The organism is Nonomuraea indica (assembly GCF_002850745.1).
Lineage (GTDB): Bacteria > Actinomycetota > Actinomycetes > Streptosporangiales > Streptosporangiaceae > Nonomuraea > Nonomuraea indica.
This window is the reverse complement of record NZ_KZ559477.1, coordinates 127,952-233,392: the sequence shown is the minus strand read 5'-3', so window position 1 is coordinate 233,392 and position 105,441 is coordinate 127,952. Positions and strand designations below refer to the sequence as shown.

At 73.0% G+C, this 105,441-nt stretch carries 87 protein-coding genes and 2 pseudogenes (1 of these 89 running past the window's edge); 42 read left to right on the top strand and 47 right to left on the bottom strand.

Going from position 1 to position 105,441, the window contains the following annotated elements; all coding sequences use genetic code 11:
- Nucleotides 1–1,940 (bottom strand): condensation domain-containing protein (locus CXR44_RS28015; protein WP_245899478.1); only part of this gene is annotated, 1,940 nt, incomplete at its 3' end.
- A 286-nt stretch (nucleotides 1,941–2,226) separates the two neighbouring features.
- Between CXR44_RS28015 and CXR44_RS28010 the strand changes: the two genes are divergently transcribed.
- Genes CXR44_RS28010 through pabB form a run of 4 tightly spaced genes read left to right on the top strand, consistent with a single transcriptional unit; the run spans nucleotide 2,227 to nucleotide 7,383 of the window.
- The gene (locus CXR44_RS28010; protein WP_245899476.1) at nucleotides 2,227–2,940 is read left to right on the top strand and encodes a Phenylacetic acid catabolic protein; all 714 of its coding nucleotides are present in this window, start codon (nucleotides 2,227–2,229) and stop codon (nucleotides 2,938–2,940) included.
- Complete coding sequence (locus CXR44_RS28005) at nucleotides 2,919–3,626, top strand: hypothetical protein (RefSeq protein WP_101789111.1); 708 nt, start codon at nucleotides 2,919–2,921, stop codon at nucleotides 3,624–3,626. Before CXR44_RS28010 ends, CXR44_RS28005 begins: the two co-directional genes overlap by 22 nt.
- Entirely contained in the window at nucleotides 3,619–5,130 is a 1,512-nt protein-coding gene (locus tag CXR44_RS28000; protein ID WP_101789110.1) for an AMP-binding protein, read from the top strand. Before CXR44_RS28005 ends, CXR44_RS28000 begins: the two co-directional genes overlap by 8 nt.
- Nucleotides 5,131–5,145: 15 nt before the next feature.
- On the top strand, nucleotides 5,146–7,383 hold the full coding sequence (pabB, locus tag CXR44_RS27995; RefSeq protein ID WP_245899474.1) for an aminodeoxychorismate synthase component I: 2,238 nt from the start codon (nucleotides 5,146–5,148) through the stop codon (nucleotides 7,381–7,383).
- Here pabB and CXR44_RS41215 read toward each other — a convergent pair.
- Both CXR44_RS41215 and CXR44_RS27990 read right to left on the bottom strand, forming a co-directional pair.
- Complete coding sequence (locus CXR44_RS41215; RefSeq protein ID WP_144070101.1) at nucleotides 7,340–7,489, bottom strand: response regulator transcription factor; 150 nt, start codon at nucleotides 7,487–7,489, stop codon at nucleotides 7,340–7,342. The genes pabB and CXR44_RS41215 overlap by 44 nt on opposite strands.
- Nucleotides 7,490–8,014 (bottom strand): transcriptional regulator, encoded by a 525-nt coding sequence (locus CXR44_RS27990; RefSeq protein WP_144070100.1) that lies wholly within the window; start codon nucleotides 8,012–8,014, stop codon nucleotides 7,490–7,492. It lies immediately after the preceding gene.
- Nucleotides 8,015–8,158: 144 nt separating this feature from the next.
- Between CXR44_RS27990 and CXR44_RS39705 the strand changes: the two genes are divergently transcribed.
- On the top strand, nucleotides 8,159–8,398 hold the full coding sequence (locus CXR44_RS39705) for a hypothetical protein (protein ID WP_180903736.1): 240 nt from the start codon (nucleotides 8,159–8,161) through the stop codon (nucleotides 8,396–8,398).
- 83 nt (nucleotides 8,399–8,481) lie between these two features.
- On the top strand, nucleotides 8,482–8,619 hold the full coding sequence (locus tag CXR44_RS39700) for a hypothetical protein (protein ID WP_180903735.1): 138 nt from the start codon (nucleotides 8,482–8,484) through the stop codon (nucleotides 8,617–8,619).
- A 31-nt stretch (nucleotides 8,620–8,650) separates the two neighbouring features.
- Here the strand turns inward: CXR44_RS39700 and CXR44_RS27980 are convergent, their stop codons facing one another.
- On the bottom strand, nucleotides 8,651–9,235 hold the full coding sequence (locus CXR44_RS27980) for a GNAT family N-acetyltransferase (RefSeq protein ID WP_101789108.1): 585 nt from the start codon (nucleotides 9,233–9,235) through the stop codon (nucleotides 8,651–8,653).
- Between the two features lie 177 nt (nucleotides 9,236–9,412).
- Here CXR44_RS27980 and CXR44_RS27975 point away from each other — a divergent pair, with 177 nt between their 5' ends.
- The 3 genes from CXR44_RS27975 (at nucleotide 9,413) to CXR44_RS27965 (ending at nucleotide 15,699) form a co-directional block, all read left to right on the top strand.
- Nucleotides 9,413–10,906, top strand: a complete 1,494-nt coding sequence (locus CXR44_RS27975) for an aminotransferase class III-fold pyridoxal phosphate-dependent enzyme (protein WP_180903734.1) — start codon at nucleotides 9,413–9,415, stop codon at nucleotides 10,904–10,906.
- Entirely contained in the window at nucleotides 10,903–12,357 is a 1,455-nt protein-coding gene (locus tag CXR44_RS27970) for an MFS transporter (protein WP_245899472.1), read from the top strand. Before CXR44_RS27975 ends, CXR44_RS27970 begins: the two co-directional genes overlap by 4 nt.
- Before the next feature lie 249 nt (nucleotides 12,358–12,606).
- Nucleotides 12,607–15,699: an AfsR/SARP family transcriptional regulator gene (locus tag CXR44_RS27965; RefSeq protein WP_180903733.1), complete on the top strand. Its 3,093-nt coding sequence runs from the start codon at nucleotides 12,607–12,609 to the stop codon at nucleotides 15,697–15,699.
- A gap of 119 nt (nucleotides 15,700–15,818) precedes the next feature.
- On the opposite strand, the gene CXR44_RS27960 is transcribed toward CXR44_RS27965, so the two are convergent.
- The 4 genes from CXR44_RS27960 to CXR44_RS27945 all read right to left on the bottom strand — a co-directional run bounded on the left by CXR44_RS27960 (nucleotide 15,819) and on the right by CXR44_RS27945 (nucleotide 20,683).
- Nucleotides 15,819–17,246: an L-fucose/L-arabinose isomerase family protein gene (locus CXR44_RS27960; protein ID WP_245899470.1), complete on the bottom strand. Its 1,428-nt coding sequence runs from the start codon at nucleotides 17,244–17,246 to the stop codon at nucleotides 15,819–15,821.
- Between the two features lie 62 nt (nucleotides 17,247–17,308).
- Nucleotides 17,309–18,217 carry a discoidin domain-containing protein gene (locus tag CXR44_RS27955; RefSeq protein ID WP_180903732.1) on the bottom strand — a complete coding sequence of 303 codons (909 nt, stop codon included), beginning with the start codon at nucleotides 18,215–18,217 and terminating at the stop codon, nucleotides 17,309–17,311.
- 15 nt (nucleotides 18,218–18,232) lie between these two features.
- Nucleotides 18,233–19,801 (bottom strand): alkaline phosphatase D family protein, encoded by a 1,569-nt coding sequence (locus CXR44_RS27950; RefSeq protein ID WP_101789103.1) that lies wholly within the window; start codon nucleotides 19,799–19,801, stop codon nucleotides 18,233–18,235.
- A gap of 96 nt (nucleotides 19,802–19,897) precedes the next feature.
- Nucleotides 19,898–20,683, bottom strand: a complete 786-nt coding sequence (locus tag CXR44_RS27945) for a DeoR/GlpR family DNA-binding transcription regulator (RefSeq protein ID WP_219602019.1) — start codon at nucleotides 20,681–20,683, stop codon at nucleotides 19,898–19,900.
- Nucleotides 20,684–20,819: 136 nt separating this feature from the next.
- Here CXR44_RS27945 and CXR44_RS27940 point away from each other — a divergent pair, with 136 nt between their 5' ends.
- From CXR44_RS27940 to CXR44_RS27920, 5 genes are read left to right on the top strand one after another with little or no spacing between them, the layout of a single operon-like run.
- Nucleotides 20,820–23,339 (top strand): glycoside hydrolase family 78 protein, encoded by a 2,520-nt coding sequence (locus CXR44_RS27940; RefSeq protein WP_101789102.1) that lies wholly within the window; start codon nucleotides 20,820–20,822, stop codon nucleotides 23,337–23,339.
- On the top strand, nucleotides 23,336–24,646 hold the full coding sequence (locus CXR44_RS27935; RefSeq protein ID WP_245899468.1) for an extracellular solute-binding protein: 1,311 nt from the start codon (nucleotides 23,336–23,338) through the stop codon (nucleotides 24,644–24,646). The genes CXR44_RS27940 and CXR44_RS27935 overlap by 4 nt, the downstream gene beginning before the upstream one ends.
- Nucleotides 24,643–25,575 carry a carbohydrate ABC transporter permease gene (locus tag CXR44_RS27930; protein ID WP_245899466.1) on the top strand — a complete coding sequence of 311 codons (933 nt, stop codon included), beginning with the start codon at nucleotides 24,643–24,645 and terminating at the stop codon, nucleotides 25,573–25,575. Before CXR44_RS27935 ends, CXR44_RS27930 begins: the two co-directional genes overlap by 4 nt.
- Nucleotides 25,572–26,384 carry a carbohydrate ABC transporter permease gene (locus CXR44_RS27925; protein ID WP_245899465.1) on the top strand — a complete coding sequence of 271 codons (813 nt, stop codon included), beginning with the start codon at nucleotides 25,572–25,574 and terminating at the stop codon, nucleotides 26,382–26,384. Before CXR44_RS27930 ends, CXR44_RS27925 begins: the two co-directional genes overlap by 4 nt.
- On the top strand, nucleotides 26,381–29,833 hold the full coding sequence (locus CXR44_RS27920) for a hypothetical protein (RefSeq protein WP_101789100.1): 3,453 nt from the start codon (nucleotides 26,381–26,383) through the stop codon (nucleotides 29,831–29,833). The genes CXR44_RS27925 and CXR44_RS27920 overlap by 4 nt, the downstream gene beginning before the upstream one ends.
- Nucleotides 29,834–29,881: 48 nt before the next feature.
- Here CXR44_RS27920 and CXR44_RS27915 read toward each other — a convergent pair whose 3' ends face one another.
- On the bottom strand, nucleotides 29,882–30,541 hold the full coding sequence (locus CXR44_RS27915; protein ID WP_101789099.1) for a DedA family protein: 660 nt from the start codon (nucleotides 30,539–30,541) through the stop codon (nucleotides 29,882–29,884).
- 361 nt (nucleotides 30,542–30,902) lie between these two features.
- Here CXR44_RS27915 and CXR44_RS27910 point away from each other — a divergent pair, with 361 nt between their 5' ends.
- A complete protein-coding gene (locus tag CXR44_RS27910) occupies nucleotides 30,903–32,192 on the top strand; it encodes a glycosyltransferase (protein ID WP_101789098.1) in 1,290 nt (429 codons plus the stop codon).
- Here the strand turns inward: CXR44_RS27910 and CXR44_RS27905 are convergent.
- Together CXR44_RS27905 and CXR44_RS27900 are read right to left on the bottom strand one after the other, a co-directional pair.
- Nucleotides 32,122–33,144: a class I SAM-dependent methyltransferase gene (locus CXR44_RS27905; protein ID WP_245899463.1), complete on the bottom strand. Its 1,023-nt coding sequence runs from the start codon at nucleotides 33,142–33,144 to the stop codon at nucleotides 32,122–32,124. The two genes, CXR44_RS27910 and CXR44_RS27905, sit on opposite strands and share 71 nt — an antisense overlap.
- A gap of 47 nt (nucleotides 33,145–33,191) precedes the next feature.
- Nucleotides 33,192–33,527, bottom strand: a complete 336-nt coding sequence (locus tag CXR44_RS27900) for a TcmI family type II polyketide cyclase (RefSeq protein WP_101789096.1) — start codon at nucleotides 33,525–33,527, stop codon at nucleotides 33,192–33,194.
- Between the two features lie 180 nt (nucleotides 33,528–33,707).
- On the opposite strand from CXR44_RS27900, the gene CXR44_RS27895 reads away from it, so the two are divergent.
- Entirely contained in the window at nucleotides 33,708–35,243 is a 1,536-nt protein-coding gene (locus CXR44_RS27895; RefSeq protein ID WP_180903731.1) for a peptide MFS transporter, read from the top strand.
- A 183-nt stretch (nucleotides 35,244–35,426) separates the two neighbouring features.
- On the top strand, nucleotides 35,427–36,194 hold the full coding sequence (locus CXR44_RS27890; RefSeq protein WP_101789094.1) for an AfsR/SARP family transcriptional regulator: 768 nt from the start codon (nucleotides 35,427–35,429) through the stop codon (nucleotides 36,192–36,194).
- A 129-nt stretch (nucleotides 36,195–36,323) separates the two neighbouring features.
- Here CXR44_RS27890 and CXR44_RS27885 read toward each other — a convergent pair whose 3' ends face one another.
- The 13 genes from CXR44_RS27885 to CXR44_RS27830 are packed head-to-tail and all read right to left on the bottom strand — an operon-like array spanning nucleotide 36,324 to nucleotide 45,639.
- On the bottom strand, nucleotides 36,324–37,730 hold the full coding sequence (locus CXR44_RS27885; protein WP_245899461.1) for an acetyl-CoA carboxylase biotin carboxylase subunit: 1,407 nt from the start codon (nucleotides 37,728–37,730) through the stop codon (nucleotides 36,324–36,326).
- Nucleotides 37,727–38,245, bottom strand: a complete 519-nt coding sequence (gene accB, locus CXR44_RS27880; RefSeq protein WP_245899459.1) for an acetyl-CoA carboxylase biotin carboxyl carrier protein — start codon at nucleotides 38,243–38,245, stop codon at nucleotides 37,727–37,729. The genes CXR44_RS27885 and accB overlap by 4 nt, the downstream gene beginning before the upstream one ends.
- Before the next feature lie 38 nt (nucleotides 38,246–38,283).
- Nucleotides 38,284–39,960, bottom strand: a complete 1,677-nt coding sequence (locus CXR44_RS27875) for an acetyl-CoA carboxylase carboxyltransferase subunit alpha (RefSeq protein WP_245899457.1) — start codon at nucleotides 39,958–39,960, stop codon at nucleotides 38,284–38,286.
- Nucleotides 39,957–40,115: a hypothetical protein gene (locus CXR44_RS39695; RefSeq protein WP_180903730.1), complete on the bottom strand. Its 159-nt coding sequence runs from the start codon at nucleotides 40,113–40,115 to the stop codon at nucleotides 39,957–39,959. Before CXR44_RS39695 ends, CXR44_RS27875 begins: the two co-directional genes overlap by 4 nt.
- Nucleotides 40,093–40,401, bottom strand: coding sequence for an antibiotic biosynthesis monooxygenase family protein (locus tag CXR44_RS27870; RefSeq protein WP_101789093.1), 309 nt, complete (start codon nucleotides 40,399–40,401; stop codon nucleotides 40,093–40,095). Before CXR44_RS27870 ends, CXR44_RS39695 begins: the two co-directional genes overlap by 23 nt.
- Nucleotides 40,398–40,730 (bottom strand): antibiotic biosynthesis monooxygenase family protein, encoded by a 333-nt coding sequence (locus CXR44_RS27865; RefSeq protein WP_101789092.1) that lies wholly within the window; start codon nucleotides 40,728–40,730, stop codon nucleotides 40,398–40,400. The genes CXR44_RS27870 and CXR44_RS27865 overlap by 4 nt, the downstream gene beginning before the upstream one ends.
- A 1-nt stretch (nucleotide 40,731) precedes the next feature.
- Nucleotides 40,732–41,469 carry an SDR family NAD(P)-dependent oxidoreductase gene (locus tag CXR44_RS27860; RefSeq protein WP_101789091.1) on the bottom strand — a complete coding sequence of 246 codons (738 nt, stop codon included), beginning with the start codon at nucleotides 41,467–41,469 and terminating at the stop codon, nucleotides 40,732–40,734.
- Between the two features lie 38 nt (nucleotides 41,470–41,507).
- Complete coding sequence (locus CXR44_RS27855; RefSeq protein WP_101789090.1) at nucleotides 41,508–41,969, bottom strand: anthrone oxygenase family protein; 462 nt, start codon at nucleotides 41,967–41,969, stop codon at nucleotides 41,508–41,510.
- Nucleotides 41,966–42,430, bottom strand: a complete 465-nt coding sequence (locus CXR44_RS27850; RefSeq protein WP_101789089.1) for an SRPBCC family protein — start codon at nucleotides 42,428–42,430, stop codon at nucleotides 41,966–41,968. Before CXR44_RS27850 ends, CXR44_RS27855 begins: the two co-directional genes overlap by 4 nt.
- A gap of 2 nt (nucleotides 42,431–42,432) precedes the next feature.
- Nucleotides 42,433–42,684 carry an acyl carrier protein gene (locus CXR44_RS27845; protein WP_101789088.1) on the bottom strand — a complete coding sequence of 84 codons (252 nt, stop codon included), beginning with the start codon at nucleotides 42,682–42,684 and terminating at the stop codon, nucleotides 42,433–42,435.
- Nucleotides 42,681–43,949: a ketosynthase chain-length factor gene (locus CXR44_RS27840; protein ID WP_101789087.1), complete on the bottom strand. Its 1,269-nt coding sequence runs from the start codon at nucleotides 43,947–43,949 to the stop codon at nucleotides 42,681–42,683. The genes CXR44_RS27845 and CXR44_RS27840 overlap by 4 nt, the downstream gene beginning before the upstream one ends.
- Entirely contained in the window at nucleotides 43,946–45,217 is a 1,272-nt protein-coding gene (locus CXR44_RS27835; RefSeq protein ID WP_101789086.1) for a beta-ketoacyl-[acyl-carrier-protein] synthase family protein, read from the bottom strand. Before CXR44_RS27835 ends, CXR44_RS27840 begins: the two co-directional genes overlap by 4 nt.
- A complete protein-coding gene (locus CXR44_RS27830) occupies nucleotides 45,214–45,639 on the bottom strand; it encodes a cupin domain-containing protein (protein ID WP_101789085.1) in 426 nt (141 codons plus the stop codon). Before CXR44_RS27830 ends, CXR44_RS27835 begins: the two co-directional genes overlap by 4 nt.
- A gap of 193 nt (nucleotides 45,640–45,832) precedes the next feature.
- Between CXR44_RS27830 and CXR44_RS27825 the strand changes: the two genes are divergently transcribed.
- The 5 genes and pseudogenes from CXR44_RS27825 to CXR44_RS27805 all read left to right on the top strand — a co-directional run.
- Nucleotides 45,833–46,291: an anthrone oxygenase family protein gene (locus CXR44_RS27825; protein ID WP_245899455.1), complete on the top strand. Its 459-nt coding sequence runs from the start codon at nucleotides 45,833–45,835 to the stop codon at nucleotides 46,289–46,291.
- 19 nt (nucleotides 46,292–46,310) lie between these two features.
- Nucleotides 46,311–46,784, top strand: coding sequence for a pyridoxamine 5'-phosphate oxidase family protein (locus tag CXR44_RS27820; RefSeq protein ID WP_101789084.1), 474 nt, complete (start codon nucleotides 46,311–46,313; stop codon nucleotides 46,782–46,784).
- Nucleotides 46,785–46,824: 40 nt separating this feature from the next.
- Nucleotides 46,825–48,030, top strand: coding sequence for a cytochrome P450 family protein (locus CXR44_RS27815; RefSeq protein WP_101789083.1), 1,206 nt, complete (start codon nucleotides 46,825–46,827; stop codon nucleotides 48,028–48,030).
- A 41-nt stretch (nucleotides 48,031–48,071) separates the two neighbouring features.
- Nucleotides 48,072–49,100 (top strand): methyltransferase, encoded by a 1,029-nt coding sequence (locus tag CXR44_RS27810; protein ID WP_101789082.1) that lies wholly within the window; start codon nucleotides 48,072–48,074, stop codon nucleotides 49,098–49,100.
- An 89-nt stretch (nucleotides 49,101–49,189) separates the two neighbouring features.
- A pseudogene (locus tag CXR44_RS27805) lies at nucleotides 49,190–49,468 on the top strand (IS30 family transposase); the annotation flags it as partial.
- Nucleotides 49,469–49,487: 19 nt separating this feature from the next.
- On the opposite strand, the gene CXR44_RS27800 reads toward CXR44_RS27805, so the two are convergent.
- Entirely contained in the window at nucleotides 49,488–50,501 is a 1,014-nt protein-coding gene (locus CXR44_RS27800; RefSeq protein WP_144070098.1) for a WD40 repeat domain-containing protein, read from the bottom strand.
- Between the two features lie 136 nt (nucleotides 50,502–50,637).
- Between CXR44_RS27800 and CXR44_RS27795 the strand changes: the two genes are divergently transcribed.
- From CXR44_RS27795 to CXR44_RS42250, 6 genes and pseudogenes are all read left to right on the top strand, one after another.
- A complete protein-coding gene (locus CXR44_RS27795; protein WP_101789079.1) occupies nucleotides 50,638–50,997 on the top strand; it encodes an ArsR/SmtB family transcription factor in 360 nt (119 codons plus the stop codon).
- Nucleotides 50,994–51,467 (top strand): SRPBCC family protein, encoded by a 474-nt coding sequence (locus tag CXR44_RS27790; RefSeq protein ID WP_101789078.1) that lies wholly within the window; start codon nucleotides 50,994–50,996, stop codon nucleotides 51,465–51,467. The genes CXR44_RS27795 and CXR44_RS27790 overlap by 4 nt, the downstream gene beginning before the upstream one ends.
- On the top strand, nucleotides 51,464–51,925 hold the full coding sequence (locus CXR44_RS27785) for a DUF6069 family protein (protein ID WP_101789077.1): 462 nt from the start codon (nucleotides 51,464–51,466) through the stop codon (nucleotides 51,923–51,925). The genes CXR44_RS27790 and CXR44_RS27785 overlap by 4 nt, the downstream gene beginning before the upstream one ends.
- A gap of 269 nt (nucleotides 51,926–52,194) precedes the next feature.
- The gene (locus tag CXR44_RS27780; protein WP_101789076.1) at nucleotides 52,195–56,910 is read left to right on the top strand and encodes a non-ribosomal peptide synthetase; all 4,716 of its coding nucleotides are present in this window, start codon (nucleotides 52,195–52,197) and stop codon (nucleotides 56,908–56,910) included.
- A complete protein-coding gene (locus CXR44_RS27775) occupies nucleotides 56,907–66,608 on the top strand; it encodes a hybrid non-ribosomal peptide synthetase/type I polyketide synthase (protein ID WP_101789075.1) in 9,702 nt (3,233 codons plus the stop codon). The genes CXR44_RS27780 and CXR44_RS27775 overlap by 4 nt, the downstream gene beginning before the upstream one ends.
- Before the next feature lie 174 nt (nucleotides 66,609–66,782).
- Nucleotides 66,783–66,953: pseudogene (locus tag CXR44_RS42250) on the top strand (substrate-binding domain-containing protein); the annotation flags it as partial.
- A gap of 117 nt (nucleotides 66,954–67,070) precedes the next feature.
- Here CXR44_RS42250 and CXR44_RS41210 read toward each other — a convergent pair.
- The 3 genes from CXR44_RS41210 to CXR44_RS27755 all read right to left on the bottom strand — a co-directional run bounded on the left by CXR44_RS41210 (nucleotide 67,071) and on the right by CXR44_RS27755 (nucleotide 70,816).
- Nucleotides 67,071–67,718, bottom strand: coding sequence for a hypothetical protein (locus tag CXR44_RS41210; protein WP_101789074.1), 648 nt, complete (start codon nucleotides 67,716–67,718; stop codon nucleotides 67,071–67,073).
- 346 nt (nucleotides 67,719–68,064) lie between these two features.
- Entirely contained in the window at nucleotides 68,065–69,276 is a 1,212-nt protein-coding gene (locus CXR44_RS27760; RefSeq protein ID WP_101789073.1) for an acyl-CoA dehydrogenase family protein, read from the bottom strand.
- A gap of 67 nt (nucleotides 69,277–69,343) precedes the next feature.
- Entirely contained in the window at nucleotides 69,344–70,816 is a 1,473-nt protein-coding gene (locus CXR44_RS27755; protein ID WP_397021552.1) for a helix-turn-helix domain-containing protein, read from the bottom strand.
- Between the two features lie 240 nt (nucleotides 70,817–71,056).
- Between CXR44_RS27755 and aceA the strand changes: the two genes are divergently transcribed.
- From aceA to CXR44_RS27740, 3 genes are all read left to right on the top strand, one after another.
- The gene (aceA, locus tag CXR44_RS27750) at nucleotides 71,057–72,337 is read left to right on the top strand and encodes an isocitrate lyase (protein WP_101789071.1); all 1,281 of its coding nucleotides are present in this window, start codon (nucleotides 71,057–71,059) and stop codon (nucleotides 72,335–72,337) included.
- A 147-nt stretch (nucleotides 72,338–72,484) separates the two neighbouring features.
- Nucleotides 72,485–73,048: a SigE family RNA polymerase sigma factor gene (locus CXR44_RS27745; RefSeq protein ID WP_245899453.1), complete on the top strand. Its 564-nt coding sequence runs from the start codon at nucleotides 72,485–72,487 to the stop codon at nucleotides 73,046–73,048.
- A complete protein-coding gene (locus CXR44_RS27740) occupies nucleotides 73,045–74,310 on the top strand; it encodes a TolB-like translocation protein (RefSeq protein WP_101789069.1) in 1,266 nt (421 codons plus the stop codon). Before CXR44_RS27745 ends, CXR44_RS27740 begins: the two co-directional genes overlap by 4 nt.
- 139 nt (nucleotides 74,311–74,449) lie before the next feature.
- Here the strand turns inward: CXR44_RS27740 and CXR44_RS27735 are convergent, their stop codons facing one another.
- The 7 genes from CXR44_RS27735 to CXR44_RS27705 form a co-directional block, all read right to left on the bottom strand.
- On the bottom strand, nucleotides 74,450–75,664 hold the full coding sequence (locus CXR44_RS27735) for an alpha/beta fold hydrolase (protein ID WP_219602017.1): 1,215 nt from the start codon (nucleotides 75,662–75,664) through the stop codon (nucleotides 74,450–74,452).
- A 35-nt stretch (nucleotides 75,665–75,699) separates the two neighbouring features.
- The gene (locus CXR44_RS27730) at nucleotides 75,700–75,936 is read right to left on the bottom strand and encodes a hypothetical protein (protein ID WP_219602016.1); all 237 of its coding nucleotides are present in this window, start codon (nucleotides 75,934–75,936) and stop codon (nucleotides 75,700–75,702) included.
- An 11-nt stretch (nucleotides 75,937–75,947) separates the two neighbouring features.
- Nucleotides 75,948–76,625 (bottom strand): VOC family protein, encoded by a 678-nt coding sequence (locus CXR44_RS27725; RefSeq protein WP_101789066.1) that lies wholly within the window; start codon nucleotides 76,623–76,625, stop codon nucleotides 75,948–75,950.
- Between the two features lie 29 nt (nucleotides 76,626–76,654).
- Entirely contained in the window at nucleotides 76,655–77,410 is a 756-nt protein-coding gene (locus CXR44_RS27720; protein WP_101789065.1) for a maleate cis-trans isomerase family protein, read from the bottom strand.
- 126 nt (nucleotides 77,411–77,536) lie between these two features.
- Complete coding sequence (locus CXR44_RS27715) at nucleotides 77,537–78,229, bottom strand: TetR/AcrR family transcriptional regulator (protein ID WP_101789064.1); 693 nt, start codon at nucleotides 78,227–78,229, stop codon at nucleotides 77,537–77,539.
- 44 nt (nucleotides 78,230–78,273) lie between these two features.
- Nucleotides 78,274–79,812, bottom strand: coding sequence for an FAD-dependent monooxygenase (locus tag CXR44_RS27710; protein WP_101789063.1), 1,539 nt, complete (start codon nucleotides 79,810–79,812; stop codon nucleotides 78,274–78,276).
- A complete protein-coding gene (locus CXR44_RS27705) occupies nucleotides 79,809–81,506 on the bottom strand; it encodes a (2,3-dihydroxybenzoyl)adenylate synthase (protein ID WP_101789062.1) in 1,698 nt (565 codons plus the stop codon). The genes CXR44_RS27710 and CXR44_RS27705 overlap by 4 nt, the downstream gene beginning before the upstream one ends.
- A gap of 127 nt (nucleotides 81,507–81,633) precedes the next feature.
- Here CXR44_RS27705 and CXR44_RS27700 point away from each other — a divergent pair, with 127 nt between their 5' ends.
- Complete coding sequence (locus tag CXR44_RS27700) at nucleotides 81,634–82,905, top strand: MFS transporter (protein ID WP_101789061.1); 1,272 nt, start codon at nucleotides 81,634–81,636, stop codon at nucleotides 82,903–82,905.
- Nucleotides 82,906–82,919: 14 nt separating this feature from the next.
- Entirely contained in the window at nucleotides 82,920–84,710 is a 1,791-nt protein-coding gene (locus CXR44_RS27695) for a tannase/feruloyl esterase family alpha/beta hydrolase (RefSeq protein ID WP_180903728.1), read from the top strand.
- A 66-nt stretch (nucleotides 84,711–84,776) separates the two neighbouring features.
- Here CXR44_RS27695 and CXR44_RS27690 read toward each other — a convergent pair whose 3' ends face one another.
- Both CXR44_RS27690 and CXR44_RS27685 read right to left on the bottom strand, forming a co-directional pair.
- Entirely contained in the window at nucleotides 84,777–85,619 is an 843-nt protein-coding gene (locus CXR44_RS27690) for a siderophore-interacting protein (protein WP_101789059.1), read from the bottom strand.
- Nucleotides 85,620–85,680: 61 nt separating this feature from the next.
- On the bottom strand, nucleotides 85,681–86,661 hold the full coding sequence (locus CXR44_RS27685; RefSeq protein WP_101789058.1) for an alpha/beta hydrolase: 981 nt from the start codon (nucleotides 86,659–86,661) through the stop codon (nucleotides 85,681–85,683).
- A 285-nt stretch (nucleotides 86,662–86,946) separates the two neighbouring features.
- On the opposite strand from CXR44_RS27685, the gene CXR44_RS27680 reads away from it, so the two are divergent.
- Genes CXR44_RS27680 through CXR44_RS27670 form a run of 3 tightly spaced genes read left to right on the top strand, consistent with a single transcriptional unit; the run spans nucleotide 86,947 to nucleotide 89,226 of the window.
- Nucleotides 86,947–87,678, top strand: a complete 732-nt coding sequence (locus tag CXR44_RS27680) for an ABC transporter permease (RefSeq protein WP_219602015.1) — start codon at nucleotides 86,947–86,949, stop codon at nucleotides 87,676–87,678.
- Nucleotides 87,671–88,459, top strand: a complete 789-nt coding sequence (locus CXR44_RS27675) for an ABC transporter permease (RefSeq protein ID WP_101789056.1) — start codon at nucleotides 87,671–87,673, stop codon at nucleotides 88,457–88,459. Before CXR44_RS27680 ends, CXR44_RS27675 begins: the two co-directional genes overlap by 8 nt.
- Nucleotides 88,460–88,461: 2 nt before the next feature.
- Complete coding sequence (locus tag CXR44_RS27670) at nucleotides 88,462–89,226, top strand: ABC transporter ATP-binding protein (protein ID WP_101789055.1); 765 nt, start codon at nucleotides 88,462–88,464, stop codon at nucleotides 89,224–89,226.
- A 4-nt stretch (nucleotides 89,227–89,230) separates the two neighbouring features.
- On the opposite strand, the gene CXR44_RS27665 is transcribed toward CXR44_RS27670, so the two are convergent.
- Nucleotides 89,231–89,713 (bottom strand): hypothetical protein, encoded by a 483-nt coding sequence (locus CXR44_RS27665; protein ID WP_245899451.1) that lies wholly within the window; start codon nucleotides 89,711–89,713, stop codon nucleotides 89,231–89,233.
- A 321-nt stretch (nucleotides 89,714–90,034) separates the two neighbouring features.
- Between CXR44_RS27665 and CXR44_RS41205 the strand changes: the two genes are divergently transcribed.
- On the top strand, nucleotides 90,035–90,247 hold the full coding sequence (locus CXR44_RS41205; RefSeq protein WP_245899449.1) for an EF-hand domain-containing protein: 213 nt from the start codon (nucleotides 90,035–90,037) through the stop codon (nucleotides 90,245–90,247).
- A gap of 58 nt (nucleotides 90,248–90,305) precedes the next feature.
- Here the strand turns inward: CXR44_RS41205 and CXR44_RS27655 are convergent, their stop codons facing one another.
- From CXR44_RS27655 to CXR44_RS27640, 4 genes are all read right to left on the bottom strand, one after another.
- Nucleotides 90,306–90,500: a CsbD family protein gene (locus CXR44_RS27655; RefSeq protein ID WP_101789054.1), complete on the bottom strand. Its 195-nt coding sequence runs from the start codon at nucleotides 90,498–90,500 to the stop codon at nucleotides 90,306–90,308.
- Nucleotides 90,501–90,734: 234 nt separating this feature from the next.
- A complete protein-coding gene (locus tag CXR44_RS27650; RefSeq protein ID WP_101789053.1) occupies nucleotides 90,735–91,667 on the bottom strand; it encodes an ABC transporter permease in 933 nt (310 codons plus the stop codon).
- The gene (locus CXR44_RS27645; protein WP_180903727.1) at nucleotides 91,654–92,646 is read right to left on the bottom strand and encodes an ABC transporter ATP-binding protein; all 993 of its coding nucleotides are present in this window, start codon (nucleotides 92,644–92,646) and stop codon (nucleotides 91,654–91,656) included. The genes CXR44_RS27650 and CXR44_RS27645 overlap by 14 nt, the downstream gene beginning before the upstream one ends.
- On the bottom strand, nucleotides 92,643–93,821 hold the full coding sequence (locus tag CXR44_RS27640; RefSeq protein WP_101789052.1) for a LolA family protein: 1,179 nt from the start codon (nucleotides 93,819–93,821) through the stop codon (nucleotides 92,643–92,645). The genes CXR44_RS27645 and CXR44_RS27640 overlap by 4 nt, the downstream gene beginning before the upstream one ends.
- Nucleotides 93,822–93,949: 128 nt before the next feature.
- Between CXR44_RS27640 and CXR44_RS27635 the strand changes: the two genes are divergently transcribed.
- Complete coding sequence (locus CXR44_RS27635; RefSeq protein ID WP_101789051.1) at nucleotides 93,950–94,624, top strand: response regulator transcription factor; 675 nt, start codon at nucleotides 93,950–93,952, stop codon at nucleotides 94,622–94,624.
- Nucleotides 94,625–94,639: 15 nt separating this feature from the next.
- On the top strand, nucleotides 94,640–96,016 hold the full coding sequence (locus tag CXR44_RS27630) for a sensor histidine kinase (protein WP_101789050.1): 1,377 nt from the start codon (nucleotides 94,640–94,642) through the stop codon (nucleotides 96,014–96,016).
- 115 nt (nucleotides 96,017–96,131) lie between these two features.
- Here CXR44_RS27630 and CXR44_RS27625 read toward each other — a convergent pair whose 3' ends face one another.
- Nucleotides 96,132–97,001: a LysR family transcriptional regulator gene (locus CXR44_RS27625; RefSeq protein ID WP_101789049.1), complete on the bottom strand. Its 870-nt coding sequence runs from the start codon at nucleotides 96,999–97,001 to the stop codon at nucleotides 96,132–96,134.
- Nucleotides 97,002–97,224: 223 nt separating this feature from the next.
- A complete protein-coding gene (locus CXR44_RS39050; RefSeq protein WP_144070096.1) occupies nucleotides 97,225–97,617 on the bottom strand; it encodes a hypothetical protein in 393 nt (130 codons plus the stop codon).
- Between the two features lie 39 nt (nucleotides 97,618–97,656).
- On the opposite strand from CXR44_RS39050, the gene CXR44_RS27620 reads away from it, so the two are divergent.
- Nucleotides 97,657–98,730 carry a neutral zinc metallopeptidase gene (locus tag CXR44_RS27620; protein WP_245899447.1) on the top strand — a complete coding sequence of 358 codons (1,074 nt, stop codon included), beginning with the start codon at nucleotides 97,657–97,659 and terminating at the stop codon, nucleotides 98,728–98,730.
- Nucleotides 98,731–98,861: 131 nt separating this feature from the next.
- On the top strand, nucleotides 98,862–100,697 hold the full coding sequence (locus CXR44_RS27615; protein ID WP_245899446.1) for an LCP family glycopolymer transferase: 1,836 nt from the start codon (nucleotides 98,862–98,864) through the stop codon (nucleotides 100,695–100,697).
- 59 nt (nucleotides 100,698–100,756) lie between these two features.
- Here the strand turns inward: CXR44_RS27615 and CXR44_RS27610 are convergent, their stop codons facing one another.
- Nucleotides 100,757–102,814 (bottom strand): spermidine synthase, encoded by a 2,058-nt coding sequence (locus CXR44_RS27610; RefSeq protein ID WP_101789046.1) that lies wholly within the window; start codon nucleotides 102,812–102,814, stop codon nucleotides 100,757–100,759.
- A gap of 192 nt (nucleotides 102,815–103,006) precedes the next feature.
- Between CXR44_RS27610 and CXR44_RS27605 the strand changes: the two genes are divergently transcribed.
- Nucleotides 103,007–104,350 (top strand): S8 family peptidase, encoded by a 1,344-nt coding sequence (locus CXR44_RS27605; protein ID WP_245899481.1) that lies wholly within the window; start codon nucleotides 103,007–103,009, stop codon nucleotides 104,348–104,350.
- 106 nt (nucleotides 104,351–104,456) lie between these two features.
- Here CXR44_RS27605 and CXR44_RS27600 read toward each other — a convergent pair whose 3' ends face one another.
- Both CXR44_RS27600 and CXR44_RS27595 read right to left on the bottom strand, forming a co-directional pair.
- Entirely contained in the window at nucleotides 104,457–105,200 is a 744-nt protein-coding gene (locus tag CXR44_RS27600; RefSeq protein ID WP_101789045.1) for an ABC transporter permease, read from the bottom strand.
- Nucleotides 105,197–105,441 carry the final stretch of an ABC transporter ATP-binding protein gene (locus CXR44_RS27595; RefSeq protein WP_101789044.1) on the bottom strand. Its footprint extends 496 nt past the window's final position, so 245 of the gene's 741 nt are visible here — the last part of the coding sequence; its start codon lies beyond the right edge, outside the window; the stop codon is at nucleotides 105,197–105,199. Before CXR44_RS27595 ends, CXR44_RS27600 begins: the two co-directional genes overlap by 4 nt.

Genomic DNA, 105,441 nt, shown 5'->3' with positions numbered 1-105,441 from the left:
CAGTTGAACAGCAGCCCGCCGTCCACCTCGACCACCTGGTGGTCCAGCCACACCTGCGGGGTCTGGGAGAGCATCCAGCCGAGCCTGCCCAGGTGCCGCTGCACCTCGGCCCCGACCAGGTCGCCCATGCCGAAGGCGCTGGTGAACACCACGGGCGCGGTCACCTGGTCGGCGCGGCCGCCCCGGTTGAGGTCGCGCAGCACCTCGACGCCGGAGTACGCCGAGTGCGCCGCGTCGGCCTGGAACCGGCTCGGCGGGGCGGCGCCCCGCCGAGCGAACGACGCCGGCTCGGTGAGGTCCACCTCCAGCAGGAGGAGGTTCGTGAAGTCGGCCACCATGCGCGGCACGTCGGGGTGCAGTGTCCGCCGGTCGAACAGCGGCATGTTCAGCAGGAAGCGGGGCGAGTCGCTCCAGGCGCCGATCACCTCGGCCAGGGCCGTCGCGAGCGCCATCGGCAGGGTGACGCCGTGGGCGCGGGCCCGTTCGGCCAGGCGGCGCCGCCGCTCGGGGTCCAGCCGGAGGTCGCGGCGCACGACGCGAACCCGGTCGAGCCGTTCCGGCTCGACCGCCAGCGGCAGCCGGGGCCCGCCCGGCAGGCCGGGCAGCCGTTCCGCCCAGTAGCGGCGGTCGGCCTCGCGCTCGTCCCGCAGGCAGCGGTCCCGCTCGGCGAGGTAGGCCGGGAAGGTGCAGCCGATCGGCGGCAGCGGCTCGTCCGGCGCGGCGTACAGGGCCGCCAGGTCGTCCAGGAGGATCTGGATGCTGCGGACGTCGGCGACGAGCAGGTCGATGTTGACGTGCAGCCGGTGCGCCCCGCCCGGCAGCAGTGACAGGGTCAGGTCGAGCACCTCGGCCCGGCCCACGTCGAGCCTGCGGTGGGACAGCCGCTCCCGCAGCGCGGCCAGGCGCTCGGCGGCTTCCGGTGCCGGCCGGTCGCGCAGGTCGTGCACGGTGAGTCCCGGCCACGGGCTGCGCGGCAGGATGCGCTGGGCGCCGTCGTCGGTGAACCGGGTGCGCAGCAGCTCGTGCCGCTCGAACAGGGCGTGGACGGCGTTCTCCAGGGCGGCGGCGTCCACGCCGGAGCCGTCGAACTCGACGTAGAAGTGGCAGCCGACACCGCCGAGCACCTGCCCGTCGCGGCGGCCGAACCAGTAGGCGTGCTGGACCGGGGTGAGCGCGAACGGCGCGTCGCGGTCCACCTCCGGCAGCGGGCCTGGGGCGGGGGCCGGGGTCGCGGCGCGGGAGGAGAGCAGCGCGTGCCAGGCGGCGACGGTGGGCGTCTCCGCCAGGTCGGCAAATTTCACCCGGACGCCCTGCCGCTGCCAGTCGTTGGCGAGCTGCATGATGCGGATCGAGTCGACGCCGTGGCGGATCAGGTCGTCGTCCGGGTCCAGCTCGGCGGCGGGCAGGCCGACGAGCGCGGCCGCGGCCTGCCGCACCTCCTCCAAGGTGAGGCCAGGCGCCTCCGGGACCGCGGGCGCCCCGAGAGCCCCGTCAGAGGTGGCAGGAGACACGGCGGGCACCCCGGCGGTCCGGCCGGGGGTCGCAGGAGACACGATGGGCGCCCCGGCGGCCCGGCCGGGCGTCGCAGGAGAAACGGCGGGCGTCCCGGCGGCCCGGTCAGGGGTGACAGGCGGCGCGGCGGGGGTCAGCGCGTCGGTGTGGACGACCTCCAGCCCGCCGCGCCGGTACGCGGTCACCAGCTCCGCCTCGGAACGGCCGGCCAGCGAGCCGGGCCCGACGTGCACCACGGTCTCCACGACCTCGCGGTGCGCGTCGATGACCGCCCCGCGCACCCGGTCCGCCGGCCAGGCGTCCACGCCGGCCTCCACGAGCAGCGTCAGGCCGTGCCCGTGGACGGGCCGCACGGCGCGGCAGGGCCGTCGGGTCAGCTCGGTGACCGTGCGCTCCAGCTCATCGTGAAACGTCGCCGTTTCCCACATGACGACCAAGCTGACACGGCGGGCAACCGCCCCGCAAATGCGAAAAGCAATTCGCGACGGATTCGAAGACCTGGCGGCCTGCCCATCCGGCGATAAAGTTTGCCTAACCTTATTACTCGTCCGGTGCGGCATGTTCTGCGGCTCTTTGCCTGACGTACCCGTTCGGCCCGCCGGAAAAGCACGCGGCGAACTCGCGGGCACCTCTTTCGAGGTGCCCGTCCGGGCACTTGCCCGTCTCCGGCGGGCCGCCTAGCTTGCGTCGGTAGCGCCGAGGAAGGGAGGCGAAGTGCCCCGCACGCTGGAGACCGTCGCCGGAGCCGACGAGGCCCGCGCGCTCGGCGACGAGTACGTCACCGCCGTCGGAAAGATCATCAACAGTCATGTGCGCAACGAGGCGGCGGGCGCGGCGGTCTTCGACGAGCCCTCCATCTCGCTCGCGCCGACGCCCCGCGAGAAATGGCTCGCCTGCCGGATGGCGATGGAGGAGTACGGGCACCATCTCAAATTCAACAAACTCGCGGCACAGCTCGGCCTGGAGGATCCGCATACGAGACCGCCGCTTTCGGTGTTCGACTTCGAGGTGCGGAGCTGGACCGAGTACGTGATGACGAAGGCGATCGTCGATCTGGCGGAGATCGTGCTGATGGAGGATTTATGTGAGTGCTCCTACCTGCCGCTGGCCCGGTTGTGCCGGTCGCTGATGCCGGAGGAGCGCTTCCACGTCCGGTTCGGCGCCACCACGGCCCGGCGGCTGGCGGCCGACCCGGCCACGCGGGAGGAGGTGCGCGCCGCCGCCCACCGCCTCATCACGATGACGCTGCCGTTCTTCGGGCGCAGCGACTCGCCCAACAACGAGCTGTTCCGCAGGTGGGGGATCAAGCGGCTGACGAACGACGAGTGCCGCGCCGAGTTCGTCCGGCGCAGCCGCGTGCTGCTCTGCGACGACCTGGGGCTCGACTACCCGGAGGTGGACCCGCGATGGCGCGGCACTACGAGCTGAGCGCTCCCCCTGACGGCCTGGCCGCCGATCTCGGCCCCGGCGGCGACCGCGTGGACCTGCTGCTGAGGGGCCTGACACGCGGCGGCGAGCCGTCGCGGGCGTGCCTGCCGCCGCTGGCGGGCGCGCTGCCGGTGCGGGCGCTGTCACGGGTGCCGGCCTGCCTGATGGACCGCGTCGATCCCCGCTGGCTGGCCGGCCTGGAGCGGCGCCGCCACGCCGCCCGTGCCGCCCTGCTGGCCGCCGGCCGGGATGCTCAGCTCGAACTCGGCGAGCACGTCGCGATGCTGCTCGCCACGCCGCTGCTGGAGCCGGCCGACCCGGACGACGCCGACGCCCGCGCGGTGTCGGGCGCCATCCTCTGGCTGGTCGGCACGCTCGTCGCGACCGCGCTGGCCGGCGACGACGACGATCTGCTCGCCGACCTGCTCGGGCGGGGCTGGTGGCCGATCGGCCCGGTGGACGGCGCCTTCCTCGTCGCCCCCGTCACCCTCGCCCGCACAGGCTCCCGTACCGCGACGCACGCGAGGACCGGCACGCGGACCGGCGCAGGGACCGGCACGCAGACCGGCCCGGGGACCGGCACGCAGACCGGCCCGGGGACCGGCACGCAGACCGGCCCGGGGACCGGCACGCAGAACGGCGCGGGGACCGGCACGCGGACCGGCGCGGGGGGCCGCCATGGCTGAGGCGGCCGCCGCCGGCAACGTCGCCCGGCACCTCGACGAGCTCGCCGGGCGGGCCGGGTGGCGCGACCTGCCCGCGTTCCACACCCCGACCCGCACCTGGAGCCACGGCGAGGTGCACGACCTCGCCGCCCGCGCCGCCTCCGTCCTGCTCGACCACGGCGCCCGGCCCGGCACGCGGACGCTCGTCGCGCTCGGCGACGGCATCGCGTGGGTGGCCGCGTTCCTGGGCGCCGCCCGGCTCGGCGTCACCGTGGTGCCCGTCAACCCCGGCCTCACGCCGGACGACCACGCCTTCATGGCCGCCGACTGCGCCGCGTCCCTCGTCGTCACCTCCGGCGAGCTGGCCGGGCGCTTCACGGGGCTGCCCGTGCTGACCGGCGAGCGGCTGCTCCGCCTCGCCGAACGCGCCCCCCGCGCACCGGCGGCCGGCGTCTCCCCGGGCGCCCCGCTGTACGCGCAGTACACCTCGGGCACCACCGGCGTGCCCAAGGCGGCGCTGCACCGCCACGCCGACCTGGCCCGCTACCACCGCGCCGCGGGCGTCGGCGTGGTCGGCGCGCGCCCCGAGGACGTGACGCTGTCGGTGTCGAAGATGTTCTTCGCCTACGGGCTCGGCAACAGCCTCGTCTTCCCGCTGTTCTCCGGCTCGTCCGCCGTGCTGCTGCCGCACCGGCCCATGCCCGGCGACGTCGCCGAGGCGGTCGAGCGGTACGGCGTCACCCTGCTGTACGCGGTGCCCTCCGCCTACGCCAACCTGCTGGCCGAGTGCGCGCCCGGCGCGTTCGCCCCGGTACGGCTCGCGGTGTCGGCCGGGGAGCCGCTGAACCCCGCCCTCGGCGCCCGGGCGCGCGACCTGCTCGGCGCGCCGGTGCTCGACCAGCTCGGCTCCACCGAGGTGGGCCACGCCTTCTGCTCCAACACCGCCGCCCGCGACGAGCCGGGCACCATCGGCCGCCCGCTGCCCGGCTACGAGCTGGAGCTGCGCGGCGACGACGGCCGCCCGCTCACCGGCGGCGAAGGTGAGGGCGAGCTGTGGGTGCGTGGCGCGTCGGTGCTGCCGGAGTACCTGCACCGGCCGGAGGAGACCGCCCGCGTGCTCTCGGGTGGTTGGCTGCGCACCGGCGACCTCGCCGTGCGCACCGCCTCGGGCGCGTACGTGCACCGCGGCAGGCGCGACGACCTGGAGATGGTGGGCGGCATCACGATGTCGCCGCTGGAGGTCGAGAAGGTGCTGGCCGAGCATCCCGAGGTGGCCGAGGTGGCTGTCGCGGCCGTCGCCGACGAGCGGGGGGCGCGCAAACTGCGGGCGTTCGTGGTGCCCGCCGCGCCGGGCGTCGACGGGCGGCGGCTGGAGAGCGAGCTCATCGCGATGGCCCGCCGCAGGCTGGCCCCGTACAAGGTGCCGCGCGGTGTCGAGCTGCGGCGCGCGCTGCCGCGCACCCCCACCGGCAAGCTGCGCCGCTTCGCCCTGCGCGGCGGCGCTGGGACCGGACCAGTCCGCTGACGTGAGGAAACCGCCGTGCGCACGCTGCTCATCGACAACTACGACTCCTACACCTACAACCTCTACCAGCTCATCGCCGAGTCGTACGGCGTCGAGCCGGTCGTGCTGACGAACGACGACCCCGGCTGGGCCGAGGTGGACCTGCGGCGTTTCGACGCCCTCGTCATCTCTCCGGGGCCTGGCCGCCCGCAGGTGGAGCGCGACGTCGGCGCCGGCCTGGACGTGATCCGCGAGTCGGGGCTGCCGGTGCTCGGCGTCTGCCTGGGGCACCAGGCGCTGGGCTGGCTGTCGGGCGCCGACGTGGTGCCGGCGCCCGCGCCGATCCACGGCCAGGTCGAGGAGATCCTCCACTGCGGCCGCGACCTGTTCCGCGACCTGCCGCAGGGGTTCCACGCGGTGCGCTACCACTCACTGTGCGTGGCCACGCCGGCCCCGGCCGACCTGGAGATCACCGCCTGGACGGGCGACTCCGTCGTCATGGGGTTACGGCACCGGACGCTGCCCTGGTGGGGCGTGCAGTTCCACCCGGAGTCCATCTCGACCGAGCACGGGCCCACGCTGCTGCGCACCTTCCGCGAGCTGGCCCTGGAGTCCGCCGCGCCGGCCGCCGCGCTGCCCGTGCCGTCCGGGCCGCGCTGGTCGCTGGAGGTGGAGCAGGTGTACGGCGCGGCCGACACGGAGACGGTCTTCGCCGAGCTGTTCGGTGACCGGGAGTACGCGTTCTGGCTGGACAGCAGCCGCGTCGAGCAGGGGCTGGCCCGGTTCTCGTTCCTCGGCGACGCGGGCGGGCCGCACGGGGAGGTGCTGACCTGCCGCCCCGGCGCGAACAGCGTGCTCGTGCACGACTCCGCAGGCCACGAGTCGGCCGTCTTCACCTCGATCTTCGACGTGCTCGACGACCGGGTCCGCGACCGTTCGGTGCCGTCCGACCCGGCCCTGCCGTTCGACCTGAACGGCGGGTACGTCGGCTACTTCGGCTACGAGCTCAAGCGCGACTGCGGCGCCGCCTCGCCGCACGTCTCGCCGTTCCCCGACGCGGTGTGGATGTCGGCGGCCCGCTTCGTCGCGGTGGACCACCTGACCGGCGCGACGTGGGCGGTGGCGCTCACCGACGGCGAACCGGCCAGCCGAGCCGCCGCCCGCGCCTGGGTGACGCACGCGGCCGGCGTCTGCCGCCGCGTGGGCGAGCGGCCGCCGCGCGACCCCGGTCCGGAGGCCGGCTTCGACCCCGAACCGTGGCTGGTGCGGCCGCGCGAGCGCTACCTGGCCGACATCGAGGAGTGCCTGCGGCTGCTGCGGGCCGGCGAGAGCTACGAGATCTGCCTGACCGACACCGCGGAGATCCCCTTCGACGGCTCGGCGCGCGAGCTCTACCTGCGCCAGCGGCGGCTCAACCCCGCCCCCTACGCCGCCTACCTGCGCCTGGGTGAGATGGAGGTGCTGTGCTCCTCCCCTGAACGCTTCCTCAAGGTCGACCGGGACCACGTCGCCGAGTCCAAGCCGATCAAGGGCACGGCGCCGCGCGCCCCCGAGCCGCTGCGCGACTCCTCGCTCAGGCACGAGCTGGCCACCTCGGCCAAGACCCGCGCCGAGAACCTCATGATCGTGGACCTGCTCCGCAACGACCTGGGCCGCATCAGCGCCATCGGCACCGTGGAGGTGCCGCGCTTCATGGCGGTGGAGTCGTACGCCACCGTCCACCAGCTCGTGTCCACGGTGCGCGGCAAGCTCCAGGACGGCGTCAGCGCCGTCCGGGCGGCGCGAACCTGCTTCCCCGGCGGCTCGATGACGGGGGCGCCGAAGCTGCGCACCATGGAGATCATCGACCGGCTGGAGGGGCGGGCGCGCGGCGTGTACTCGGGGGCCATCGGCTTCTTCGGCCTGGGCGGCACGGCCGATCTCAACATCGTCATCCGCACGGCCGTCGCCCGTGACGGGACGCTCACGGTCGGCGCCGGCGGGGCCATCGTGCTCGGGTCGGACCCGGCGGAGGAGTACGCGGAGATGCTGCTGAAGGCCAGGGCCCCGCTGCGCGGCCTGCCCGCTCCCGCGGACTGCCGTCGCCCGGGGTGCGCGTACACGCCGGAGGCGGGTGACCAGCAGCCGGGCGACCAAGAGCCGGGCGACCCGGAGACGGGTGCGCCGGAGGCGGTCGCGCATGCCGCCGGGAGGCGCGCCGCCGCGGACGGCTCGGCCGGCCGGGGCGCCGTCAGCGGGGGCGCTTCACCGGTGGGGACACCAGGCCGCGTCTGAGCGCCACCGCCGTCGCCAGCGTCCTGTTCGAGCAGTTGAGCTTGGCCAGGATGTTGGCGACGTGCCGTTTGGCGCCGTGCTCGGAGATGCCGAGCCGCCGGGCGATCTACTTGTTGCTCAGCCCTTCGGCCATGAGGGCCAGGGTCTGCTGTTCGCGTGAGGTCAGCGGCGAGGCGGCCCGGTCGCCGTCCACCGGGGCCGCTCCGTTGGGTGCGGCCGGCCCGGTCTTCGCGAACGCGGGCCGTATCTTCGCCAGCAGCCCGCGCGCCACGGGCTGCGGCACCGGAACCAGCCCGCTGTCGAGGTCCGTGAGCGTGCTCTGCAGGGTCTCGGGGGTCAGCTCGCCTTCCAGCAGGTAGCCGTCGGCCGGCATCGCCGCCACCCGCTCCAGCGTCTGGTCGCAGGCCGTGCGTAACAGCAGCAGCACCCTCACCCCGTGGTCGGCCGCCGTCCGCGCCAGCTTCTCGGCCTTGTCCTGCTCCACCGGAGCGCTGACCACCAGCACGTCGGGCCGGCCGGAGTGCAGCAGTTCCATGCTGTGGTCGTAGTCGCCGCTGTCGAGCACCTCCCGGAAGGCCCCCAGGTCCCTCAGCATGGTGGCCAGGCCGCAGCGGACCAGCTCGCTTCCCAAGGCGATCAGGGCGACCCCGTCCGGTGCGCCGACCCGTCGTGCACTGTGCCGTTTCGTGCTCATCATCACTCCGCCGTCCGAGCCTGAGACGCGCCAGCCGCCTCTCCTACCCGGAAACGATCCGGTCAATCGCATCATTGGATAGTGACGCGAACCAGTCCGTACGTCGGCTCGGTCACCATGCGCAAGGTGGCCGAGCACCTCGGGGTCGAGGCGATGTCGCTCCACCACCACGTGGCCGACGAGGACGAGATCCTGGACGGAATCGTCGACCTCGATCGGCGTCCACGGGCCCGGCGCCGGCCCCGTGCGGGTGCGGCCGCGCGCCGGGCCACGGACGAGATGTCAACTGAAGCTGTGACATTGGTTTGGATCATGGGGTAAACATGGAGATGATCATGTTCGGATGACGATCGAGCCAACGGGAGGCCGAGGTTGAGTGCTGCATTCTCAGGAAGTCACCGGGGATGCTGAGACGCGGGTCGGGCCGGAGACGGCAGGTCTGGGTCAGGAGGCTGATCCTGGCGTTGACCGGGTTGCTGGTGGTCTCGCTCCTGGCCCTGGTCGGCATGATGATCCTGCTGAACGTCGGCGGCCCGAGATGACGGCGGACGCCGGCGCGTGCGCCCTCGACCCTCACCCTCGCCGAGCCGGCCTGCCCTGACCGGACGAGGCGATGTCCTGAGCCGGCCGGTCCACCCGATAGAGGTAGTGGGCGCGGTCGTCGACGGGGTTGTCGGGCTCCAGTTCGCCCTCGGCGACCCGGCGCAGCCCGGCCTTCTCCAGCGCCCGCCACGACGCGCGGTTGGCGACCGGCACGGGGACCAGCACACAGGTGGCATCCGGTAGTTCCCGCCACGTCCGCTCGACCACCGCGCGGATCACCGCCGGGCCGAGGCCGCGCCCCGTCTGCTCCGGCTCGCCGATGAGGTAGTCGATGGTCACCGCCCCGTCGGGCACGGCGGTGACGGCGGCCAGCTCGTCGCGGTAGCCGGGGTAGTCGGCCAGGCGGCAGCGCTGCACCAGGCCGAGCGGGCGCCCGTCGAGAAGCACGAGCAGGTCCTCCGACGGCTCCTCGCCCCGCGCCGCGCCGCCGAAGTCGCGCGCCACCGCCTCGGCCGAGGTCTCGTGGTTCCACCACCGGGCCACGTGCGGCTGCTCCAGCCACCGCCGCAGCAGCGGGAAGTCGTGCTCGCCGAGCCGGCGCCAGGTGATCGTCATGTCAGGGCGTCTCCTCCCGGCGCGTGCGACGCCGGTCCCCGCAACGGTAACGAAGCCTCTCGACCGTCGGCACCCCCTTTTCTCCTCCGCGCCGTCCACCAGCGGCACTTGAGCCGGGCTCTAGGCCACCGGGTGACCATGGGCTGCGGCACCGCCTCGCGACAAGCTAGGAGAACCATGAGCGCACGCCCGGACGCCGCGCCCCAGGTCCGAAACGCCATGCACGACCTGCTCGGACAGCAGTGGGTCAAGGACCTCTTCCAGGAGGTGCGGGCCCGTCAACCCGGTTCCGGCGCGGTCGTGGAGGAGGTGCGCTCGCTGCACCCCGCCAGCCACATGCTGCGGCCCTTCCTGTCCCCCCAGCTGCCTCCCGCCATGGCCGAGGCGAGCGGGGGCAGGATCGTGGACGTCGACGGCAACGAGTACATCGACTGCCACCTGGGCTTCAGCACGCAGTCCCTGCACGGCCACAACCCCGAGCCGGTCGTGGCGTACGTGCGGGACCGGATGCGGACCGGCGTCGGCAACGGCAACCTGCACCCGCTCGAACGCGACCTGGCCCTGCTGATGCGGGAGTTCGTGCCGCACTGCGAGCAGTTCGCGTTCCTCAACTCGGGCACGGAGGCGGTGCGCACCGCCGTCAAGCTCGCCCGCGCCCACACCGGGCGCCGCATGGTCGCCAAGTTCGAAGGCGCCGTCCACGGGTCGTACGACCTGGCGGTGCACAACAGCGCCTTCTGGTACCACGGCCACCCGGCCGTCCCCTTCCCCCCGATCGGCCCGGACGGCGTCGGGCGGACGCCGTTCGAGCCCGGCGTCCCCACGGCGGGCCCGGACGACCTGCTCGTCCTGCCCAACGACACGGCCGCCGCCGTGGAGCTGATCGAACGGCACGCGGCAGAGCTGGCCTGCGTGCTGGCCGAACCGGCGCTGTCGGCCTTCCCCTTCCCGGAGGTCACCGTGCCGACGACGAGGGAGGTCGCGCTCACCTGCCGGCGGCTGGGTGTTCCCGTCGTCCTCGACGAGGTGCTCACGGGCTTCCGGTTCGGCCCCGGCGGCGCGGCGCGGGCGTTCGACATCCCCGCGGACCTGTACTGCTACGGCAAGGTCATGAGCGGCCTGGCCATCCCGATCTCCGCGGTCGGCGGCCGTGGGGAGATCATGGAGCGCGCGCGGACGAGCGGCCGGTACGCCGCGGACCTCGGCGGCAGGGTGTCCGTGGCCGGCACGCACACCGCCAATCACCTGGCGCTGTGCGCCTCGTACGCGACCCTCAGCCTACTGCGGGACAAGGGCGAGGAGTACTACGCCGAGACCCGGGCCAAGGTGACGCTCATCCGCGAGCGGCTCGCCGTCTTCCGGGCCGAGCACGGCATCCCGCTGTGGCTGACGGGTTTCGGCGACTTCATGGGCGGCTTCCAGCTGCTGCCCAAGGAGTCCTTCACCGACTACCGGGAGTACGCCGGAGCGGTGAACCCGGCGCTGTCGCTGCTGAGCCTCATGCTGCGCCTGCGGGGCGTCTACACGCTGAACTCCCCGGTGTTCTTCACCGGGGGCGCGCACGACAAGGCGGACATCGAGACCGTGGTGGCGGCGGTCACCGACAGCATGCTCACGATGCGGCGCAACGGCTTCCCCCTCGACCTCACAGCCGGCGCGGCGGCCCGGTGACCGACCGGTCGGGGACGGCGCAGGAGACCGGCGCGCAGCCCAGTGCGCACCCCCGCCGGTGGCTGGCCCTGTTCATCGTCCTGGCGGCCACGTTCATGGACCAGCTCGACGTGACGATCGTGAACGTGGCGCTGCCCGCCATCCAGCGGGACACCGGGGCGGGCTACTCGATCGGGCAGTGGGTGGTCGGCGGCTACGCGCTGGCCTTCGCGCTGCTGCTGGTCACCGGCGGCCGGCTCGGGGACATCGCCGGGCGCAGGAAGGTGTTCCTGGCGGGCGTCGCCGGCTTCACCGTCTCCTCGGCCCTGGCCGGCCTCGCCCAGAGCGGGGAGATGATGGTCGGCGCGCGGTCGCTGCAGGGGGCCTTCGCCGCGCTGATGGTGCCGCAGGCGTTGTCGGTCATCCAGGTGATGTTCCCGCCCGGCGAGCGGGTCAGGGCGATGGGCCTGTTCGGCGTCGTCATCCCGGTGGCCGCCGTCATGGGGCCGCTCGCGGGCGCCCTGCTCACGGCGGGGCCCGGCTGGCGGTGGATCTTCTGGGTGAACGTCCCGCTCGGCGTGCTCGCCCTGGCCGGCGCCGCCCGGGTGCTGCCGGAGTCGAGGTCCGACCGCCCGCTCCGGCTGGATCTGGGCGGCGTGCTGCTGCTCGGCCTCGCCTCGGTGGCGCTGATGTTCCCCCTGGTGCAGGGGCGGGAGCTGGGCTGGCCGGCCTGGTGCCTCTGGTCGATGGCCGGCTCGGTGCCGTTGTTCGCCCTGTTCTGGCTGCACCAGCGCCGGCGCGGCGACGATTCGCCGCTGGTGCCGCCGGCGCTGCTGGCCAACCGCTCGTTCGCCGCCGGGTCCGTGCTGTTGATGCTCGTCTTCTCCGGCGTCACCGCGTACTTCCTCGTCCTGGTGTGGGGGTTCCAGATCGCGCACGGCTGGAGCCCGCTGCGCATGGCGCTGACCGGCTTCGGGTGGACGGTGGGCCTGGGCGTGACCGCGAACCTGGCCGTCAGGCACGGGCCCCGCATGGGCCGCCGGCTCGTCGGCGGCGGGCTGTGCCTGATGGGCGCCGGCATGTCGGCTCTGGTCCTGGTGATCGCGCGGCAGGGCTCGGCGACGGCGTCGTGGCAGGTCTTCGCCTGTCTGGCCGTGGCGGGGCTCGGCATGGGTCTCCTCGTGCCCATCCTGGTGGACCTCGTCCTGGCCGAGGTGCCGGCGGCCGACGCGGGCGCCGGGTCGGGCGTCGCCAACGCGACGATCCAGCTCGGCGGGGCCGCGGGGGTGGCGATCATCGGTGCGCTGTTCTTCGGGCTGGCGGGGCCCGGAGCGCCGGACCCGCCCGTGTGGGTGGACGCCGCCTGGCGCGCGCTCTGCTACGTCCCGGCGGTGTTCCTCGCCGCGCTCCTGTTGGTGCCGCTCCTGCCCGGAAGAACGCGCGCCGCGGCGCCGCCGCCCGGGAAGCCGTGACGCCCGGCGCATTATTCGGAGCTTCTCACACCAGAAATGTGTTTGACCGAAAAAAGCGCATACATTCGACTCAATCCCGTCATGCAAAAGACTCGTCCAGAGGCTAGGATTCCTCGCGGGCGGCTTTCGATCTTGCCATGGACACCGCTCCGCTCCAGCACCACCGAAATGGGGAAATGCACGATGCTCATATGAGCCATGCTCACGAGCCGGCACTGACGCCGAACCCGGGGGTTTCTTCACATGGAGATGGCAACACGGTTCGGAATTCTGGGACCGCTGCACGCACGGCGCGGAAATCACACCATCACGATTAACGCGGCCAAGCAGAGGATAATTCTGGCGAAACTTCTGTTATCCGCCAACCAGGTCGTCCTGGCCGACGAGCTCACCGAGCTGCTCTGGCAGGACCGGATGCCCCGCTACACCCGCGCCTCCCTGCAGACGCACATGGCCCGGCTGCGCAGCGCCCTGGGCGACTACTCCGGTGACCGCAGGACCATCCACACCACTCCCGGGGGCTACCTCATCGAGGTCGCCGTGGAGGAGCTCGACCTCCTCCACCACCGGGCCCTGATGGAGCGCGCGGCCCGCGCCGAGGCCGCCGGGGACCTCCTCACCGAGCTCGGCCTCCTGCAGCAGGGGCTGGAGCTGTGGCGGGGCGCGCCGCTCGTGGACGTGTCGTCCGACTCCCTGCAGCGCGACGAGGTGCCGCAGCTCACCGAGGAGTGGTTCCGGGCGCTGCACCGGCGCTTCGACATCGAGCTCGCCCTGGGCAACCACGCCCAGATCGTCCCGGACCTGCGCCGTCTGGTGGCGAAGTATCCGCTGCGCGAGCACCTGTGCGGGCAGCTGATGGTGGCGTTGTTCCGGTGCGGCCGGCAGGTCGAGGCGCTGAACGCCTACGCGTCCGTCTCGGCCGTGCTGCGGCGCGAGTACGGCCTCGACGCCGGCGACGAGCTGAGACGACTGCATCACGCGGTGCTGACCGGCGACCCCGCGCTGGCCACCCGCCCCGTCCGCTACGACCTGGCCGTCGAGCCGCTCGCGACGGTCGCCCTCTGGACGGTGCCGCGCCAGCTCCCCGGCGGGGCCGGCGACTTCGTCGGACGGGACGCCCCCCTGCGCGACGCCGACGACTTCCTCGCCCGCGACCGCCCGACGGCGACCTCGATCGTGGTCGTGACCGGCCCGCCCGGGGTCGGCAAGACCGCGCTGGCCGTCCAGCTGGCGCACCGCGTCCAGGCCCGCTTCCCCGACGGCCAGCTGTACGCGCGGCTCGGCGGGACCGGCGACCGGCCCCGCGACGCTGCGGAGATCCTGGCCGAGCTGCTGCAGGCGACGGGCGTGAGCCCGTCGATCATCCCGGAGGGCCACGAGCAGCGCGCGGCCATGTTCCGCTCCCGCCTGGCCGACCGGCGCGTGCTGCTCGTGCTCGACGACGCGCTCGATGCCGAGCAGGTGCGGCCACTGCTGCCCGGCACCCCCGGATGCGCCGTGGTGATCACCAGCAGGCGCCTGCTGTCCACCCTGGCGGGCGCCTTCGCCGTGCGGCTGACGAGCCTGGAGGAGTGCGAGTCGTACCGGCTGCTGCGGACCCTGGTGGGGGCCAGGCGGATCGCCCGGGAGCCCGAGGCCGCCAGACGCGTCGCCGCCGCGTTCGGTCACCTGCCACTGGCCCTGCGGATCGCCGGCGCGCGGCTGGCCGCGCAGCCCGCGGTGAGCCTGACGGCCTTCGCCGAGCGGCTGGACGACCGGCGCCTGCTGGACGAGCTGGAGATGGGTGACCTCGGCATGCGGCGCAGCCTGGAGCGGAGCTACCTCGCGCTCGACCCGCCCGCCCGGGTCGCCTTCCGCCGGCTGGGGCTGCTGCGCGACGCCGAGATCGAGCCGTGGACGGTCGCCGTGCTGTCCGACGACGGTGACGAGCGGACCGTCGACCGCCTGATCGAGGCCAGCCTGCTCGAACCGGCCGGGCTCAACGCGATGGGCGATCCCGTCTACCGCCTGCACCCGCTGTCCGCCCTGTACGCCGCCGGCCTGGCCGAGCAGGAGAGCCCGCAGGCCGTCGAGGCGGCCATGGGCCGCTACGTGGACGCCCTGCTCGGCCTCGCCGTACGGGCCGCGCGGCGGCTGCCGCGGGCGGTGGGCCAGCTCCCGCCGCAGTCGGGCGGCGAGGTGGCGCTGCCCTCGCCCGGCACGGCCCACGTGGAGTCCCGCCCCTGGCGATGGCTGGCGGCCGAGCGCGCCCGGCTGCTCGACCTGGCCCGGCAGTGCCACGCGTACGGCTGGTACGGGCGGGCGGCGCGGCTGGTGGAGGCCGTCACCTCGCTCGCCAGGCACCGCGACGACCTGTCGGAGCTGGCCCAGTCGGCCGTCACCGTCCGGGAGAGCGGCTGGGGCCACGGCGACGAGCTGATCGGCTGGCGCGCCGAGTACTCCCGCGCCACGCTGATGATCCGGGGCGGCCGGATCGGCGAGTCGCACGGCCTGCTCGCCCGGTGCGCCGCCGCCTTCCGCAGGTTGCGCGCGCATCGGGAGCTGGCCTACGCCCTGGCCGCGCAGTCGCACGTGACGACGCTGCGCGCCGCGCCTGAGGAGGCGCGGGAGCTGTCCCGGCAGGCCCTCGACCTGGCCAGGTCGGCCGACGACGCCCACGCCGAGACGCTGGCCCTCGCCGCCACCGCCGACACGCTGCTCGCCCTGGGCCACGGGTCCGAGGCCGGGGAGGTCTACCGGGAGGTGCTGGACCGGTCCCGCGACCTGGGCGAGACGCGGTTCGAGGCGGTGGCGCTGAACCGGCTGGGCTGGTGCTCCCTGCGCGACGGCGACGTGGAGGCGGCGCACCGGCTGGCCCGCGAGGCGCGCGGGCTGCCCGGCGTCGGCGACCGGTACGGCGAGGCGCGCCCCCTCGAACTCCTGGGCGCGGTGGAGCTGCGCCGGGGACGGCACGCGGAGGCGATGAGCCTGGCCGAGACCGGCCGGCGGGTGTTCGCGCGGCTCGGTGACGCGTGCGGCGAGGCCGAGCTCGCCTGCCTGCAGGCGGAGATCCATCTCGCGTCAGGACGGCCGCGCGACGCGGTGAACCTCCTGCAGCCCACGCTCGTCCGGCTGGACGACCTGGGCGCCGCCCAGGCGCGTGGACGCGGGGCGCGGGTGCTGACCAGGGCGCGCGCCGCGCTGGGGGGTTACCAGCACCCGCCCGTCGCCTGCGCGGGCTCCCGGCGGCCGTCCGGCGGCCGCGCGGGCGAGCCGCCGCCCGACCCGGTGCCGGCCGACCCCGTGCTGGCCGACCCGGTGCTGGCCGACCCGGTGCTGGCGGACCCGTGCAGCGCCGCCTGACCGGCCCGGCGGCCCGGCCGGGCTCGTAGGCCGGGCCGGGGGAAGCCGGGCCGGGACCCGTAGGCGGGTGCGGAGGCCGGGTGGCGGGGCCGGGTGGCGGGGCCGGGCCCGTACGGGTGTCAGGCGGGCTGGACGGGCACGAAGTCCACGTCGAGCAAGTCCGCCACGGCCCGCAGGTCGGCCGCCCGGTGACCGGTGCCGAGGGCCCAGTGGTGGGAGATCCCGCTGGCGCTCCAGGCGTCGGTCCACTCCCCCGGGTCGCAGCCGAAGTCCACCCGGGAGGTGGTGTTGCCGATCTGCAGCAGCGGGCCGGACACGACCTCGCCCTCCGAGACGACGAACCCGAAGCGCCCGTCGCGGGCCTGACGCAGGCCGAACGCGGTGACGGGCCCCTGGGTGACGTCGAACTCGACCGACACGCCCCAGCCGCGCTTGCCGTGGTAGACGCCGAGGCCGCGCAGCAGCGGGCGGCGCGAGCTGATCGCCAGGTGGGCCGGACCGTCATGGCCCATCTCCACATGACCCCGGGCGAAGTCGAGCGCCTGCAGCTCGGTGAACGAGCCGCCGCCGCCCAGCCGGTCCATGATCAGCATGGCCAGTGAGGTGCGCAGCTCGTACTCGCCGGCGGCCGGCACGCCCCGGGCGGTGAGCAGGGACGCGCCGAGGATCATGCCGGCGCCGAGCCGCTCGTGGATCTCTCCGTCGAGCCCCCGGTGGTAGTAGGCCAGGCTGTCCAGCTCGAAGTCGGCCACCAGCCGATCCAGCCCGACCGAGACGCGGGCGGCCCAGGACAGGTCCTCCTCGTTGACCGAGTCGGCCAGCTCGAAGACGTCGCGGGCGACCCGCGTGCGCTCCTCGGCCTCGGCGTCGGTCACCTTCTCCACCCGTACGCGCAGGTCGTCGAACTCCAGCACCTCGACGTGCCCGCCGAGATTGGCGCTGACCAGCGTGAGGTCCGTGGCCACGTCGAGCATGCCCGGGTAGAGGTGGCCCATGAGGCCGTGCCGCCCGTGCCGGAGCGCGGCCCGGACACCCGCCGCCCGCACCCACCGGGAGATCTTCTGCCACGCCCGCTCGTCCTCCAGGTAGCCGGAGACGGACCGGAACGGGATGCCGCAGCGCATGAAGGCGTTGGCCATCTCCGGCAGCGGGCAGGCGCCGCAGTAGGCGAGCCACTGCCCGGTGTCGAAGGTGGCGTGCTCCATCGACTCGGTGGGCTGCAGGTTGATGAGCAGCACCGGCGCGCCGCTGCGCTGCGCCACGGGCACCAGCATGGTGGCGGTCATGTAGGTGGTGAGGAAGCCGACGATGAGGTCGCAGCCCGCCTCGCGCAGCCGTTCGGCCGCCGCGGCGCCCTCCTGGGCGTCGGAGATGAAGCCGACGTCGACCACCTCGCAGTCCAGCTCCCGCATCCGTTCGGCCACCCGGGCGGACGAGCGCCGCAGCTGGGGCAGCAGATCGGGGAACTGGGGCCAGTAGGCGCCGAGCCCGCCGGCGACCAGGCCGACCTTGGTGCGTCTCGGGGTGACGCGGGGGTATGTGCTCACGAAGATCCCTTTCATGATCCCGACTGTGATCCCTATCGGGACCCTTTCTGTGATCCCGGCTGTCAGCGCACCTCGACCTCGATGACGCGCGTGTAGTCGTTGGCGCCGTTCGAGGCCAGCGCGACGATGCGGACGGCGTCGGCGCTGACGGCCGGGAAGTCGGACCGGACGCTGCCGGCGGTGTTGCCGCGCACCTGCGCCACCGTCCGCCACTGGCCGGCCAGGCCGGTCTGGACGTCCCAGTCGCGCAGCCCCACCCTCGACGCCGGGTAGCGCTCGGTGTCGAGGGTGTACAGGTCCACGCGGGAGACCTGCTTCGGCCCGCCCAGGTCGATGGCAAGGGTGTCCGGCCAGGCCCTGGCGGTGGCGTCGTTCCAGCCGTTGCCACCGGCCCAGCTGTTGGAGCCCGGGTCTCCGTCGACGACGCTGCAGGGCGGGTAGTTGGCGTTGGTGTGCTGGGAGGAGGCGGTGACCGGCCGCCGCAGCGCGTGGTTGCCGCCGTTGTCGAGCCGGTCGAGGGCGACCACCTCGACGGGCACGGTGAGTGTCCGGCGGGAGGCGCGCAGGCGCAGGTCGTACGTGCCTTCGGGGGTGTCCGGGGGGACGGCGACGAGCAGCTTCGCGCCCACGTCGTGACCGGGCGGCAGGTAGCTGGACAGCATCGAGCGGGACACGCCCAGGGGCGGGTCGACGTCCACGAACAGGTCGGCGAAGCGGGCCCTGCCGGTCTCGCCGCGCATGCCGATCTCCATCCGGGCGGGGCAGGCGGGGTCCACGCCGAGCGGGGCGACCAGCCGGTCCGTGCCGGCGATCGGGGTCACGCCCTTGGAGCCGGGGCCGGGGGTGGTGGACCCGGAGGAGGGCTTCGTGGTGGGGGCCGGGGGCTCGTTCCCGGTGGCGGCGGCGCCCGCGGCGGGACCGGCCAGGACGGTGACGGCGGCGACGGCGAGCGCGGCGGCGAGGTGACGCATGATCGTTCCTTCCTCTCAGAGTGCCTGCAGGCCGGGGGCGCCGTCGAGCGTCACCAGGCTGGCCCGGGTGGAGACCGGGGCGCCCGGCCGGTCCACGTAGGGGATGACCTTGTAGTCGGTCCGCCACTGGTCCCGGGTGACCTCGCAGGACACGTAGCCGCGCTGGTAGCTGGAGAACCTGAGGTGCGGGTTGACCGGGTCGCTGCCGCCCGGCGGCAGTCCCGTGCCGGCGTTGCCGTTGCCGCCGCTGCTGATCGAGGTGCCGACGAACTCCACGCCGACCGTGCGTGAGGCCGGGTCGTCGAAGTCGGCCTTGAGCTCGCCCGCCAGGTTGTAGTGGATGTCGCCGGTGAGCACCACGGGGTTGCGCACCTGGCGGTCGAGCATGCCCTGGAGCACGCGGTCCTTGGCGGCCTTGTAGCCGTCCCAGAGGTCCATGCTGAGCCGCTGGGCGGGCCCGGGGTCGAAGTCGAGCTGCATCATGGCGATCTGCTGGGCGAGCACGTTCCACCGGGCGCGGGACGCTCCGAGGCCGTCGAGCAGCCACTTCTCCTGCTCGGCGCCGAGCATCTGCCGGGCCGGGTCGAGCCGTTCGGCACAGCCGGTCTGCTGGCCGTCGCCGCAGACCTGGTCGTCGCGGTACTGGCGGGTGTCGAGCACGTTGATCTCGGCGAGGTCGCCGAAGGTGAAGCGGCGGTGCAGCCGGGCGTCGGGCCCGGTCACGGCGGGCACCCGCAGCGGCAGGTTCTCCCAGTAGGCGCGGAAGGCGTTGGCGCGGATGACCAGGTAGTCCTGTTCGGTCACCTCGCCGCCCGGGCCGTGGCGGCCCGCCCAGTTGTCGAGCACCTCGTGGTCGTCCCATGTGACGATCCACGGCGCCCGCTGGTGGGCGGCCTGCAGGTCGGGGTCGCTCTTGTAGAGGCCGTACTGGACGCGGAAGCGGTCGAGGGTGTCGCACTGCACCCGGAACTGCTCGGGAACGGCGGTGCGGCGCGCTCCGCCGGTGGGCAGGATGCCGTACTCGTAGACGTAGTCGCCGAGGTGGAGGACGACGTCGGGGTTCTCGTCGGCCAGGTGCCGGTAGGCGGTGTAGAAGCCGTCCTGCCACAGCGCGCAGGAGGCGAAGGCCAGCCGCAGCGCGTCAGGGCTGCTGCCGGGGGCCGGGGCGGTCTTGGTCCTGCCGACGGGGCTGATCTCGGTGCCGGCGCGGAACCGGTAGAAGTACTCCCGGCCGGGCCGCAGCCCCGTGGCGTCCACGTGCACGGCGTGCCCGTACTCGGGGCGGGCCCAGGCGGAGCCGTGGCCGGCGCGGCGGGTGAACGCCTCGTCCTCGGCGATCTCCCAGTCAACCTTGATCTTGTTGTACGGCAGGCCGCCGAGCGGCTCCAGCGGCCGGACGGCCAGGCGCGTCCAGAGGATCACCCGGTCGGGCAGCGGGTCACCGGAGGCGACGCCGAGCTGGAAGGGGTAGTCGCCCCTGATCGAGGCGCGGGCCGTCCACGGATCGGCGAGGTTGGTGGTGAAGGCCAGGGCGATCGCCGCGCCACCGAAACGGAGTAAGGAGCGGCGGGAGGCACCGTGCATGGCGGTTCCTTGGCTGCGAGGGGGTGGGGGTCCCCACTTTGTAACAGGCAGCCGAGCTCTTAACAAGAGTTGCGTTAAAAAGACACCCATCCGGCGTTACATCTGGGCCACCCGGACGTTGCCGTGGTGGTCGCGCAGCCGCTGCAGCGTCTCGGCGGGGGCGCGGGAGTCGACCACGATGTCGTCGAACTCGTCGAGCGGCGCCACCCGGTGCAGCGCGACCCGGGCGAGTTTGGAGTGGTCGACGGCCAGGATGCGACGCCTGCCCGACCGCAGCATCGCCCGTTTGACCAGCACGATCTCCTGCTCCTGGTGGAAGGCGTACCGCTCGGAGACGGCCGAGGTGGACACCACGACCGCGTCGGCGCTCACCGCCTCCACCGCGTCCACGCAGCCGAGGCCGAGGAACGAGTCATGCGTGCTGTGATATTCGCCCCCGAGCGCGATAAGCCGGATGTCGGGGCTGTCCACCAGCAGCCTGATGATCTCCAGGAAGTTGGTCAGCACCGTCAGCGGCGCCGACTCCCTCAGGTGGCGGGCGACGGCGAGCGCCGTGGTGGAGTCGTCGAGCATGACGGAGCCGCCCAGCTCGATGAGCTCCGCGACCAGCCGGCCGATCGCGTCCTTCTCGGCCGTGTGCGCCTTGAGCCGGTAGGCGATGTTGCTCTCGAAGACGTTGGAGGCCTGGGCGGTGGCGCCGCCGCGGACCTTGCGCACCATGCCCTGACGTTCCAGCTCGTCGAGATCCCGGTGGACGGTCATCACGCTGACTGAGAAGATCTCAGCCAGGTCGGTGACCGAGGCCGAGCCCTGCCGCACGATGTGCTCGGCCATGCCGTGCCGCCGGGCCGTCCTGTTCGACGTGTGCTGCCGCGTGTTCACTGAGCCCCTATCTCGCCCGGACGGTCGCGAATCATAACCTTGACACCCCTCTCGGGCGACTCGTACCCTCCCTGAAACCCGGCTTTTTAACAAAGCCTTAGTGAAGATAACAATCCCTGACGGTCGGAGGTGGGCCTTGAGTGCGCTGCCCTACGGTCTGCGGTGCGACCATCGCACGACCCCGCTGGGCGTGTCCGGTTTCCCTCTGCTGTCCTGGCGGCTGCGCGGAGCCGACCCGGTCTCCTTCCAGGTGGAGGTGGACGGCGTCTGGTCCAGCGGCCGCGTGACGGACCCGGCCGCGGTCGGCACCCGGTACGACGGGCCGCCGCTGCGTCCCGGCACCCGCTACGACTGGCAGGTGACGCTGTGGGGCCGCGACGGCGTGCCCGGCACCGCCCGCTCGTGGTTCGAGACCGGGCTCGACGCCTGGTCGGCGGCCTGGATCGCGGCCGACCCCGACGCCGTGGAGCACGTCGACCCGCCCACCGAGGGCGAGCTGGCGCTGCCCGACCACGGCCTGCTGCCCTGCCCCCAGCTCCGCCGCGCCTTCCACACCCGCTCCCCCGTGACCGCCGCCCGGCTGCACATCAGCGCCAAGGGGCTCTACGAGGCCGCCGTCAACGGTCACCGGGCGGGCGACGGGCTGCTCACCCCCGGGTGGACCGACTACCGCAAGCGCATCCAGTACCAGACCCTGGACGTGACGCGGTGGATCACCGAGGGGGAGAACGTCCTCGGCGTCACGCTCGCCGACGGCTGGTGGAGCGGCTACGTGGGATTCGACCCGCGCCGGCCCGGCTACCACTACGGCCGCTTCCCCGAGCTCATCGCCGAACTGCACCTGACCTACGCCGACGGCTCGGCGGAGGTGGTCGGCACCGACGCCACCTGGCGCGTGGCCCCCGGCCACGTCCGCTACGCCGACCTGCTCAAGGGCGAGTGCCACGACCTGCGCGCGGCCACGCCCGGCTGGGACCGGCCCGGCTTCGACGACTCCGCCTGGCGGCCGGTCGTCGTGACGGGCCACGACCACACGGTCCTGGCGCCCGCGCCGGACGAGCCGGTCAGGCGGATGCGCCGGATCGCCCCGGTCGCCGTCACCCGGCTCGGCCCCGCCACGCACCTCGTCGACTTCGGGCAGAACCTGGCGGGCCGGCTCCGCCTGACCATGCCGGAGGCGGAGCCCGGGACGACGGTGACCATCAGGCACGCCGAGACACTGGACGGCGCCGGGCGGCTCGACACCGCCAACCTGCGCACGGCCGACGCGACCGACGTGCTCGTCAGCGCGGGTCCCGCCACGGTGTTCGAGCCCGGCTTCACCTACCACGGCTTCCGCTACGCCGAGATCAGCGGGACGGCGGAGCCGGTCGAGGTGTCGGCCGTCGTGCTGCACAGCGACATGTCGTGGACCGGCGCGTTCGAGTGCTCCGACCCGGAGATCAACCGGCTGTGGCGGAACATCGAGTGGGGCCAGCGCGGCAACTTCGTCAGCGTGCCGACCGACTGCCCGCAGCGTGACGAGCGGCTGGGCTGGATGGCCGACGCGCAGGTGTTCCTGCCGACGGCCTGCTTCAACGCCGACGTCGCCGCGTTCTTCGCCAAGTGGCTGCGCGACGTGCGCGACGCGCAGACCCCCGACGGCGGCTTCCCCAACGTGGCTCCCCGGCTCAGCGGCGTCGCCGAGGAGGGCGCGCCCGGCTGGGCGGACGCGGGCGTGCTCGTCCCCTGGCACCTGTACCAGGTGTACGGCGATCCCGCCTTCCTCGACGTGGACTCGATGGCCGCGTGGGTGGACCTCGTGCACCGCCACAACCCCGACTTGATCTGGCGCGCGAGGACCGGCCCGCACTACGCCGACTGGCTGGCGCCCGGCCCGGCCACCCCGCGCGAGCTGCTGGCCACGGCCTTCTTCCACCGCAGCGCCGACCTGACCGCCCGGGCCGCCGCCGTGCACGGCCGCACCGCCGACGCCGAGCGCCTTCGCCGGCTGGCGGAGGACATCGGCACGGCCTTCATTAAAACGTTCTTACGAGCGCCGGGCCGGCTGGTGGGCGACACCCAGACCGGCTACCTGCTGGCCCTCGCCTTCGGCCTGCTGCCGCCGGAGCAGACCGCCCCGGCCGCGCGGCGGCTGGCCGAACTGGTCGAGCGGCACGGCCCGCAGACCGGCTTCCTCGGCGTCGGCCTGCTCTGCCCGGTGCTGTCCGAGCACGGCCGAGCCGACCTGGCGCACGCGCTGCTGCGCCGCACCGACCCCCCGTCGTGGCTCCACCAGGTGCGCAACGGCGCCACCACGGTCTGGGAACGCTGGGACGGCGCGGGCGCGCCGTCCATGAACTCCTTCAACCACTACGCGTTCGGCTCGATCGGCGCCTGGCTGTACGGCGGCGTGGCCGGCATCGGCCAGGCACCCGATTCGGTGGCCTGGCGCGAGCTGGTGATCCGTCCACTGCCCGGCGACCTGACCTGGGCCCGGGCCTCCTACGAGTCGGTGCGCGGCCGGATCGCGGTGTCGTGGAAGCGCGCCGGCGGCGCCTTCGACCTCGCCGTGACCGTCCCGCCCGGCGCCACCGCCACCGTTCACCTGCCTGACGGCCAGACCCATCACGTGCCCTCGGGGGACCATCTCTTCCGCTCGACCCAGGAGACATGACCATGACCGACCTGCGCAACGCCCGGGTGAGCCGCGCCCAGTTCTTCCGCATGATGGGCGGCCTCGCCGCGGCCGCGGTCGCCACCACCGCCTGCTCGACCCGGCCGCAGACCACGACCACCACCACCGGTGGCCAGAGCGCGACCGAGCTGAAGTTCGTCGGGGTGTCCGACCAGAAGGCGCCGATGGACGCCGTGCTGGCCGGCTACCAGCAGGCCAAGCCGTCGGTGCGGCTGACACCCTCCTACGCGCCCACCGACCAGGTGCAGACCTCGCTGCGCACCCAGCTCGGCGCGGGCAACGCGCCCGACCTGCACGTGGTGTATCCCGGCAACGGCAGCGCGATGTCGATGAGCCAGATCGCCGGGGCCGGGCTGTTGGCCGACCTGTCCGCGCAGGCATGGGCGGCGACGATCCCCACCGGGTTCAAGCCGGCCTTCCAGCTCGACGGCAAGACCTACATGTACTCGGCCGGGTCCTCGGTCATCGGCGCGGTCTACAACAAGAAGGTCTTCGAGAAGGCCGGCGTCGAGCAGCCGCCGACCACGTGGAGCGAGTTCCTGGCGCTGTGCGGCAAGCTGAAGAAGGCCGGTGTGGTGCCCATCGCGCTGGGCGCGCAGACACCGTGGGTCACCCAGCTCATCACGTACGCGCTGGTCCCCTCGACCGTCTACGCCAAGGACCCGACCTTCGACGACAAGCAGCTCGCCGGGCAGGCCAGCTTCGCCGACTCCGGCTGGCGCCAGGCCATGGAGATGTACCTGGAGCTGCAGAAGCGCGGCTTCTTCAACGACAACCCGAACGGCACCACGTTCGAGCAGCAGACCTCCATGGTCGCCACCGGCAAGGCGGCCATGGCGATCCAGGTGTCGGCCGTGCTGCCGGACTTCCGCAAGGCCGCCTCCTCGCCGGACGACCTGTCGATGTTCCCGCTGCCCGGGGCCGACGACGCGGCGTCCGTGTGGATCCCCGCAGGCGTGGTCGTCGGGCTGGGCGTCAACGCCAAGGGCAAGAACGTCGAGGAGGCCAAGGCGTTCGTCGACTTCCTCGGCAAGCAGGAGAACATCAACGCCTGGGCCAAGGCGATCTCCGCGATCCCGCTCACCCAGGACGCCGGCTCGACCATCGACCCGGCGGTGGAGTCGTTCCTGCCGTTCACCAAGGACCGCGCGGTGCCGTTCATGGACCAGCGCTGGCCCAACGCCGAGGTGCAGCCGGTCCACTTCGCGGTGGTCCAGGAGCTGCTCTCCGGCAAGGCGACGGTGGACGAGGCGCTGAAGAAGATGGACGAGGCGTACCGCAAGTGACTCATCTGACTGTCGACAAGCCGCCCCGGTCGCGCCCGGCCCCCGCCGCGCGGCCGGGCGGGCTGCGGCGCTTCAGCGCCTCCTCCCCGTCCTGGCTGTTCGCCGCGCCGGCCCTGCTGGTCTACGCGGCGGTGGTGCTCTACCCGGCCGCCGCCGGCGTGGTGTACGCCTTCACCGACTGGAGCGGCATCGGGCAGGACATGTCCTTCGTCGGAGCGGCCAACTTCCTGGCGCTGCTGGACGACGAGCAGGCCATGGGCTCGATCGGCAACACGCTGCTGCTGACCCTGGCGATCGTGGCCGTGCAGAACGGCGTGGGGCTGCTGCTGGCACTCGGCGTGCACGCCAGGCTGCGCAGCCGGGCCGTGCTACGGGTGGTCTTCTTCTCGCCCGTGGTCGTCAGCCCCGTGATGGTGGCCTTCCTGTGGAAGTACGTCTACAACCCCGACCCGTCGGCCGGTCTGAACGGGCTCCTCGGCCTGCGGATCGACTGGCTGGGCGACCCCTCCGTGGCTCTGTGGTCGATCGCCGGCATGGTGGTGTGGCAGTACGCCGGGTACTCCATGGTCATCTTCCTGGCCGGGCTGGAGGGAGTGCCCAAGGAGCTGCACGAGGCGGCGATGATCGACGGCGCCGGCACCTTCCAGCGCTTCCGCTACGTCACCTGGCCGATGCTGGCGCCCGCGGTGACGATCAACCTGATGCTGTCCACGATCGGCGGGCTCAAGCTGTTCGACCAGGTCTTCGCCGCGACGAACGGCGGCCCCGGCTACGCCACCGAGACGCTGTCCACGGTGCTGTACAAGCAGGCGTTCGTGTTCGGCAAGTTCGGCTACAGCACCGCGATCGCGCTGGTCCTGGCGCTGTTCGTGGCGGCGGTCTCCCTCGTCCAGATCTCCTATCTGCGCAGCCGGGAGGTGGCCTCGTGAGAAGGACGTTCGTGCTGGAGATCGTCATGGTCGCGGTGGCGGTCGCGTTCATGTTCCCCGTCTACATCCTGATCTCGCTGTCGCTGAAGGACCCCGCGCAGATCTCGCAGACCCCGCTGGCCCTGCCAGCCCCGCCCACCCTGGACAACTTCGGCAAGGCGTGGTCGGCCGCGGCGCTCGGGCCGTCGCTGGTCAACAGCACGGTGATCACCGTGGTCAGCCTGGTCGCGCTGGTGGCGCTCGGCTCGTTCGCCGCCTACTTCCTGGCGCGGGCGCACAGCCGGCTGGGCTACGGCCTGTACATCCTGTTCCTGCTGGGCATCGTGCTGCCGTTCCAGCTCGGCATGATCCCGCTCTACGAGCTGGTCAACGATCTCGGCCTGCTCGGCACGCACACCGGGATGATCCTCTTCTACACCGGCATCCAGCTCCCCTTCACCGTGTTCCTCTACACCGGTTTCATCCGCGCGCTGCCCCGCGACTACGCCAGCGCCGCCCAGATCGACGGGGCCTCCCATCTGACCGCCTTCACCCGCGTGGTCTTCCCGCTGCTGCGGCCGATCACCGGCACGGTGCTGATCCTCAACGCCGTCTTCGTCTGGAACGACTTCTTCACCCCGCTGCTGTACCTGGGCGGCTCCGGGTTCGAGACGGTCCCGGTGAGCGTCTTCGCCTTCGTCGGCCAGTACGTCTCCGACCACGGCCTGGTCTTCGCCGGGCTGGTCCTCGGCGCGCTGCCGATCGTGCTGATCTTCCTGCTGCTCCAGCGCTACGTCATCAAGGGCTTCTCCAGCGGGCTCAAGGGATGAACCTCTTCGACGTCCTGCGCGACCCGCCCGCCTCCCACAGCCCGGCGGCCATCTGGTGGTGGAGCGGCGAGCCGCTGCGCCGGGACCGGCTGCGCTGGCAGATGGAGCGCCTGGTGGCGGGAGGCGTGCGCAACCTCGTCATCCTCAACCTGGCGCCGTCGGGCCCGCTCTTCGGCGCCGACGCCGACGACCCGCCCTTCCTGTCGCCCGCCTGGTGGGAGCTGCTCGACCAGGTCTGCGCCGACGCGCACGAACTGGGCGCCTTCCTGTGGTTCTACGACCAGCTCGGCTTCTCCGGCGCCGACCTGCAGGCCCGCCTCGTCCAGGAGAACCCGGACTTCGCCGGGCAGTGGCTGGCGGCCGACGGGTCGATCACGAGGCGGGGCTTCGACTACCTGTCCCGCGAGGCGTGCGCCACGCTGCTGGACCGGGTGCACGGCGAGTTCGAGCGCCGGGTCGGCCACTGGTTCGGCTCGGTGATCGCCGGGTCGTTCCAGGACGAGCTGCCGACCCTGCCGACCTGGTCGGCGTCCTTCGCCCGGGAGTACGCGGCCCGGCGCGGCGCGGAGTTCTCCCTGGCCGACCCTGACTGGCTGGCCTACCAGCGCACCCGCGCCGAGCTTGCGGAGGAGGCGTTCTTCCGCCCGCTTGCCGAGTGGCACCGGCGCAACGGGCTCATCGGCGGCTGCGACCAGCAGGATCCGGCCCGCGCCGGGCATCCCGTCGACGGGGTGCGCCTCTACGCCGACTACGCCCGTACGCACCGCTGGTTCGGCGCCCCCGGCTCCGACCACCACGGCGACGCGCGGCTGCACTCCTCCCTCGCCCACCTGTACGGCCGGTCGCGCACCTGGATCGAGGCGTTCCACTCCAGCGGCTGGGGCGGCACGCTGGAGGAGACCCTCGACTGGCTGCTGCCGTGGCTGCGCGCGGGCGCCACCCTCTACAACCCGCACGCCGTCTACTACACGACCCGGCGCGGCTGGTGGGAGTGGGCGCCGCCGTCCACCGACTGGCGCCAGCCGTACTGGCGGCACCACCGCGTCTTCGCCGACGCCGTGACCCGCCTGTGCGCGGCCCTGTCGCTGGGCCGCCACGCCTGCGACGTGGCCGTCCTGCTGCCCACCGCGACCGCGCAGGCCGGTACCCCGGCCGACGGCGGGGCCGAGCCGGCGGGCGAGGCGGTGCGGGCGCACGAGGTCTACCGGGAGCTCGTGGGCGACATGGCCTGGTTCGCCACCGCGCCCGGCGTGCTGGACCGGCTCTGCCTGGACGCCGACGTGATCGACGACGACTCGGTCCGCCGCGCCGCCGTGGCGGACGGGCGGCTGACGGTCTCCACCGAGGCCTACCGGGCCGTGGTGCTCCCCGCCGTCACGACCCTGGACGAGGACGTCGCGGCCCGGCTCGCGGAGTTCGCCGCGGGCGGCGGGCTGCTCGTGGCGGTGGGCGCGCTGCCGGACGCGCCGGTCCTGCGGGCCGCGTTCGACGCCGGCACCGCCCGCTTCGCGGCGTCGGGCGAGGACCTGGGCGAGGCGCTGGCCGGGCTCCCCCGGCGGGTGGAGGCGCCGGTGCCGCCGCTGGTCCGGGAGGTCGGCGACACCACGCTGGTCTTCCTCACGGCCGCGTTCCCCATGGCCAGCCGGATCGGCGTGGGCCGGCCCGAGGAGCGCGGCGTGGAGCTGGGCTGGCTGGACGCCGCCATCGACTTCGACCCCGGCCGGTACGCCCGCGAGATGCGGGTCAGGGTCCGAGGGGTCTCCGGGACACCGCTGCTCGCCGGCCTGTTCGGCGGCGGGACGCGGGCGCTGCCGTACACGGTGGACGGCGACGCGGTGGAGGTGGTCGTGCCGTTCGACGACGGCCCCGCCGCGCTGCTGGTGTTCGGCGGCGGACAGACGGGCGGGGGGCCGGGCGGGCAGGCAGCGCCCGCGCCGCCCCGCCCGTCGTACCACGCCGCGGTCGACCTCGGCGACGAGTGGGACGTCGAGCTGGTGCCGACCCTGGACGACACCTGGTCGGACTTCGGCGCCCGGGCGGCCGTGGAGCGCTGGACGCTGCGGACGCCGGACGGCGAGCCGGTGCACGCCACCTTCGGCCCGCGCGGCGAGCAGCGGGTGGACGACGGGCCGTGGACCCCGGCCGTCTGGTCGGCCTCGCGCGGGCTGCGCAAGGACCCGATCCATCGCCCGACGCTCGGCCCGAAGGGGCACGTGCCGGTGGAGTTCCTCGCCTTCGGCCCGGTCCCCGCCGGCGGGCGGGCCCGCTTCCGCAGCGTGCTCACCGTGCCGCCGGGGCCCGGCGGCTGGCTGGCGGTCGGCGCCGGCGCGGCGAAGACCGTCCGGCTGGACGGCGCGGAGGTGCCCCTCAACGACGCCGGGTACGCCGCCGTCTCGCGCGCGCCGGTGCCGCCCGGGACGTACGCGCTGGACCTGCTGCTCGTCCCGGACGAGGAGCACGACCTGCGCGCGCACGTCTGCCTGCTGGCCGATCCGGCCGACGCGGCGTGGCCGGAGTGGATCGCCGGCTCGCCGCTGGAGACGACCGTGCGCGTGGGCGGGCCGCCGTACGAGGTGCTCCAGGTGGCCTCGACCGCGTTCTGCCGGGTGCTGGTCAACGGCGAGGAGGCGGGCAGGCAGGGCGGCTTCGACCCGTACGCCGAGGCGGACATCCCCCGCGTGCGCCGCTACGACGTCGCCCACCTGCTGCGGCCGGGCGACAACACGATCACGGTGGAGTCGGACGGCTGGGTGCTGACCGACGGGCTGGCCGTGTCCGGCCCGGGCTGGGCGGCGGGCGTCCGGGTGCGGAGGCGCCAGCACGGCGATCCGGCCGCCCTGTGGCTGCGCACGCGGCCGCACCCGCTGCCCGAGGCCGGCTGGCTGGACGGGCGCCCGACGGCGCTGCCCGCCGTGTTCGCGGTGCCGGGCAGCCGGCCGGGGGTCGAGCGTCTGCTGTTCGACCCGCCGCCCGGCGTGACCGGGATCGAGGTGGACGCGGCCGGGCCGGTGGAGGTCCGCGGCGACGAGCTGTGGGTGACGACGGTCCCCGGCGCGCAGGCGGGGGCGGCGCTGTCCGGGCCCGTCCGGTTCGCCTGCGGGCCGGGCCGCATGCGGCTCGGCGACTGGGAGGACCACGGGCTGGAGGGCTACAGCGGCGGCGTCCGCTACCGCACCACGGTCCGCGCGGCGGCGGGGCCCGGCCTGGTCGACCTGGGCCGGGTCCGCGGCACGGCCGAGGTGACGGTGAACGGGCGGCCGTGCGGGATCAGGGTGTGCTCGCCGTACACCTTCGACGTCCGGCTGGACGACGGCGACAACACGATCGAGGTGCTCGTCCTCGGCACCCTCGGCCCCTACCTGGACGAGGTGAGCCCGACGCACTTCGTCTTCCCGGGCCAGCGCAGCACCGGCCTGTTCGGCCCGGTCCGCCTCCTCCTGGCCTCCTGAGCCGCCTCGGGGAGGAGGCCCGGGCCGGTGGCGGGCGGCGCCCGGCGTTCAGGCCGAGCCGGGCGGCCGGTCCGCCTCGCGGCCCGCCGGGCGGCGGAGGCGTCGCAGCAGCAGCCGGAACCCGACCACGCAGCCCACGATCACGGGCGGCACCAGCCAGCTCCAGGCCCCGAGGCCGGACCCGAACTCGCGGTAGGAGACGCCGAGGGCCATCCCCGCCCCGGCGTACAGGCACGACCACACGAGCGCGGCGGGGGCCGCCCAGGCGATGAACCGCCGGTACGGCATGGCCAGCGTCCCGGCGACGACGGGGACCAGGGCGTGCACCACGGTGACGAACCGCGACCCGAAGACGGCGGGCCCGCCGCGGCGCACGAGGTAGCTCTCGGCCCGCGCCCAGTTGACGGCGCCGACCCGCCGGCCGACCCGGCCGCGGCGGACGGCCGGGCCGAAGCGGCGTCCGATCAGGTAGCCGAGCGTCTCCCCCGCGAGGCAGCCGGCGGTGGCGGCCGCGACGACGAGGGCGAGGCGTGCCGGCGAGTCGGCGGCCGACCCGGCCAGCAGGACCACCGCGTCGCCGGGGACGAACAGCCCGACGAGCAGCGAGGTCTCCACGCACATGAAGAGCGTGGTGGCCGCGCAGAGCACCATCGGAGGCAGGCCGCTCAGGAAGTCGAGGATCCGGGTCACGTGCCGGGGACCGCCCATGCCGGCGACGGCGACGACGTCATCAGGTGAATTCCCATCGTTTCGGATGCTCTCGGAGCAGGCGGCACGGACTGCGCGATGATTTCTCCCCCACCATAGGCAGGTATATCCCGCCGGGATGAACGACGCCGGTTTTTCCAGGGTCGCTTCAGGGAAATCCCGGGGCGGTCTCAGGGACCCTCCCCGTTGCCGCCGGCTCCCGCGTTCCACGATCGTGGGAGACGATCCGGAGCAGGCGCTGCCGGAGCTCCGCCCGGTGACATCCCCACCCGGAATGACGATGTCCGCTCAGCCGACTCCGACAGGGATATTTCCCCCAATCCACCTCCTTTTCGGTATTTCCGAGCAGAAGGAAGAGGATATGCACCCGGCCTTTCTCCATGCGGCAGACGACGGCGCAGCCGGCGGTCAGCCGCTGCGCGTGCTCATCGGCGCCGACGCCTACCCTCCAGAGGTGGGCGGCACGGCGCTGTCCGTCCGCGGGCTTCCCGGCGAGCTGGCCGCGCGCGGCCACGACGTCCACGTGGTGTGCCGGTCCCGGCACGGGCCGCCGCGGGCCGGGCGGGAGGGCGACGTCATGGTGTACCGGCTGCGCTCGGTGCCCCTGCCCGGCTCCCGGGCGGGACGGACGGCCCTGCCGCCGCTCCTGACCGGGCCAGTCCGGCGGCTGACCGAGCTGCTGGTCGGGCGGATCGCGCCGGACGTGGCCCACGTGCACGGCGCGTCCGCCGTGGCCCGCGCGGTGCTCGGCGCGGCCCGCGCGCAGGGCGTCCCGGTGGTGGCCTCGGCCGAGCCCCTGCCGGAGCCCACGTCCGTGGCCGCCCGCCTGACGTGGCGTGACGCCGTCCGGGCCTTCGGCCTCGCCGGCCACGTCACGGCGCCCACCGAAGCGGCGGCCCGGCTGCTCGCCGCCGCCGGGCTGGCCAGGCCCGTCGAGACGGTGCCGGGCGGCGTCGACCTCAGCCGGTTCCGGCCGCCGGAGGAGCCGCGCTCGCGGGCCCGCGGCCTGCTCGGCCTGCCCGACCGCGCCACGGTCCTTTCGGTCGGCCGGCTGGACGCGCGCGCGAGGCAGGAGGACCTGATCCGGGCGCTGGCGTACGTGTGCCGCCGCCTCGACGTCCAGGCCGTCCTCGTCGGCGGAGGGCCCCGGCGGGCCCGGCTGCAACGGCTGGCGCGCCGGTGCGGCCTGACCGGCCGGGTGCACGTCCTGGATCCCGTCCCCGAGGAGACGCTGCCCCTGCTCTACGCCGCGGCCGACGTCCTCGCCGTACCGGGCGCCGCCGGCTCCGAGAGCGCCGCGACGCTGGAGGCGCTCGCCAGCGGCCTGCCCGTCGTGGCGGCCGGATCCGGCGCGCCCGGCCGGCTGGTGCTGCCGGGCCGCACCGGCCACCTGTACGCCCCGGGCGACGTCCGCGCCCTGGCCCGCCGGCTGGCCGGGACGCTCGCGGAGGAGGCGTCGGACGCGATGGGGGGCGTCTGCCGCGCCGTCGCGGCCACCCACGACCGGGTGCGCACGGTGACGAGGTTCGAGGAGATCTACGTCTCCCTGGCCCGGACGCGCCGGCGCCCCCTCCCGGACGTCAGGACGTCCTGTCCGCCACCAGCACCCGGAACGCCAGCCCCGGCACGTCGAAGCGGCGGCCCCTGGTGAAGCCCGCCGCGGTGAGCATGCGGTCGTAGGCCGGGACCGAGTGCACCTCACCCTCGAACGTCCACGTCAGCATGAGGATCGAGAACAGGTGCGGAGCCGGGTCCTCGGCCGGTGGGGCGTCGCCCAGCGTGAAGCCCACGAGCACGATCTTGCCGTCCGGCTTGACCGCCGGAGCCAGCCGGGCGAGCAGCTCGCCGGCCTTCTCCTCCGAGAAGTGGTGCAGGACGTTCGTCACCATCACCACGTCGTACGGCCCGCCGAGCGGCACCTCGAACATGTCGCCCGGCAGCCGGTGCAGGCGGTCGGCGACCCCCATGCGCTCGGCGTGCTGCTCGGTCAGCGGGAGCACGTTGGGCCAGTCGAGCGCCCACACCTGCGCCTGCGGGTTGCGCTGGGCGAGGGTCAGGCCGTACATGCCGTGGCCGCACGCCACGTCGAGGACGTCGAGCCGCTCGCGCCCGGCCGCCCAGGAGGCCAGCGCGTCGGCCGCCACCTCGGCCGTCGGGCGCGCCACCGCCACCGCATAGGCGGCGAAGTCCTCCCAGTACTCGTATCCGGGCGTCTCGGCGTGCACGTCCATGACCGTCCCGCCGCGCCGGACCGCCTCGTCCAGCCGCTTCAGCGCGTCCCACTCCCAGTCGCTGGCCATGACGTGGACCATGTCGCCGAGGTAGCCGGGGCTCTTGCTCACCAGGAGGCGGTCCGCTCCGGCGGGCAGGCCGAACCGGCCGCCGTCCTCCTCCACCAGCCCGATCGCGGCGAGGGCGTTGAGCAGGATCCGCGTGCCCCGCGGATCGGCGCCGAGCCGGCCGGCGGCCGTGTCGGCGTCGACGGGACCTTCGGCGAGGCAGTCGAACACGCCCATCGACACGCCCGTCCGGAGAAGGCTCGTGGTCTTGTACGCCTGCATCATGGCGAGCAACGACTCGCGACTTACCGCTGTGTCCTTCATGATGATCGTCTCTCTTCGCCGTAACGGGCAGGGGTTGCGCTGGGCCGTCACCGGGGTGCCTGGTCCGCCTCCCAGCGGTAGAACTCCCGGGCCATGGCGTCGCGGGGCGAGCGCCAGGTCTGCGGGTCGTAGGGCTCGATGAAGCGGGTCAGCTCCTTGCTCAGCCGCAGGAACTCCGGATGGTCGCGGATGGCCTCCATCGTCCGCCGGCCGCTCTCCTCCACCTCCATGAGCTGGAAGTACAGGCCCTGGAAGGAGAACAGGCTGCGGCTCACGGCGCCGCCCAGCCGCGGCAGCTCGGTGCGGTCCGACTCGGCGAACAACCGGGCCACCTCCGCCTCCGCTGACGGCCGCATGCGCGCGACGACCAGGATTCGTTCCATTCGGGTCCTCCTCGGCGGGTCGGTGACGGCCGGTTCGGCGGCCGTTCGCAGTCTGCACGGCGGTGCTCGCAGGAGGCTTGAGCCGCGTTCGAGCGGCGCCGCCCGGGGAAGCTCGACCGCCGTTCCACCCGTGCTCGAGCAGGGGCCTTCATGATCTGGTCAACCCGTCCAGGAGGAGTCATGAGGCCGCCGTCCACCTCCCCGAGGCCGCGCACCCGGCCGCGCTGGTTCGTCACGCTGTTCCTGACCGACATGTGGGAGCGGTTCAGCTTCTTCGGCATGCAGGCGATCCTGATCCTGTTCGCCGTGGCCCCGCGCGCGGAGGGCGGGCTGGGCCTGCCGCACCCGACGGCGGTGGCGCTGTACGGCGCGTACGTCGGGCTGCTCCTCGCGCTGTCCATGCCGGGCGGCTGGGTCGGCGACCGGCTGCTGGGCGAGCAGCGGGCGACCCTCTACGGCGGGATCGTCATCGCGGCCGGCCACTACCTGATGCTCGTGCCGGCCCAGGTGACCGCGTACTTCGGGCTGGTGGCCATCGCCGTGGGCACCGGCCTGCTGAAACCGAACATGCTCGCCCTGCTGGGCCGCTTCTACGGCCCCCGGGAGAGCGACCGGCGCGAGGCGGCCCTGTCGCTGCTCTACATCGGCATCCAGGTCAGCGCGCTGCTGGCGCCGCTGGTGACCGGGTTCCTCGGGGAGCGGGTGAACTGGCACCTCGGCTTCGGCGTCGCCGGACTCGGCATGACGTTCGGCGTCGTCCAGTACGCGGTGGGCATGCGGCACTTCGGCGAGACCGGCCGGACCGCGTCGCACCCGGCGACCGCGCGGGAGCTGCGCACCGTGGCGACCCGGGTCGCCGCCGTCGCGGCTGCGGCCGGCGTCCTCCTGCTGGCCGACGTGCTGGCCGGGACCTTCGCCGTCACGCACGTGATCGGGGCCGTCGGCGCGGCCACGCTGGTCACGCCGTTCGTGTACGTCACGGTCCTGCGGCGGCGCTCCCGCCTCGACCACGGCGGGCTGCGGCGGCTGTCGGCGTTCCGCTGGGTGCTGCTCGCCTCGGCGCTGTTCTGGATGTTCGTCATCCAGGCCGGTTCGACGCTCATCCTGTTCGCGCAGGATCACGTGGACCGGGAGGTGGGTGACGTGCTGGTGCCCGCGAGCTGGTTCCAGTCGGTGATCCCGCTGTGCATCCTGCTCACCGCGCCGGTGATCGCGTGGCTGTGGCTGCGCGGCGGAAGCCGGCTCGGCGTGGCGGCCAAGATCGCCATGGGGCACGGTCTCGTGGGCGCCGGTTTCGTGGTGATGACCGGGTCCGCCGTCGCCGCGGCCGGGGGGACGCGGGTGTCGCCGTTGTGGTTGCTGCTCGTCCTGTTCACGCTGGCCGCCGGCGAGGTGATCCTCGGCCCCACGGCGCTCAGCGCGGCCGTGGACCTGGCGCCGCCGGCGTTCACCGGCCGCACCATGGGCCTGTACTGGATGTTCGCCGCCGTCGGCGGCGGGCTCGGCAGCATGCTCGGCCGGCTGGTCTCCGGGGAGCCGCGCCCCTGGTACTACCTGACCCTCGCCGCGCTGGCCCTGGTCACCGCCGCGGCCTTCGCGCTGTCGCGCCGGCGGCTGGACGAGGTCATGCGGCCCGCCGGGCCCAAGGAGCGGACCCCGCCCGCGCTGTCCGGGATCTCCGGCGCGACCGCGCCCTCTCCCGAACGGCCGTCCTGATCTCCTGTCCGCACCGGATCCTTTCGTCCGCGCGTCGCCGGCCCCTCTCACCTGCCACGATGGACGACAGTGAGGCGACAGTCCCGCTATGGGTGCTTCGCGTAGAAATGCAGGCGTACGAATGCTGCTCAACCGCGGCCAAGGCATTGACGACCGGCACTCTGCGAAGGACCAGGTGGAGACATGCACTTTCACGTGCTGGGCACTCTCGAGGTGTGGGACGGTGAACGGCTGATCACGCCGAGCGCGCCGAAGCAGCGCAGCGTCCTGGCGCTGCTGCTCGCCTCCGCCGGAGAGGTCATCCCGGCGGAGGCCCTGATGGAGGAGCTGTGGGAGGGGAACCCGCCCGCCAGCGCCCAGACGACGCTGCAGACCTACGTCTACCAGTTGCGCAAGCTGCTCTCGCGCGGTGGCGAGGCCCCGGCCCGCTCGCCCCGGCTCGTCACCAAGCACGGCGGCTACCTGATCACCCTGGAGGACGGCGTCCTCGACGCCGTCGAGTTCGAGCACCTGGTCGGCCTGGCCGGCGGGCACCTGGAGGCCGGCGAGGTGGAGCGCGCCTCGGGCGCGCTGCGCCGGGCGCTCGGCCTCTGGCACGGCTCGGCGCTCGCCGACGTCGTCCTCGGCCCGCGGCTGGCCATCTACGCCACCCGGCTGGAGGAGCTGCGCCTGCACGCGCTCAAGCTCAAGGTGGAGGCGCAGATGCGGATGGGCCGCTACCAGGAGCTGATCGGCGAGCTCAAGCAGCTCACCGCCCTCTACCAGCTCGACGAGTGGTTCCATCTGCAGCTCATGGAGGCGCTGTCGCGCGCCAGCCGCCGCCACGAGGCGCTGGAGGTCTATCGCAGCCTGCGCCACGTCCTGCGCAGCGAGCTCGGGCTGGAGCCCAGCGTGGAGATGCAGCGCCTCCAGCAGGCGGTCCTGACGGCCGGCCATCCCGGAGGCGGCTGAGCGCCGTCCGGGACCGGCCGGCGACGCCGGGAGCGGACATCGGGGGCGGGCATCGGGGGCGGATGCAAGGGACGAGCTCAGGGCCGGGCCCCGGGGGCGGACGTCAGGGGCGGGCCTCGGGGGCGGACGTCAGGGGCGGGCGGCGCCCTGGAGGGTGCGCCGCCGTCCGGACGTCATCTCGTCGGCCAGCGAGGTGTCGTGCTCCGCCCGGCGGAAGTCCGGATGCGCCAGCACCTCGCGCAGGAACCCGATCGTGGTGCACACCCCCCGCCCCGAGACGCGGAACTCCTCCAGCGCCCGGTCCATCCGGCTGATCGCCTGGTCCCGGTCGGGCGCCCAGACGACCACCTTGGCCAGCAGGGAGTCGTAGTCGGCGCTGACCCGGACGCCGGGCACGCCGTGCGTGTCGACCCGGGTGAACGGCCCGCCGGGCGGCACGAACTCCTCGATCAGGCCGGGCGTCGGCAGGAAGCCGCGCCCGGGGTCCTCCGTGTTCACCCGGCACTCGATCGACACGCCGCGGGCCGCCGCGCCCGCCCCGGCCGCCAGCGGCAGCCCGGCGGCGACGCGGAGCTGCTCCCTGACCAGGTCCACGCCGGTGACCATCTCGGTCACCGGGTGCTCCACCTGGATCCGGCAGTTGGCCTCGATGAAGAAGAACCGGCCCGCGCCGTCCACGAGGAACTCGAACGTGCCGGCTCCCACGTAGCCCGCCGCGCGGGCGCAGGACACGGCCGCCTCGCCGATCGCCGCGGTCAGCCCGGGCGCGAGACCGGGGGCGGGTGACTCCTCGATCAGTTTCTGCCTGCGCCGCTGCACCGAGCAGTCGCGCTCGCCCAGGCTGACGACGTTGCCGTGCAGGTCCGCCAGCACCTGGACCTCGACGTGGCGGGCGCCGCGCACGTACTTCTCCACGTAGACGCGGGCGTCGCCGAACACCGCCTGCGCGCTCGCCCGCGTCTCGGCGAACGCCCGCGCGAAGTCCGCCGGATCGTCGACCACGGCCATGCCCCGGCCGCCGCCGCCCGCCGCGGCCTTGATGATGACCGGGTAGCCGATCCCGTCCGCGACGTCCTTGGCCGCCTGCCCGCTGGACAGGGCGCCGGGGCTGCCGGGCAGGACGGGCAGCCCGGCGGCGGCGGCCAGTTCGCGCGCCTGCGTCTTGTCGCCCAGGGCGGCGATGACCTCCGGCGGCGGGCCGATGAAGCGCAGCCCCTCCGCCCGGCACATCTCGGCGAAGTCGGCGTCCTCGGACAGGAACCCGTAGCCGGGGTGGACGGCCTCCGCCCCGGCGCCGAGCGCCGCCTCCAGGATGGCCGGCGGGTACAGGTAGCTGCGCCGCGCCGCGGCCGGCCCGATCCGCACGCGCCGGTCGGCCAGGCGCAGCGCGGGCGAGTCGCGGTCGGCCTCGGAGTAGACCATGACGGTGCGGATCCCCAGCTCACGGCAAGTGCGGGCGATCCGCAGCGCGATCTCGCCGCGGTTGGCGATGAGGACCGAGGCGAACAGGGGCCCGGCCGGCTCGGGCGCGTTCACGGCGCTTCCCCGGGATCGAGGGTGAGCAGGGTCTGGCCGTACTCGACGTGCGTGCCGTCCGGGACGACGACGGCGAGCACGCGGCCGGCCCGGTCGGCCTCCACGGGGTTCATCAGCTTCATGGCCTCCACGATCCCGACCTGCTGTCCCTTCTCCACGACGTCGCCGACCGCGACGAACGGCGGGGCGCCCGGCTCGGGAGCCCGGTAGAAGGTGCCCACCACCGGCGCGCCCACCTCGTGCGCCGTGCCGGCGCCGGCCGCGTCCTCCGGGCCGGCGGGCACGGCCGGGTCCACCGTCCGGCCGGGGGCGGCGGGCGGCCGGGCCGGGCCCGGGTGCGCCCCGGCCGGCGCGGCCTCCGCCGCTGGCTCGGGCCACTCCAGTTCGACGACGGCGTCGCCGGACTGCAGCCGCACCCGCCGCATCCCGGCGCCGCCGGCGTTGACCAGCTCGACGGCGCGGCGGCACAGCTCACCCAGCAACGCGTGCGACGCGGCACCGGTCACGTCGTCCACGGGACCTCCCTCACTCGTCTCCCTCGCACCTGACGGCGTCACAGCGGCGAGCCGAACCGCCGGAACCGCTGCCGCCGGTCGGCCACCAGCTTCTTCGGATCGTGGATGGCGAGCTCGTCGAGCGCCTCCGCCACCGCCGCCGCCAGCAGCCGCGCGGTGGCCGCCGGGTCGGTGTGGGCGCCCTCGCCGGGTTCGGGGACCACGCCGTCCACGACGCCGTGCAGCAGCAGCTCCCGGGCGTCGAGCCGCAGCGCGGCGGCCGCCCGGTCGGCCGCGTCCTGGCTCTTCCACAGGATGGACGCGCACCCCTCGGGGCTGATCACCGAGTACACCGCGTTGGACAGGGCCAGCACCCGGTTGGCGACGGCCAGGGCCAGCGCCCCGCCGCTCCCGCCCTCCCCGGTGACCACGGCGACGACCGGCACGGGCAGCGCCGACATCAGCCGCAGGTTGTCGGCGATCGCCCACGCCTGGCCGTTCTCCTCGGCCTCGACGCCCGGATGGGCGCCCGGCGTGTCGATGAGCGTGACCACGGGGTGGCCCAGCTTGGCGGCCAGGCGCATGAGCCGCGCCGCCTTGCGGTAGCCGGCCGGGCTCGGCATGCCGAAGTTGCGCTCGACCCGCTCGCGGGTGCCGTGCCCCTTCTGGTGCCCGATGAGCACGACCGGCCGGCCCGCCAGCCGCCCGACGCCGCCGACGACGGCGGGGCAGTCGCCGCCCAGCCGGTCCCCATGCAGCTCGACGAAGTCCTCCAGTGCCGAGGCGGCGTAGTCGAGGGTCGTGGGCCGGTCGGCGTGCCGGGCGAGCTGGACGGCCGTCCAGCCGTCGCGCTCCGGCAGCCGCTCCGGTCGCAGGACGAGCCGCGACGGCCGGCCCGCCGGACCGGACCGGCCGGCCGTGCCGGTGGCCGGGCGCTGCAGCGCGCACAGCCGGGCGATGGCCGGGCGGAGCGCGGAGCGCGGCACGACCCCGTCGACGAACCCCTTGCCGCGCAGGAACTCCGCCGTCTGGAACCCGGGGGGAAGCTCCTGCCGGATGGTCTGCCGGATCACCCGGGGTCCGGCGAACCCGATGTGGGCGCCCGGCTCGGCAAGGATGACGTCGGGCAGGGTCGCGAACGACGCCGCCACCCCACCGTACGTCGGGTCGGTCAGCACCCCGATCGTGAGGACGCCCGCCTCGTCCAGCTCCGCCAGCGCCTGGGCGGTCTTGGCCATCTGCATGAGCGACAGCGCGCCCTCCTGCATGCGCGCCCCGCCCGACGCCGTCACCAGCAGGAACGGCACCCGTTCGGTCAGCGCAGCCTCGGCCGCCGCGGTGATGCGGGCGCCGACCCCGGCGCCGAGGCTCCCGCCCATGAAGCGGAAGTCCATGACGGCGGCGACGAGCCCGTGGCCCTCGACGGTGCCGCGCACGCAGACGACCGCCTCGTCCAGCCCGGTGCCGTCGCGCGCCTCACGCAGCCGGCCGGTGTACGGCCTGCTGTCGGTGAACCCCAGCGGATCCTCCACGGTCGCGGGCGCGTCGACCGGCACCGGCGACCCCTCGTCGAAGAGCTGCCCGATCCGCTGCCACGCGGTGAGCCGGGTGTGCAGCCCGCAGCCGGGACACACGCCCAGCTCCCGCGCGAAGCGCTTGCCGTACACGGTCTCCCCGCAGCCCGCGCAGCGGAGCCATGCGGCGACGTCGGCCCCGGGTGGGGACATGACGGTCATCGCGGGTCCTCCTTGTCGTCGGTCGGCCACGGGTCGGCGAATCCCACCCGGCCGATGCTCTGCAGCCCCGTCCACAGATGCCGGCCCACCAGGCCGGCGACCCGCCGCACCGGCGAGACGCCGGCCGCCCGGTCAGAGCTGGTCCACCACTTCATAGATCCCGTAACCTCTCCCCCGGCCCTCGTCGCGGTACGACCGGAGCGCGGCGGTCTGCTGCTTGTGCCGGGTGCCCTCCTCCCAGGCGCGGAAGCGCGGCAGGTCGGTCCACTCGCTGAGGACCGCGAACTCGCCCGTGTCGAGGGCCGAGCGCAGCAGCTGGCTGCTCAGCAGGCCGGGCGTCCCGCGCATGCCGTCGTTGACCCGCCGGTAGGCCTCCAGCACCGACTCCTGGTCCTGCTCAGGGGCGGTGTAGTGGACGAGCACGCGGACGTGGCCGATCACCGCCGCGTCTCCGCGCGTTCCCGGCCGAGGTCGTGGACGACGTGCAGGGTGGTCATCGTGCCGTGCGACCGGTACGGGTGCAGCTTCTTGCGGTGCTCGACGTGCTCCTCGCTCCGCTCGAACGCGCGGAACCTCTCCTCGTCCACCCAGTCGCTCATGATGTAGTAGACGCCGTCCTCCTCGGCGCTCCGGAGCAGCCACTGCCCGATGTTGGCGGGGTTGTCGCCGACCACGTCGGCGACCGAGTACCAGACCCGCTCGAAGTCCTGCTCCTTGCCGGGGATGATCTGCATCCGCAGCATCACCCGGAACGCGTTCGTGCCTGCCATGTCAGATCCCTCCGTCGACGTGCACGGTCTCGCCGGTCATGTAGCGGGAGCGGCCGCTGGCCAGGAACAGCACCACGTCGGCGACCTCCTCCGGCTCGCCCAGCCGGCCGAGCGACGTCATCGAGCGGTAGCGCTGCGCCTGCTGCTCGCTGAGGCCCGCCGCGGCGTCGGTGGTGATGATGCCGGGCGCGACGACGTTGACCCGGATGCCGCGCGGGCCGAGCTCCTTGCTGAGGGTGCGGGCGAGGCCGAGCACGCCCGCCTTCGAGGCGGTGTAGTGGGCGCGCAGCGGCACGCCGACCATGGCCGCCTTGGAGCCGATGACGACGACCGAGGCGCCCTCGGCGGCCAGCGGGAGCGCGCCGCGCACCACGAGGTACATGCCGGTCAGGTTGGTGTCGATCACCCGGTGCCACTCGTCCGGCTGCAGCTCGGCGAACGGCACGTGGCTGACGGCTCCCGCGTTGTGCACGACGACGTCGAGCGTGCCCAGGGCGGTGCGGCACTCGTCGAGCAGCCGGTCCACGTCGCCGGGCCGGCTCACGTCGGCCTGGACGACGCGGTGCTTGCCCGGCGTGCCCTCCAGCTCGGCCTCCAGCCGTCGCGCGGCCTGCTCGTCGCCCCGGTAGCAGGCGACCACGTTGCATCCCTCCCGCGCCAGGCCGAGCGCGATCGCCCGGCCGATCCCCCGGGTCCCGCCGGTGACCAGCGCGTTCCTACCGTCCAGCTGAAAACTCATCGTTGCTCCTCATGGGTGTCTCGACAGTCGGCGGGCGGTCACAGCAGCACGGCGGCCGCGGCGGCGTTCAGGACGAGGGCGAGCACCGCCAGCGCGGTGCGCCTGCTGTTCCACCGCGCCCACCGGCTGCGGAACCCCTCCATGTCCCAGCCGGCGGGCATCGCCCGCGGGTCCTGCGCCTTGATCCAGCGGTTCATCGGGACGTTGCGGGTCAGCGAGACCGCCACCACCGACACGGCCGTGAGGCCGGCCGCCGCGCACAGCGCCCGGCCGGCCCCCGACGGCTCCGTCAGCACGATCGCCGCGTCGGCGGCGAAGGTGACCAGCAGGCACGCCGGCTGGAACGGGTCGTAGCGGCCCACGGCGAAGGCGTGCGCCCTGACGTAGAGGTCGGCGCTGAGCGTGCGGTAGAACGGGACGACCCCGAGGACGGTCGCCACCAGCACGCCGGCGGCGAGCCCGTTGGCGAGCAGCGCCAGCGGCAGCAGGACCTGGGTCATCCCCGCCCGGCCTCCCGTGCCGCGCGCTCCACCTTCTCCTTGATCAGGTTCATCTGCACGGGCGAGTTGGCGTCGATCCGCCGGGTCATCGCCTCCAGGTCGACCGGCGACTCGGGCTTCATCCGGAAGTCCTGCGTCCAGCGCATCTCCACGCCGCCGGGCACGTCCCGGTACTCCCACCGGATGTTCATGTACTCGAACCAGCCGGTCTCGACGCGGTGCGCCCGCACGGTCCTGGTCCGCGGGTCGGCGGTCCGCTCCGACACCCACGACCAGGCGTTGCCGTCCTCGTCGGGGTGCATCGTCAGGCGGAACCGCACGGTGTCGCCGTCGCGGTGCAGGATCTCCGCCTTGGCGTACTCGCTGAACAGCTCCGGCCACGACTCGACGTCGTTGGTCATGTCCCAGACCAGCTCCATCGGGGCGGCGATGACCACGGAGCGGTCGGTGTGCCCGGCCACGGCTAGGCCACCTTCTGGCGGTTGACGTAGCCGAGCACCTCGGCGGGCGTCTTCAGCTCCATGATCACGTCGTCGGGGACGACGATCTCCCAGTCGCGCTCGATCCGGCCGGCGAGCTCCAGCACGGCCAGCGAGTCGTAGTTCATCTCGGTGAACGGGACGTCGGCGATGTCGCCGTCCAGGTCGACGGCCTCGTCCACGCCGGCGCTGGCCCGCATGAGGCCGCGCAGGTCGTCGAGGGTGAAGTCCTTCATCGGTCGCTCCTGTCGTCGGTCGGGTGGTCGGCCCGGCCGGGCCGGCCGGGCGGTTCCTTCAGGACGAGCGCGGCGTTGAAGCCGCCGTGGCCCCGGGCGAGGACCAGCGCGGTGCGCACCCGGCCGGCCCGCGGCTCGCCGGTGACCAGGTCGATCCGGCAGCCCGGCGCCGGGGCCGCGACGCCGGCCGTCGGCGGGATCACCGAGTCGCGCATGGCCAGCAGCGCCGTGGCGATGTCCAGGGCCGGGCCTCCGGCGTACAGCCGGCCGGTCAGCGTCTTGGGCGCGGTGACGGGCACGCCGTGGTCGCCGAACACGGCCGCGATCGCCTCCGCCTCGGCCCGGTCCGCCTCCGGGACGCCGGCGGCGTCGGCGAAGACCACGTCCACCTCGCCCGGCTCCACGCCGGCGTCGGCGAGCGCGCCCCGGATCGCCCGGTCCAGGGTGCGGGGACGGCCGCTGCCGGGCGGCGGGTCGAAGGTGGCCGCGTGACCGGCGACCACCCCGTACCACGTGCCGGCGCCGCGCTCCCGGGCGCTGTCGGCGTCCTCCACGATGAGGATCGCGCCGCCCTCGCCGGGCACGTACCCGTTGGCGTCGGCGTCGAAGGGCAGGTACGCCCGCCGCGGGTCACGGCGGGTGCTGAGCAGGCCGTTGGCCATCTGGCAGGTCAGGCCGTACGGGCTGAACGGGGCGTCGGTGCCGCCGCTGACCACCAGGCGGGCGCCGTCGTCCAGGACGCGCCGGGCCTGGGCCAGCGACTCCAGGGCGCCCGCCTGCTCGGCGACGACGACCCCGCACGGGCCGCGCATGCCGTACCTGATGGAGATCTGGCCGGTGGTCGCGGCGTAGAACCAGGCGATCGACTGGTAGGCGCCGACGTGCCGCGGTCCCTTGCTCCACAGTTCCTGGATCTCCCGCTGGCCGAACTCGACGCCGCCGGAGGAACTGGCCGTGATGACGCCCATCTCGTACTCGGGCAGGTCGGCGGGGACGACGCCGGCGTCGGCCAGCGCCATGTCCGCCGCCACCAGCGCCATGTGCGTCCAGTGGTCCGTCTGGGGGATCAGCCTGCCGGGCACGTTCCCGGCCGCGACGAAGTCGCGCACCTCGCCGGCCAGGCGCACCGGGTAGGAGGAGGCGTCGAACCTGCTGATCTCGCCGATCGCGCCGTCGCCGCGCAGCGTCGCCGCCCAGTGTTCCTCGGCGCCCATGCCGGTGGGTGCGACGACGCCGATGCCCGTGACGACCGCGGCCGCGCTCACGACGCCACCCGGCCGGGAGCGGTGAGCACGGTCGCCGTCTGGAACCCGCCGAAGCCGCTGCCCACGCTGAGCACCACGTCGATCGGCCGTTCGCGCGCCGTGTGCGGGACGTAGTCGAGGTCGCACTCGGGGTCGGGCGTGTCGAGGTTGGCCGTCGGCGGCACCACGCCGTGCTCGATCGCCAGGGCGCAGGCGGCCACCTCGATCGAGCCGATCGCGCCCAGCGAGTGCCCGATCATGGACTTGATGGAGCTGACCGGGGTGCGGTAGGCGTGCTCGCCGAGGCTGCGCTTGAACGCGGCCGTCTCGTGCCGGTCGTTCTGCTTGGTGCCGGAGCCGTGGGCGTTGATGTAGTCGACGTCGCCCGGGTCCACCCGCGCGGCGTCCAGCGCCACGCGGATCGCCTCGGCCATCTCGCGCCCGTCCGGCTTCAGCCCGGTCATGTGGTAGGCGTTGCCGCGCGTGGCGTACCCCGCGACCTCGCAGTAGACGTGGGCGTCGCGGCGCCGGGCGCGCTCCAGGTCCTCCAGGACGAACACCGCCGCCCCCTCGCCGAGCACGAACCCGTTGCGGTCCCGGTCGAACGGACGCGAGGCGCGGGCCGGCTCGTCGTTGCGGGGCGAGGTGGCCTTGATCGCGTCGAAGCACGCCACCGTGATCGGGGAGATCGGCGCGTCGGTCGCGCCGGCCAGGACGACGTCCGCCGTCCCCTCCGCGATCAGCCGGGCGCCGTAGCCGACGGCGTCCAGGCCCGAGGTGCAGCCGGTCGAGATCAGCGTCACCTGGCCCTCGGCGCCGCACGTCCACGCCACCTCTGCGGCCAGCGAGCTCGGCACCAGGTGCCCGTACAGGTGGGGGACGCCGTAGGAGTGGTCGACGAGCCAGTCGCGGCCCGCGTCGCTCACCACGGAGTACTCCTCCTCCAGGCTCATGGTGCAGCCGACCGCGCTGCCCAGCGTCACGCCGACGCGGGACGGCTCGACGTCCGGCAGTTCGAGGCCGCTGTCGGCGAGCGCCTCGCGCGCGCACACGACGGCGAACTGCGCGGCCCGGTCCATCCGGCGGATCTCGCGGGCGCCGAGGCCCTCCGCCGCCGGGTCGAAGTCGCACTCGGCCGCGATGCGGGACCTGAACCCGCCGGCGTCGAACAGCGAGACGGCTCGCGTCGCCGTCCGGCCCGCGGTCAGCAGCTCCCAGAACGCCTTGCGGCCCGTCCCGCCCGGGGCGACGACCCCGATGCCGGTGACGGCCACCCGACGGTGCGTCATCTGCCGTCCCCCACGCTGAGGGACGGCTCCGCGGCGTTGGGCAGCGGCTCGGTGTCGACGTGGCCGAGGTCCGGCCGCGGCGCCAGCGGGCCGAGCTGGAACACGGCCTGAGCCTGCTCCGTGCCGGTGTTCTCGACCCGGTGCCGGACGTCGACGGGGACCATGAGCGCGTCGCCGGCGGCCAGGGCGACGGGCTCGCCGTCCAGCCGCACCGTGAGCTCCCCGCGGACGAGATACAGGAACTCCTCCGAGTACGGGTGGTAGTGCTCGGACACGAACTCGCCCGGCTCAAGGGTCAGCACCCCCATGAACCCGGAGGTCGATCCCACGGTGGCGGGGCCGAGCAGGACGCGAATGTCACCACCGCGCCGCCGGTTGGGCGTGATGTCGCCGGCACTGACCTTCGATCGTGCTGTCGCCATTTGAAAGATCTCCTCTCGAAGCGGATTCCTCCGCCGGGCGTCATCATCACCGCCCCTCCTCGAAGCGACCTCGAATCACGCTTGAAGCCCGATGGCGAAAAGGCCGCGAAGAACGTGCCCCAGCTACATTCGAGTCCGTCTCAAGCCGCCGCCGCGATACTCCGTGCGGTGACCGAGACAAGGAGCGGCACACGTGATTGCCCACATTCTCACCGCCGTCGTGCTGGTCAGCAGCGGGATCGCGGCCGGCGTGCTGTTCACCCACGCGGTAGGGGTCTGGCCTGCGTTGCAGGCCATGACACCGGACCGCTACGTGGCGGCGCACAAGCTCCTCGGCCGTGCCTACGACCCGATGATGCCGATCATCGTGAGCACGTCACTGGTGCTGGACGTCATCCTCTTCGCGCTGTCCGAGAATGCCACGGCCCGTTTTCTCCACGCGACTTCCGCGATTTTCCTGGCCGGTGTCGGAGTGGTGTCCCAGACCCGGAACGTGCCCATCAACCGGCGCGTCAAGTCGCTCGATCCCGACGCCATTCCGGCCGACTGGGAGGACCCAAGAGGAATCTGGGGCAAATGGAATCTGCTGCGTACGACATTCGCCGTTCTCGCGCTGGTGGGAAACGCGGCGGCGGCCGTCGCGGCCGGCTGACCGAAGGAGAGGAGAGACGATGTCCGTGACCGGCGCCGAACGGGGGGTCGGCCTGCCGCCCGCCCGCGACACGGCCCAGCGCAAGGCCGACGTGCTGCAGCGGCTCGCGGCCGACAGGCACACCTGGCTGGCGACGTCCGGCCCCTCCGGCGCGCACCTGATCCCGCTGGCGTGCGTGTGGGACGGGACGCGCCTGGTGATGGCCACCCACGGCGGCAACAAGACCGTCCGCAACCTGCGCGCGGACGGCCGGGCGCGCGCAGCCCTCGGCAGCCCGGTGGACGTGGTGCTCGTCGACGGCCCCGTGACGATCGTCCCGCACGACAAGCTGCCCGCCGACGCTCCCGCCGTCCTGGCCGAGCTGCCCGTCAACCCCTCGCGGGTGCCCGGCTGCGTCTACCTGTTCCTGACTCCCCGGACCGTGCTCGCGTGGCGGCATCGGGGTGAGATCCCCGGCAGGACGGTGATGGACCACGGCCACTGGCTCGCCTGATGACGGAGCACGATCGCCGGCACGACCCCCGAGGAAGCAGATGACGGACACGACCCTGCCACTGGACAGCATCCCCGACTCGGCCCTGACCGACCCCTACCCCTTCTACGAGCGGCTGCGGGCGGCCGGGCGGGTGCACCGCCTGCGGACCCCCATCGGGCTGACGGCGTGGTTCGTCCCGCACTACGAGGACGCCCGGCCGCTGCTCATCGACCCGCGTTTCAGCAAGGCCGTGCACCACTCCGACCACGGGGCCGAGGACGGCGAGCGGGAGAGCTCGTTCGCCAACAACATGGTCAGCACCGACCCGCCGGAGCACACCCGGCTGCGCAAGCTGGTGCAGAAGGCGTTCACCCACCGCCGCACCGAACTGCTGCGGCCCCGGGTGCAGGAGTTCACCGACCGGATCCTCGACGAGCTCGAGAAGAAGGGCCGGGCGGACCTCATGGAGGAGTTCGCCTTCCCCCTGCCGATGATGGTCATCGGGGAGCTGCTCGGCCTGCCGCCGGAGGACCTGCCCTACCTGCGGGAGAAGACGGTCTTCTTCTTCATGGAGGAGAGCTACGAGGGCAGCCCCGTGCAGCGCTTCCGCGAGCGGCAGGCCGCCCTCGGCGAGTACGTGCGCAAGCTCATCGAGCGCAAGCGGCTGACCTCGGGCGACGACCTGATCCACGGGCTGATCGAGGCGCGCGACGGCGAGAACAGGCTCACCGAGAAGGAGCTCGTCGCGACGGTGATGCTGCTCATCTTCGCGGGCTTCCTCACCACCGTGAACCTGATCACGAACGGGCTGCACGCCCTGCTCGTCAACCGCGACCAGCTCGCCCTGCTCGCCGCGCGGCCCGAGCTGATCGACTCGGCCGTGGAGGAGTTCCTGCGCTACGAGAGCTCGCTCGGGCTGATCGAGGGGCACGCGACGGACGACATCGAGATCGGCGGGACCACGATCCCGGCCGGCTCCCTGATCATCGTGCCCGTCCATTCGGTCAACCGCGATCCCGCGGTCTTCCCCGACCCGCACCGGCTGGACATCACCCGCGACCCCAACCCGCACCTGGCCTTCAGCTACGGGCTGCACCACTGCCTGGGCGCCCCGCTGGCGCGGCTGGAGGCGCAGGTGGCCATCAACGCCGTGCTGAGGCGCTTCCCCGGCCTGACCCTCGACTGCGCCCCCGAGGACGTCCGGTGGCACCGCGACTTCTTCTCCCGGTCCCTGCGGGCGCTCCCGGTGCGGTTCGACCGGTGACCCGCTCCCCCGATCCGCTTCCGCCCCAGAAAGGAAACCGCATGTCCGTTCCGGATAGCGCACTGCCCATCATCAGGACGGCGACCGGGTTCTTCCAGGCGCAGGCCCTGTTCGCCGGGATCGAGCTGGGGCTGTTCGCCCGCCTGTCACGGGAGCCGGCCGACGCCGCGCAGATCCAGCGCGAGTTCGGCCTGCACCCGGCGCTGACCCACGACTACCTGGACGCCCTCGTCGCCATGGACCTGCTGGCCCGCGACGGCTCCACCTACCGGGCCGCGCCGCTCGCCGCGGCCCACCTCGACCCGGCGGCGCCCGAGTACATCGGCGGGTTCCTGGCCTTCAACCAGCGGCGGCTCTACCCGGCGTGGGGGACGCTCAGCGCGTTCCTGCGCTCGGGCGAGAACCTGGCGCAGAAGTTCTCCGACAAGGGGGACTTCACCGCCGAGCTGTACGCCGACCCGCGCCGGGCCCGCGCCTTCACCGAGGCGATGGACGGCTACGCGGTGCTGCTGGCCCGCCCGCTGGCCGAGAAGTACCGCTGGGACGAGGTGAAGTCCTTCGCCGACCTCGGCGGCTGCCGCGGGATGCTCACCATGCGGCTCGCCGCCGCCCATCCGCACCTGCGCGGCGTCACCTTCGACCTGCCGCCGCTGGAGCCGTTCTTCGACGAGCTGGCCGGCGAGCTCGGCGGCGGCACCGACCTGCGCGACCGGGTCGCCTACCAGGCGGGCAGCTTCTTCACCGACCCGCTGCCCGACACGCAGGTGTACATCTTCGGTCACGTCCTGCACGACTGGAGCGACGAGCGCCGCCGCGAGCTCGTGGGCCGGGCCTTCGACCACCTGCCGCCGGGCGGCACGCTGCTCGTCTACGACAGCATGATCGACGACGAGCGGCGCGAGGGCGTCTTCAACCTGCTGATGAGCCTCAACATGGCCATGATCAGCGGGTCGTCGGAGTACACGGTGGCCGAGGGCACGGGGTGGCTGACGGAGGCCGGGTTCACGGTCGAGGCGCCGGTCGCCCTGAACGAGATCACCACTCTGCTGGTGGCCAACAAGCCCCTCTGACCGTCTCTCCGCACACGTCTCCAGGCAAGGGCCCGACTCCCCCGTTCCTCTTCTCGTGGTCGTCGCAACGTCCCAGATGAGGGGATGCCATGGACTTCGAGACTCGGGAGGGCCGGGAACGCGCTCGGGGCCGCAGGGCTCTGTCCCGTGAGCGGGCGGCATACTCGCGGCTCGTGCGCAAGCACGTGGGGGCGCCATCGATCACATCGGCGGCGCCCCCCGACGTGCGTGGCAAGATCGGGCAGAACCTCGAGTTACGGGCCTACATCTGCGAGCACCTGCACAAGCGCTGAAGCCCGGAGCAGATCGTCCAGAGCCTGCGCCGGACCTTCCCCGAGCGGGCGGAGACGCGTGCATGCCACGAGACCCCAGGCTGGCCCCACGTTCTCAGACGGAATCGAGGCTCCACATGAGCAGGCGCCCGTCCCGCCCCGCCGTGATCACGGCGGGGCGGTCGTCGATCTCGGTGAGGCGGAGAGCGGACACCTCGCCATCGTGCTCGGCGAGCGGCTCGCCGAGCACGATGCCGTCCTCCAGGTCCCACACGTAGAGCCGTCCCTCTCCGGTGCCCGTCACCGCAAGCGGGCGTCCGTCCACGAGCCCTGCGTCCATGCAGGTGATGAAGTCGTCGAACTCGTCCTTCGCGATCAGCTCGGCGATGTCGTCCGGCCAGGTGAGCGGCTCGCCCCATTCGCCCGTCTCGGGGTCGCCGAGCACGACCTCGTCGCGGCCGGCCGCCACCACATGGGACCGTCCGCCGACCGATACGAGCCCCACCCCCTGCAAGCCGCCGGCATAGCGGCTGAACCCGACGAGGCTCCGCTTTTCCCGCAGGTCCCATATCGCGGCGCTGCCGTCCCAACTGCCCGACACCAGCACCGGCCTGTCCTTCAGCATCCCCGAGGTCAGGCCGCCGAGACCGTCGAAATGGTGGTCGCACAGCTCCGCGTACAGCTCGCGCCGTTCGACGTCGTACACGCGAACGCGAGGGCTCGTGCTGCTGTCGCCGCCGACGAGCATCGGGCGCCCGTCCAGCTCCATCCCCAGCGACCTTCCGAGACCGGCATGCGACTCGTCCACGAAGACCCGCACCGCGCCGCTCTCCAGGTCCCATTGAGCGAACGGCTGATGGTCCGCGCCCCCACCGACCACGATCCGGCCGTTGTGGGCGACGGCTCCGATCGCCAGCACCTCGATGGCGTCTATCCCACTGTCCTTGGGGAACGGCATGTCCAGCCGGTGCCTGCTCCACCGATCCTCGGACGGGTCCCACAGGAACACGTCGTTGACAGTGTCGACACAGACGAGGAGCGGACGTCCGTCCAGCCTGACGAGGTCGAAGTCCTCGATCGGGCCGGTCGAGGGGATCATGGCGGATCGGATCACGGAGAGGGCTGTCATGATCGACACCGTAGGGGAAACAGCCTCTGACCGATCCAGAACCGGATTGATTCACTGACGGCCCGAGGAGGCCGTCACTCGACAGCGGTGACGACTGTTGTTGCACCTATCGGTTCAGCGTCCTATAGTGAACCACATGGTTCAGCAAGAGGTTCTCGACCGCACGTTCGCCGCCCTCTCGGACGGGACCCGGCGGCAGATACTCGTCCGGCTCGGTCAGGGTCCCGCCTCGATCGGCGAGCTGGCCGAACCCTTCGGCATGTCGCTCACCGGCATGAAGAAGCACGTGCACGTCCTGGAGAGCGCCGGACTGGTCACGACGGAGAAGGTCGGCCGGTCACGGCAGTGCCGGCTGGGGGCCGAGCGCCTGGAGGACGCCATGTCGTGGATCGCGTTCTACCAGCGCCTGTGGGAGCGCCGGCTCGACGGCCTCGACGCCTACTTCACGCTCAGGAACGCCCCTGAGACGGACACCGGGAAGGACACCGAGCGATGACACCGGACGACACCGGCACCATCCAGCTACGCACGACCCGCGTGCTGCCCGCGACCCCCGAGGAGGTCTTCGACGCCTACACCGACGCCGAGAAGCAGAAGATCTGGTTCAGCATCCTCGACGAGCAGCCCGGCGTCGTCGAGATCGACGTCGACCTGCGCGTCGGAGGCCGGCAGACGGCGGTCTGGGGACCTGACCCCGACAACCTGTTCCGCGAGACGCAGACCTTCGTGGAGATCGACCGTCCGCGCCGCCTGGTCACCGAGTCCGTCGGCAGCGCTCCCGACGGCGGGAGCATGGCCACCACCGTCGTGGTCACCTTCGAGGAGCACGAGGGCGGCACCCTGCTCACGGTCGTGCAGAGCGGCTTCCCCGCGCCCGAGGTCCGCGACTTCTTCACCAAGGAGGTCTGGCCGGGGGCCCTCGACCGGATCGAGGCGTACCTGCGCCGCGCGGGGCGGCCGTCATGACGCCGGGCCGCGCCGCCGGCCCGCCCGCGGCGCGGCCTCGCGGCCGGACCGCCGTCATCGTCGCCGCCACCATGGCCGCCGCACTGGTCATCAACCTCTCCGTCTACGCGGTGGGGCGCGCCCTCGGCGGCGACTTCCGCTTCACCGCCGCGGGCGGGCCGGCCGAGGTGGATGCGGCCACCCTCGCCGGCTTCACCTCCGTGCCCCTGCTCATCGGGATGACGCTGGTGGCGCTGCTGTCACGCTTCTGGCGTGGGGTGGTCCTCGTGGCGATGGCCGTGGCCCCGGCGCTCGCCCTCCTGACCATCCCGGTCATGACCATCCCCGCCGACCTCAACGACGCCGGCACGGTCACGCTGGCGCTGTGCCATGTCGCCCTCGTCCCCGTGACGATCACCGGCCTTCTGGCCCTGCGCGCCCACCGCGCCGGCGGGTCACCCACAGCCGCGCCGGAGTAGGGACGAAGGCCGCGCGACGCTCCGCCCCTCGGCCACGTGCCTGCCGAGCCGAGGGGCCGTGCGCGGGCGCGTCACACGCGCTGCCGCGCCCCTCGTCGATGCGCTCGGGGACGGCCGCCCTTGGATCTCGATGGTGACGGTCCGGAGGCCCGCTTGCGGAGGCCCGCGGCGGGGTCGCGACAGGGTTGACACGGATCTGGTGATCAATCATTCTGATCCGCGGCGTGCCGAAAACGGCACAAAAAACTCAACAATCGGCAGGCGTGACAATGACGTCAGATGCCCCATCTTTAGCATCTGTGCTGCGGCTTTACCTGGACCGGCTGAGCGAGACCCCAGACAGGATCGCCATTTCGGCCGGTCAAGATCACTTCACTTACAGTGAGCTGGACCGTCTCGCGAACGGCATCGCCGTTCGGTTGCGTCCTTGCGCGACCACCGGGCAGCCCTGGGTCGCCGTGCTCGCGGATCGTTCCATCCGGCTGGTGGCGGGGCAGCTCGGCGCGATGAAGGCGGGCCTCGCCTTCGCGCCCATCGACCCCGCCACCCCGGCGGAGCGCATCCGGGCCATGCTGGCCGGAGCCGCGGCCGTGGTCACGGCGCCCGAGTGGCGATCCCTGGCCCCCGACGGCATCCCCGTGATCGACGCGCTCACCGCGGCCGACGCCTCGCCCCTTCCCGACGCCTCGCCCCTTCCCGACGTCGGGCCCGACGACCTCGCCTACGTCGTGCACACCTCCGGCTCGACCGGCACCCCCAAGGGCGTGCTCGTGCCCCACCGCGCGCTGGACAACCTGATCAGGTGGTCGCACGAGACCTTCGGGCTGGGCGGCCGTGCCCCGCTGCTCACCAGCCCCAACTTCGACCCGTCGGTCTGGGAGATCTGGATGTACCTGACCGCGGGCACCACGATGGTCATCCCGGACGAGCGCACCAGGCTCTCGCTGCCCGCGCTGCGCGACTGGATCGTCGAGCAGGAGCTGACCACCTGCTACGCGCCCACCCCCATCGCCGAGGGCCTGCTCGGCCTGTCCTGGCCCGAGGAGACCAGGCTGAGGACGCTGAGCACCGGAGGCGACAGGCTCACCACCTACCCGCGCCCCGGGCTGCCCTTCAGGCTGGTCAACCTGTACGGTCCGGCCGAGTGCGCCGTCAACGCGATCGCCGGCGAGGTGCCGCCCGGCGACGACCGGAGCCGCCCGCCCGCGCTCGGCACTCCCCTGCCCGGCGTCACCGTCCACCTCCTGGACGAGGACATGCGGCCCGTCGAGGAGGGCGAGATCCACCTCGGCGGGGTGTGCGTCGGCCTCGGCTACCTCGACCTGCCGGACCTGACGGCCGAGCGCTTCGTCCGCGACCGGGACGGCCGGCTCCTCTACCGCACCGGCGACCTCGCCCGCCGCGACCGGACGGGCGAGATCGAGTTCCTGGGACGGCTCGACGACCAGGTCAAGATCCGCGGCAACCGCGTCGAGCTCGGCGAGATCGAGACCGTGCTCGGCCGCCACCCGGGGGTGCGGGCCGTCACGACCGCCGTCCGCGGCCGCGACCTGGTCGCCTACGTCGTGGGCACGGCGACCGAGCAGGAGATGCGCGTCCACCTCCGCCGGCTCCTGCCCGACTACATGATCCCCACAGCCTGGGTGTTCCTGGACGAGCTCCCGCTGACCGGCAACGGCAAGGTGGACCGCGCCGCGCTTCCCGGCCCGGTCCGCGAGCACCGCTCGGCCACACCGCCCGGCACCCCCACCGAGACGCTGCTCGCCGGCATCTGGCAGGACGTCCTCGACGCCGGGCCGATCGGCGCGGACGACGACTTCCTGGCCCTGGGCGGCCAGTCGCTGCTGGCCATGCGCATCGCCGCCCGCGCCGGCGAGAGGCTGGGCAAGCCGGTCGAGCCGCGGATGCTCTTCGAGCACCCCACGGTCGCCGCGCTCGCCCGCGCCGTCGACGACCTGCCGGAGACCGCCGCGGCGGCCCCGGACAAGGGCGGGCTCACGCCGGCGCAGCGCCGGCTCTGGTTCATCGACCAGATGGCGCCCGGCGCGCAGTACAACGTGCCCATCCTGTACGCCCTGGACGGCCCGCTCGACACCGCGCGCCTGGAGAGCGCGATCAACGAGATCGTCCGCCGGCACGCGCCGCTGCGCACCCGCTACGAGGAGCGCGACGGCGAGCCGGTGCCCGTGGTGGAGCCGGCGGTGACCGTGCCGCTGAAGGTCATGGACGCCACCCCGCGCGGCGCGGTCGCGCTGGCCAAGCACGCCGCCCGTGACCCCTTCGACCTGCGCGAGGGGCCCGTGCTGCGGGCGCTGCTGCTCCGGCTGGCCGACGACCGCCACCGGCTGCTGCTCAGCGTCCACCACATCGCCTTCGACGGCTGGTCCGCCGGGGTCCTCCTCGACGAGCTGGCGCGGCTGTACGCGGGCGAGAGCCTGCCCGCGCCGGCCGGGACGTACCGCCGGGCGCCGGGCGCCGACGGCCTGCCGTACTGGAGGAAGCTCCTGGAGTCGCCGCCCGAGCGGCTGGGGCTGCCCGCCGACGGCCCGGGGCCGTCCGGCCCGGCACGGCGCGGCGGCCGGGTGCGGGCCACGCTGCCGGACGGGCTGCTGACCGAGCTGGAGTCGCTGGGCAGGCGCGCCCAGGCGAGCCCCTTCATGGTGGTGTTCGCGGCCTTCCAGGCCCTCCTGCACCGCTACAGCGGCCGGGACGACATCGTCACCGGCGTGCCGTTCTCCGGCCGGGAGGCGCCGGGCGCGGACTCCGCGATCGGGTTCTTCGTGGAGACGCTGCCGATCAGGACCGCCTTGGAGGGCGACCCGTCCTTCGAGCGCCTGCTGGCGCACGTGCGCGAGAGCGTCCTGGCCACGCCCACGGACGTGCCGCTCGAGGAGATCGTGCGGGAGCTCTGCCCGGACGGCCGGCCGCCGTTCGACGTGATGTTCGCGATGCAGGAGCCCCCGGCCGCGCGACGCGCCGGCGGGGTGACCTTCCGGATGCTGGAGGAGGTCGAGAACGGCGGCGCGAAGGCCGACCTGGTGCTGTACGCCGAAGGGCGCGAGCTGAGCCTGGAGTACGCCTCCGACCTGTTCGAGCGCGCCACCGCCGAGCGCCTGCTGGCCCACTACGTGCGCGTCCTGGAGCAGGTGGCGGCCGACCCGGCCGCGCCGGTCTCCGCGCTGCTCGCCCGCGACCACGGCCCCGCCGGCCGCGGCCCCGGCCAGACCCTGCACGGGCTCTTCGAGCAGCAGGCCGACCGGACGCCCGACGCGGTCGCCGTCGAGTTCGAGGGCGCCGCCCTCACCTACGCCGAGCTCGACCGGCGCGCCAACCAGCTGGCCCACCTGCTGCGCGAGCTGGGCGTGGGCCCGGAGGTGCCGGTCGCCCTGCACGTGCGCCGCTCGCTCGACCTGCCCGTCGCCCTGCTCGGCATCCTCAAGTCGGGCGGCGCCTACGTGCCGCTCGACCCCTCCTACCCCGAGGGACGCCTCACCCAGGTGCTCGGCCGGGTGGACACCCCGGTCCTGGTGACGCACCGGGCGCTGGCCGGCGGCCTGCCGCACGAGCGGCCCGTCCATGTCGACACGGACCTCGACGGCCGGCCGGACCACCGGCCGGACGGCGGAGCCACCCCGGACGACCTGGCCTACATCCTGTTCACCTCGGGCTCGACCGGCCGGCCCAAGGGCGTGGCGATGCCGCACCGCCCGGTCGCCAACCTCATGGCCTGGCACAGCGGCTCCTACCGGAGCCTGCAGTTCACCGCGCTCGGCTTCGACGTCTCGGTGCAGGAGATCTTCAGCACCTGGGCGTACGGCGGGACGCTCGTCATGGTGAGCGACGAGGTGCGGCGCGACCCGGCCGCCCTGCTCGGCCACATCGCCCGCCACCGGGTGGAGCGGATCTTCCTGCCGTTCGTGGCCCTGCAGTCGCTGGCCGGCGCGGGGATCGAGCCGCCCGCCACGCTGCGCGAGGTGATCACCGCGGGCGAGCAGCTCCAGGTGACCCCGCAGCTCGAACGGTTCATCAGGCCGTGGATGAGGCTGCACAACCAGTACGGGCCGACCGAGGGCGCGATCATCGACATCGCCCACACGCTCACCGGCCCGCCCGGGGACTGGCCGCGGCTGCCGCCCATCGGCAAGCCGATCACGGGCGTCCAGGCGCTGATCCTCGACCGCCTGGGCCATGAGACGCCCGACGGCGTACCCGGTGAGCTGCATCTCGGCGGCGCCTGCCTGGCCCGCGGCTACCACGGCCAGCCCGAGCTGACCGAGGAGCGGTTCATCACCTGGCGCGACGGGCGCCGGCTGTACCGGACCGGTGACCTCGCCCGCCGCGACGAGGCCGGGGACATCCAGTTCCTGGGCCGCGCGGACGACCAGGTCAAGATCCGCGGCTACCGGGTCGAGCCCGGCGAGATCGCCGCGGTGCTGGCCGGGCACCCCGCCGTGCGCGAGGCGTTCGTCATGGCGCGTGAGGACCGGCTGGTGGCGTACGTGGTCGCCGACGACACCACCGGGCTGCGCCCCTACCTGGCCGAGCGGCTGCCCGAGTACATGGTGCCGAGCACGTTCGTCCCGCTGGAGTCCCTGCCCGTCAACCCGTCGGGCAAGGTGGACCGGCACGCCCTGCCGGACCCCGGCCAGGGGGTGCGCGCCTTCACCGCCCCCGTCACCCCGCTGGAGCAGGTCGTCGCGGCCGTCTGGCAGGAGGTGCTCGGCGGCCGGGTCGGACGGCACGACAACCTCTTCGAGCTGGGCGGCCACTCGCTCAACGCCACCAGGATCGCCTCCCGGCTGCGGGAGGCGCTGGAGGTGCGGGTCCCGCTCCGCACACTGTTCTCCCACCCGACCGTCGCCGAGCTCGCCGCGCACCTCACGTCGCCCGACGTGGAGGCGGCTGCCGAGCTCTATCTCATGGTCGCGACGTATTCGGACGACGAGGCCGAAGCCCTGCTGCGGTCGATGGAAGGTCCCCAATGAGTCTGTCAGACCAGCAGCGCCAGCTCCTGGAAGCGTTACGCAGGAAGAAGCTGCAGGCCGCGACCGCCCGGTCCAGGCCCGACCGGCTGCCCTTGTCGTTCACCCAGCTTCGCGCCTGGTACCTCGACAGGATGGCGCCGGGCGCCGCCCACTACCTGATCCCGCTCGCCTTCCGCGTCGAGGGTCCCCTCGACCGGGAGGCGCTGCACCGCGCGCTGAACGCCCTGGTGGCCAGGCACGAGAGCCTGCGCACCACGTTCGCCATGGACGAGGACGGCCCGTACCAGATCGTGGCCGACTCGCTCACCGTCGAGCTGGCGGACGTCGAGGACGCCACGCCGATGGACCTGACCACCGGCCCGCTCATCCGCGCCCACCTGCTGCGCGAGGGCCCCGAGCGGCACGTCCTGCACCTCACCCTGCACCACATCGTCGCCGACGCCTGGTCGCTGGACGTGCTGCGTCGGGAGCTGAGCGCGCTCTACGACGGCCGTGAGCTGCCGCCGCTGCCCCGGCAGTACCCCGACTACGCGATCGGGCAGCGGGAGAAGGACCACAGCGCCGATCTCGCCTACTGGCGCGAGGCGCTGGCGGGCGCGCCGCCTGTCAGCGAGCTGCCGGCGGACCTGCCCCGGCCGGCCGTCCAGACGTACGCGGGGGCCGAGCTGCCCTTCACGCTCGACCTCCCGCGCGAGGAGTTCAGGGCGTACTGCCGGCGCCTGGGCGCGACGCCGTACATGGTGCTCCTCGCGGCCTACCTGGTGGTGCTCTCCCGGCGCTCCGGTCAGCGCGACCTGGTGGTCGGCACGCCCATCGCCAACCGCGACCAGGTCGAGTTCGAGGGCCTGATCGGGTTCTTCACCAACACCCTGGCCGTCAGGGCCGACTTGTCGGGCGAGCCGTCGTTCGCCGAGGTGGTCGAACGGGTCAGGGACGCGGTGCTCGACGCCCACGACCACCAGGGCATGCCCTTCGAGCGGCTGGTGGAGGAGCTCAACCCCGAGCGCCGCCTGGACCGCAGCCCGGTCTTCCAGACGATGTTCAACATGCTCCCCGAGGCCACGGCCGAGCTGGAGCTGACCGGCCTGACGGTCACCCCCGTGGAGATCCCCGAGCGCACGGCCAAGTTCGACCTCACCGTGGGCGTCCGCGAGACGCTGGACGGGCTCGTGGAGTACAACACGGACCTGTTCCACGCGGGGACGATCCGCGGCCTGGTGGCCGACCTGGAGCAGGTGCTGACCAGTGCCGTGGACGGGGACGAGCCCGCCCTGGCGACGGCCGGAGCTACCGCCGCGGGGACGGCCGCGGGGACGGCCGCGGGCACTCCGCGCCACGAGGTGGCCCGGCTCGTCACCCGGGCCTGGCGCGAGGCGCTGGGCACCGCCTCCTTCGGCCCGGAGGACAACTTCTTCGAGGTCGGCGGCCACTCACTGCTGGTGCTGCAGGTGCACGAGCGCCTGCGCAAGCGGTTCGACCTCACGGTCACCGACCTGTTCAGGTACCCGACCGTCGCCTCGCTGACGGCCTTCCTCAGCCCCGACGCCCCGGCGTCTGAGGCGGTCACGGCGGCCGGCGCGCCCGCCTCCGGAGCGCTCGCCATCGTCGGCATGGCCTGCCGCTTCCCCGGCGCCACCGGTCCGGAGGAGTTCTGGGCGGCGATCCGCGACGGCGTCGAGGCCGTCCAGGACTTCACCGACGAGGAGCTGCTGGCCGACGGCGAGGACCCCGGCCTGCTGGCCGACCCCGCCTACGTCCGGTCGGGAACCGTGCTCGACGGCATCGACCTGTTCGACGCCGAGCTGTTCGCGTTCACCCCGCGCGAGGCCGAGATCCTCGACCCGCAGCAACGCCTGTTCCTGGAGACCGCCTGGGAGGCGCTGGAGGACGCGGCCTGCGACCCCGAGCGCGTCACGGGACGGATCGGCGTCTTCGCCGGCTCGGCGATGAGCACCTACTACATCGAGAACCTGCTGGCCGCGCCCGACGTGCTCAGGGCGGTGGGCGGGTACCAGGTCATGCTCGGCAACGACAAGGACTCGCTGCCCACCCGGACCTCCTACAAGCTCGACCTGCGCGGCCCCAGCGTCAGCGTCAACACCGCCTGCTCGACCTCGCTGGTCGCCCTCCACCTGGCCAGGCAGAGCCTGATCGCCGGCGACTGCGACGTCGCGCTGGCCGGAGCGGTGCGGGTCAACGCCTGGACCCGCCGCGGCTACCTCTACCAGAGCGGCGGCATCGGCTCGCCGGACGGCCACTGCCGGCCCTTCGACGCCGAGGCCCAGGGCACGATCGGCGCGAGCGGCGTCGGCGTCGTCGTGCTGAAGCGGCTGGAGGACGCGCTCGCCGCCGGCGACACCGTCCACGCCGTCGTGCGCGGCTCCGCGGTCAACAACGACGGCACCCGCAAGGTCGGCTACACCGCGCCGGCCGTGGACGGGCAGGCGGAGGTCATCACCGCCGCGCTGGCCTCGGCCGGCGTCGAGCCCGGCACGATCGACTACATCGAGGCGCACGGCACGGGCACCGCACTCGGCGACCCCATCGAGGTCGCGGCGCTCTCCCAGGTCTTCACCGGGGACCGGCCGATCGCGCTGGGCTCGGTCAAGTCCAACATCGGCCACGCCGACGCCGCCGCCGGAATGGCCGGGCTGATCAAGACCGTGATGGCGCTCAAGCACCGCACGCTGCCGCCCACGGTCAACTTCGCGACGCCCAACCCGCGCATCGACTTCAGCCCGTTCCACGTGCCCACCGCCGGCGCCGAATGGCCGCGGGGCGACAGGCCGCGCCGGGCGGGCGTCAGCGCCTTCGGCATGGGCGGCACCAACGCCCACGTCGTGCTGGAGGAGGCGCCGCCCGCGCCGCCCTCCGCCGCGCCCGCGGCCGGCCCCCACCTGCTCGTCCTGTCGGCCGCCGGTGAGGCGGCGCTCGCCGAGTCGGCCACCCGGCTGCGCGCCCACCTGCGCGCGCACCCGGACACCGACCTGGGCGACGTCGCCGCCACCCTGCGGCACGGCCGCCGCCGGCTGCGCCACCGCGGCGTCCTCGTCGCCGAGGACCACCGCTCGGCGCAGGAGGCCGAGCTCATCACCGGCGCGTCGCACCGCCGCGAGGTGGCCTTCCTCTTCCCCGGCCAGGGCGCGCAGCGCCGCGGAATGGGCGCCGGCCTGTACCGGTCGGAAAACGTCTTCCGCGCCACGGTCGACACCTGCTCCGCCGTCCTGGAGCCGCACCTCGGCCTCGACCTGCGCCAGGTCCTGTACGGCGAGGCCGGCGACCTCGACCAGACCCGCCTGACCCAGCCCGCGCTGTTCGTCACCGAGTACGCGCTCGCCCGCACGCTCATGGCGCGCGGCGTCCGCCCGGCGATGATGGCCGGTCACAGCATCGGCGAGTACGTCGCCGCGTGCCTGGCCGGGGTGTTCACCCTGGAGGACGCCCTGCGCCTGGTCGCGGCGCGCGGGCGGCTGGTGCAGAGCCTGCCGCCCGGCTCGATGCTGGCCGTTCCGCTGCCCGAGACCGAGGTGGCCGGGCTGCTCGGCGAGGACCTCTCCCTGGCGGCGGTCAACACCCCCGAGACGTGCGTCGTGGCCGGTCCGGAGCGGGCCGTCGCCGATCTTGAGCGGCGACTGACCCGGCAGGGTGTCGCCTGCCGAGCGCTGCGCACCTCGCACGCCTTCCACTCCGCCATGCTCGACCCCGTGCTCGACGCGTTCGCCGACGAGGTCACCGCGGTCCGGCTCGGCACTCCCGACCTGCCGTACCTGTCCAACGTCACGGGCGACTGGGCGTCCGGCGCCGAGACCAAGGACCCCGCGTACTGGGTGCGCCACCTGCGGGAGACCGTGCGCTTCGCCGACTGCGCCCGCGCGCTGGTCGAGGCCGACGCCGCGATGGTGGAGGCCGGGCCGGGCCGCACGCTGGCCACCCTGGTGCGCCGCCAGGGCGGCCAGGCGGCGATCGCCCCGTTCACCGAGCCGGACAGCGGGCAGGCCGCGCTGCTGGAAGGCGCCGGGCGGCTGTGGGTGAACGGCGCCGACGTCGACTGGGCGGCGTTCGCGCCGCCGGGCAGGCGGGTGCCGCTGCCCACGTACCCCTTCGACCGGCGGCGGTACTGGGTGGAGCCGCGCGCCCGGCGCTTCGAGGTCACCGCCGCGACGGCGGAGCCCCCGCTCGCGACGGCGCCGCCCGGCGCCGCGCCGGCGGAGCGGGAGGCCGACCCGGTCGCCGCGGCCTGGCACGACGTGCTCGGCATCGCGCCGGCCGGCCCGCAGGCCGACTTCTTCGAGCTGGGCGGCGACTCCCTCGTGGCCACCCAGCTCGCCTCCCGTCTCGGCCTGCCCATCGAGGCGATCTTCGACAGTCCCACGCTGGGCGGCCAGCGGGCGCTCGTCGCCGCGGCGGCGAGCACGCGCGAGGGGGTGCCGGCCGTCGCCGCGGCGGCCCCCGTTCCCGAGATCGTCCCGGCCGTCGCCCCGGCTCCGGCCCGCGAGGTGATCCCGGTGGTCGAGGACCCCGGACCCGCGCCCGTCTCGTTCGTCCAGCGGCGCATGTGGTTCATCGACCAGGTCCACGGCTCGGCCGCCTACGTCGTGGCCACGGCGCTGGACCTGCGGGGAGAGCTGGACGTGGCGCGGCTGCACGACGCCGTGCGCGAGCTGGCGCGGCGGCACGAGTCGCTGCGGACCGTCTTCCGCGCCCCGGACGGCGAGCCGGAGCAGGTGGTGCTGCCCGCAGGGGAGGTGCCGCTGCCGCTCGACGACTGCGACGACGCCGAGCGGGCGCTGAGCGAGGAGGCGGCCCGGCCGTTCGACCTGGCGCGCGGCCCGCTGTTCCGGGCCCGGCTGCTGCGGCTCGCCCCCGACCATCACGTCCTGTCGCTCGCCTTCCACCACATCGTCGTGGACGGCTGGACGATCACCCTGCTGCGCACCGAGCTGGCCGCGCTGTACAACGGCCGGACGCTGCCCGAACCGGCGGTCAGGTACCGCGACTACGCCCGCTGGCAGCGCGAGCAGACGGCCGACCTCGGCTTCTGGGCGGAGCGGCTGCGCGGCGTCCCGCACAGCCTCGACCTGCCCACGGACCGGCCCCGGCCGCCGATGCAGACCTTCGAAGGGGCCGTCGCCACCCACGCCCTGCCGGCGGAACTGGCCGGAGACCTGCGGCGGCTGAGCCAGCAGCGCGGCGCCACGCTCTACATGACCCTGCTGGCCGCGCTCCACGCGCTGCTGTACCGCTACAGCGGCCAGGAGGACATCTGCGTCGGCTCCCCCGTGGCCGGGCGCACCCGCCCCGAGTTCGAGGACATCGCGGGCTGCTTCATCAACACCCTGGTCATGCGGGCCACCGTGGACGGCGGCCTGCCGTACACGGAGCTCCTGGCGCAGGTGCGCGAGTACGCGCTCGGCGCGTACGCCCACCAGGACGTGACCTTCGAGCGGCTCGTGGAGGAGCTGAACCCGCCACGGGACCTGTCGCGCAACCCGCTCTTCCAGGTGCTGTTCAACCTGCTCAACCTGCCCAAGAGCGACCTCGACATGGCCGGGCTGGCCGTGGAGGAGCTGGCCGTGGAGACCGGCACCGCCCAGGTGGACCTGGTGCTCTACGTCTACGAGCAGGGCGACGAGCTGCTGTGCCGGCTGGAGTACAACACCGCGCTCTACGACGCCGGCACCGCCCGGCGGCTGCTGCGGCACTACGAGACCCTGCTCTCCGGCATCGTCGCGACCCCCACCGCCCCGATCTCCGACCTGGGGCTGCTCACCGGCGAGGAACTGGCCGAGCAACTCGACAGCCAGGACGTCGAGGTGCCCGACCTGTGCGTCCACGAGCTGGTGGAAGCCCAGGCCGACCGTACGCCGGACGCCGTGGCCGTGACGTTCGAGGGCGTCTCGATGACGTACCGGGAGCTGGACGAGCGGTCCGACCGGGTGGCCCGGCGCCTGCGGGCGGCCGGGGTCGGCCCGGAGACGCTGGTGGGCGTCGCGCTGGAACGGTCGGCCACGATGCTGGTCACCCTGCTCGGCGTGCTGAAGGCGGGGGGCGCGTACGTGCCGCTCGACCCGATGTACCCGCAGGACCGGCAGGACTACATCATCGGCCACTCCGGCATCGGCGTGCTGGTCACGGAGCGTGAGCTGGCCGGCCGCTACACCGGTTTCCGGGGGGAGCTCATCCTCACGGACGACGGCTTCGGCGAGGAGAGCCCGGGACGGCTGCCCGGGTCGGCCACGCGGGACAACCTCTGCTACGTCCTGTACACCTCCGGCTCCACCGGGCGGCCCAAGGGCGTGCGCGTCCAGCACTCCTCAGTGGTCAACTTCCTCACCTCGATGAGCCGCGAGCCCGGCCTGACCGGCGACGACACGCTCCTGGCCGTCACGACGTTCGCCTTCGACATCTCGGTGCTGGAGCTGTTCCTCCCGCTCACGGTCGGCGGCCACGTGGTGATCGCCGGCCGGGAGGCGGCCTACGACCCGGTGCGGCTGGCCGCCCTGCTGGACGACGCGACGGTCATGCAGGCCACCCCGGCGACCTGGCGGCTGCTGCTGTCGGCCGGCTGGGAGGGCAAGCCGGGCCTGAAGGCGCTGTGCGGCGGCGAGGCGCTTCCCGCCGACCTCGCCACCGACCTGCGCGGACGGGTCGCCGAGCTGTGGAACATGTACGGGCCGACCGAGACCACGATCTGGTCCACCCTCACCCGGGTGACCGACGGGCCCATCACGATCGGCCACCCGATCGCCAACACGCGCATCCACCTGCTCGACACGGCGATGAACCTGGTCCCCACCGGCGTGGTCGGCGAGCTGTACATCGGCGGGGACGGCCTGGCCCGCGACTACCTCGGCCGGCCGGAGCTGACCGCGGAGCGCTTCGTCACCTGGCGGGACGGCGCCAGGCTGTACCGCACCGGTGACCTGGCCCGCCGCCGGGCCGACGGCTCGATCGAGTTCCTCGGCCGGGCCGACGGTCAGGTGAAGGTCCGCGGCTACCGCATCGAACTGGGCGAGATCGAGTCGCTCCTGCTGGCGCATCCCGCGGTCCGCGAGGCGGCCGTGGTGGTGCGCGGCTCGGACGAGGACAAGAGCATCGCCGCCTACCTGGTCACCGACACCGGCGACGAGCACGACTGGCGGGAGTACCTGCGGCGCAAGCTGCCCGACTACATGATCCCGTCGGCGTTCGTGCCGCTGGACACCCTGCCGCTCACCCCGAACGGCAAGGTGGACCGCAAGGCGCTGCCCGAGCCGGTGGGCCAGGCGCGGGCCGAGGGCGCGGCGCCGCGGACGCCGGCCGAGGCCAGGCTGGTCGAGCTGTGGTCGGCGATCCTGGGCGTGCAGGGGATCGGGATCGACGACGACTTCTTCGCGCTCGGCGGTGACTCGTTCAAGGCCGTGCGGGCCGTGCGGGACTCCGGGATCCAGGCGACCGTGCTGGACCTGTTCAAGCACCCCACGGTCCGCGCGTTCGCCGCGCTCGACGGGTCGTCGTCGCAGGGCGGCGGCCTGCTGCACGAGCTGACGCCCCCGCGTCCCGCGGCCTCGCTGACGCTGGTCTGCGTGCCGTTCGCGGGGGCCGGGGCGATCACGTACCAGCAGCTGGCCGCGGCCATGCCCGAGCACGTCACCATGCTCGCGCTGGAGCCGCCGGGCCACGACACCGGCAACCCCGGCGAGCCCGTCCTGCCCTTCCGCGAGCTCGTCGAGGGCTGCGTCAAGGAGATCAAGGACAGGGTCGACGGGCCCGTCGCGCTGTACGGCCACTGCATGGGCGGCGCGCTCACCACCCTGCTGGCGCGCCGGCTGGAGGAGGAGGGCGTCGACCTGGTCAAGGTCGTCATCGGCGGGCACTTCCCGGCCCCCCGCCTGCCCGGCAAGGCGTTCGCCTGGATGCGCAGGGTCTTTCCGATGGAGCGGTGGACCTCCAAGCGGCAGGCGCTGGAGTTCCTGCGGGCCATGGGCTTCTTCACCGAGGCGCTGGAGCCCGGCGAGCGCGACTTCATCATGGGCGTCTTCCTTCACGACACCCAGGAGGGCGAGGACTACTACACCGAGCTGTACGACAAGCCCATCGAGAAGCTGTCGGTGCCGCTCGTGTGCGTGGTCGGCGAGAACGACCGCGCGACCGAACTGTACGAGGAGCGCTACCGCGAGTGGGAGGCCTTCTCCGACTCGGTGTCGCTGGAGGTGATCCCCAGGGCGGGCCACTACTTCCAGAAGCACCAGGCCACCGAACTGGCAGAGATCCTCACCGGTGCCGACGCCGGTGGTGCCGGCACCGATCCCGTCGCCGCCCCGGCCGCGACCGCCCCCGTCGCGACCGCCCCGGCCGCGATCACCCCGCCCGCGCTCACCCCGTCCGCGACGGTCCCGCCGCGGACGGAGCGGCGGCAGCCCAGCCTGAGGACGTTCTTCCTGGTCGCCCTCGGCCAGCTCGTGTCGCTGATGGGCACCGGACTGACCACGTTCGGCCTGGGCCTGTGGGTCTACCAGCAGACGCAGTCGATCACGATGTTCTCCATCGTGTCGGTCATGGCCCTGCTGCCCGCCGTCGTGCTGGCGCCCATCGCCGGAGCGGTGGCCGACCGGGTGGACCGCAGGCTCGTCATGATCGTCGCGGACTCGGCGGCGGGCTGCGGCTCCATCGTGCTGGCCGCTCTGCTCTGGACGGGCGGCCTCCAGCTCTGGCACGTCTACGTCATCGTCGCCGTCGGCGCCGTCTCGACGGCCTTCCACCAGCCCGCCTACATGGCGGCCGTGGCCCAGCTCGTACCGAAACGGTATTACGGCAGAGCCAACGGCCTGGCCCAGCTCGGACAGGCGGCGGGGACCGTCCTGGCGCCGCTGCTGGGCGGCGCGCTCGTGGCCGTGATCGGAATGCGCGGCATCGTCGTGATCGACCTGTGCACCTTCGCCTTCGCGGTCACGGTGACCCTGGCGGTCCGCTTCCCGGACGCGCTGTTCAAGAAGCGGGAGGAGCCGTTCTGGCAGGAGGTGACCGGCGGCTGGCGCTACATCTCCCGCAGGCACGGCCTGCTGGCGATCATCCTGTTCACCTCGTTCCTGAACTTCCCGTTCGCCATGGTCGAGGTCCTGGCCACGCCGCTGCTGCTCAGCCTCACCGACGCCCGCGGCCTGGGGCTGGCGCTCTCGATGAGCGGCGTCGGGCTCGTGGTGGGCAGCGTCGTCATGACGGTGACGGGCGGCCTGGCGCGCCGTACGCACGGCATCCTCGGCTGCTTCATGGCCCTGGGCGTCGCCTTCGCGATCATCGGGATCGCGCCGCACCCGGCGCTGCCCGCGATCGGGCTGTTCCTCGTCGGGCTGCTCACCGCGCTGCTGAACGCGCACTGGTTCTCGATCGTGCAGCAGAAGGTCGGGCTCGACCTGCAGGGCCGGGTCATCGCCACCAACCTGATGCTCAGCTGGGCCATGGTCCCGGTCGGCTTCCTGCTGGCCGGGCCGCTGGTCGAGCACGTCTTCAACCCCATCGCGGGAGCCGCCCAGGGCCGGGGCATCGGCCTGCTCACCCTCGTGGCGGGCGCGGTGACGGTGCTGATCGGCCTGGCGGCCTTCCGCTACCGGCCGGTCCGCAACCTGGAGGACGACCTGCCCGACGCGATCCCGGACGCGGTGGTCATCACCGACAAGGACGAGATCCAGCAGCAGGCCGACCGGCAGCTCGTCGGCTGACCCGCGTTCTCCCCGGAACAGATTGTAGGGGTAATGCTCCGTGGCTGCGGGGTTCGGCTCGTGTTCCCAGCAGGGAACACCGTTTCCCGGTAGGGGCAAGCCTCCGCCGGCCGGTCGGCGCAGGCCCCCGGATGCCACGGACACCGTCTCCAGGCGGGGCCCGACGCCGACGCGGTGGCGGGCCGGCGGGGCCGGGCCACGGCCGTGTGCGCCTACAACGACGAGGTCGCCCTGGCACTGCCGGCCGGGATGCGCAGGCTGGGCCGGGCCGCATCGGACGACCTGGCCGTCCTCGGCGCCGACGACATCCCCGCGGCCCGCTTCGCCGTACCACCGCTGACCACGGTCGCGCAGGACGGCGGAGGGCACGGTGCCCGCCTCGCGCCGGACGGGTTCATCCCAGCACTCGAAGAACGCCCGCTCTCCGACCTGGCCACGCACCTCTCCCAACAGGACGTTCGGTCAGGACGGGTCGTCCAGGGCATAGATCCGGTCGCGCAACAGCCCCGTGGCTTCCTCCAGACCGGCTCCGAGGTCGAACCAGACGCTGTCTCGCCGCCCACCGGGCCGATCCAGCCCCGCGGCGGCCCAGGAGAACACGCCCTGCAGCACCGAACGCTCCCCGCCGGGTGGGCAGACCGACAGCGCGAACGGCAGCGCCAGTGCGGCCCGCACGACGACGACCTTGTCCGGATCATCGGGATCGCGCCGCCCACCGGTGAGAAACTCGGGCGTGCCGAGAACCTTGATCCACTCCAGGACCGAGCCGGGCACCTGCTCGCCGAGGATCTCCGCGATCGACGCGCGGACCGCCGCGGCGGGATCGTCCCCGAGCCAGCCCAGCCAGTGGTCCGGATCGGTCAGCGGGGTGAAGTCGTCACGCACCGGCCCGTGCCGGGGGTTGGGCTCGTACTCCCCGGTGGGACGGCCGTCGTCGCCGACCCGCCACGCACCCGCGATCGCCTCGGGCGGCACGTACCCGTCCGGACTCGCGACCTGGTCAGGGTCGATCGCGTACACCCAGCCACCGGGATGGTCCGCGGCCGCGGCCACCACGCCCGGCGGAGGCTCGCGCCGCCGCCGCCCGGGCTTCGGTGAGAAGATCCCCATGGCCGATTCCTCCAGAACGCGGTGAGACGGTCGGGTCGATCCTGCCACGGCGCCGGGACCACGACCCCCTCGTGACCGTCGTCCCTGCCGGGGCCCCGGCCGGTGGCGCCCACCCCTGCGATGGTCCGGTCCGACGTGGTGGCGCGCCTCCAGGACATCGTCGCGCCGCCGGCCGAGGTACGAGGCGGAGACGGCATTCAGGTCGACCGCCGCCCGCTCCCCTCCGGTCGTCCTGGCGACGACCTCATCCCGCGGCGAGATGATCTTCCCCGACGCCCTGACGGAACGGTGACGGAACAGGGGGCGAACCCTGGGCCGCACACCGGTGATCCGACAACCGGGCGTCTCAGCGAACGGGCAGGCCGGTGACGGCGCGGCCGATGATGAGGCGTTGGATCTCGCTCGTGCCCTCGAAGATGGTGTAGATCTTGGCATCGCGGTGGAAGCGCTCGACGGGGTGATCGCGCGTGTAGCCGGCCCCGCCCAGGATCTGGATCGCCTGTTCGGTCACCCAGACCGCCGTCTCACCCGCCACGAGCTTCGACATCGAGCCCTCCGCCTGTTCGAAGCGTTTGCCGGTGCGGGCCATCCAGGCGGCGCGCCAGGTGAGCAGGCGGGCCATGTCGACGCGGGTGGCCATCTCGGCCAGCAGGAACGCGATGGCCTGGTTCTCGCCGATCTTGCGGCCGAACTGCTCGCGCTCGCGGGAGTAGTCGCGGGCGTACTCGAAGGCGGCGCGGGCGATGCCGACCGCCATGGCGGCGACGGAGGGACGGGTGGTCTCGAAGGTGCGCAGGGCGGCCTGCTCGCCGGCGCGTTCGCCCTTGCGGACGCGGGCGAGGCGGGCCTCCAGCTTCTCCCGGCCGCCCAGCAGGCAGGAGCCGGGGACGCGGACGTCGTCGAGGACGACTTCGGCGGTGTGGGAGGCGCGGATGCCGTGCTTGCGGAACTTCTGCCCCATGGACAGGCCGGGCGTGCCGGGCGGGACGACGAACGTGGCCTGGCCGCGGGTGCCGAGGGCGGGGTCGACGGAGGCCACGACCACGTGGACGTCGGCGATGCCGCCGTTGGTGGCCCAGGTCTTGACGCCGTTGAGCACCCAGTCGCCGCCGTCGGGGACGGCGCGGGTGCGGATGGAGCCGACGTCGGAGCCGGCGTCGGGTTCGGAGACGCAGAACGCGCCGAGCTTGACGTCGTTGGCGGTGCCGAACATCTGCGGCAGCCACTCCCCCATCTGCTCGGGCGTGCCGCCGGCCGACAGCGCGGCGGCGGCCAGGCCGGTGCCGACGATGGACAGGCCGATGCCGGCGTCGCCCCAGAAGATCTCCTCGAACGCCACGGGCAGCGCCAGCCCGCTCTCCTCGAACCACTGGGTGGCGAAGAAGTCGAGCGAGTACAGCCCGATCTTGGCGGCCTCCTGGATGACGGGCCAGGGGGTCTCCTCGCGCTCGTCCCACTCGGCCCCCGCGGGGCGGATCACGTCACGGGCGAAGGCGTGGACCCAGTCGCGCACCTCGGCCACGTCGTCGCTGGGCTCCAGACCGAAACCGCCGCTCATGCGCAGCTCCCCTCACCTCGCCACCCGGCAGCACAACCCTACCGATGAGTAGCTACGGGAGCCAAGGTCAGCTCCGGACGGCATGCCGTTCGAGGAAGGTGTAGACGTCGGCCTCGTCCACGCCGGGGAACGAACCGGGCGGCAGCGCGGCCAGGACGTGGGAGTTGGCGCGGGCCGACGGCCAGGCGTAGCCCTCCCAGCGTTCGGCCAGTTCGGTGGGCGGGCGGCGGCAGCAGTCGCCGGTGGGGCAGTGCGACTTGGTGCGGTTGGTCGTCTCGCGACCCCGGAACCAGCGCGACTCCTTGTACGGCACGCCGAGCGTGATGGCGAAGTCGCGCTCGCGCGAAGGGTCGACGTGGGCGACGCAGAAGTAGGTGCCGGTGGGCGAGTCGGAGTACTGGTAGAAGACGGAGAAACGGTCGGGCGAGAGGAACACCTGACGGCCCGACCACTGCAGGCACATCCGCTGCCCCTCGATGGCGCCCTGCTCGTCGGCGGGGAAGACGATGCCGTCGTTCTCGTACGCCTTGTAGATGATGCCGCCGGCGTCGTTGCGGACGAAGTGGCAGACCAGGCCGAGATGGTGGGTGGCCAGATTGGTGAAGCGGTGGGCGGCCATCTCGTAGGAGACGGCGAACACGTCACGCAGGTCCTCCACCGACAGGGCCCGGTCGGCCTTGGCCTCCCTGAGGAAGAGCGCGGCGGCCTTCTCCGGGACGAGCACGGCGGCGGCGAAGTAGTTGGCCTCCGTCCGCTGGCGCAGGAAGTCGGCGAAGTCGCGCGGCTTGCCGTGGCCGAGCGCGAGGTGGCCGAGGGTCTGCAGGAGGATCGTGCGCGGGGTGTGCATGCCGAGCTGCTCGTGCTTGACGTAGATGCGGCGGTTGCGCAGGTCGGTGATGGACCGCACCGAGCGGGGCAGGTCCTGGGCGGTGTGCACCGTGTAGCCGAAGTGGGTGACGAGCGCCTGGATCGTGCTCTGCGACAGCGCCCCGGTGCGGTAGCCGACGGCCGCGAGCGACTCGGCGGCGGCCTTCTCGATGTCGGGGAAGTAGTTGCCCAGCTCGCGCTGCCTGCGGCGCAGCTCGGCGTTGGCGGCCCTGGCCTCCTCCGGGGTGGCGGTGCCCCTGGCCTGGCGGGCGCGCAGCTCGCCGTACAGGCCGAGGATGTGTTCGAGCACGTCGTTGGGCACGCGCGCGGAGACCTTGAGGCGGGGCAGTCCGAGTGAGGCGTAGAGGGGGTCGCGCTGGGCCTCCTCCAGGGCGATCTCGAGCTGGGCGCGCCGGTTGGGCGGCTGGCGGCGCAGCAGCTCCTCGACGGGCACGCCGAGGGCGGTGGCGAGCGACTTGAGCAGCGACAGCTTCGGCTCCCGCTTGCCGTTCTCCAGCAGGGAGAGCTGGCTGGGGGCCCGGTCGACGCGGGCGCCCAGGTCGGAGAGGGTCAGGCCGCGCTGTTTGCGCAGGTGGCGCAGGCGCTGTCCGAACGCGATGAGATCGAGCTCCTGCGTCAAAGACAGCGGTTCTTCACCCAACAAGGACGCCATGCCGCAATCTTAGACAGAAATTCTGCCCTTCTTCCAGACCGCCACCGCCCGCACGCCGCACCCGCGATGGGATTGGTCTAGTCCAACAGGAAAACTCGCGATTTCTTCTCCGTTTAATACCCGCAAGTATTCGCTCAGAGAGAATTTTCACACTTCTTCTCATCGAGAGATGCTACTGATCATGCCTCGTACGGGCACACACTCGGCACAGGCCCCAGGGGACGACAAAGGAGTGAAACCATGAACGATCGCCTCAAGGGAGCTGCTGAGCAGCTGCGGGACGAGTGGGAGAACGACCCTCGCTGGGACGGCATCGAGCGCACCTACGACGCCGAGGACGTGGTCCGGTTGCGCGGCAGCGTCCAGGAGGAGCACACGCTCGCCCGGCGCGGCGCCGAGCGGCTGTGGCGACTCCTGCACACCGAGGACTACGTGCACGCCCTCGGCGCGCTGACCGGCAACCAGGCCGTCCAGCAGGTGAAGGCCGGCCTCCAGGCGATCTACCTGTCCGGCTGGCAGGTGGCGGCCGACGCCAACCTGGGCGGCCACACCTACCCCGACCAGAGCCTGTACCCGGCCAACTCGGTCCCGGCCGTCGTGCGCCGCATCAACAACGCGCTGCTGCGCGCCGACCAGATCAGCTGGTCCGAGGGAGAGCCGCGCGAGTGGCTGGCGCCCATCGTGGCCGACGCCGAGGCCGGCTTCGGCGGCGTGCTCAACGCGTACGAGCTGATGAAGGGCATGATCGCCGCCGGCGCGGCGGGCGTGCACTGGGAGGACCAGCTCGCCTCCGAGAAGAAGTGCGGCCACCTCGGCGGCAAGGTGCTGATCCCGACCGGGCAGCACATCAAGACGCTGAACGCCGCCCGCCTGGCCGCGGACGTGGCCGGCGTCCCGTCCCTGATCATCGCGCGGACCGACGCCCAGGCCGCGACGCTCCTGACCAGCGACGTGGACCCCCGCGACCAGCGCTTCACCACCGGCGAGCGCACCGCCGAAGGCTTCTACCGGGTCCGCAACGGCATCGAGGCGTGCATCGCGCGCGGCCTGGCCTACGCGCCCTACTCCGACCTGCTGTGGATGGAGACCGGCACCCCCGACCTCGACGTGGCCCGGGAGTTCGCCGAGGCGATCAAGGCCGAGTACCCGGACCAGATGCTGGCCTACAACTGCTCGCCGTCGTTCAACTGGAAGAAGCACCTCGACGACTCCACGATCGCCAAGTTCCAGAAGGAGCTGGGTCACATGGGGTACAAGTTCCAGTTCATCACGCTGGCCGGCTTCCACTCGCTGAACTACTCGATGTTCGACCTGGCCCAGGGCTACGCCTCCAGCGGCATGACCGCGTACGTGGACCTGCAGGAGGCGGAGTTCGCCGCCGAGTCGCGCGGCTACACCGCCACCCGCCACCAGCGCGAGGTCGGCACCGGCTACTTCGACCTGATCAGCACCGCCGTCGCGCCCGACTCCTCGACGACCGCCCTCAAGGGCTCCACCGAAGAGGAGCAGTTCACGCACTGACCGCGACGACCCCAGACTCGCCGGCCACCTCCAGGGCATGGGACGGTTCCCCGGCGACCCAGGGCCGCGCCAGCCTCTCCCCCCGGCCTGGCGCGGCCCTTTCCCATGCGTCGGTGCAACAGTTTCCCGGCCGGGCTCCTCTGGGAGGTGAAGCAACCGACGAAGGGCGAGAAGCACGTGGAACCAGACTCCCGTTTCGCGGAGTTCGTCGCCGAACGCGGCGACGCGCTGCTGCGCTACGGATACGTGCTCGCCGGGAACCCGCACGACGCCGCAGACCTGGTCCAGGAGGCGCTGGTCAAGCTGCGTGCCGCCTGGCCGCGGCTGCGGTCCAAGGACAACCCGGAGAGCTACGCGCGCACGACCATGGCCCGGCTGCACATCGCCACCTGGCGGCTGCGGCGGCGCGAGCACCTCGCCTGGGCGCTGCCCGAGGGCGAGCATCACGACGCGCTGCCGGCCGGCGACGAACGCGACCTGTGGCAGGCCCTCGCCGGTCTGCCGCGCCGCCAGCGGGCGGTCGTCGTGCTGCGCTACTACGAGCAGCTCACCGACACCGAGATCGCGGGCGTGCTCGGCATCTCCCGGGGGACCGTGCGCAGCCAGGTCTCCCGGGCGCTCGACAAGCTCCGCGCCGCCCTGCCACCGCCGGACGACCGCGTACCCGCCAGGCACCTGCACTCCGACGCCGGACGAGGAGAGGCCCGATGAACGACCTCGAGAGCAAGCTGAGCAGGACGCTCAACCGCGCGGCCACGCAGGCGCCGCACGCGCCCGGCACCCTGGCCGGCACGGTCGAGACCCGCTTCCGCCGGCGCAGGCGGCGCAGCCAGGCGCTGCTCGCGGCGGCGGCCGTGGTGGTGCTGGCCGGGGGCACGTCGTACGCGCTGCGCGGCGAGGACATCCGGGCCGTGCCCGCCACGTCCGCGACCGCGGCGCCGGTCCAGGCCCGGCTCACGGAGCTGCCCGCGCCGATCGAGCAGGTGTGGCCGGAGGCGGTGCGGAAGACCCCGGCGAAGCTGCCGGACGGGCGGGCGTACCAGGCGCGCACCTTCGTGGACGAGCGGACGCTGCTCGTGACGACGGAGCAGCGTTTCGAGGTGGCCGACGCCGTCCACGCCTACGACCTCGACAGCGGCGAGCTGCGGAAGATCGCCGACGTGCCGGTGCCCGAGGGGACCGTGCTCTTCGCCTCCGGCTTCACCATCGGAGCGGACCAGGTGGTGTGGTGGACCAAGCTGGACGACGGCCGGGCGCAGATCTGGTCCGCGCCGCTCGCGGGGGGCGAGGCGCGGATCGTGACGACCCACCAGGTGGACGGCGGCGGCCACGAGAGCGGTCTCGACGGCCTGGCCGTCGCCGGCGACCAGGTCGTCTTCTCGATCAACGCGGGCGGGGTGTCCGCCGTCCCCCTCGGGGGCGGGACGGCGAAGCCCGTCGAGGGGGGCGCCGGCCTGCACCTGCTGTCCTGGCCGTGGGCCGGCACGGTGGGAATGCGCGGGCCGGAGGAGCCGCAGTTCGGCACGATCCGCAACCTGGAGACGGGCGAGACCAGCACCGCGCTGGTCCGGGCCGGCGAGAAGGAGATGATCTGCGGCGTGACCCTCTGCGTCGGCTGGGCGGCGGACGGCACCACCTTCCAACGGCTGCGGGACGGCTCGCAGGAGAAGTCGTCGCCGTGCGAGCCGTCGCGGTTCGCGCCCGGCCGGTTCTGCACCACGGCCGTGGCGGCGGACCGGCGCCCGCTCGGCGTCGCGCTGTACGACACGACGACCGGCAGGTCGGCCGATCTGGGCATCCGCCCGCAGGAGAGCTCCGCGCCGCCGGTCGGGAAGCCCGGGGATCCCGGCGTGACCGGCGCCCGGCCCGCAGTCACCATGATCGAGACACCCCACGTCGAGGGTGACCAGCCGCTGCTGTCCTACACCGTCGGTGACACGCGTTACGTCGTCGACCTCAGGAAGATCGGCTAGCCCCGACCAGGCATGCGAGCTCGGCAGGGACGTCCGCGGTGTTCCCGGACACGACGGGCAGCTCCGGGGCCCGGCAGAGGTCACGGCCCCGCGAGGGCCGGCCGCCTGCCGGGCCTCGCGGCTCCCCTCCGAGAAGGCCCTAGGGTACGAAAGCTCCGGCGGGGAACCGCGCGCCGATCCAGTGGGCCATCTCCTTCCCGGCGAGTGTGGCGCCGGAGGCCATGCCTTCACGCAGCGGGGCTCCGAAGTGGCGGCCGGGGACGCGGACGTGGGTGACGTCCGGGTGAGGCAGCAGTTCGGCGAACCGCGTCGCGTCAGCGGGGAAGCAGGCTTGGTCTCCGGTGAGTTCGACGAGGAGTGCCGGAACGTCGACGTCGGGCGCGCAGGCGGCGAGGTCGGCGCGGGTGGCGTTGGCCGACCAGGTGGACAGCCACGCCTCGGGGGTGGTCAACCGGCCGAAGCCGAGGACGCCGTAGTTGGTCAGGTCGGGTCGCCGTCCGAACAGAGAGCCGTAGGGCCGGTCGTTGGGGTCGAGACTGAGATCGACGGACCGGAGGTCGGCATCTGTACGATGCACCACGATCACCCCCCTGGCCAGTGATGCCCGGCGGTCGCGGAGGTCCCCGTGAGCCGTGAAGCGTCTCTTGGCGTCTCGGGCGTCGGTGACGCGTTCCCAGGCGACGGCGTCGATACGTTCGATGCGGGCCCGTTGCGCTTGACGGTAGCGCTCGACGAAGCCGGGTGAGTAGGTGGAGCTTTCCGGCGGTGCCGCAAAGCCGTTGGCCGGGTTGTACGGGTCGAGGTCGGGCGCGACGGACAGGGGGTCGGTCTCGTCGACGAGCGAGGGATCGATCATGCGCTGGAGGAGGGACCCTTGTCCGGGGTGGGGGGCGAACATGATCAGCCCGTCGGCCGGCGGCATGGCGGCCGACGGCAGGGGGACGGGCTTGCCTCCCGGTGCGCTGTCCAGGCGCGCGGCCGGGGCGCGGCCGGCCTGCTGGAGGTAGAAGGCCGCCAGGGGGGCGCCGCCGGAGTGCCCGATCGCGACGACGTGCTCGAAGCCCAGGTCGCGAAGGAAGACGTGACCGGCGGCCATGTCGAGGAGCGCCTGCTCGTGCAGCAGGGTCAGGTCGTTGCCGAGTGAGCGCGCGCCTTGGGTCCAGACGGCGAAGCCGCGGGCGAGGAGTTCGGGCACCAGGACGTGGTGGGAGAAGTCCTGCCGCGGGTGCATGAGGAAGGCGACGGTGGTGGCGCCGGGAACGACCCGGAGCAGTCCGTTGACGGTGGCGCCGTCATGGGTGGTCACTTCGTGGGCGGTGGTGCGGGTGGCGTCCGGCAGCTGAGCGGGTGCCACGTACCGACCGGCTCCCAGTCGGTCGGCGTCGCCGGTCATCGGGCCTCCACGCGGAGCGCGTCCTTGTCGTGCTGGGTGATGACGGAGTTCTCCAGGCCCGCGACGGCGCTGTACCAGACGGCGTGGCGGCAGCCGGTGGCGCGGCGGTCGATGACGATCGGTGCGGCGGACGTGATCCGGACATAGGGGCCGACCTGGTCGAGAGCGAGGCCGGCGTCCTGTTGTGCGACGTCGAGGACGCCCTGGTTCTCCGGGACCTGGAGGACGTACATGCGGGGCATGATCAGATCAGCTCCCTCTGGGCCTCGCGCCGGCCCGGCTGCTCGGCCTCCCAGGCGGCGGCATGTTCGACGATCAGCTCGGCCTTGCGGGTGAGCAGCTTGTCCATCGACGGCGCCGGCCCGGCGGTGACGTCGCACAGGGCCGCGATCGTGAGCTGGGCGTCGAGGTCTTCCTGGGGGGTGACGGGCCGCAGCTGTCGTGTGATCTCGAGCATGTAGCCGTTCGGGTCGTGGGTGTAGATGGACTCGATCGTCTCGTGCATCACCTGCATCTCCACGGGCCACTCCGACTCGTCGAGACGACGCCGGTACTCCAGCAGGTCCTCCTCGTCCTGCACGTTCAGGGCGATGTGACGCGAGTTCTTGAAGAACTCGGGGGTGCCGTGCGGCAGCCTGGCCCACGCGTCGCCCGGCGCTGTCTGGTCGCCCTGCGGCGACCAGCCGAAGTAGTAGAAGAACGCCAGGCGGTCTCCGCCGCCGATGTCGAAGAAGAAGTGGATGAAGTCGGGATGCCGTTCCGGGCCCCAGCCGGCGGCGCAGATCGAGTGCACGATGGGGAACTTCAGGACGTCGCGGTAGAACCGCACCGTCGCGTTCGGGTCGAAGGTGGGGAAGGCCGCGTGGTCGACACCGCGCACCCGGTGGACCGGCCTGGCCTGGCCGGGGCTGTTGCGGGACATGTGATCTCCTTCGGTGAGGGGGTGGGCGTTCACTGGCCGGCGAGGACGCCGCCGGCCCGCAACAGCGAACCGGCCATCGGGACGTCCGCGGTCAGCCCGAGACTGCGCAGGATCGCGTAGGCGCCCGCGGTGGCCGCCGAGAGGACGGGGAGCCCGAACTCGTCCTCGGCCGCCTGGACGAGATCGAGCGAGGGCATCTGCACGCAGCAGGAGAGCACCAGCGCGTCGACGTCGCCCAGGTCCATGCTCCGGGCGGCCTCGAGTACCCGGTCGCCGGAGATGCACCCGACCTCGCTGTTGTCGGCGACCTCGAGTGCGCGCCAGTCGGCGACCTGGATGCCTTCGGCCTCGATGTAGGCCGCGACCTGCCTGGCGAGGGGCTTCATGTAGGGCATCACCAGGGCCACGCGCCTGGCCTCGAGGGCGTCCAGGCCTTGGAGCAGGGCGCCGGCGCTGGAGAGGACCTTGGTCGCGGAGCCCCCGGATCCGAGCTGCTCGGCGATACGCGACTCGGCGTCGCGGTGGTGGCCGGGGCCCATCGCCATGATCGCGACCAGGCAGGCGTAGAGCACGACGTCGACGCCGGCGTCGCCGATCTCGAGGACGCAGCGCTCCCGCTGGGCGTTCATCGCGAGCAGCTGCTCGGGGGTGACGGCGTGCATCCGCATCCGGGAGGAGTGGAAGGAGAAGTCGATCCCCGTCCGCCGCAGGATGCGCGGGATCTCGGTCTCGACGGTGACGTTGGTGCTCGGCACGATCAGGCCGACGCGGTGAAGTGTGGACACGAAGTCTCCTCTGATCCCGACCGAGCGTAACAACTCTGTCGAGATATCAACACAAGTGTCAGAGATGGGCGTGTGAGGTCCTCGGCCGGGCTGCGGCGAAGGCGGGAAAGGGTTGGTGGGGCCGGGTCAGCGGCGCGGGGCGAGGCGGTCGAGGAGCGTGCGGATCTCCTCGACGGTGCGGGTGGTCTCCGCGTCGGGACCGGGGACGCCGGGGCGGAGCAGCATGTTCTGGGCGAGGTCGGTCACGGTGGCGACGGTCTCCTCCACGTCGGAGCCGCGGGAGAACCACCAGGCGACCCAGTTGCACATGCCGAGCAGCGACAACGCCGCGGTGCGCGCGTCGACAGGCCGGAACTCGCCGCGTTCGATGCCGGTTTCGATGACCGCCATGACCTCGCGCAGGATCTTGCGCTTGGCCTCCCGGTGCTCGCTGCCGATCGGTTCGGGCAGGACCGCCTCGGAGCGGTCGAGGATCCGGAACTGGTCGGGGTGCTGGGTGCGCTGGCGCACCAGGAGGGCGACGACGTCGCGCAGCTTCTGGGTGGGAGACAGGTCGGCACGCGCGGTGAGCTGCTCCAGCACGTCGGCCAGCCCCTGGCTGACCTGCTCCACCAGCATGGTGAGCAGGTCCTCCTTGCTGCTCACGTAGTTGTACAGACCCGGCCGGGAAATCCCCAGCGCCTTGGCGATGTCGAGGAGAGTCGTCGACTCGTACCCCTTCGCGGCGAACAGTGCCGTGGCCGTGTCGAGGAGCTCGGAGATGACCAGCTGCCGGCTCAGGGCACTGCGCGGTTCCTGCGGCGTGGGTGCGGAGGCCATGTCGGCAGTGTACTGAGCCGATCTCCGCCTGCCGGATGCCATGGTCATGTCGTCACCACGAAGTCGGCGCGAGCCGCCGCGACCGCGGTCGCGGCGGCGGCCCGGTCGCCGTCGCCCCCGAGGAACACCCCGACCGGGCGCTCACCCTCGAGGCGGAGACGTTCACCCAGGTCGATCCGCGCGGCGACCGCCTCGGTCGTGGCCGGTCCGCTGAGCAGCACCGGGAGGCTCCCGCTGCGCGCCAGAGCGGCGATCAGGGCATCGGCCGGTTCACCCCACACGTCCGGCTCGGACCAGGCGACCTCGCGCACGGCGGTCGTGGCGCTCAGGTGGTCCCTGGTCAGCAGCCGGGTCGGCAAGGTCAGCCCGGGTGCGGCCAGGGGGCGGGAGAGCACCCACTCGTCGAGGTCCGCCGCGCTGTCCGGGACGGCGTCCCCCAGCCAGGCCAGCGCCCGCCTGGCGCTTGCGAGCTGCTCGGCGGCGTAGTCGGTCAGCGTGAGATTGCCCGACCGGGTCATGTAGGACAGGGCGAGCCGCTCCGCGGGCAGGCCGACGCGCAGGCGGTAGGTGTCCCACCACGCCTGGCTGCGGTGGGCCAGCTTCTTGAAGCGTTCGACCGGTGGGCGCCGCACCGCCTCGTAGGCGGCGAGAGCGGCGGCGATCGAGGACTCGCCGGCGAGCGCTTCGGCGAGGGCGATCGCGTCCTCGAGAGCGAGTTTGGTGCCCGAGCCGAGCGTGTAATGGGCGGTGTGCGCGGCGTCGCCGAGCAGCACCACGTTGCCGGTCGACCAGCGTTCGAGCGTCAGGTTGGTGAACCGGCCCCATCGGGTCCGGTTGGTCAGCAGCCTGCGGCCGCGCAGCTCGGCGGCGAACACGCCCTCCAGCAGCGCGACGCTGGCATGGTCGGTCTCGCCGATCGGCGTTCGGGCGTCGAAGGCCCGCAGGCCGGCGGACTGCCAGGTGAGGTCGTCGACCTCGATGAGGAAGGTGCTGCGGTCATCCCCATAGGGATAGGCGTGCAGGACGAAGAGGTCCTCACCGCGCTGGGCGGCGGCGAAGAAGGCCGACTCCACCGCGAAGTCGGCGCCGCACCACACGAAGCGGGTCCGTCCCGGGCTGGAGTGCACGCCCAGCTCGGCGGCGTACTTCTCACGAGTGCGGCTGCGCACCCCGTCGGCGGCGATGACCACGTCGGCGTCCAGCTGCGCGGCGTCGATCTCGCTCCCGCGGCGGATCTCCACGCCCATCTCGGTGGCCGCCGCACCGAGGATCTCCAGCAGCGTGGCCCGCCCGATGGCCAGGTTGCGGGCGCCGTGCAGGGTGACGGTCGCGTCGTGGCCCTTCAGGCACAGGTCGTGGCCGGCGTGGGAGGCAGCGCGTACCTGCTCGGCCGTCGTGGGGTCGGCGACCGCCAGGTTGCGCATGGTCGACTCGGTGAGACCCACGCCGAAGCCGAAGGTCTCCGCAGCGCCGCTCAGCCGTTCATGGACGGTGACCTGGAGGCCGGGATCCCTGAGCTTGAGCAGCCGCGCCGCATACAGACCGGCAGGACCGCCTCCGATGAGCTCGATCTTCCTCGTCATCGCTCCTCCCCGGCAGCCTCGACGGCGAGCTTGTGCTCGATGTCCTCGCGCAGGCGCCTCTTGGAGACCTTGCCGACATTCGTCAGTGGGAGCGCGTCCACGATCTCGACGCGCTCGGGGAGCTTGTACCTGGCCAGCCCCAGCGACAGGAGATGCTCCCCGAGGCTCGCGACGGTGAGGGGTTCGGCGCCAGGCTCCAGGACGAGGTACGCGCACCCCTTCTCACCGAGCACCGGGTCGGGCATCGCCACCAGCGCGACGGTGCGCACGTCGGGGTGCTCGCCGATCAGCTCCTCGACCTCCTCGGCATGGATCTTCTCCACGCCGCGGTTGATGACATCCTTGATGCGGCCCTCGATCGAGTAGAAGGTGCCCTCGGGGGTGACGTGGCGGCGGGCCAGGTCCCCCGTGCGGTAGAAGCCGTCGCGCGTGAACGCGCTCCTGTTGTGAGCCTCGGCGCGGTAGTAGCCACGGATGGTGTACGGCCCGCGAGCGGCGAGCTCCCCGAGCTCGCCCTCGGCCACCTCGGTCTCGGTGCCCGGGACAAGGATGCGGACTTCGTCACCGGGGGAGATGGGCGCGCCGACGGTATGGTGCCGGACCGCTTCGGTCGCGCCGGCCGGGGTGAGCAGGAACATGCCCTCGGCCATGCCGAACATCTGCCGCACCTGGATGCCCAGTTCGTCGCGAAGTCGTTCCGCGACCTCGCCGGGCAGCTTCTGGCCGCCGACGACGAAGTCGCGCACGCTGCTGAGGTCCGCGTCGCGCACCTGGGGGGCTGCCAGCAGCCGGATCGCGAGGGCCGGGGGCATCAGGGGCAGCACATCGGGGCGATGCTGCTCGACGGCCGCCAGCAGATCGGGGATGGCGGGTGTGGGGGCCAGGATCACGCGGGCGCCGGCAAGGACGGCCGGCTGGATCACCAGGGAGATGCCGGCGTTGTGCATGATCGGGAGCGGGTAGAGCAGCCGCGTCTCCGGTGCGTACCGCATCGCCCGGGCCCAGGCCAGGGAGTTGTAGACGTACTCCTCGTGAAGCCGGGGTGCCACCTTGGGCAACCCCGTCGTGCCACCGGAGAGCTGGAAGACCGCGATGCCCCCCGGGCCGACGTCGAGGTACGGCAACGGCGCGTCGCCGCGTCCCGCGGCGAGCACCTCCGCGTAGCCGGTCGCGCCCTCGAAGGCCGCCGAGCGGGCGATCACCACCTTGTCGACCGCCGCCTGGGCGAGCAGCTCCTCCGCCTGCCCCAGCAGCCGGCCACCGCCGAAGTCACCCTGGGTGAACAGGACGCGCGCCCCGGTGTGCCGGGCCAGCAGGCCGACCTCCCGAGCCCCGTGCTGCGGCAGGGTGCAGACCGGCCGTACACCGGCGAGCAGGCACCCGAGGTAGGTGACCACGGTTTCGGCGACGTTGCCCATCTGGAACATCGCCGCCTCGCCCGGCCGCACCCCCACGGTCGCCACGAGCCCGCGGGCGAAGGCCCGCGCGTTGCCGAACAGCTGCCGGTAGGTCCAGGAGACCTCAGGGGTGATCAGGGCCTGGCGGTCGGCATGGAGGTCCGCCGCGCGCTCGAGCTCGCCGGGCAGGGTCCGCCCGGACCACCAGCCCTTCCTCCGGTAGCGCTCGGCACTCTCGTCGTCATAGGGCACGAGGCCGTCTTCGGGCGGCGCAGCCGCCGCAGCGTTGACTGACATGTGAGTCACGATAACGACTGGCACGATTTTTAGGCAACGGGCACGTCAGAATCTTGACACCTGTGTCACAGCCCCGGAGGATGTGGCCCATGCCACCCCCCTGGTCTCACTCTCCCGGAGCGTCCCCATGGCCACTTCCGTCCCCGACGGCGCCCGCCGCAGGACCAACCCGTACATGGTCGTGTTCATCTGCTTCGCCGCGATCGTCTTCGACGGCTACGACCTGATCATCTACGGGTCGACCGTCCCCGCGCTGCTCGCCTACGAGGAGTGGGCGCTCACGCCGGCCGAGGTCGGCGCGCTGGGCAGCTACGCGCTCCTGGGCATGATGTTCGGAGCGCTGGCATCCGGGCCGCTCACCGACCGCTTCGGCCGCCGCAAGATGCTGCTGGGCTGCATGATCCTCTACTCCACCATGATGCTGCTGGTCGCGGCCGCGCCGAACCCGGCGACCCTCGGAGTCTTCCGGTTCGTCGCCGGCCTCGGATTCGGTGGCGTCGCACCGGTCGCCATCGCCCTGGTCGTCGAGGTGGCACGCCCGCACGAGCGCCAGCGGCTCAACGCCATCATGCTCGCCGGATTCTCCGTCGGCGGCGTACTCGCCGCACTGGCCGCCCTGACGTTCCTCGACGACGTCGGCTTCCGCGGCCTGTGGGCCTTCGGCGGCGTCGCCCTGGTCACGGTCGTCCCCCTCGCCTGGCGCCACGTCCCCGAGACCGCCCCTGCCACTCTGGACAGGACCCTGAAGGCGGACGAGTCGCCGATGCGCCGGCTCGCCAACGGGCGGGCGGTCACCGCCCTGGTGCTCTTCGCGGTGGCCAACTTCGCCGGGTTCCTCCTGGTCTTCGGCCTCAACACCTGGCTGCCCCAGCTGATGCGCGCGGCCGACTACGACCTCACCTCGGCCCTGGCCTTCCAGGTCCTCCTCAACCTCGGAGCCGTCGTCGGTGGCGTCAGCGGCTCCGCCCTCGCCGACCGGATCGGCGCCCGGCGCGTCGCCCCCGCCACGTTCCTGGTGGCCACGGTCGCCGTCGCGGTCATGGCCTCGGCCCCGCCTGCCGGCGTCATGGCCGTCGCCACCCTGGCGGCGGGCCTCGGTTCGATCGGCACACAGATGATCGTCTATGGCTATGTGGCGACCTACTTCGAGACGAGCGTGCGCGGCACAACGCTCGGCCTCACCACCGGCATCGGCCGCCTCGGCGCCGTGACCGGTCCGGCCATCGGCGGCATCCTCCTCTCCAGCGGCCTGGGCAACGCCTGGGTCTTCGGATTCTTCTGCGCCGTCGCCGTCCTCGGCGGCGCGGCCTGTGTGATCGTCCCCGCACCACCGACACGACGTTCGAACCAGCCGGCACCGCACCTGCGGTCAACCACGGAAACAGAGCCGGCCACATGACAGAGAGAAGGCGGATGAACATCGTTGCCCACGCTCCGGGCGGTAAGCCGACCGGCAGCCAGGTCGCCGGACGGAAGAAGTATCACCGGTGGCGCCACGTCTGCGCTGCCGTGCTCGCCGCCCTGCTCATGCCCCCACTGGCCGGCACGCACGCGGCGGACGGGGCGACCGGCGGCGCGACATCAGCCGCCGACCCCCAGGCAGAGATCATGGAGCAGGAGGCCGCCTCCGGTCGACATGCCTACAAGAACCTGTTCGACGGGAAGAAGCCCGGCTGCGCCGCCATGGCCGGCGAATGGATCAAGGACGACGCCGGCGACGCGATGCTGCTGTCGGCTCGAGAAGCGGCTGCCGGGAACACGACCATCTCGGCGTTCGACGCCGGTGGCGCCGTCATGACCGACCTGAAGGACAAGACCGTCCCGACACCGCGACACTGCGTCGTGTCCGGGTACGTCGCCCCGCAGGTGTCCTTCGAACTGCGCCTGCCGGACCCCAAGGCGTGGAACGGCCGGTTCATGCTGGTCGCGTGCGCAGGATTCTGCGGGACAGTGACCTCGTCGGCATGTGATCCAGGTCTGTCCCGGGGGTACGCGGTGGTGACCACGAACGGCGGGCACGACGGCTCCCCCGGCTTCCAGGCCGCGTGGGCCCACCGCGACAACGCGGCGCGGCACGACTTCGCCTATCGCGCGAACCACGTCGCCTCGCTGCTGTCCAAAGAGATCGTCGCTGCCTACTACGGCAAGCCGGCGGCGTACTCGTACGTGGTCGGCTGCTCCAAGGGCGGGAACTCCGCGGTCCGGTACGCGTCCCGTTACCCCGCCGAGTTCGACGGAATCCTGGCCAGCGCACCGGTGCTGGACTACCAGGGACGCGTGAGCACCTCCTTCTCCTGGCAGGCGCAGGCGCTCGGCAAGAACGGGAGGACACTGTTCAGCCCCGCCGACCTCAAGGCGCTTCACACGTCCGTCCTGGGCCAGTGCGACGGGGCGGACGGACGCACGGACGGCATCCTCAATGATCCAGCCGCATGCAAGCCGGACCTCGCCGCCATGGGATGCGACCGATCCGGGCTTTCCGACCGGAACTGCTTCTCGAAGGCCCAGATCGACGCCTTGAGGAAGCTGTACGCACCCCCGGCGGACTCCAAGGGGCAGGTGATCTACCCCGCGGGCCAGACGCCCGGCTCGGAACTGAACGCGACTCCCTGGCTCGCCGCGATGCCCGAGGTGCCCGGCACGCCACTCGTGCAACACGGCGCCGACCAGTGGCTGAGGTACATGGCGTACTCCAGGCAGTCCGACGGCGACGACAAGTCGGCCCAGAACTTCGACTTCGACAAGGATCCCGCCGACATGGAGGCGATGGCGAAGGTCTACAACGCGACCGCGACCGACCTGGGCAGCTTCGAGAAGCACGGCGGCAAGCTGCTGATGACCCATGGCACCGCCGACGAAGGAATCAGCCTGGCAGCCACCGTCGACTACTACAAGCGGCTCATCAAGGCCGGCGGCGGCCTGGCCGCGACCCAGGCCTTCGCGAGACTGTTCCAGGTACCGGGCATGGCGCACTGCTCGGGCGGAGCCGGCTACGACAGATTCGACGCGCTGTCCGCGCTCGAGACCTGGGTCGAACGCGGAACTCCCCCGGAGAAGATCATCGCCAGACGGTCTTCTCCGTCCGCCGCGGGTGACGAAGCGATTCCGCTCTATCCCTACCCGCTTGTTCCCCGATTCAGCGGAACGGGAGACCCGGCGGATCCCGACAGTTATCGCGCGGTGACATCCGCCTCCTGGCGCTGACTGGCGAGGGGCGGGCGGGCGAGGCCGGCCGGTCGGCCACCAGCACCTCGGTCACCCGCCCATGAGTCACTCCGCGGCGCCGAGCGCGGCGGCCTCTTCGGCCTCGATCTGGGCGTTCCACGCCTTCTTGACCGCCCGCCAGGCCTCGTCGTCCACCCCGGACCGCCAGTAGCCGGAGATGGACAGCCGCTCCAGCGGCACCCGCCGCTCGACGCGCAGGTGGTGGCGGAGCCGGCGGACGAACCCGGCCTCGCCGTGCACGAACGCGTGCACGTCGCCCTCGGGGAAGTCCAGCCGGCACACCGCCTCCGCCAGCGCCTCGCCGACCGGGCGGCCGTCCCGGTGCAGCCACGTCAGCCGCACGTCGCCCACCGAGTCGAGCTTCTGCTCGTCGGCCGGCCCGTCCACCTCGACCAGCACGTGGGCGACGGCGCCGGCGGGCAGCGCCTCCACCGAGGCGGCGATGGCCGGCAACGCGCTCTCGTCGCCCACGAGGAGGTGCCAGCCCGCCTCGGGGCTCGGCGCGTATCCGCCTCCCGGCCCCAGCATGAGCAACTCGTCGCCCGGCTGGGCGCGCGCCGCCCACGGCCCGGCCAGCCCCTTGTCGCCATGGTGCACGAAGTCGATCGTCAGCTCGCGCGTCTCGGCGTCCCACGCCCGCACCGTGTACGTGCGCAGCCGGGGCCACACCTCGCGCGGCATGGTGGCGCGCACGTTCGCGACGCTGAACGGGACCGGGTAGTCCACGCCCTCGTGCGGGAACACGAGCTTCACGTAGTGGTCGGTGCACCCCGACAGCGCGAAGTCGCGCAGGTCGTCACCGCCGACCACCACCCGGATCATGTGCGGCGTGAGCCGCTCGGTGCGCACGACGACACCGCGGTGGTGGTCTACCGGCTTGTCTGGCATGAACGGCTCCTCCGCGCGACAATAGGTTAGGTATACCTAACCTATACCCGGAGGGCACCGTTCATGCGGCGGCGGCCTCGCCGGAGGCGCGGAAGGCGGCCACCGCGTCGAGGAAGCCCGCCATGTGCCGGAAGGCGTGCCGCGCCTCGGGCAGCACGTCGGCCAGCAGCGGGAAGACATGCGGCATGCGCGGCCACTCCTCGTACGTCACCGGCACCCCCGCCTGGCGCGCCCGCACGGCCACCCGGCGCGCCTCGTCGCGCAGCACCTCCGTCGAGCCGGTGACGATCATCATCGGGGGCAGTCCGGTGAAGTCGCCCAGCACCGGGGAGACCAGCGGATCGCGCGGGTCCAGGCCGGAGGTCCAGCGGCGAGCCAGCCAGCGGATCCGGCCGGCCGACAGCAGGGGATCCTGCCAGCGGTTGGCCCGGCGCGGGAAGTCGGTCAGGTCGGCCCACGGCGACAGGCAGATCGCCGCGGCCGGCAGCGGGACGTCCTGGTCGCGCAGCGCGAGCAGCGTGGCGAGCGCCAGATGGCCGCCCGCAGAGTCGCCGGCCAGGATGACGTCACCGGCGGCGTACCCCTGGTCCAGCAGGCACCGGTAGGCGTCCAGCGCGTCGTCCAGCGAGTCGGCCAGCTTGTGCACCGGGCCCTGCCGGTAGTCGAGCGCCAGGACGGGGCGCCGCGCCGCCGCCGACAGCCGCCAGGTGATCGACCGGTGGGTGCTCGGGGAGCAGGCGAAGTAGCCGCCGCCGTGGAAGTACAGGAGCGCCTTGCCCTCGTCCAGCTCGGCGTCCTCACCGGCGCGCACCCACTCGCCGCCGCAGGCGGAGAAGCCGGCGGAGGTGATGGTGACGTGGCCGGGCGGGCGGATCGGCACCCACCGGGTGAGCTCGCCGATGCGGGCCGCGCAGTCGAGCGCCAGGCCGTGGCGCATGAGGAGGCTGGACGCCGGCTTGAACGTGCCGCGCATCAGGCCCGTGAGCGCACGGGCCTGCCAGCTGAGGGGATAGTCCGGAGCGACGTCCCTGTCGATGTGCATGTTCTGTCCTCCAGGAGATCTCCTTCCCTCCAGAACAGCGATCTACCGGCGAGTAAGAAACTCATCCCTAAACGGGATATTTCACCCGGGTATCGGATGGCCTCCCAGCCGGAAATCCGTTTGCGCTCCCGCGCCGCTCCGGCAGATAATCCAGCGCTCCCATCAGCAGGCCCGTGCACGGGCTCAGGCACGGAACGTCACCGCGCCATCACCATCCGGAGGTGCGCCACCATCCCCCTCTACGCCCGGCTCGTCCGGTACGGATTCCGCAAACACGCCACCTACGTGTGGGCCGCGCTGGCCGGCGCCTTCACCAACAGCGTGTTCGGCGTGCTGCGCGCCTACGTCCTCATCGCCCTGTGGGACGCCCGGCCCGGCCTGGCCGGCTACGACGTCGTCCACGCCGTCACGTTCTGCTTCATCACCCAGGCGTTCATCGGCCCGATGCAGCTGTTCGGCGGCGGGCTGACCGTCCCCGAGCGCATCCGCAGCGGCGACATCGCGCTCGACCTGGTCCGCCCCGCCTCGCTCCAGCTCTGGTCGATGGCCGAGGACCTGGGCCGGGCCGGCTACCTCGCCCTCGCGCGCGGCATCCCGCCCCTGCTGCTCGGCGCCGCGCTGTTCGGCATCGTGTGGCCGGCGGGAGCGGGACACTGGGCGGCGTTCCTCACGGCGTTCGCCGCCGGGTGGGCCGTCAGCTTCGCCTGGCGCTACCTCGTCGCCCTGTCGGTCTGCTGGCTCGTCGACGACCGGGGCGCCAACGCCTTCTCCCTCGTCCTGACCACCCCGTGCAGCGGCATGATGGTCCCCCTCGTGCTGGTCCCCGGCCCGCTGGGCGAGGTGGTACGAGCGACGCCGTTCGCGGCCATGGTGCAGGCGCCGGCCGACGTCTACATGGGCACGGCCGACGTCCCGCGGACGCTGGCGCTGCAGGCCTTCTGGGCCGTGGCGCTGCTGGCGCTGGGAGCGCTCGGCACCCGGGCGATCCGCCACAAGGTGGTGATCCAGGGTGGTTAGCAGCTATCTCGTGCTGGTGTGGGCATGGACCCGCGCCGCGATGGCCTACCGCGCCTCGTTCGCGCTCATGGTGCTGCTCGGATCGGTGATCACCGCCACCGACGTGGCCGTCATCCTGGTGATCTTCGCGAACACGACCAGCCTCGCCGGGTTCTCCCGTGACGAGGCGCTCTTCCTGTACGGCGTCGCCGGCGTGGCGTTCTCGCTGTGCGACATGTTCGTCAGCAACCTCGACCGGATCAGCCAGCACATCAAGGCCGGCACGTTCGACGCGATGCTGATCCGGCCGGTCAGCCCGTGGATCCAGATGGCCACCGACCGCTTCATGCCCAGCCGGATCGGCCGGGTCCTGCAGGCCGCCGTCGTGCTCGGCTACGCGCTGGCCGTCCTCGACCTCGACCCGGGGCGGCTCTGGATGCTCCCGGTCATGATCGTCTCAGGCATCGTCATCTTCGCCTCGCTGTGGACCCTGGCGGCGGCGGCGCAGTTCGTGCTCACCGACGCGCCGGAGGTGACCAACGCCTTCACCTACGGCAGCGGCCAGCTCACCCAGTATCCGTTCAGCGCCTACGGGCGCGACCTGGTGCGCGGGGTGACCTACGTGCTGCCGCTGGCGTTCGTCAACTGGCAGCCCGGCCTGTACGTGCTGGACCGGGCCGACCCGTTCGGCACGCCCGGCTTCATGCGGTTCCTCGGCCCGGCCGCGGCCGTCGTCCTCGCCCTGCTCGCCGCCCTGGCCTGGCGGCAGGGTCTGCGGCACTACCGATCCACGGGGAGTTGAACATGATCGAGCTCGACCGCGCCGGCCGTTCCTTCAAGGTCAGGCGCGAGACGGTGCACGCCGTGCGCGACCTGTCGTTCCGCATCGAGGCCGGAGAGTTCGTCGGCTACCTCGGCCCCAACGGGGCCGGCAAGTCCACCACGATCAAGATGCTGTGCGGCATCCTCACGCCCACGTCGGGCACCGTCCGGGTGGCCGGGCTCGACCCGTCGCGCCGGCGCACCGCGCTCGCCCGGCGGACCGGCGTGGTGTTCGGGCAGCGCACCACCCTGTGGTGGGACCTGCCGTTGCGCGACAGCTTCGAACTGATCCGGCTCCTTTACAAAGTAGATCGCAGGGCCCACCGGGAGCGGCTGGACGCGCTCACCGAGACCCTCGACCTGGGGCCGTTCCTCCGGACGCCGGTGCGCCAGCTCAGCCTGGGCCAGCGGATGCGCGGCGACCTGGCCGCCGCGCTCCTGCACGCGCCCGACCTGCTGGTGCTCGACGAGCCCACGATCGGGCTGGACGTGGTGAGCAAGGCGGGCATCCGCGACTTCCTGCGGCGGCTCAACGCCGAACGCGGCACCACCGTGCTGCTGACCACGCACGACCTCGGCGACATCGAGCGGCTGTGCCGCCGGGTCATGCTCATCGACCACGGGCGGCTGGCGTTCGACGGGACGCTGGAGGACCTGATGGCCACCGCCCCCGCCGGGGAGACGATCGAGGACGTGGTCACCCGCCTCTACACGGCCGGGGTCCCGCCGGAGCGCGCCCCCCGGTAGCCGGTCAGTAGTAGCCGCCCTGGCGGCTCTCCTCGTAGTCCTCGTCCTCGTCCTCGTAGTCGTCGCGGCGCGCCCAGCGTGACGGCATGAGGACGGGGATGAACATGGCCACGCCGAGCAGCGCGTACACGCCGCTGGTCAGCAGCGTCCTGGCTCCCGCGCCGGCGTCCCGGAGGATCTGGTGCATCGACGGCTCGGCCGGGATGAAGGACAGCGCGCGGTTCATGTCGAGCGCGTACACGACCGTCCAGGCCAGCAACGCCATCGACGGCACGAACGCCGCCAGCGGCGAGACGCGGCCGGCCGTCACCAGGCCGGTGACGAGCCCCACGGCCGCCATCGCGCCGAGCGCGATCCACAGCGGCTGCCCGGCGGGGGCCTGCGTGTTGGCCATGGCCTGCTGGACGGCCCAGCCGGCGCCCGCGAGCAGGGCCGCCGTCGCCACCAGCCCGAGGACGAACCCACCAAGATGCCGCAACGTTCTCACCTCATGTCGACGCGGTCGGGACGAACCATAGCGACATTCGGTGCCAATCCACCAGGAATTGATCAACTCTCCGTATCGGCAGGACCCTGTGCCCGTCCCGGAAGAACGTTCCTGTCCCGCTGCCACCGGCCTGCGCGCCGGGAGTCCCCGGCAGGCTCCGGGCGCAGCATCGGCAATCTTCCGCCCGGCCGTGGAACGCGGTCCGGGTCCTCACGGTCGGGAAGGCCACGTCGCCGATGTCCTGTCCGGGTGTCGGACCGGCCGGCCGCTCCGCGGGCCGGCCCGCTAGCTTGTCCCCGTACGCGAAGAAAGGCGGGCGAAGTGTCGGCGGAGACAGCGGACGAGCGGCTGGCGCGGCTCAAGCGGGAGTTCGAGTCGATCGACGGGGACGGCGACGGGTTCATCACCGAGGCGGAGTTCCGGGCGCACTTCCCGGACCTGCCCGCCGGGGCGCTCGGCGCCCTGGAGGACAGCGCCGACGCCGACGGCGACGGACGGTTCTCGCTGGAGGAGTTCGTCCGCGTCATGCCGTAGCGAACGGCTCACGGCGGCGGCCACCTCGTCGTGGTCTCCGCCGTGAGCCGGGTCGATGTCACTTCTTGAAGGCGTCCTTGACCTTCTTGCCGGCGTCCTTGAGCTTCTCGCCGGCCTGCTTGAGGCCGCCCTCGGTCTGGTCGGCGCGGCCCTCGGCGCGCAGTTCCTCGTCACCGGTGGCCTCTCCGATGTTCTCCTTCGCGCGGCCCTTGAGCTCTTCGGCCTTGTGGGAGAACTTGTCCTCGGTCCCCATGTGCCCGCCTTTCTCGTCGGCTGCGGAGGCACTTCCCCTTACCGAGGATCGGGCGCGAAAACACCGGTGTGAACCTGCCCACACCACTCATAAGGGGACATTTTCCGGGCAAGGAGGAGAGGCCGGAGAGCCGCGCGGGGGTCGGCTCTCCGGCCCTGCCCGCGACGGCGCGACGAGCTCAGGCGGCGCGGCTCAGACGGTGCGGCCCAGACGGTGCGGCTCAGGCGGCGGGGCTCAGGACGTGATGTCCTTGCCGGTGAAGCGGGCCCAGGCGACCGAGCCGAACAGCAGCGCGTACGCGCCGAACACCAGCAGCCCCTCCCCCAGCGCGGCGGTGTCGACGGGACTGCGCAGCACCCCGTCGAAATCGTTCCACCACGTCGGCAGCAGGTAGCCGGCCAGACCGTCGAGCTGCGGGACGGCCCGCAGCACCTGCGAGACGACCACGAGCACCACGCTGGCCGCGATCGCGCCGATCGACACCTCCGTGAACGTCGAGAAGGCCAGCGCCACCGCGGCCAGCGCGGCCATCCCGGCGCCGACGTACCCGACGCTGACGAGGATGCGCAGCAGCCCCTCGGCGACCGGCACCGTGGTGCCGGACAGCAGGGTCACCGGACCGACCGGGAAGAGCGCCAGGCCCGTCACCAGCGCGGCCAGCGCGACCACCGCGGTCACCGCGAAGCCGTACACGACGGCGTTGAGGTACTTGACCGCGAGCAGCCTGGTGCGGCCGGCCGGGGCGGCCAGCAGGTAGCGCAACGTCCCGGCGCCCGCCTCCCCCGCGACGGCGTCGCCCGCCACCACGCTCACCGCGACCGGCATCAGCAGCGTGACCAGGAACGACAGCGAGGCGAACGTCAGCATGAGGCTGTTGCCGGCGGCCGCGGCGATGATCCCGCCCACCCCGCCCTCGTCGTCGGCCGTCATGAGGCGCAACGTGACGCCGAGCAGGACCGGCACGGCGGCCAGGACGCCCAGCATGACCAGGTTGCGCGGCCGCCGGAACGTCAGCCCGAGCTCCGAGCCGAGCAGCCGCCAGAACGTCCACCGCGCCCGCGCCACAGGGGCGGGCGCGGCGGCCGGACGCCCCTCGGCGGAGGGGCCGGCCTCGACGATCGTGGCGGGCTCCGGCGCGCGCCGGATCTCGGTCTCAGCCGTCGACATCGAATCCCTCTCCCGTCAGTCCCACGAACACGTCCTCCAGACTCGGCCGGACGACCGCGAGCCCGCGCACGGGCACGTCCGCGCCGACGAGGGCGGCGTTGATCCGCTCGGGCGCGTGCCCGCCCAGCTCGGCGGTGACCTCGGTGCCGCCCTCCACCGCACCGATGTGGACGCCGGCCAGGCCGAGCGCGGCCAGCACCCGGACGGCCGCGGCCGCGTCGGGCGTCTCGATCCGGACGCGGACGGGCTGACCGCCGCTGAGCGAGGCGATCGTGCCCTGGGCGACCAGCTTTCCGGCCCGCATCACCGCCGCGTGCGTGCACATCTGCTCCACCTCGGCCAGCAGGTGCGAGGAGACGAAGACCGTGGTGCCGTCGGCGGCGATCTCCTTGACCAGGGCGCGCACCTCGCGGGTGCCCTGTGGGTCGAGGCCGTTGGTCGGCTCGTCGAGGACGAGAAGCTCGCGCGGTCCGAGCAGGGCGGCGGCGATGGCCAGGCGCTGGCGCATGCCGAGCGAGTAGTTGCGGTAGCGCTTGCCCGCAGCGGCGGTCAGCCCCACCCGGTCCAGCGCCTCACCGACGCGCCGCCGGACGGTGGCGGCCGGCGCGGTGGGGTCGGCCGCGTCGAACCGGCGCAGGTTCGCCTCGCCCGACAGGTACGGGTAGAACGCCGGCCCCTCGACCAGCGCGCCGACCCGGGGCAGCGCCGCGGCCAGCGGCAGCCCCAGCAGGGCGTGCTCGCCGGAGGTGGGCGCGACCAGGCCCAGCAGCATGCGGATGGTCGTGGTCTTGCCCGAGCCGTTGGGCCCGAGGAAGCCGAAGACCGATCCGCGTGGCACGCTCAGGTCGAGCGTGTCGACGGCGACCTGGCCGCCGCGGAACCGCTTGGTCAGCCCGCGCGTGACGATCGCGGGCGCCGCCGGGCCGGAAGGCGGGGCCGCCCCGGAGGGCGCCCCCGCTTCGTGCGTGACGGTCGTCACCTGACGCCCGCCGCCTCGGTGATCTCCTCCGGCGTGACGGCGCCGACGAGCAGGCGCCCGTCGTCGGTCAGCAGGGCGGTGACCAGCTTGGTGCTGATCAGCCGGCCCGAGCCCCACGGCCCGCTCACCGGGGTGGCCTTCTTGAGCAGGTCGGCGACCACGGCGCGACCGTCGGCCTCGTCACCGCCGTGACCCCGCCACTCGCCCTGCCGCTCGCCCTGCCGCTCGCCGTCCGACGGCGTGCCTCCCGTAAGGTCGGCCGCCGACGCCTTCACCACGGCCACCCGCGTCCATCCGTCGCCGACGACCTTCAGGCCACGGGCGGCCCTGTCGGCGTCGCCGGGGCGCGTCTCCTTGCCCGCCTCGCCGTCGGCCCCGAGGGAGCGCTCCTCGACCTTGGCGCCGGCGGGCGGGGTGAAGGTGAAGTTCTCCTCCGCGGGCGGGGTGAACGTCACCTGGGTGAAGCCCACCTGGAAGGCCGGCTCGGCCGCGCCCTTGGCGTACACCTGCACCTGCAGCGGGACGTACGTCTCGCCGTCGAGGGCCAGGCGCACCTCCTGCACCAGCGAGCCGTCGTCCTTGGGCGCGAGCACGAGCTGGTAGACCGGGCGGCCCGCCACCTCGGCGGTGTTGATGACCCGGATCGCGGTGTGCTCGCCCGCCTGCTCCAGCACCTTCTCCGCCGCCGCCTGCGGCGTCAGGTCGGCGTGGGTCGCGGCCGGCGCCGACGGGGCCGGCGACCGCCGTGCGCCGCCCTGCCAGTGGAGCTTCGTGGCCGTGTTGGCGGCGCTGTCCCAGTACCAGGCCTGGCCCTCGTTGACGATCAGGTTGGTCTCGTTCAGCTGGGTCGGCATGGCGATCCGGAACTTGCCGTTGGCGCCGTACCAGACCTTGACCTCGTGCGAGCCGGACAGCAGCGCCACCGGTGAGCCCGCGCCCGCGGCCGGGAGGGCGGGCAGTCCGAGCGAGGCCGTCTGCTGCACGGTGCCCGACATGGGCGGCGGGCTCTTCTCGGCGGCGGCCAGGGCGTCGGCGAGCAGCTGCTGCGCCGAGCGCTCGGGGAGCGCCGGGGGGCCGCCCACGGCGGCGATCACCGGCCCCGCGCCGACCGCGGCCGCGATCACGGCCGCCGCCGCGACCGGGACACCCCACCTCACGAACGTGCCTCTACGCATCTCACTCCTTAACGGTATGTCGATACGCAGAGCCTGCGTGATGCATCCTTAGGCGAACCTGAGACTGTCTGAGACGCCTCTCAGCCTTCTCAGCGTGGTCTCAGGGGCGGCACGGGAGGATGCAGCGCATGAGAGTTCTGGTCGTCGAGGACGAGCGGCGCATGGCCGCCGCGTTGCAGCGCGGGCTGCAGGCGGAGGGCTTCGCCGTGGATCTCGCCCACGACGGCGAGCAGGGCCTGCACCAGGCCAGGCAGGGCGACTACGACGTCGTGGTGCTCGACATCATGCTGCCCAGGCTGTCGGGCTACAACGTGTGCAAGCAACTGCGCGCGGAGGACAACTGGGTGCCGATCCTCATGCTGTCGGCCAAGGACGGCGAGTACGACATGGCCGACGGGCTCGACCTGGGCGCCGACGACTACCTGACCAAGCCGTTCTCGTACGTGGTGCTCGTGGCCAGGCTGCGGGCGCTGCTGCGGCGCGACGCGGGGCGGCGGCCGGCCGTGCTGACGGCGGGCGACCTGTCGCTCGACCCGGCGCGGCGCAGGGTGCAGCGCGGCGACAGCGCCGTCGAGCTGACGCCGCGCGAGTTCGCGCTGCTGGAGTACCTGCTGCGCAGGCGGGACGAGGTGGTGTCGAAGGCGGAGATCCTGGAGCACGTGTGGGACACCTTCGACACCGACCCGAACGTGGTGGAGGTCTACGTCGGCTACCTGCGGCGCAAGATCGACGCCCCGTTCGGCAGGAACGCGCTGCAGACCGTGCGCGGCGCGGGCTACCGGCTGGCGGGCGACGGCGGGTGAGCACGGTGACCGCTCATGAGGGGGCCGGCCTGGCGGCCGGCGGCCGTGGCTGACGCGCCGCACATCTGGTGGCGGCGGCGCAGCCTGCGCTTCCGGCTGACCGTGGTGGCCGGCGCGGTGCTCGCGGCCGCCCTGGCGCTGTCGGGCGTCGTACTGCTCAACGTGCTCGACCGGACACTGGTGGACACGGTCGACGACGCGCTGCGCAGCCAGGCGCAGACGGTGCGCGTGCACGCCGACGCCGGCACGCTGACCAGCCCCATCACCACCCACGACGGCACGGTCGTGCAGGTGCTCGACGCCTCGGGCCGCATCACGCACGTCACCTACGGCACCGACCGGCTGGTGCCCTTGCTGGACGCCCGGGCCAGGGCGTGGGCGCTGCGCGGGGGCCACGCGGTCTACCTGGACGGCCGGCCGTACGCGATCCCGGGCACGCTGCGGGCCGTGGTGCTCAGCGCCGACCGCGGGCAGACGGTGGTCGCCGCCCGCTCCGTCGGCGAGATCCGGCAGAGCCTGGCGGCGGCCCGCAAGGTGCTGCTCGTGGGCACGCCGCTGCTGCTCGTCCTGCTGGCGGTGGCGAGCTGGCTCGTCATCGGCCGCACGTTGCGCCCGATCGCGGCGCTGCGCAAGGGTGCGGCCGAGATCACGCACACCGCCAGGTCGCGCCGGCTGCCGGTGCCCGAGGCGCGTGACGAGGTGCACTCGCTGGCCGTCACGCTCAACGACATGTTGGCCAGGCTGGAGGAGGCGGAGCAGCGCCAGCGGGCGCTGGTCTCCGACGCCGCGCACGAGCTGCGCAGCCCGCTCGCCAGCATCCGCCTGCAGCTGGAGGTCGCCCTCGGCCATCCGGAGGGCCAGGACTGGCGCGAGACGGCCGAGGGCGTCCTGGAGGACGCGATGCGGCTGTCCCGGCTGGCGGAGGACCTGCTCGCGCTGGCCCGCCTGGACGAGCGCGGCGGCGTGCCCGCCCGGCGCGAGCCGGTCGACCTCGACGCGGTGGTGCGGCAGACCCTCGACCGGTACGCCGAGGCGCGGCTGACGGCCTGCGCGCCGGTGGTGGTGCGGGGTGACGCGCTGGACCTGAGCCGGGTGCTGACCAACCTGGTGGACAACGCCGTCCGGCACACCACCTCGAAGGTCGAGGTGGCGCTGACCGCCGACGGGGTCCTGACGGTGACCGACGACGGGCCGGGCATCCCGGAGCAGGACCGGGAGCGGGTGTTCAACAGGTTCACCCGGCTCGACTCGGGCCGCAGCCGGGACGAGGGCGGGGCGGGGCTGGGCCTGGCGATCGTGCGGGAGACGGTGCGGGCCCACGGGGGCGGGGTGCATCTGGAGGACGCCTCCCCGGGGTTGCGCGTGGTGGTGCGGCTGCCGGTGGCCGGCTGAGCGCCGGACATCGGTACGGGCCGCGCGCTCGGGGAGCGGCGTGCGCCGGTCTCGGGTACCGGACGAGCGGACCGGACGAGCGGGCCGGACGAGCGGGCCGGACGAGCGGGCCGGGTCAGGCGGCGGTGCCCCGTTCGGCGGTGGACAGGAAGTCCTGTGCGATGAGCGGCAGGCGGCGGCGCGCGTGGACGAGGGCGATGACGCGGCGCACGGCCGGGTCGAGGGAGCGGACCACCAGACCGGCCCGGCTGGCCTGCTCGGCCATCCCGCGGTACCACAGCAGCGACGCCTGGCCGCTGCGCACGGCGCCGAGCCAGCCGTTGCGCTCGTCGGTCTCGAGCACGACCACCGGTTTGACGGCGTACTTGCCGAACATGGCGTCGAGCTCCCTGCGCCGGACGCTGCCGCGGGCGGGCAGGGCCAGCCGCATGCCGTCGAGCCTGCCCATCGGCACGGGGTTGGGCAGTTTGAGGCTCGGCGGGGAGATCAGCACGATCTCCTGGCGTTCGAGGGGGTGGGTGATGAGGTCGGCGGGCACGGGCAGGTCGGTCAGCCCGATGTCCGCGCGCTGGTCGCGGATGGCGCTGACCACGGCGTCACGGCCGTCGCACCGCACGATGTGGATGCGCACCCCGGGATGGTCGGCGGTGTAGGCGGGCAGGAGCCGCCCGGCGAGGCCGGGCTCGAGGCTCGGCGTGGCGGCGATGCGGAGCTCGGCGTCGCCGGAGGTGGCGTGGCTGGCGAGGCCCTCGATCTCGTGGACGGCGTCGAGCGCCTCCCGTGCCAGCTTGACGACCCGGCGGCCCTGCGCGGTGACGACCACGCCGCGGCCGGAGCGGGCGAAGAGGGTCATCCCGAGCTCTCGTTCCAGGTCCCGGATCGCACGCGACAGCGCGGGCTGCGCGATGTAGAGCGACCTGGCCGCGTCGGTCATGGTGCGGTGCTCCGCAGTCGCGACCACGTAGCGGAGCTGCTGGAGGTTCATGGCAAAAAGCTAGGACACGGCCCACCGCGCGGTCCGGAACATAGCGGAGATCACCTCGAATGATTTCGGACTGTAACCGAGCACTGTCACATCCGTGACTGGTGATAAATCAGTAAGCTTCTGCCCAAATCTGGCAAAGGGCCGGAGCGTGACGGGAGGAGTCACGCGAGTCGGACAAGTGACCGCAGGGGGCGACACGGTGACAGGCAACGGGCAGCATCCCTCACCGCCTCCCGAGCACGGCCCGCCGGTGCGTCCGCCGTCGCTGCCGTGGCCGCCTCCCGGGCGCGGGCAGGGCGGGCCCGGCTCCCCGCCGCCCCCGCATCCCTCCGGTGGCCAGGGGCACGGATACGGCCCGCCGCCCCAGCAGCCGCCGTACGGGCCGCCCCAGCAGCCGGCGCAGCCGCCGTACGGCGCGCCGCAGCAGCCGCATGCGCCCGCGCAGCAGCCGCCGGGCCCCGCGTACCGTCCCGGCCCGCCGCAACCGCCCCACCCGCAACCGTCCCATCCCCAGCCGCCGTACCCCCAGCAGCCGCCCAACCCGGGGCAGGGGTACGGGGCGGGCGGGCGGCACGGCGGCCCGTACGGCCAGCAGCCTCCTCCCCCGCCGCCTCATCAGGTCCGGCATCAGCAGCCGTCGCCGCCCATGCCCCCCATGCCTCCTGTCCCGCCGCCGGGGCCGCCCATGCCGCCGCGGGGCCACGGCTGGCCGCAGGCGCCGCGCAGGAGGTCCGGCATGGGGGCGGCCGGGGTGCTCGGCCTGGTGTGCGGGGCGATGGCCGGGTTGTTCGTGCTGGTCGTCGTGGGCTCGATGGTGTTCAGGACCTCCTCGCGCAGCGAGGTCGGCACCCCGGTGGCGATCCCCACCTACACCCCGTACGAGCGCGAGACGTCCCCGAGGCGGACGGAGAGCCGGTCGCCGGCGGAGCGGCCCACGCGGCGGCCCACGCCGACCCGCACCCGGGACACCACGCAGCAGCCCGCCAGGGCCACGCTGAACACGAGCCTGAAGAACAACACCGTCTACCGGGCGGGCGCCCTGCCCCGGCTGTCCTGCCGGGCAGGCAACGCCGACATCTACAACCACGCCCAGCTCAAGGCCCTGATCCTGAAGACGGGCGCGTGCATGGACCGGGCGTGGGGCCCGATCCTGCGCCGGCAGGGCATCGCCTTCAGCCCGCCGGGCTACGCGATCGCGGCGGGCCGGGGCCGGGGCGCGTGCGGCGACTATCCCTCGCGGGGCGGCATCGTGCCGTACTACTGCCCGCGCAACAACACGATCTACGCCTCGACCTCGGCGATGGCCAGGGGCAACGCGACGTCGCGCGGCTACGGCCAGATCATCTCCTGGCACGGCGGGATCATCAGCATGATGGCCCACGAGTACGGCCACCACGTGCAGAACATCACGGGCCTGATGGACTCGTGGTGGCGCCAGACGCTCGACTCCACCAGCAGCAGCGGCAAGCTGGCGCTCAGCCGAAGGCTGGAGCTCCAGGCCACCTGTTTCGGCGGCATGTGGATGCGCTCCGTCGCGACCAGCTATCCGGTCACGACCACGAACCGGTCGCGGCTGTTCGCCTTCTACGGCCAGGTGGGCGACCATCCCGGCTATCCGCGTGACCACGGCTCCCCGGCGAACAACCACCGGTGGTTCCGGCAGGGCTGGGAGCGCAGCCAGGCCTATCAGTGCAATACCTGGATGGCGCCTTCCTCCTCGACGTCATGATGTCGCCTGGCGTTCATCTCAGCTTGAGCACATGTCTCTGATGTCCCCTTATGGGAGCTAGAATCCTGGCAATCTTGTGCCCAACGGGGGGCAAAACAGTGTTTTGCCAGGTAGGCGTGTGAAGGAGCGGCGTGAGCAAGCGCGATGGGGTTGACAACGGGGGCAGGAAACGGCGCCCTGCCCGCCGCCCCCGCCCGACGTCAGGCGGCGAACCCGGCTCCGGCGCCCGCGGTTCCGCGGCTCCCGGCGCCCCGGGTCCCGCCGAGGCGGGCAGGACCCCGTCCGCGGGCCAGGGCGGCTCGGGCCGCACCCGGGCCAAAGGCCAGTCGGGATCCGGGCGGCGCACCGAGCCGGGCCGGCCACGGCCGGCGGACGCCGCCCCCCCGGGGACGTCCGGCGCCTCCCCCGGCGGCGGCCGGAAGCCCGCGGGCGACAGGCCGGGCACCGTATCGGGCGACGCGGCGGGCAAGCGCCCCGGCCGGATGCCCACCGGCGCCCCGCGCTTCGCCAGACCGCTCAACGCGGGATCCGTCCTGGGCTGGACCGCCCTGTCCGCCATCGTGCCCGGCGCCGCTCACCTGCGCGCCGGGCACCGCCGTACCGGGCTGGGGTTGCTCGGCGCGTACGCGGTCCTGCTGGTCGCCGCGCTGGCCTTCGTGCTGGTGCGCGGCCTCGAAGGTCTCACCACCTTCCTCGGCGACGGCATGATGGTGACGGCGGTCGTGCTGCTGTCGGTGGGCGCGCTGTGCTGGTTCGCACTGCTCGTCACGTCGTACGTGGCGCTCAACCCGAGCGGGCTCGACCAGCAGGGTCAGATCGTCTCCGGCGTCCTCGTCGGCGTGCTCTGCGTCGCGGTGATGTCCCCGTTCGCCCTGGGGGCCAACACGGTGCTGGCCGCCCGGGACACTTTTCACACGCTCTTCCCCAGCATCCCCACGGAGCCGGGCGTCGAGCCGATCAAGGAGGAGGACCCGTGGAGCGGCAGGACCCGGGTCAACTTCCTGCTGCTCGGCGGTGACGCGGCCAGTAACCGCACCGGCATGCGGACCGACAGCATGAACGTGGCCAGCGTGGACATCAGGACGGGCAACACCGTGCTGTTCAGCCTGCCGCGCAACCTGCAGCACGTGCACTTCCCGCCGTCCTCGCCGCTGCGCAAGCAGTTCCCCAACGGCTTCATGGCCGAGCTCGGCCAGGGCGGCCTGCTCAACGAGGTGTGGCAGTACGCCAACGACCACCCGCAGATCATGGGCAAGAAGAACCAGGGCCCGCGGGCGCTGATGGACGCCATCGGCCACACGCTCAACCTCAAGATCGACTACTACGCCCTCATGAACATGTACGGCTTCGCCGACCTGGTGGACGCCATCGGCGGCCTGCGCATCCGCGTCGAGCGGGACGTCCCCTGGGGCGGCCTGTACGGCACCGCGGGCACCATCAAGGCGGGCACCCGGGTGCTGTCGGGCGAGGAGGCCCTGTGGTACGGCCGGTCCCGGGTGGGCAGCGACGACTTCTCCCGGATGGGCCGCCAGCGCTGCGTCATCGGCGCCTTCGCCAAGCAGGCCACCCCGGACAAGATCCTGCTGAACTTCACCAAGATCGCCTCAGCCACCAAGCGGCTGGCGCAGACGAACATCCCCCGTGAGCTCGTGGAGCCGCTGGCCGCGCTGGCGCTCAAGGTGAAGGGCGCCAAGATCACCAGCATGCAGTTCGTGCCGCCGGAGTTCTGGCCGGGCTCGCCGGACTGGCTGAAGATCCGGCGCGCGGCGGCGAAGGCGATCGCCGACTCGACCAGGGCGCCCAGCCAGGCCGTGGCGGCCGCCGCCTCCCCGACCGGCTCGGCCGCCCCGAGCGGGGTGGCCTCGCCCAGCGCGTCGGCCGCCAGGCCCACGCAGACGCCCAAGCAGACGCCCACGCGCAACAGCCAGCGGTCGGCCAGGTCGCTGGAGGAGCTCTGCGGCTTCTGACCTGACGGCCGAGGCCCCCCTGCCGGTCGGGCAGGGGGTCCTCGGCCGTCAGGGGCGGGTCAGGCCGGAGCCGTGGTGCGGGGCAGCAGGGCGAAGGCCCCCAGGTAGACGACCGCTGCCACGATCAGCAGCCCCTGGTAGCCGATCACCAGGGCGAGGTACTCCAGGCAGCCGCCCACCATCGCCCCCAGCAGGTTCGCCCCGAACGCGGTGGTGCCGTCGGCCGTGTCCGCGAAGCGCTTGGCGAAGACCACGTTCGCCGCGAAGATCGGCAGGAACGCCACCGTGATCGCCGCCACCGCGCGCAGCGGCAGCGGCAGGGACAGCAGCCACGCGTTGGGCACCAGCCAGGCCAGCAGCAGCCCCGCGAGCAGCACGCCGTACATGACCGACAGCGGCGGGGTGCGGAAGCGGCGGGTCACCTCGACGGCGGCGAGCACCGCCACCAGCACCCCGGCGAACACGATCGCGTTGACCACCCACGTCGTGCCGAACAGCAGCGCGAACCCGGTGACGCTCTTGGTCTCCAGCAACAGGAAGGCCACCCCGAGCAGGAACAGGTCGGCGTACGGGCGCATGCGCCGGTAGGGGCCGGCGACGACGCGCACCGCGAGCAGGCTGACCGCGAGGACGAGGCCGAGAGTGATCAGGTAGATGGGCGGGATCGTCCGGTCCTTGAGGTAGAGGAACGGCCGGTCGTCGCCGGCGGGCGGCGGGGTCGCGGCCGTGGCGCCGGCCCACGGCGCGCCGCACCGCTGGGCGGCGGGGGTCACGCCGGCGGTGATGACGGCCTGCTGGCCCGCGGTGCTGACCACGTCGACGCACGGCCGGTGGCCGAAGGCGGCCTGCACGGTCGAGGCGAGCCGGTCGACGAGCCAGCTCTCGCGGTAGTAGTTGTACATGGCGAACGCGCCGCCGGGCTTGAGGCGGTCGCGGGCGGCCCGCATGGCCTCCTCGGTGAACAAATAGCTCTCCAGCCGCAGCGAGCTGGCCCCCGACACGAGGGTGAGCGAGTCGGGCAGCGCGAAGAGGATCAGGTCGTAGCGGGCCGAGGTGCGTTCGAGGAACGCGCGGCCGTCGGTGATGTGCGTGGTGACGCGCGGGTCGGCGTAGGGGCGGTCGGGGTGCGTGGAGCCGCCCAGCTCGCGCAGCTTGGGGTCGATCTCGACGGCGTCCACCCGGCCGGCGCCCTTGGACAGGGCGATGGCGACGTCCGTGCCGCTGCCCGCGCCGACGATGAGCACCTCCCTGGGCGCCGCGACGGCCCGCTCGTACGGCAGGCCGTACTGGCGCTCCCACTGCAGCCGGGCGGCGGCCGGCACGGCCTGCTGGTGCGGGATGCCGTTGACGGCGATGTCGGTCACCGGCACGTCCAGCACCCGGCCCTGGCTGTAGGTGACCTTGTAGTAGGGCGACCAGAGCGCCCCGGCGGTCAGCGACTCGGCGAGCAGCAGCGACACCACCGCCAGCGACGGCACGGTGACGAGCCCCAGGTACGGCACGAGCCGCGCTGCCGCGCGCCACGCGGCACGCCCCGGCGCGAGCAGCAACCCGTACGCGACGGCCGCGATGATGCCCCAGAAGAGGGGCGGCGCGCTGAGGAAGGACAGCGCCGTGAACGCCGCGATGCCCGCGAGGCTGCCGATCAGGTCGTATCGGTAGGCCTCCAGCCGCGGCAGCTCGGGGAAGCAGCGGCCGACCAGCTCCGCCGGCCCCATGAGCACCACCGCGGCGGCGCAGAAGACGACCGGCAGGATGAGCCACGCGGGCGGTCCCTCGGTGTGCAGGCTCGTCCAGTACAGGACCCCTTCGGTGTCGCGGTTGACGGTGACGGGGAACGTCAGCACGACGACGACCAGGCCGAACAGGACGACCGGCGAGTAGAAGGGGAGCCCCTTCGACCTGCCGACGCGCAGGAAGCCGAGCCCGATGCCGAGGAACGAGCCGAGCAGCACGAAGTTCGTGAAGTAGCTCAGGTGCACGATGTTGGACCCGGTCCAGCGGATCAGCGCCAGTTCGAGGAAGAGCATGAAACCGCTGGCGAGGACGAGCCTCGGCCGGACCGCCAGCCAGTGGTCGGTGCCCTCGGAGACCGGCTTTCGCGCCTGGACCGTCATGACGACTCACCGTAGTGAACGTGGGACGATCACGAAAGGTCGCCGGGCCGGAGAAATCATCGATCGCGTGTCCTGCATAGTGGTGGTTTCGAGCGGTACTTCCCTTACACCCCGCTGGACGCGGGGAGCGGGGTGGAGGAGTGTTGGAACGTTCCTTCCCCCAGCTCTCCGGTGGTGATTCCCGTGCGGATCATGATCCAGCTCCGCCCCTCCCCCGACCTGGTCGCCGCCGTCGCCGACCCCGAGCGCACGGCGAGCACCGCCGACGTCGCCGACGGGCTGCCGGGCGTCGAGCTCGACGCCGGCTTCACGCCCGTGGCGCTGCCCCGCCCGGTCCCGGCGGCGGGCGGCGACCCGCTCTCGCTGCGCGGGCCGCTCGACTTCTCGCTGGCCGCCGAGGACGCCTCGGTGCTGGTGCGCGGCACGATCGCCGACGACGAGCGGGCCACCCGGGTGGCGATGCTGCTGGCGCTGCGCCCCGATGTCGCCGGCGTGTTCGCCGACCCGGTGATCGAGTCCAGCCTCACCTGCGGCGGCGACCCGCCGGTGGGCGACTGGCACGACGTCGAACGGCTGATCGGCGCGCCGGAGCTGCGCGCCGAGGGCCTCGACGGGCACGGTGTCGCGCTGGCCGTGCTCGACACCGGGGTCAACGCCGTCCACACCGCCCGCCGGCTCGGCCGCGACATCACCCTCGACGCCGCGCGGAGCTGGACGCCCGCGGGCGTGCGGGGCAGGCCGGGCGAGTTCGAGGTGGACCACGGCACGATGTGCGCGTTCGACGCGCTCATCGCCGCGCCCCGCGCCTCGGTGCTCGACCTGCCGGTGCTGCTATCGAGGCGGCCCGGCGGGTCGGCGATCGACGGACTGCTGTCCGACGCGGTCGCGGCGTTCGCGCACCTGCGCGCGGTGCTGCAGGCCCAGCCCGAGCACTCCAGGGCGCTGGTGATCAGCAACTCGTGGGGGTCGTTCTCGCCGGAGTGGGACTTCCCGGTCGGGCATCCGGGCAACTACTCCGACGGGCCGGCGCACCCGTTCAACGTGATGGTGGCGGCGCTGGACCAGGCGGGCGCCGACGTGCTGTTCGCCGCGGGCAACTGCGGCAGGCAGTGCCGCGACGGCCGGTGCGCGTTCCCCGACCGGCCGATCGTCGGCGCCAACTCCCATCCGCAGGCGCTGTCGGTGGGCGGCGTCGACGTCCGCGGCCAGCGGGTCGGCTACTCCTCGCAGGGGCCGGGCCGGTTGAGCGACCGCAAGCCCGATCTGTGCGCCTACACGCACTTCTCGGGCTCCCAGGCGTTCGGCGTGGCCGAGCCCGACTCGGGCACCTCGGCGGCGACGCCCGTCCTGGCCGGGCTGGTGGCGGCGGTGCGCACCCGGTGGCCGTGCACGCGGCTGTCGCCCGCCCAGCTTCGCACGCTGCTGCGTCGCACCGCCGACGACCGTGGGGCGCTGGGCTTCGACCACGACCACGGCTACGGCGTCGTGGACCCGGCCGGCGTCCTCGCCGCCCTGCGCCGCCGATCCGACACCTGACCTCGGGTCTGACACCTGACCTCCGGTCCGGGACCCTGACCGGCGGCCCGAGACCCTGACCGGCGGCCGCGCGGCCGGTTGCGCCCGGGCGCGCGGCCGGCCGCTCCTAGGCGTTCTCGCGGTGGAACACCCGGGTGCCGACGACGAGGCCGGCCACGGCGAAGACCACCGTCACCGCCACCCCCAGGAAGACGGTCCCACCGGTGTAGTGGCCGGCGAACAGCTCCCGCAGCGCCTCCAGCACGTGCCGGAACGGGCTGACGTAGGAGAGCGCGTTCAACCAGCCCGGTGCCATCGACATCGGCAGGAACGCCCCCGACAGCAGCGTGAGCGGGACGATCGCGGTCGTCATCACCGGCGCGAAGAGGTGCTCGTTCATGGTCAGCGCCGCCGCGTACGACAGCGCCGCGAGCCCCGCCCCCAGCAGCATGACGAGCACGAACCCCGCCAGCAGCCCGGCGGGCGGCACCCGCATCCCGAACGCGAAGCCGGCGGCGAGCAGCAGCACGGTTTGCACGGCCAGCGTGACGACGTTGTTGAGCACCCGGCCGAGCAGCAGCGCGAGCCGGCTGGCCGGGGTGACCCGCATCCGTTCCAGCACCCCGAACCTGCTCTCCATGACGATGCCGAACCCGGCCAGGCCCGTGCTCATCAGCCCGAGCTGGACGAGCAGGCCCGGCACGAGCGTCTCCCAGGTGCCGATCGTGGCGAAGATCGGCCCGAACAGCACGAGGAAGAGCATCGGCTGGATGGCGCCGAGGACGACGCCGATCTTCTGCTTCACGGTGGCGTCGAACCCGTGGCGGAACAGCAGCCACGTCTCGCGCGACGCGGCGGCGAGCGCGCTCACGCGGCCGCCCCCTCGCGCAGCGACCGGCCGGTGATGTCCAGGAACACGTCGTCGAGGGTGCGCCCGCCCGCCTTCAGCTCGGCCGGGCGGCCCTGGGCGACGATCCGGCCGTGGTCGATGATCAGCAGGCGGTCGCAGAGGGCGTCGGCCTCGTCCAGGTAGTGGGTCGTCAGGAAGACGGTCATGCCGTGCCGGTCGCGCAGGGCGCGGATGTGGTCCCACAGGTGGGCCCGGCTCTGCG

What these genes read in the sequence shown, in the direction of transcription:
- CXR44_RS28005 (WP_101789111.1), top strand. Translation starts at nt 2,919, where the DNA reads ATGGCGCGGCACTACGAGCTGAGCGCTCCCCCTGACGGCCTGGCCGCC.
- CXR44_RS28000 (WP_101789110.1), top strand. Translation starts at nt 3,619, where the DNA reads ATGGCTGAGGCGGCCGCCGCCGGCAACGTCGCCCGGCACCTCGACGAG.
- CXR44_RS39700 (WP_180903735.1), top strand. Translation starts at nt 8,482, where the DNA reads ATGCTGAGACGCGGGTCGGGCCGGAGACGGCAGGTCTGGGTCAGGAGG.
- CXR44_RS27980 (WP_101789108.1), bottom strand. Translation starts at nt 9,235, where the DNA reads ATGACGATCACCTGGCGCCGGCTCGGCGAGCACGACTTCCCGCTGCTG.
- CXR44_RS27975 (WP_180903734.1), top strand. Translation starts at nt 9,413, where the DNA reads ATGAGCGCACGCCCGGACGCCGCGCCCCAGGTCCGAAACGCCATGCAC.
- CXR44_RS27965 (WP_180903733.1), top strand. Translation starts at nt 12,607, where the DNA reads ATGGCAACACGGTTCGGAATTCTGGGACCGCTGCACGCACGGCGCGGA.
- CXR44_RS27955 (WP_180903732.1), bottom strand. Translation starts at nt 18,217, where the DNA reads ATGCGTCACCTCGCCGCCGCGCTCGCCGTCGCCGCCGTCACCGTCCTG.
- CXR44_RS27950 (WP_101789103.1), bottom strand. Translation starts at nt 19,801, where the DNA reads ATGCACGGTGCCTCCCGCCGCTCCTTACTCCGTTTCGGTGGCGCGGCG.
- CXR44_RS27935 (WP_245899468.1), top strand. Translation starts at nt 23,336, where the DNA reads ATGACCATGACCGACCTGCGCAACGCCCGGGTGAGCCGCGCCCAGTTC.
- CXR44_RS27920 (WP_101789100.1), top strand. Translation starts at nt 26,381, where the DNA reads ATGAACCTCTTCGACGTCCTGCGCGACCCGCCCGCCTCCCACAGCCCG.
- CXR44_RS27915 (WP_101789099.1), bottom strand. Translation starts at nt 30,541, where the DNA reads ATGGGCGGTCCCCGGCACGTGACCCGGATCCTCGACTTCCTGAGCGGC.
- CXR44_RS27910 (WP_101789098.1), top strand. Translation starts at nt 30,903, where the DNA reads ATGCACCCGGCCTTTCTCCATGCGGCAGACGACGGCGCAGCCGGCGGT.
- CXR44_RS27905 (WP_245899463.1), bottom strand. Translation starts at nt 33,144, where the DNA reads ATGAAGGACACAGCGGTAAGTCGCGAGTCGTTGCTCGCCATGATGCAG.
- CXR44_RS27900 (WP_101789096.1), bottom strand. Translation starts at nt 33,527, where the DNA reads ATGGAACGAATCCTGGTCGTCGCGCGCATGCGGCCGTCAGCGGAGGCG.
- CXR44_RS27895 (WP_180903731.1), top strand. Translation starts at nt 33,708, where the DNA reads ATGAGGCCGCCGTCCACCTCCCCGAGGCCGCGCACCCGGCCGCGCTGG.
- CXR44_RS27890 (WP_101789094.1), top strand. Translation starts at nt 35,427, where the DNA reads ATGCACTTTCACGTGCTGGGCACTCTCGAGGTGTGGGACGGTGAACGG.
- CXR44_RS27875 (WP_245899457.1), bottom strand. Translation starts at nt 39,960, where the DNA reads ATGACCGTCATGTCCCCACCCGGGGCCGACGTCGCCGCATGGCTCCGC.
- CXR44_RS39695 (WP_180903730.1), bottom strand. Translation starts at nt 40,115, where the DNA reads ATGAAGTGGTGGACCAGCTCTGACCGGGCGGCCGGCGTCTCGCCGGTG.
- CXR44_RS27865 (WP_101789092.1), bottom strand. Translation starts at nt 40,730, where the DNA reads ATGGCAGGCACGAACGCGTTCCGGGTGATGCTGCGGATGCAGATCATC.
- CXR44_RS27860 (WP_101789091.1), bottom strand. Translation starts at nt 41,469, where the DNA reads ATGAGTTTTCAGCTGGACGGTAGGAACGCGCTGGTCACCGGCGGGACC.
- CXR44_RS27855 (WP_101789090.1), bottom strand. Translation starts at nt 41,969, where the DNA reads ATGACCCAGGTCCTGCTGCCGCTGGCGCTGCTCGCCAACGGGCTCGCC.
- CXR44_RS27845 (WP_101789088.1), bottom strand. Translation starts at nt 42,684, where the DNA reads ATGAAGGACTTCACCCTCGACGACCTGCGCGGCCTCATGCGGGCCAGC.
- CXR44_RS27835 (WP_101789086.1), bottom strand. Translation starts at nt 45,217, where the DNA reads ATGACGCACCGTCGGGTGGCCGTCACCGGCATCGGGGTCGTCGCCCCG.
- CXR44_RS27830 (WP_101789085.1), bottom strand. Translation starts at nt 45,639, where the DNA reads ATGGCGACAGCACGATCGAAGGTCAGTGCCGGCGACATCACGCCCAAC.
- CXR44_RS27820 (WP_101789084.1), top strand. Translation starts at nt 46,311, where the DNA reads ATGTCCGTGACCGGCGCCGAACGGGGGGTCGGCCTGCCGCCCGCCCGC.
- CXR44_RS27815 (WP_101789083.1), top strand. Translation starts at nt 46,825, where the DNA reads ATGACGGACACGACCCTGCCACTGGACAGCATCCCCGACTCGGCCCTG.
- CXR44_RS27810 (WP_101789082.1), top strand. Translation starts at nt 48,072, where the DNA reads ATGTCCGTTCCGGATAGCGCACTGCCCATCATCAGGACGGCGACCGGG.
- CXR44_RS27800 (WP_144070098.1), bottom strand. Translation starts at nt 50,501, where the DNA reads ATGACAGCCCTCTCCGTGATCCGATCCGCCATGATCCCCTCGACCGGC.
- CXR44_RS27795 (WP_101789079.1), top strand. Translation starts at nt 50,638, where the DNA reads ATGGTTCAGCAAGAGGTTCTCGACCGCACGTTCGCCGCCCTCTCGGAC.
- CXR44_RS27790 (WP_101789078.1), top strand. Translation starts at nt 50,994, where the DNA reads ATGACACCGGACGACACCGGCACCATCCAGCTACGCACGACCCGCGTG.
- CXR44_RS27785 (WP_101789077.1), top strand. Translation starts at nt 51,464, where the DNA reads ATGACGCCGGGCCGCGCCGCCGGCCCGCCCGCGGCGCGGCCTCGCGGC.
- CXR44_RS27780 (WP_101789076.1), top strand. Translation starts at nt 52,195, where the DNA reads ATGACGTCAGATGCCCCATCTTTAGCATCTGTGCTGCGGCTTTACCTG.
- CXR44_RS27775 (WP_101789075.1), top strand. Translation starts at nt 56,907, where the DNA reads ATGAGTCTGTCAGACCAGCAGCGCCAGCTCCTGGAAGCGTTACGCAGG.
- CXR44_RS41210 (WP_101789074.1), bottom strand. Translation starts at nt 67,718, where the DNA reads ATGGGGATCTTCTCACCGAAGCCCGGGCGGCGGCGGCGCGAGCCTCCG.
- CXR44_RS27760 (WP_101789073.1), bottom strand. Translation starts at nt 69,276, where the DNA reads ATGAGCGGCGGTTTCGGTCTGGAGCCCAGCGACGACGTGGCCGAGGTG.
- CXR44_RS27755 (WP_397021552.1), bottom strand. Translation starts at nt 70,816, where the DNA reads ATGGCGTCCTTGTTGGGTGAAGAACCGCTGTCTTTGACGCAGGAGCTC.
- aceA (WP_101789071.1), top strand. Translation starts at nt 71,057, where the DNA reads ATGAACGATCGCCTCAAGGGAGCTGCTGAGCAGCTGCGGGACGAGTGG.
- CXR44_RS27740 (WP_101789069.1), top strand. Translation starts at nt 73,045, where the DNA reads ATGAACGACCTCGAGAGCAAGCTGAGCAGGACGCTCAACCGCGCGGCC.
- CXR44_RS27730 (WP_219602016.1), bottom strand. Translation starts at nt 75,936, where the DNA reads ATGTACGTCCTCCAGGTCCCGGAGAACCAGGGCGTCCTCGACGTCGCA.
- CXR44_RS27725 (WP_101789066.1), bottom strand. Translation starts at nt 76,625, where the DNA reads ATGTCCCGCAACAGCCCCGGCCAGGCCAGGCCGGTCCACCGGGTGCGC.
- CXR44_RS27715 (WP_101789064.1), bottom strand. Translation starts at nt 78,229, where the DNA reads ATGGCCTCCGCACCCACGCCGCAGGAACCGCGCAGTGCCCTGAGCCGG.
- CXR44_RS27710 (WP_101789063.1), bottom strand. Translation starts at nt 79,812, where the DNA reads ATGACGAGGAAGATCGAGCTCATCGGAGGCGGTCCTGCCGGTCTGTAT.
- CXR44_RS27705 (WP_101789062.1), bottom strand. Translation starts at nt 81,506, where the DNA reads ATGTCAGTCAACGCTGCGGCGGCTGCGCCGCCCGAAGACGGCCTCGTG.
- CXR44_RS27700 (WP_101789061.1), top strand. Translation starts at nt 81,634, where the DNA reads ATGGCCACTTCCGTCCCCGACGGCGCCCGCCGCAGGACCAACCCGTAC.
- CXR44_RS27695 (WP_180903728.1), top strand. Translation starts at nt 82,920, where the DNA reads ATGAACATCGTTGCCCACGCTCCGGGCGGTAAGCCGACCGGCAGCCAG.
- CXR44_RS27690 (WP_101789059.1), bottom strand. Translation starts at nt 85,619, where the DNA reads ATGCCAGACAAGCCGGTAGACCACCACCGCGGTGTCGTCGTGCGCACC.
- CXR44_RS27685 (WP_101789058.1), bottom strand. Translation starts at nt 86,661, where the DNA reads ATGCACATCGACAGGGACGTCGCTCCGGACTATCCCCTCAGCTGGCAG.
- CXR44_RS27670 (WP_101789055.1), top strand. Translation starts at nt 88,462, where the DNA reads ATGATCGAGCTCGACCGCGCCGGCCGTTCCTTCAAGGTCAGGCGCGAG.
- CXR44_RS27655 (WP_101789054.1), bottom strand. Translation starts at nt 90,500, where the DNA reads ATGGGGACCGAGGACAAGTTCTCCCACAAGGCCGAAGAGCTCAAGGGC.
- CXR44_RS27650 (WP_101789053.1), bottom strand. Translation starts at nt 91,667, where the DNA reads ATGTCGACGGCTGAGACCGAGATCCGGCGCGCGCCGGAGCCCGCCACG.
- CXR44_RS27640 (WP_101789052.1), bottom strand. Translation starts at nt 93,821, where the DNA reads ATGCGTAGAGGCACGTTCGTGAGGTGGGGTGTCCCGGTCGCGGCGGCG.
- CXR44_RS27635 (WP_101789051.1), top strand. Translation starts at nt 93,950, where the DNA reads ATGAGAGTTCTGGTCGTCGAGGACGAGCGGCGCATGGCCGCCGCGTTG.
- CXR44_RS27630 (WP_101789050.1), top strand. Translation starts at nt 94,640, where the DNA reads ATGAGGGGGCCGGCCTGGCGGCCGGCGGCCGTGGCTGACGCGCCGCAC.
- CXR44_RS27625 (WP_101789049.1), bottom strand. Translation starts at nt 97,001, where the DNA reads ATGAACCTCCAGCAGCTCCGCTACGTGGTCGCGACTGCGGAGCACCGC.
- CXR44_RS39050 (WP_144070096.1), bottom strand. Translation starts at nt 97,617, where the DNA reads ATGAGGCGGCGGGGGAGGAGGCTGCTGGCCGTACGGGCCGCCGTGCCG.
- CXR44_RS27620 (WP_245899447.1), top strand. Translation starts at nt 97,657, where the DNA reads ATGCCTCCTGTCCCGCCGCCGGGGCCGCCCATGCCGCCGCGGGGCCAC.
- CXR44_RS27610 (WP_101789046.1), bottom strand. Translation starts at nt 102,814, where the DNA reads ATGACGGTCCAGGCGCGAAAGCCGGTCTCCGAGGGCACCGACCACTGG.
- CXR44_RS27605 (WP_245899481.1), top strand. Translation starts at nt 103,007, where the DNA reads ATGATCCAGCTCCGCCCCTCCCCCGACCTGGTCGCCGCCGTCGCCGAC.